This window comes from Pseudomonas allokribbensis, assembly GCF_014863605.1.
Lineage (GTDB): Bacteria > Pseudomonadota > Gammaproteobacteria > Pseudomonadales > Pseudomonadaceae > Aquipseudomonas > Aquipseudomonas allokribbensis.
Window position 1 is genome coordinate 5614122 of record NZ_CP062252.1, and the last position, 113617, is coordinate 5727738.

At 61.0% G+C, this 113617-nt stretch carries 110 protein-coding genes (2 of these 110 only partly in view); 47 read left to right on the forward strand and 63 right to left on the reverse strand.

Features of this window, described 5'->3' with window-relative positions; genetic code table 11:
* Positions 1–737, reverse strand: partial view of a 23S rRNA pseudouridine(1911/1915/1917) synthase RluD gene (rluD, locus tag IF199_RS25765; RefSeq protein WP_096820880.1) — the 5' portion only. 226 nt of this gene lie to the left of the window's left edge; the window shows 737 of its 963 coding nt (coding positions 1–737); it begins with the start codon at positions 735–737; the stop codon falls past the left edge of the window.
* Between the two features lie 152 nt (positions 738–889).
* Between rluD and IF199_RS25770 the strand changes: the two genes are divergently transcribed.
* From IF199_RS25770 to IF199_RS25785, 4 genes are all read left to right on the forward strand, one after another.
* Positions 890–1906, forward strand: coding sequence for an outer membrane protein assembly factor BamD (locus tag IF199_RS25770; RefSeq protein ID WP_096820879.1), 1017 nt, complete (start codon positions 890–892; stop codon positions 1904–1906).
* Positions 1907–2032: 126 nt separating this feature from the next.
* Positions 2033–2266 carry a PP0621 family protein gene (locus IF199_RS25775; RefSeq protein ID WP_096820878.1) on the forward strand — a complete coding sequence of 78 codons (234 nt, stop codon included), beginning with the start codon at positions 2033–2035 and terminating at the stop codon, positions 2264–2266.
* Positions 2256–3845, forward strand: a complete 1590-nt coding sequence (locus tag IF199_RS25780) for a sensor histidine kinase (protein ID WP_192559025.1) — start codon at positions 2256–2258, stop codon at positions 3843–3845. The genes IF199_RS25775 and IF199_RS25780 overlap by 11 nt, the downstream gene beginning before the upstream one ends.
* Positions 3842–5188 carry a sigma-54-dependent transcriptional regulator gene (locus IF199_RS25785; RefSeq protein WP_192559026.1) on the forward strand — a complete coding sequence of 449 codons (1347 nt, stop codon included), beginning with the start codon at positions 3842–3844 and terminating at the stop codon, positions 5186–5188. The genes IF199_RS25780 and IF199_RS25785 overlap by 4 nt, the downstream gene beginning before the upstream one ends.
* Positions 5189–5234: 46 nt before the next feature.
* On the opposite strand, the gene thiO is transcribed toward IF199_RS25785, so the two are convergent.
* The 7 genes from thiO to IF199_RS25820 are packed head-to-tail and all read right to left on the reverse strand — an operon-like array spanning position 5235 to position 12007.
* Positions 5235–6335 carry a glycine oxidase ThiO gene (gene thiO / locus IF199_RS25790; RefSeq protein WP_192559027.1) on the reverse strand — a complete coding sequence of 367 codons (1101 nt, stop codon included), beginning with the start codon at positions 6333–6335 and terminating at the stop codon, positions 5235–5237.
* A gap of 57 nt (positions 6336–6392) precedes the next feature.
* Positions 6393–6794, reverse strand: coding sequence for a type IV pilin protein (locus IF199_RS25795; protein WP_096820874.1), 402 nt, complete (start codon positions 6792–6794; stop codon positions 6393–6395).
* A gap of 14 nt (positions 6795–6808) precedes the next feature.
* Positions 6809–9901 carry a pilus assembly protein gene (locus IF199_RS25800; protein WP_192559028.1) on the reverse strand — a complete coding sequence of 1031 codons (3093 nt, stop codon included), beginning with the start codon at positions 9899–9901 and terminating at the stop codon, positions 6809–6811.
* Positions 9888–10367: a pilus assembly PilX family protein gene (locus IF199_RS25805; RefSeq protein ID WP_096820872.1), complete on the reverse strand. Its 480-nt coding sequence runs from the start codon at positions 10365–10367 to the stop codon at positions 9888–9890. The genes IF199_RS25800 and IF199_RS25805 overlap by 14 nt, the downstream gene beginning before the upstream one ends.
* Positions 10368–10377: 10 nt before the next feature.
* Entirely contained in the window at positions 10378–11091 is a 714-nt protein-coding gene (locus IF199_RS25810; protein ID WP_192559029.1) for a PilW family protein, read from the reverse strand.
* The gene (pilV, locus tag IF199_RS25815) at positions 11088–11537 is read right to left on the reverse strand and encodes a type IV pilus modification protein PilV (RefSeq protein WP_192559030.1); all 450 of its coding nucleotides are present in this window, start codon (positions 11535–11537) and stop codon (positions 11088–11090) included. The genes IF199_RS25810 and pilV overlap by 4 nt, the downstream gene beginning before the upstream one ends.
* Positions 11534–12007, reverse strand: a complete 474-nt coding sequence (locus IF199_RS25820) for a GspH/FimT family pseudopilin (RefSeq protein ID WP_096820869.1) — start codon at positions 12005–12007, stop codon at positions 11534–11536. Before IF199_RS25820 ends, pilV begins: the two co-directional genes overlap by 4 nt.
* Positions 12008–12137: 130 nt before the next feature.
* Here IF199_RS25820 and IF199_RS25825 point away from each other — a divergent pair, with 130 nt between their 5' ends.
* The gene (locus IF199_RS25825) at positions 12138–12692 is read left to right on the forward strand and encodes a GspH/FimT family pseudopilin (protein ID WP_192559031.1); all 555 of its coding nucleotides are present in this window, start codon (positions 12138–12140) and stop codon (positions 12690–12692) included.
* Here the strand turns inward: IF199_RS25825 and ispH are convergent.
* The 5 genes from ispH to ribF all read right to left on the reverse strand — a co-directional run bounded on the left by ispH (position 12664) and on the right by ribF (position 18414).
* Positions 12664–13608, reverse strand: a complete 945-nt coding sequence (gene ispH / locus IF199_RS25830) for a 4-hydroxy-3-methylbut-2-enyl diphosphate reductase (protein WP_192559032.1) — start codon at positions 13606–13608, stop codon at positions 12664–12666. The genes IF199_RS25825 and ispH overlap by 29 nt on opposite strands.
* A gap of 72 nt (positions 13609–13680) precedes the next feature.
* Positions 13681–14118: an FKBP-type peptidyl-prolyl cis-trans isomerase gene (gene fkpB / locus IF199_RS25835; protein WP_173861359.1), complete on the reverse strand. Its 438-nt coding sequence runs from the start codon at positions 14116–14118 to the stop codon at positions 13681–13683.
* Between the two features lie 7 nt (positions 14119–14125).
* Positions 14126–14638 (reverse strand): signal peptidase II, encoded by a 513-nt coding sequence (gene lspA, locus IF199_RS25840; RefSeq protein WP_096820866.1) that lies wholly within the window; start codon positions 14636–14638, stop codon positions 14126–14128.
* Positions 14631–17462: an isoleucine--tRNA ligase gene (ileS, locus tag IF199_RS25845; RefSeq protein ID WP_192559033.1), complete on the reverse strand. Its 2832-nt coding sequence runs from the start codon at positions 17460–17462 to the stop codon at positions 14631–14633. Before ileS ends, lspA begins: the two co-directional genes overlap by 8 nt.
* 13 nt (positions 17463–17475) lie before the next feature.
* A complete protein-coding gene (gene ribF / locus IF199_RS25850) occupies positions 17476–18414 on the reverse strand; it encodes a bifunctional riboflavin kinase/FAD synthetase (RefSeq protein ID WP_007959537.1) in 939 nt (312 codons plus the stop codon).
* Here ribF and IF199_RS30300 point away from each other — a divergent pair.
* Complete coding sequence (locus tag IF199_RS30300; protein ID WP_208491913.1) at positions 18322–18588, forward strand: hypothetical protein; 267 nt, start codon at positions 18322–18324, stop codon at positions 18586–18588. The genes ribF and IF199_RS30300 overlap by 93 nt on opposite strands.
* Here IF199_RS30300 and murJ read toward each other — a convergent pair.
* Positions 18544–20082 (reverse strand): murein biosynthesis integral membrane protein MurJ, encoded by a 1539-nt coding sequence (murJ, locus tag IF199_RS25855; RefSeq protein WP_192559034.1) that lies wholly within the window; start codon positions 20080–20082, stop codon positions 18544–18546. The genes IF199_RS30300 and murJ overlap by 45 nt on opposite strands.
* Before the next feature lie 252 nt (positions 20083–20334).
* Between murJ and rpsT the strand changes: the two genes are divergently transcribed.
* Positions 20335–20607: a 30S ribosomal protein S20 gene (gene rpsT / locus IF199_RS25860; protein ID WP_003228351.1), complete on the forward strand. Its 273-nt coding sequence runs from the start codon at positions 20335–20337 to the stop codon at positions 20605–20607.
* Between the two features lie 117 nt (positions 20608–20724).
* Here rpsT and IF199_RS25865 read toward each other — a convergent pair whose 3' ends face one another.
* From IF199_RS25865 to rplU, 5 genes are all read right to left on the reverse strand, one after another.
* Positions 20725–21189 carry a CreA family protein gene (locus IF199_RS25865; protein WP_192559035.1) on the reverse strand — a complete coding sequence of 155 codons (465 nt, stop codon included), beginning with the start codon at positions 21187–21189 and terminating at the stop codon, positions 20725–20727.
* Between the two features lie 11 nt (positions 21190–21200).
* Positions 21201–22319: a glutamate 5-kinase gene (gene proB / locus IF199_RS25870; protein WP_085689726.1), complete on the reverse strand. Its 1119-nt coding sequence runs from the start codon at positions 22317–22319 to the stop codon at positions 21201–21203.
* Between the two features lie 137 nt (positions 22320–22456).
* Positions 22457–23680 (reverse strand): Obg family GTPase CgtA, encoded by a 1224-nt coding sequence (gene cgtA, locus IF199_RS25875; RefSeq protein WP_192559036.1) that lies wholly within the window; start codon positions 23678–23680, stop codon positions 22457–22459.
* A 193-nt stretch (positions 23681–23873) separates the two neighbouring features.
* Complete coding sequence (gene rpmA / locus IF199_RS25880) at positions 23874–24131, reverse strand: 50S ribosomal protein L27 (protein WP_016773121.1); 258 nt, start codon at positions 24129–24131, stop codon at positions 23874–23876.
* A 34-nt stretch (positions 24132–24165) separates the two neighbouring features.
* Complete coding sequence (gene rplU, locus IF199_RS25885) at positions 24166–24480, reverse strand: 50S ribosomal protein L21 (RefSeq protein ID WP_007950961.1); 315 nt, start codon at positions 24478–24480, stop codon at positions 24166–24168.
* Between the two features lie 239 nt (positions 24481–24719).
* Between rplU and IF199_RS25890 the strand changes: the two genes are divergently transcribed.
* The 3 genes from IF199_RS25890 to IF199_RS25900 all read left to right on the forward strand — a co-directional run bounded on the left by IF199_RS25890 (position 24720) and on the right by IF199_RS25900 (position 26621).
* On the forward strand, positions 24720–25688 hold the full coding sequence (locus IF199_RS25890; RefSeq protein WP_102621104.1) for a polyprenyl synthetase family protein: 969 nt from the start codon (positions 24720–24722) through the stop codon (positions 25686–25688).
* Between the two features lie 125 nt (positions 25689–25813).
* The gene (locus tag IF199_RS25895; protein ID WP_007950963.1) at positions 25814–26155 is read left to right on the forward strand and encodes a zinc ribbon domain-containing protein YjdM; all 342 of its coding nucleotides are present in this window, start codon (positions 25814–25816) and stop codon (positions 26153–26155) included.
* A 208-nt stretch (positions 26156–26363) separates the two neighbouring features.
* Positions 26364–26621: a PA4570 family protein gene (locus IF199_RS25900; RefSeq protein ID WP_039771721.1), complete on the forward strand. Its 258-nt coding sequence runs from the start codon at positions 26364–26366 to the stop codon at positions 26619–26621.
* Between the two features lie 49 nt (positions 26622–26670).
* Here the strand turns inward: IF199_RS25900 and bamJ are convergent, their stop codons facing one another.
* The 3 genes from bamJ to IF199_RS25915 form a co-directional block, all read right to left on the reverse strand.
* Positions 26671–27288 (reverse strand): BamJ family beta-barrel-assembly machinery protein, encoded by a 618-nt coding sequence (gene bamJ / locus IF199_RS25905; protein WP_192559037.1) that lies wholly within the window; start codon positions 27286–27288, stop codon positions 26671–26673.
* Between the two features lie 126 nt (positions 27289–27414).
* A complete protein-coding gene (locus tag IF199_RS25910) occupies positions 27415–27720 on the reverse strand; it encodes a DUF6482 family protein (protein WP_096820859.1) in 306 nt (101 codons plus the stop codon).
* A 135-nt stretch (positions 27721–27855) separates the two neighbouring features.
* Complete coding sequence (locus IF199_RS25915) at positions 27856–28344, reverse strand: TIGR00645 family protein (protein ID WP_096820858.1); 489 nt, start codon at positions 28342–28344, stop codon at positions 27856–27858.
* Positions 28345–28506: 162 nt separating this feature from the next.
* Between IF199_RS25915 and IF199_RS25920 the strand changes: the two genes are divergently transcribed.
* A complete protein-coding gene (locus IF199_RS25920) occupies positions 28507–30336 on the forward strand; it encodes a hypothetical protein (protein ID WP_192559038.1) in 1830 nt (609 codons plus the stop codon).
* Between the two features lie 10 nt (positions 30337–30346).
* Here the strand turns inward: IF199_RS25920 and IF199_RS25925 are convergent, their stop codons facing one another.
* Both IF199_RS25925 and IF199_RS25930 read right to left on the reverse strand, forming a co-directional pair.
* Positions 30347–30676, reverse strand: coding sequence for a PA4575 family protein (locus IF199_RS25925; protein ID WP_085732860.1), 330 nt, complete (start codon positions 30674–30676; stop codon positions 30347–30349).
* Positions 30677–30919: 243 nt separating this feature from the next.
* The gene (locus IF199_RS25930) at positions 30920–33358 is read right to left on the reverse strand and encodes a Lon protease family protein (protein WP_192559039.1); all 2439 of its coding nucleotides are present in this window, start codon (positions 33356–33358) and stop codon (positions 30920–30922) included.
* Between the two features lie 321 nt (positions 33359–33679).
* Between IF199_RS25930 and IF199_RS25935 the strand changes: the two genes are divergently transcribed.
* The 4 genes from IF199_RS25935 (at position 33680) to IF199_RS25950 (ending at position 37123) form a co-directional block, all read left to right on the forward strand.
* Positions 33680–34168, forward strand: coding sequence for a DUF3015 domain-containing protein (locus IF199_RS25935; protein WP_025108775.1), 489 nt, complete (start codon positions 33680–33682; stop codon positions 34166–34168).
* Positions 34169–34263: 95 nt separating this feature from the next.
* Positions 34264–36117, forward strand: coding sequence for an Lnb N-terminal periplasmic domain-containing protein (locus tag IF199_RS25940; RefSeq protein ID WP_192559040.1), 1854 nt, complete (start codon positions 34264–34266; stop codon positions 36115–36117).
* 84 nt (positions 36118–36201) lie between these two features.
* Positions 36202–36558, forward strand: a complete 357-nt coding sequence (locus IF199_RS25945) for a hypothetical protein (protein WP_192559041.1) — start codon at positions 36202–36204, stop codon at positions 36556–36558.
* A gap of 70 nt (positions 36559–36628) precedes the next feature.
* Entirely contained in the window at positions 36629–37123 is a 495-nt protein-coding gene (locus IF199_RS25950) for a GreA/GreB family elongation factor (RefSeq protein WP_096820853.1), read from the forward strand.
* On the opposite strand, the gene gdhA is transcribed toward IF199_RS25950, so the two are convergent.
* Positions 37120–38457 carry an NADP-specific glutamate dehydrogenase gene (gdhA, locus tag IF199_RS25955; RefSeq protein ID WP_096820852.1) on the reverse strand — a complete coding sequence of 446 codons (1338 nt, stop codon included), beginning with the start codon at positions 38455–38457 and terminating at the stop codon, positions 37120–37122. The two genes, IF199_RS25950 and gdhA, sit on opposite strands and share 4 nt — an antisense overlap.
* Before the next feature lie 193 nt (positions 38458–38650).
* Entirely contained in the window at positions 38651–40315 is a 1665-nt protein-coding gene (ettA, locus tag IF199_RS25960) for an energy-dependent translational throttle protein EttA (RefSeq protein WP_096820851.1), read from the reverse strand.
* Between the two features lie 286 nt (positions 40316–40601).
* On the opposite strand from ettA, the gene IF199_RS25965 reads away from it, so the two are divergent.
* From IF199_RS25965 to IF199_RS25985, 5 genes are all read left to right on the forward strand, one after another.
* Positions 40602–44450, forward strand: coding sequence for a bifunctional diguanylate cyclase/phosphodiesterase (locus IF199_RS25965; RefSeq protein ID WP_102621108.1), 3849 nt, complete (start codon positions 40602–40604; stop codon positions 44448–44450).
* A 240-nt stretch (positions 44451–44690) separates the two neighbouring features.
* Positions 44691–45944 (forward strand): serine hydroxymethyltransferase, encoded by a 1254-nt coding sequence (glyA, locus tag IF199_RS25970; RefSeq protein WP_096820849.1) that lies wholly within the window; start codon positions 44691–44693, stop codon positions 45942–45944.
* A 278-nt stretch (positions 45945–46222) separates the two neighbouring features.
* Positions 46223–47536, forward strand: coding sequence for a C4-dicarboxylate transporter DctA (locus IF199_RS25975; protein ID WP_192559042.1), 1314 nt, complete (start codon positions 46223–46225; stop codon positions 47534–47536).
* Positions 47537–47585: 49 nt separating this feature from the next.
* Positions 47586–48290 carry a FadR/GntR family transcriptional regulator gene (locus IF199_RS25980; protein ID WP_007950980.1) on the forward strand — a complete coding sequence of 235 codons (705 nt, stop codon included), beginning with the start codon at positions 47586–47588 and terminating at the stop codon, positions 48288–48290.
* 24 nt (positions 48291–48314) lie between these two features.
* Complete coding sequence (locus IF199_RS25985; protein ID WP_192559043.1) at positions 48315–49010, forward strand: GntR family transcriptional regulator; 696 nt, start codon at positions 48315–48317, stop codon at positions 49008–49010.
* A 13-nt stretch (positions 49011–49023) separates the two neighbouring features.
* Here IF199_RS25985 and yjiA read toward each other — a convergent pair whose 3' ends face one another.
* From yjiA to IF199_RS26000, 3 genes are all read right to left on the reverse strand, one after another.
* Positions 49024–49995 (reverse strand): GTPase, encoded by a 972-nt coding sequence (gene yjiA / locus IF199_RS25990; RefSeq protein ID WP_192559044.1) that lies wholly within the window; start codon positions 49993–49995, stop codon positions 49024–49026.
* Positions 49996–50084: 89 nt separating this feature from the next.
* Positions 50085–50282 carry a YbdD/YjiX family protein gene (locus IF199_RS25995; protein WP_003228401.1) on the reverse strand — a complete coding sequence of 66 codons (198 nt, stop codon included), beginning with the start codon at positions 50280–50282 and terminating at the stop codon, positions 50085–50087.
* Positions 50283–50297: 15 nt separating this feature from the next.
* Entirely contained in the window at positions 50298–52364 is a 2067-nt protein-coding gene (locus tag IF199_RS26000) for a carbon starvation CstA family protein (RefSeq protein ID WP_096820844.1), read from the reverse strand.
* 159 nt (positions 52365–52523) lie between these two features.
* Here IF199_RS26000 and IF199_RS26005 point away from each other — a divergent pair, with 159 nt between their 5' ends.
* Entirely contained in the window at positions 52524–52892 is a 369-nt protein-coding gene (locus IF199_RS26005) for a PilZ domain-containing protein (RefSeq protein ID WP_085712214.1), read from the forward strand.
* Here IF199_RS26005 and radA read toward each other — a convergent pair whose 3' ends face one another.
* Genes radA through katB form a run of 3 tightly spaced genes read right to left on the reverse strand, consistent with a single transcriptional unit; the run spans position 52893 to position 56444 of the window.
* Positions 52893–54260, reverse strand: a complete 1368-nt coding sequence (gene radA / locus IF199_RS26010) for a DNA repair protein RadA (protein WP_039771749.1) — start codon at positions 54258–54260, stop codon at positions 52893–52895.
* A 45-nt stretch (positions 54261–54305) separates the two neighbouring features.
* Positions 54306–54851, reverse strand: a complete 546-nt coding sequence (locus IF199_RS26015) for an ankyrin repeat domain-containing protein (RefSeq protein ID WP_192559045.1) — start codon at positions 54849–54851, stop codon at positions 54306–54308.
* A gap of 51 nt (positions 54852–54902) precedes the next feature.
* Entirely contained in the window at positions 54903–56444 is a 1542-nt protein-coding gene (gene katB / locus IF199_RS26020; protein ID WP_102621111.1) for a catalase KatB, read from the reverse strand.
* 284 nt (positions 56445–56728) lie between these two features.
* Between katB and mscL the strand changes: the two genes are divergently transcribed.
* Positions 56729–57142 (forward strand): large-conductance mechanosensitive channel protein MscL, encoded by a 414-nt coding sequence (gene mscL, locus IF199_RS26025; protein WP_085712217.1) that lies wholly within the window; start codon positions 56729–56731, stop codon positions 57140–57142.
* 33 nt (positions 57143–57175) lie between these two features.
* Here the strand turns inward: mscL and IF199_RS26030 are convergent, their stop codons facing one another.
* Positions 57176–57952, reverse strand: a complete 777-nt coding sequence (locus IF199_RS26030) for a ferredoxin--NADP reductase (protein ID WP_192559046.1) — start codon at positions 57950–57952, stop codon at positions 57176–57178.
* Positions 57953–58285: 333 nt separating this feature from the next.
* Here IF199_RS26030 and IF199_RS26035 point away from each other — a divergent pair, with 333 nt between their 5' ends.
* Both IF199_RS26035 and IF199_RS26040 read left to right on the forward strand, forming a co-directional pair.
* Positions 58286–58999 carry an autoinducer binding domain-containing protein gene (locus tag IF199_RS26035; RefSeq protein WP_192559047.1) on the forward strand — a complete coding sequence of 238 codons (714 nt, stop codon included), beginning with the start codon at positions 58286–58288 and terminating at the stop codon, positions 58997–58999.
* 166 nt (positions 59000–59165) lie between these two features.
* Positions 59166–60290 (forward strand): methyltransferase, encoded by a 1125-nt coding sequence (locus IF199_RS26040; protein WP_192559048.1) that lies wholly within the window; start codon positions 59166–59168, stop codon positions 60288–60290.
* 69 nt (positions 60291–60359) lie between these two features.
* Here the strand turns inward: IF199_RS26040 and IF199_RS26045 are convergent, their stop codons facing one another.
* From IF199_RS26045 to IF199_RS26055, 3 genes are read right to left on the reverse strand one after another with little or no spacing between them, the layout of a single operon-like run.
* A complete protein-coding gene (locus IF199_RS26045; protein ID WP_007950992.1) occupies positions 60360–60527 on the reverse strand; it encodes a DUF2474 domain-containing protein in 168 nt (55 codons plus the stop codon).
* A gap of 57 nt (positions 60528–60584) precedes the next feature.
* A complete protein-coding gene (gene cydB, locus IF199_RS26050; RefSeq protein WP_085697554.1) occupies positions 60585–61592 on the reverse strand; it encodes a cytochrome d ubiquinol oxidase subunit II in 1008 nt (335 codons plus the stop codon).
* A 3-nt stretch (positions 61593–61595) separates the two neighbouring features.
* On the reverse strand, positions 61596–63032 hold the full coding sequence (locus IF199_RS26055) for a cytochrome ubiquinol oxidase subunit I (RefSeq protein ID WP_192559049.1): 1437 nt from the start codon (positions 63030–63032) through the stop codon (positions 61596–61598).
* Between the two features lie 400 nt (positions 63033–63432).
* Between IF199_RS26055 and IF199_RS26060 the strand changes: the two genes are divergently transcribed.
* The 3 genes from IF199_RS26060 (at position 63433) to IF199_RS26070 (ending at position 65359) form a co-directional block, all read left to right on the forward strand.
* Entirely contained in the window at positions 63433–64671 is a 1239-nt protein-coding gene (locus IF199_RS26060; protein WP_096820837.1) for an MFS transporter, read from the forward strand.
* A 107-nt stretch (positions 64672–64778) separates the two neighbouring features.
* Positions 64779–65057, forward strand: coding sequence for a type II toxin-antitoxin system RelE/ParE family toxin (locus IF199_RS26065; RefSeq protein WP_085697557.1), 279 nt, complete (start codon positions 64779–64781; stop codon positions 65055–65057).
* Between the two features lie 14 nt (positions 65058–65071).
* Positions 65072–65359 (forward strand): HigA family addiction module antitoxin, encoded by a 288-nt coding sequence (locus IF199_RS26070; RefSeq protein ID WP_045121630.1) that lies wholly within the window; start codon positions 65072–65074, stop codon positions 65357–65359.
* Between the two features lie 5 nt (positions 65360–65364).
* Here the strand turns inward: IF199_RS26070 and IF199_RS26075 are convergent, their stop codons facing one another.
* Both IF199_RS26075 and IF199_RS26080 read right to left on the reverse strand, forming a co-directional pair.
* Positions 65365–65916, reverse strand: coding sequence for a DJ-1 family glyoxalase III (locus IF199_RS26075; protein ID WP_192559050.1), 552 nt, complete (start codon positions 65914–65916; stop codon positions 65365–65367).
* 67 nt (positions 65917–65983) lie between these two features.
* Positions 65984–66433 carry a DUF4879 domain-containing protein gene (locus IF199_RS26080; protein ID WP_192559051.1) on the reverse strand — a complete coding sequence of 150 codons (450 nt, stop codon included), beginning with the start codon at positions 66431–66433 and terminating at the stop codon, positions 65984–65986.
* A gap of 220 nt (positions 66434–66653) precedes the next feature.
* Between IF199_RS26080 and IF199_RS26085 the strand changes: the two genes are divergently transcribed.
* Both IF199_RS26085 and trmA read left to right on the forward strand, forming a co-directional pair.
* Entirely contained in the window at positions 66654–67949 is a 1296-nt protein-coding gene (locus IF199_RS26085) for an NCS2 family permease (RefSeq protein ID WP_096820834.1), read from the forward strand.
* The gene (gene trmA / locus IF199_RS26090; RefSeq protein ID WP_192559052.1) at positions 67946–69025 is read left to right on the forward strand and encodes a tRNA (uridine(54)-C5)-methyltransferase TrmA; all 1080 of its coding nucleotides are present in this window, start codon (positions 67946–67948) and stop codon (positions 69023–69025) included. The genes IF199_RS26085 and trmA overlap by 4 nt, the downstream gene beginning before the upstream one ends.
* A gap of 55 nt (positions 69026–69080) precedes the next feature.
* Here trmA and IF199_RS26095 read toward each other — a convergent pair whose 3' ends face one another.
* On the reverse strand, positions 69081–69527 hold the full coding sequence (locus IF199_RS26095) for a hypothetical protein (RefSeq protein ID WP_192559053.1): 447 nt from the start codon (positions 69525–69527) through the stop codon (positions 69081–69083).
* Positions 69524–69952 carry a DUF4160 domain-containing protein gene (locus IF199_RS26100; protein WP_192559054.1) on the reverse strand — a complete coding sequence of 143 codons (429 nt, stop codon included), beginning with the start codon at positions 69950–69952 and terminating at the stop codon, positions 69524–69526. The genes IF199_RS26095 and IF199_RS26100 overlap by 4 nt, the downstream gene beginning before the upstream one ends.
* A 204-nt stretch (positions 69953–70156) precedes the next feature.
* Here IF199_RS26100 and IF199_RS26105 point away from each other — a divergent pair, with 204 nt between their 5' ends.
* From IF199_RS26105 to IF199_RS26115, 3 genes are all read left to right on the forward strand, one after another.
* Positions 70157–71068: a LysR family transcriptional regulator gene (locus tag IF199_RS26105; RefSeq protein WP_192559055.1), complete on the forward strand. Its 912-nt coding sequence runs from the start codon at positions 70157–70159 to the stop codon at positions 71066–71068.
* A 141-nt stretch (positions 71069–71209) separates the two neighbouring features.
* Positions 71210–71650: a type II 3-dehydroquinate dehydratase gene (gene aroQ / locus IF199_RS26110; protein WP_011336043.1), complete on the forward strand. Its 441-nt coding sequence runs from the start codon at positions 71210–71212 to the stop codon at positions 71648–71650.
* 5 nt (positions 71651–71655) lie between these two features.
* Positions 71656–72510: a shikimate dehydrogenase gene (locus IF199_RS26115; protein WP_192559056.1), complete on the forward strand. Its 855-nt coding sequence runs from the start codon at positions 71656–71658 to the stop codon at positions 72508–72510.
* A 33-nt stretch (positions 72511–72543) separates the two neighbouring features.
* Here the strand turns inward: IF199_RS26115 and IF199_RS26120 are convergent, their stop codons facing one another.
* Together IF199_RS26120 and quiC are read right to left on the reverse strand one after the other, a co-directional pair.
* Entirely contained in the window at positions 72544–73221 is a 678-nt protein-coding gene (locus IF199_RS26120) for a TetR/AcrR family transcriptional regulator (protein ID WP_096820828.1), read from the reverse strand.
* Positions 73222–73323: 102 nt separating this feature from the next.
* Entirely contained in the window at positions 73324–75225 is a 1902-nt protein-coding gene (gene quiC / locus IF199_RS26125; protein ID WP_192559057.1) for a 3-dehydroshikimate dehydratase QuiC, read from the reverse strand.
* Between the two features lie 273 nt (positions 75226–75498).
* Here quiC and IF199_RS26130 point away from each other — a divergent pair, with 273 nt between their 5' ends.
* Positions 75499–76836, forward strand: coding sequence for an MFS transporter (locus tag IF199_RS26130; RefSeq protein ID WP_158955194.1), 1338 nt, complete (start codon positions 75499–75501; stop codon positions 76834–76836).
* Positions 76837–76878: 42 nt separating this feature from the next.
* Here the strand turns inward: IF199_RS26130 and IF199_RS26135 are convergent, their stop codons facing one another.
* Together IF199_RS26135 and IF199_RS26140 are read right to left on the reverse strand one after the other, a co-directional pair.
* Positions 76879–77757 (reverse strand): DMT family transporter, encoded by an 879-nt coding sequence (locus IF199_RS26135; RefSeq protein ID WP_096820825.1) that lies wholly within the window; start codon positions 77755–77757, stop codon positions 76879–76881.
* A 145-nt stretch (positions 77758–77902) separates the two neighbouring features.
* A complete protein-coding gene (locus IF199_RS26140; RefSeq protein ID WP_096820824.1) occupies positions 77903–78679 on the reverse strand; it encodes an IclR family transcriptional regulator in 777 nt (258 codons plus the stop codon).
* A 177-nt stretch (positions 78680–78856) separates the two neighbouring features.
* On the opposite strand from IF199_RS26140, the gene IF199_RS26145 reads away from it, so the two are divergent.
* The 3 genes from IF199_RS26145 (at position 78857) to IF199_RS26155 (ending at position 81736) form a co-directional block, all read left to right on the forward strand.
* Positions 78857–79690 carry an aldo/keto reductase gene (locus tag IF199_RS26145; protein WP_192559058.1) on the forward strand — a complete coding sequence of 278 codons (834 nt, stop codon included), beginning with the start codon at positions 78857–78859 and terminating at the stop codon, positions 79688–79690.
* A gap of 201 nt (positions 79691–79891) precedes the next feature.
* Complete coding sequence (ypfJ, locus tag IF199_RS26150) at positions 79892–80782, forward strand: KPN_02809 family neutral zinc metallopeptidase (protein ID WP_096820823.1); 891 nt, start codon at positions 79892–79894, stop codon at positions 80780–80782.
* The gene (locus IF199_RS26155; RefSeq protein WP_096820822.1) at positions 80783–81736 is read left to right on the forward strand and encodes a S49 family peptidase domain-containing protein; all 954 of its coding nucleotides are present in this window, start codon (positions 80783–80785) and stop codon (positions 81734–81736) included.
* A 28-nt stretch (positions 81737–81764) separates the two neighbouring features.
* On the opposite strand, the gene IF199_RS26160 is transcribed toward IF199_RS26155, so the two are convergent.
* From IF199_RS26160 to IF199_RS26170, 3 genes are all read right to left on the reverse strand, one after another.
* Positions 81765–82358: an HAD family hydrolase gene (locus IF199_RS26160; RefSeq protein WP_096820821.1), complete on the reverse strand. Its 594-nt coding sequence runs from the start codon at positions 82356–82358 to the stop codon at positions 81765–81767.
* Positions 82355–83224, reverse strand: a complete 870-nt coding sequence (gene tesB / locus IF199_RS26165) for an acyl-CoA thioesterase II (protein WP_085712241.1) — start codon at positions 83222–83224, stop codon at positions 82355–82357. The genes IF199_RS26160 and tesB overlap by 4 nt, the downstream gene beginning before the upstream one ends.
* A 105-nt stretch (positions 83225–83329) precedes the next feature.
* A complete protein-coding gene (locus tag IF199_RS26170; RefSeq protein ID WP_102621130.1) occupies positions 83330–83899 on the reverse strand; it encodes a GNAT family N-acetyltransferase in 570 nt (189 codons plus the stop codon).
* A gap of 83 nt (positions 83900–83982) precedes the next feature.
* On the opposite strand from IF199_RS26170, the gene IF199_RS26175 reads away from it, so the two are divergent.
* Positions 83983–84903 carry a histone deacetylase family protein gene (locus IF199_RS26175; RefSeq protein ID WP_102621131.1) on the forward strand — a complete coding sequence of 307 codons (921 nt, stop codon included), beginning with the start codon at positions 83983–83985 and terminating at the stop codon, positions 84901–84903.
* A gap of 175 nt (positions 84904–85078) precedes the next feature.
* The gene (locus tag IF199_RS26180) at positions 85079–86320 is read left to right on the forward strand and encodes a TIGR03862 family flavoprotein (protein WP_192559059.1); all 1242 of its coding nucleotides are present in this window, start codon (positions 85079–85081) and stop codon (positions 86318–86320) included.
* A 38-nt stretch (positions 86321–86358) separates the two neighbouring features.
* Here IF199_RS26180 and rhlE1 read toward each other — a convergent pair whose 3' ends face one another.
* Together rhlE1 and yedA are read right to left on the reverse strand one after the other, a co-directional pair.
* On the reverse strand, positions 86359–87699 hold the full coding sequence (gene rhlE1, locus IF199_RS26185; RefSeq protein WP_192559060.1) for an RNA helicase RhlE1: 1341 nt from the start codon (positions 87697–87699) through the stop codon (positions 86359–86361).
* Between the two features lie 53 nt (positions 87700–87752).
* Positions 87753–88703 carry a drug/metabolite exporter YedA gene (yedA, locus tag IF199_RS26190; protein WP_096820816.1) on the reverse strand — a complete coding sequence of 317 codons (951 nt, stop codon included), beginning with the start codon at positions 88701–88703 and terminating at the stop codon, positions 87753–87755.
* 163 nt (positions 88704–88866) lie between these two features.
* On the opposite strand from yedA, the gene IF199_RS26195 reads away from it, so the two are divergent.
* Positions 88867–89319 (forward strand): Lrp/AsnC family transcriptional regulator, encoded by a 453-nt coding sequence (locus IF199_RS26195; protein WP_039771800.1) that lies wholly within the window; start codon positions 88867–88869, stop codon positions 89317–89319.
* Here the strand turns inward: IF199_RS26195 and IF199_RS26200 are convergent, their stop codons facing one another.
* The 3 genes from IF199_RS26200 to IF199_RS26210 form a co-directional block, all read right to left on the reverse strand.
* On the reverse strand, positions 89320–89925 hold the full coding sequence (locus IF199_RS26200; protein ID WP_096820815.1) for a 3'-5' exonuclease: 606 nt from the start codon (positions 89923–89925) through the stop codon (positions 89320–89322).
* A gap of 41 nt (positions 89926–89966) precedes the next feature.
* The gene (locus IF199_RS26205; RefSeq protein WP_003228475.1) at positions 89967–90446 is read right to left on the reverse strand and encodes a LabA-like NYN domain-containing protein; all 480 of its coding nucleotides are present in this window, start codon (positions 90444–90446) and stop codon (positions 89967–89969) included.
* Positions 90447–90583: 137 nt separating this feature from the next.
* Complete coding sequence (locus tag IF199_RS26210) at positions 90584–91342, reverse strand: DUF2076 domain-containing protein (RefSeq protein ID WP_192559061.1); 759 nt, start codon at positions 91340–91342, stop codon at positions 90584–90586.
* 178 nt (positions 91343–91520) lie between these two features.
* Between IF199_RS26210 and IF199_RS26215 the strand changes: the two genes are divergently transcribed.
* The gene (locus IF199_RS26215; protein WP_096820812.1) at positions 91521–92195 is read left to right on the forward strand and encodes a YciC family protein; all 675 of its coding nucleotides are present in this window, start codon (positions 91521–91523) and stop codon (positions 92193–92195) included.
* A 74-nt stretch (positions 92196–92269) separates the two neighbouring features.
* Complete coding sequence (locus IF199_RS26220) at positions 92270–93346, forward strand: endonuclease/exonuclease/phosphatase family protein (RefSeq protein ID WP_192559062.1); 1077 nt, start codon at positions 92270–92272, stop codon at positions 93344–93346.
* A gap of 2 nt (positions 93347–93348) precedes the next feature.
* On the opposite strand, the gene IF199_RS26225 is transcribed toward IF199_RS26220, so the two are convergent.
* The 5 genes from IF199_RS26225 to IF199_RS26245 all read right to left on the reverse strand — a co-directional run bounded on the left by IF199_RS26225 (position 93349) and on the right by IF199_RS26245 (position 99159).
* Positions 93349–94185, reverse strand: coding sequence for an ABC transporter ATP-binding protein (locus tag IF199_RS26225; protein ID WP_085612572.1), 837 nt, complete (start codon positions 94183–94185; stop codon positions 93349–93351).
* Entirely contained in the window at positions 94173–94976 is an 804-nt protein-coding gene (locus tag IF199_RS26230; RefSeq protein WP_085732919.1) for an ABC transporter permease, read from the reverse strand. Before IF199_RS26230 ends, IF199_RS26225 begins: the two co-directional genes overlap by 13 nt.
* A gap of 10 nt (positions 94977–94986) precedes the next feature.
* Entirely contained in the window at positions 94987–95964 is a 978-nt protein-coding gene (locus IF199_RS26235) for an ABC transporter substrate-binding protein (protein WP_096820810.1), read from the reverse strand.
* Between the two features lie 298 nt (positions 95965–96262).
* Entirely contained in the window at positions 96263–97633 is a 1371-nt protein-coding gene (locus IF199_RS26240) for an aspartate aminotransferase family protein (protein ID WP_192559063.1), read from the reverse strand.
* Between the two features lie 32 nt (positions 97634–97665).
* Positions 97666–99159 (reverse strand): aldehyde dehydrogenase, encoded by a 1494-nt coding sequence (locus IF199_RS26245; RefSeq protein ID WP_192559064.1) that lies wholly within the window; start codon positions 99157–99159, stop codon positions 97666–97668.
* A gap of 238 nt (positions 99160–99397) precedes the next feature.
* On the opposite strand from IF199_RS26245, the gene IF199_RS26250 reads away from it, so the two are divergent.
* Positions 99398–100312, forward strand: coding sequence for a LysR family transcriptional regulator (locus tag IF199_RS26250; protein WP_007958716.1), 915 nt, complete (start codon positions 99398–99400; stop codon positions 100310–100312).
* Between the two features lie 3 nt (positions 100313–100315).
* Here IF199_RS26250 and hrpB read toward each other — a convergent pair whose 3' ends face one another.
* The gene (gene hrpB / locus IF199_RS26255) at positions 100316–102835 is read right to left on the reverse strand and encodes an ATP-dependent helicase HrpB (protein WP_192559065.1); all 2520 of its coding nucleotides are present in this window, start codon (positions 102833–102835) and stop codon (positions 100316–100318) included.
* A gap of 361 nt (positions 102836–103196) precedes the next feature.
* Here hrpB and IF199_RS26260 point away from each other — a divergent pair, with 361 nt between their 5' ends.
* A complete protein-coding gene (locus tag IF199_RS26260; protein ID WP_169432047.1) occupies positions 103197–103616 on the forward strand; it encodes a polyribonucleotide nucleotidyltransferase in 420 nt (139 codons plus the stop codon).
* Positions 103617–103631: 15 nt separating this feature from the next.
* Positions 103632–104528 (forward strand): cation diffusion facilitator family transporter, encoded by an 897-nt coding sequence (locus tag IF199_RS26265; RefSeq protein ID WP_192559066.1) that lies wholly within the window; start codon positions 103632–103634, stop codon positions 104526–104528.
* On the opposite strand, the gene IF199_RS26270 is transcribed toward IF199_RS26265, so the two are convergent.
* A complete protein-coding gene (locus tag IF199_RS26270) occupies positions 104522–105541 on the reverse strand; it encodes a DUF6515 family protein (RefSeq protein ID WP_192559067.1) in 1020 nt (339 codons plus the stop codon). The two genes, IF199_RS26265 and IF199_RS26270, sit on opposite strands and share 7 nt — an antisense overlap.
* Before the next feature lie 454 nt (positions 105542–105995).
* Between IF199_RS26270 and IF199_RS26275 the strand changes: the two genes are divergently transcribed.
* Entirely contained in the window at positions 105996–106475 is a 480-nt protein-coding gene (locus IF199_RS26275; RefSeq protein ID WP_007909658.1) for an Lrp/AsnC family transcriptional regulator, read from the forward strand.
* 106 nt (positions 106476–106581) lie between these two features.
* Entirely contained in the window at positions 106582–106791 is a 210-nt protein-coding gene (locus IF199_RS26280) for a DUF2788 domain-containing protein (protein WP_003228500.1), read from the forward strand.
* Here the strand turns inward: IF199_RS26280 and IF199_RS26285 are convergent.
* From IF199_RS26285 to IF199_RS26300, 4 genes are all read right to left on the reverse strand, one after another.
* Complete coding sequence (locus IF199_RS26285; RefSeq protein WP_244142413.1) at positions 106786–107421, reverse strand: pseudouridine synthase; 636 nt, start codon at positions 107419–107421, stop codon at positions 106786–106788. The genes IF199_RS26280 and IF199_RS26285 overlap by 6 nt on opposite strands.
* 73 nt (positions 107422–107494) lie before the next feature.
* Positions 107495–108994 (reverse strand): AMP nucleosidase, encoded by a 1500-nt coding sequence (gene amn / locus IF199_RS26290; protein ID WP_192559068.1) that lies wholly within the window; start codon positions 108992–108994, stop codon positions 107495–107497.
* Positions 108995–109053: 59 nt separating this feature from the next.
* Positions 109054–110703: an acyl-CoA dehydrogenase family protein gene (locus IF199_RS26295; protein ID WP_192559069.1), complete on the reverse strand. Its 1650-nt coding sequence runs from the start codon at positions 110701–110703 to the stop codon at positions 109054–109056.
* 95 nt (positions 110704–110798) lie between these two features.
* Positions 110799–113147 carry a hybrid sensor histidine kinase/response regulator gene (locus IF199_RS26300; RefSeq protein ID WP_192559070.1) on the reverse strand — a complete coding sequence of 783 codons (2349 nt, stop codon included), beginning with the start codon at positions 113145–113147 and terminating at the stop codon, positions 110799–110801.
* 304 nt (positions 113148–113451) lie between these two features.
* Between IF199_RS26300 and IF199_RS26305 the strand changes: the two genes are divergently transcribed.
* Positions 113452–113617, forward strand: the beginning of a protein-coding gene (locus tag IF199_RS26305) for a hydroxymethylpyrimidine/phosphomethylpyrimidine kinase (RefSeq protein WP_039771996.1). It continues 632 nt past the right edge of the window; only the first 166 of its 798 coding nucleotides appear in the window; it begins with the start codon at positions 113452–113454; its stop codon lies beyond the right edge, outside the window.

Here is a 113617-nt window from a genome sequence, read left to right on the forward strand (position 1 = left end):
AACGGGAAGTTGATGTGCGCCATGTGCACGCGGATCTGGTGGGTACGACCGGTTTCCAGCTTCACCCTTACGTGGGTGTGCGAACGGAAACGCTCCAGCACGCGATAGTGGCTGACGGCAGGCTTGCCACCTTCCATCACCGCCATGCGCTGGCGCTGCTGGCCGTGGCGACCGATCGGGGCGTTGATCTTGCCGCCGGCCGTCACCACGCCGATCACGATGCACTCGTAGATCCGGCTGACGCTGCGGCTTTGCAGCTGGGCGACCAGTTTGGTCTGCGCCTGAATGGTCTTGGCCACCACCATCAGACCGGTGGTGTCCTTGTCCAGGCGATGCACGATACCGGCGCGCGGGACATTGATAATGTCCGGCACGTGGTGCAGCAAGGCGTTGAGCAAGGTGCCATCGGCGTGACCGGCAGCCGGGTGCACCACCAGGCCCGCAGGCTTGTTGATCACCAGGATGTCGTCGTCTTCATAGACGATGTCGAGCTCGATGTCCTGAGCGACCCATTCACCCTGGGCCTCCTGCTCGGCGGTCAGCTCAAGAATGGCACCGCCATGAACGATGTCGCGCGGGCGGATGACCGCCCCGTCCACAGTCAGGCGACCTTCTTTGATCCAGGCGGAAAGGCGCGAGCGTGAGTGCTCTGCGAAGAGTTGGGCGGCGACTTGATCGAGGCGTTGGCCGCCCAATTCGGACGGCACCTCTGCGCGAAGTTCAATTTTATCGGACATGCTCGGACTGGGCGTCGGCTACAGCCTTTGGTTTCGGCTGCGCGCTTGTGGTTAAATACGGCGTCTTTTGCCCCGGGGCTTTTCAACGGGGCGCTCATCATAACAGGACGGCCCCGCCCAAGACAGCGGCCGTCATAGGGACGCAAGCCGCCATGCAAGTGAAACACCTGCTGCTGATCGCCATCCTCGCATTGACCGCTGCTTGCTCATCGAAGGAAGTCGTAGACGAAAACCTGAGTGAAGCCGAGCTGTACCAGCAGGCTCAACAGGACCTGGACAACAACAGCTATACCAGCGCCACAGCCAAGCTGAAGGCTCTGGAATCGCGCTATCCGTTCGGTCGCTACGCGGATCAGGCGCAGCTGGAGCTGATCTACGCCAACTACAAGAACTCGGAGCCGGAAGCTGCAAAGTCCGCCGCCGAGCGCTTCATTCGTCTGCACCCACAGCACCCGAACGTCGATTACGCCTACTACCTCAAGGGCCTGACCTCGTTCGACCAGGACGTCGGCCTGCTGGCGCGCTTCCTGCCGCTGGACATGACCAAGCGTGACCCGGGCGCTGCCCGCGACTCCTACAACGAGTTCGCCCAGCTGACCAGCCGCTACCCGAACAGCCGCTACGCGCCGGACGCCAAGCAGCGCATGATCTACCTGCGCAACCTGCTGGCGGCCTACGAAATCCACGTGGCCGACTACTACCTGACCCGTCAGGCCTACGTCGCTGCCGCCAACCGTGGCCGTTATGTAGTGGAAAACTTCCAGGAAACCCCATCGGTCGGTGACGGCCTGGCGGTGATGACCGAAGCCTACCAGCGTCTGCACCTGGACGAACTGGCAGCCTCGAGCCTGGAAACCCTGAAGCTCAACTACCCGAACCACCCGAGCCTGAAAGACGGTCAGTTCGTACCGTCGGTCGCGGAAGCCGACAACCGTTCGTTCCTGAGCAAGGCAACTCTGGGCCTGATCGAATCCCGTCCACCGCTGCCGCCGGGAGAAACCCGCGCCAACCAGGACGTGCAGAAGCAGTTCCAGGACGCGAAAGACGCGATCCCGAACGAGCTCAAGCCTAAAGACGAAAACGGCGACGTGATCGAAGCGCCGGAACCGGAGTCCAGCAACAGCGACCGCTCCATTTTCAGCTACATGACCTTCGGTCTGTTCGACTGATCACTTCGGTGATGCCAAAAAGGGAGATCTTCGGATCTCCCTTTTTTATTGCCGCGTTTTATTGAGCTGTGCGCCTGCCGGGTCCTTGGCTAAACTGCCGGATCATCAGCCAAAAAGCCGCCCATCATGCTTCGTTTACTGTTCTGGATCGCCCTGATCGCCGCCGCCGTATGGCTATGGCGCAAATTCAAGGCCCCTGCCGCGCCGACACAATCGCCTCGCGAACAGGATGCCGCGCCCATGGTGCGTTGCGCCCATTGCGGCGTGCACCTGCCACGCGACCGTGCGCTGAGCCTTCGACAACAGTGGTATTGCAGCCAGGCTCACCTCGAGCAAGGCCCCGGTTCCAGTGATCGCTGAGGCCACCAACGCCACTCGCAAACAGGCACAGCGACTGCTGCGCCTCTATCATCTCTACCGTTTAAGCGTCGGCATCACCCTGGTGTTGCTGATTTCCAGCAACATGGACAACCGCCTGCTGACGTCGGCCGACGACGATCTGCTGCGCAATGGCAGCTGGTTGTACCTGGTGCTGAATATCCTGCTGGTGGTGTTCCTGGAGAACATCCGCCGCCCGGCCCAGTTGTTCGGGCTGGCCCTGCTCGACATCCTGCTGTTGTGCGGGCTGTTTTATGCCGCCGGTGGCGTGGCCAGCCCGATCGGCAATCTGCTGATCGTCTCGGTAGCCATCAGCAATACCCTGTTGCGACGCCGTATCGGTGTGCTGATTGCAGCCATCGGCGCACTCGGCATTGTCGGCCTCAGCTTCCTGCTGAGCTTCAGCCATCCCCTGAGCGCCAACGAATACCTGCAAGCAGGCACCCTCGGCGCCCTGTGTTTTGCCGGGGCGCTGCTGGTGCAAGGCTTGATCCGTCGGCTCGAAGTCAGCGAGACCCTGGCCGAACAACGGGCCAGCGAAGTGGTCAGCCTCGAAGCCCTCAACGCCTTGATCCTGCAACGCATGCGCACCGGCATTCTGGTCCTCGACGAACAACGCCGGGTGCAACTGGCCAACCACAGCGCCCGGACCCTGCTGGCGCAATCGCCCCTTGAGGGCCATTTGATCGACGACTACTCGACCGCGCTGGTCGAGCGTCTGCATCTGTGGCTGAACAACCCGACACTGCGACCGCAGAGCCTGAAAATCGCCACCAACGGCCTGGAACTGCAACCGAGCTTCATCGCCCTGGAACAGAGCCCGAACCGCCAGACCCTGGTGTTTCTCGAAGACCTCGCCCAGATCGCCCAGCAAGCTCAGCAACTGAAGCTCGCCGCACTCGGGCGCCTGACCGCCGGCATCGCCCACGAGATCCGCAACCCGCTGGGCGCCATCAGTCATGCCGCGCAGCTGTTGCAGGAATCCGAGGAACTCGACGGCGCGGATCGGCGTCTGACGCAGATCATCCAGGATCACTCCCAGCGCATGAACCGAGTCATTGAAAACGTCCTGCAACTCTCCCGTCGCCAGCAGAGCGCCCCGCAGCGACTCGATCTCGAACCGTGGCTTGTGCAGTTCGTCGAGGAAAGCCGGGAACAGGCCAGCGAACGCCAACGAATTCATCTGAACATCGAATCCGGGGATTTCCGCACCCTGATGGACCCGGGCCAACTGACGCAAATTCTCGACAATCTGTTGCGCAACGGCTGGCGGCACAGCGCCCTGCTGCACGATCCTGCAGAGGTCTGGCTGCGGCTGTTCATCGACCCCGAAAGCCAGCTGGCCGTGCTCGAAGTGCAGGACAACGGCCCCGGCGTGGCGCTGGATCAGCAGGCCCACCTGTTCGAACCCTTCTTTACCACCAGCAGCCAGGGCACCGGCCTTGGGCTTTATCTGTCCCGTGAGCTGTGCGAAAGCAACCAGGCCCGCCTAGACTTCAAACCACGCCAAGGCGGCGGCTGCTTTCGCATCACCTTTGCTCACGGACGGAAACAAAGTTGAACACGAGCCCACGGCAAAAAATCCTCATCGTCGACGACGAACCGGATATCCGCGAACTCCTGGAAATTACCCTGGGACGGATGAAACTCGACACTTTCAGCGCACGCAATCTCGGCGAAGCCCAGGCATTGCTGCACCGCGATACCTTTGACCTGTGCCTGACCGACATGCGTCTGCCCGACGGCACCGGGCTGGAGCTGGTGCAGCACATTCAACAACGCCATCCGCAATTGCCGGTGGCGATGATCACGGCCTATGGCAGCCTGGAAACAGCGATCAACGCCTTGAAGGCCGGGGCTTTCGACTTCCTGACCAAACCGGTGGACCTCACGCGGTTGCGTGAACTGGTCGCCACGGCATTGCGCATGCCCGCGACCGGTGGAGTCTGCACATCGATCGACCGGCGCCTGCTCGGCGACTCGCAGCCGATGCGCGATCTGCGCAAACAGATCGACAAACTGGCCCGCAGTCAGGCGCCGGTCTACATCAGCGGCGAGTCCGGCAGCGGCAAGGAACTGGTCGCCCGCCTGATTCACGAGCAAGGCCCCCGCGCCAGCCAGCCGTTCGTGCCGGTGAACTGCGGGGCCATTCCGTCAGAGTTGATGGAAAGCGAGTTCTTCGGCCATCGCAAAGGCAGTTTCACCGGCGCGGTGGAGGACAAACCGGGTCTGTTCCAGGCAGCCCATGGCGGCACGCTGTTTCTCGATGAAGTGGCGGACTTGCCGCTATCGATGCAGGTCAAGTTGCTGCGGGCGATCCAGGAAAAAGCCGTGCGCAGCGTCGGCGGCCAGCAGGAAACCGTGGTCGATGTGCGCATTCTCTGCGCCACCCACAAGGACCTGGACGGGGAAGTTGCCGCCGAGCGCTTTCGGCAGGATCTGTATTACCGGCTGAACGTGATCGAACTGCGCGTACCGTCCCTGCGCGAACGCCGTGATGATATCGAAGCACTGGCCGCCCATATGCTCAAGCGCCTGGCCCATGGTACCGGCCAACCCTCGACCCGCCTGCATCCGCAAGCGCTTGAAGCCTTGAAGAACTACCGCTTCCCGGGAAATGTCCGGGAACTTGAGAACGTCCTCGAACGCGCGCACACATTGTGCGAAAACCGCATGATCGAAGCCGACGACCTGCGCCTGAGTGAAGGCAACTGCGCGGCCGAGGGCGGCATCGCCGATCTCACGCAGATCGATAACCTGGAAGACTATCTGGAAAACGTCGAGCGCAAACTGATTCTGCAGGCGCTGGAGGAAACCCGCTGGAACCGCACGGCGGCGGCGCAGCGGCTGAATCTATCGTTTCGTTCGATGCGCTATCGGCTGAAGAAACTGGGCCTGGATTGAGTCATTCAAGGATCGCAGCCCACAGGCTGCGATCTTTGATCTGGCTTCAGAGCCGGCCTTCCAGTGCATACGGCGCTGGATCGATGATCGGCGCCCGTCCCAGCATCACATCGGCAAACAGCTGACAGGATGCGGGCGCCAGCACCAGCCCGTTGCGGTAATGCCCGCAATTGAGCCACAGGCCATCAAACCCCGGCACCCGGCCAATGTAGGGAATCCCTTCCGGTGAGCCTGGACGCAACCCGGCCCAGTGACCCACCACTTCGGCGTCTGCCAGCGCTGGCAGCAATTCCACCGCCGAGGCCTTGAGGCTTTCCAGTGCATTGTCGGTCGGCGTCTTGTCGAAACCTTCGTGCTCCAGCGTGCTGCCGATCAGAATATGCCCGTCGCGGCGCGGGATCGCGTAACGCCCCTTGGCCAGCACCATGCTCGGCAGGAAATCCGCCGCGCATTTGTAGAGAATCATCTGGCCTTTGACCGGCTCCACCGGCAGCGAAAGATTCAGGGTCTTGAGCAATTCGCCGCTCCACGCCCCCGCCGTCAGCACCACCTGATCGCCGGAGATCACGCCCTTCGACGTTTGCACACCGACAACCTGCTCGCCCTCACGGACAAACCCGCTGACCTCGCACTGCTCGTGAATCGTCACGTTCGGCAGCGCCTGCAACGCCGCTTTCAATGACTTCACCAGCCGTGGGTTACGCACGTTGGCCACGTCGGCCATGTAGATCGCCCGGGAAAATCCGCCGCCGAGTACCGACACCGCATCATGGGCCGCCGAGATATCCACAGCCCGCAGCGGTCGGTTTTCCCGCTCGGCCCAGGCCAGCGCTTCGGCTTCATCATCCAGATCCAGCCAGTACAGGCCGGTGGTGTGCACTTCGGGATCAACGCCGGTGTCGGCAAACAGGCGCTCGCCCAGCTGTGGATAAAAATCCTGTGACCAGTGCGCCAGTGCCGTGACGGCCGGGCTATAGCGCCACGGATACAACGGAGAAACGATGCCGCCACCGGCCCAGGACGATTCCTGGCCGACATTCGAGCGATCCAGCAGCACCACGCTGCCTACCTCGGAGGCGAGGTTGTACGCGGTGAGCAGGCCAATCACCCCGCCACCGACAATCACCACTTGCTGTTGCCTGGTCATGTTTGATCCAACCGTAAAAAAGACAGTGGGCGCAAAAGGCACCCGAATAAAAGCGGCTCAGCGGCCCCAGCAATCCTTGGAGGTCAGCCCGGTTGTCGCGTTGTTCATGCTGCGCACACCGGTGTTGGTGAGGGTGAAGTCCCCGCACTTGTCGCCGGCCATGGTCGTACCGGCCTTGCGGGTCGCGGTCAGCAGAAAGGTCTGGTCAGCGATGGTCGGGGTGATCGTGTAGAAATCATTGCCCGCGCTGAGACCGGTGATGCCTGTGTAAACGTTGTTTTTGGTGTAGAAGCGCTCGAGCGTCTGCGCCTGCTCCGACAGCAGCGATACCACCTCGGCGCGACGGCCCTTCTTCAGGTATTCGGTATAGCTCGGTGCGGCAATGGTGATGATGATCCCGATAATCGCAATCACGATCATGATTTCGATCAGGGTAAATCCTCGGATGGATCTGCGCATGCCTCAACTCTCGCTTACTGTATTTGTCGCCACATGATACGACGGCTGCCGCCGCCGGATTTTTCCACCAGGGTGGTGATACCGCCACTGGAATCGTTCACGATCTTGCGCGTTGCGCCATTGACGATGGCGTTCAGGGTGGGAATGCCGCCGCTGAATACCACGCCGCTGGAAATCGTGTCGTTGCTGTCGACCACGCCGTCGGCGTTGGTGTCGAGCACCGCATAGTTGAGCATCTTACCGCTGAACGCATCGAGTTCGACCAGTTTGCCGGTGCCGAAACTGGAGCACGGGTCAGTGGTATCGACACTGGCCGTGGTGAATACGATACGCCCGAGCACCAGGCTGGCCTGATTGATCACCCGTTCCCCCGTCAATACGTTGTTGTACACCAGCGGCAGGTACCAGCCCTTCTCCGCCGGATACGTCGTGTCGTTCTGGGTGGTGGTGACGAACTGCCCCGAACTGCCGGAAAACACACCGGTGATGGCCTGCGCCTGCAAACTGCTGACCGTGAGCTGGCCCGATCCGCCGTCGGCATCCCACACCGAGTAGAACGCCTGCAGATCCTTGTTGGTCTTGTCGGCGGTTTCGTTGAACTTGCCGGTACCGACGAATATCTGTTTGCCGCCCAAAGAATTATCCGCCAACAGCGGCTGCGCTGTGATCGGTTGAGTCGCCCCGCCCGCCGTCGTGAACAGCGGCTTGCCGGAGAACGCCACACCCCAGCCGTCGGTGGTGGTCGCGCTCAGGTCGAACTTCCACAGGCGTCCCTTCAAATCGCCGCCATACGCAGCCTGCACCACATTCTGCGAATTGACCTTGAGCTTCACCGAGGACAAGCCATTGGTGGTTTCCGTGCTGTCGATGACGATTTTCTTGATCAATGAACCATCGCGCACATCCAGCACATACAACGCCGCCACTCCCGAGTTGCTGCCGTAACCGTTGGCGATGAAGGCCGCCCATCGACCATCGGCCAAGCGTGCCACTTCCGGCCGGGCGTAGGCATAACCCAGATCATTGAAAGTGTTGGCCGTGTTGGCAGTCGCCGGAGCGCTGACTTCCCACAGCGCATTGAGAATGTTCCCCGCCGATGCGTCGAACAGTTGCAGCGCATAGAACGTCTTGCCACCGGCCCCGGTGCCGCCGATGGCCAGGGTTTTCCAGGCGCTGCCGAACTGCACGTCGTAGACACCGACCTGCCCGTCCACCAGAAACTTGTGGCTGACGCCGTTGATGTAGTTCGGGTCGGCGATCAGCCGCAATGACGGCAACACGCTCGATGGCATGTAGGCATAGCGCCGGGTGCCGTTGGCCGAGTTGATGACGCTGACAAAACCGTCGTTGCCATTCACCACCAGGCTGGCGTTCATGTTCGCGGCTTTGGTGGTCAGGTAACTGGTGTAGGTGGTGTCACCCGACAGGTCGGAAGCGGTCTTGTCCGAGGGCGAGGCCAGCACCAGCGGCGAGTTGATGATGTCGCCCAACAGCACGCTGCGAACCTTGAGCCCGGTCTTGTTGGTGCCTTTGCTCCACTCCACCAGATCGCTGCCGCTGATGCCGGAGGGCAGGCTCTGGCTGAGCGAGGTCTGCTGGGTTGCCGAGAAGTTGCCGTAGGCAAGGGTGACCGCCGCGTTGTTCGCGGTATTCCACGATTGGTAGGTCGGTGCCGCAGCACCGGGAACGATGGCGGTGTCGGTTGTCCACAGCACCGTTGAGGTGTTCACCGTCCCGGCCGAAGTGAAACCGAACGACTTGATGGTGCCGCGCCAGTCCCTGGGGTCGTAACTGGTCTGGAAATAACTGCTGCCGCTCGCCAGCGTGGTGCCGCTGGTGACACCGCTACCGCCGGAACCCGCCTTGGAGGTGATGTCGCTCAATGCCGCCGACAATGCTGTGTTGAGGCCGGCGCTGTCGGTGGCCTGGTAATACCTGCCCTGCCCGTACGCCGCCGCGTCCGACAGCATATCGTTATCGGCAGTGAAGCCAACGGTGTAGGTGTTCATGTTTTGCTTGGGAAAGTCTGCCGAACTCCAACTCTTGCCGGCCGCATCGACGCCGGTCGAACGCATGTCGATGTCGAAGGCAAACTTGGCGATGTCGTCCAGGTACAGCGTGTCGCCCTCGTTATCACCGTTGAGGTTGTTGCCGTCATTGTTGACCCCGTCCCAGTTCGGCAGGCGACTGCCCCCGAGGGGATCATTGTTGGGGAATGTGCGGTCGTAGGTTGGCAGGCCGTCGGTGATCACCACCCCGTAGTTTTTCTGGCAGCGGTACTGGATCGGGCTGGTGTAGGTGTTTGGCGTGTTGTTGTAGTACGGCGCCATGCCGCGCATGTAGCGGGTGATTTCGTAATAGGTCTCCGCCAATGGCGTGTTGGCCACGGCGCTCAGGCCATTGATCGACGAAATCAGGGCGTTGTAGTTGGTGTCGGCCTGGCCCTGGGTCACGCTGCCGCTCACCGGCGACAGGTCACTGATGGAACGGGCGATGTACCCGCCATTGCCCGGGTTGTTGCTGGTGGCCGGGTTGAACGTCGACAGACCGATGCGCAGATTGCGGTTGCTGGTCACCAGCGCCGTGGAAACGTTGCGTGCGACGTTGATCCGGTAGTCATTGGGAATGGCCCCGGTGGTGAAATCACGCGTACCGTTATTGATGGCGAGGCCGACCACGTAGGCGATGTAATCCCCGTAATAGCGGGTGTTTCCGCCGCCCACCGGGTCCGGCAGTTTCAGGCACAGCGGCGTCAGGCTGTTGTTGTAGAACGCATAGGCACCGCCGGAGCAGCCGGAGGTCGGCAGGCTCGACAGAAACACCGGATCACCGGTGATCGCCGTCGAAGACAGGCACAAACCCAGCACCGCGTTGCACTGGCGGGCCGGCGTACGAGTCACCGTCGGATCAAAACCGGCGGCATAAATGATGCTGTTCATGCTTCCCGAATCGTCGATCAACAGCATGACATTCGGCGGTACTGCCGCGGCGCTCAACAGTGGCGAGTCGGACGGGGTGAAGGCATACGCTGGCGCCGCCAGATACAGGCCCAATAACAGGCCCATGAACCCGGACCACCGGCCAGAGCGTCGCTCAGTACTTCGCATAAACGCTCTCCACCACACTGCGTGAGCTGCCGACGATGCCGACAGCCGTGACCCGGTACAGCGTCGCCGAGGTATTGCTCGGCACGTTCACCGCCGTCAGGGTGGTGCCGATGTTCTGCACCCCGTAGAAGCCGCTGCCCGCAGCGACCCAGGTAACGCCCGACGTCGAGTTGAGCCCCGCCGCGCTGACCACCGACGACTCCGCCGGCGGCGCGCATTGCGTGGTATTGGCACACACCGCCAGTGCATAGCTGTCCAGTTGCACCGCGCTTTCGCCGATGCGTAGCGCCGCCTCGGCGGTCTGGAACGATTGGTTGCGCAGACTCACGCTACCGGCCATTTTTTCCTGCAGATTGGCGCTCTGCATCGAAGAAAGACCGATCACGGTCAGGAGCAACAGAAACACCAGACTGACCAACAACACCATGCCGCGCTGGCTTCGTCGCTGATGAAGAGAAATATTCATCGACCGGCCCTCACTGCAAGCGGTTGCGCAGCGCGGCAACCACGTTGAAGGTTTGATTGGCGATCCGGTTGTTCGGATCAGTGAGGGTCAGGCTCAGGCGTACGCTGCGGATGCGTGCCGGATCACTGGGGTTGCTGCTGTAGGTCGAAGCAGCCACATCGGTCGCGGTACTGGCCAGGCCAAACAGGACGGTGAACGCACTGACATTGCTCACCAGCACTTGCTGGGTCGGCGTACCGCTGCCGGTGCCCATCAGGATCTGGTTGTTGCTGAAGCTGTAGACCAGACGCCGGATCGGAAACGCGATTTGCCCGGTCGCCGGAGCTCGCACACCCGTATAGGCCGTTGAACTGTTGCGGCAGTCAGACACCACTGTCCAGGTCGGCGTCCCGCCCGCACCACCGACGTCGGCGGTAACCAGTGTCAGTTTGAGGTTGGTGTTGTCCCAACTGATCGGCGTGATCTGGGCGGCATTGAAGTCGCCGCTGCTACTGGAATCGGTAATGGTCCCCAGGCAGCCGAACATCCCGACCATGCGCAATTCCTGAATCATTTTGCTCAACACAAACCGCGCATCTTCCTGCATGGCAGCCGAGGTGTTCTGGCTGACGTAGGTGTTCTTCGCCGCGAGAAAGGTTTGTACGACGCCTAGCACGATGATCAGCCCCAGCGTCAACGCGATGAGCATTTCGATCAGGCCGAAACCCTGGTTATGCCGCTTCATGGCGTGGCCACCGGGTCGACCGCGGCGCGGCTGGTCAGGACAAAACTTCGCGGGGCGCTCGCGGTGTTGGCGGCTCGCGCGTCACTCCAGTTGATGGTGATGGTGTACACGCGCTGATTGAGGGTGATGCTGCCGGTGGCGCTCGGCCCGCCGAAATTGACGATGTTGGTGGTGAAGTCGTAGAGATCCTGATCCCGAGTGACATTCAGGTTGCCCGAGGTCGGCGGCGTGACGGTGTAGTCAGCGCCGGCGTTGGCGCGGATGCGGTCCATCATGTCGTAGGCGATGAAGCTGGCCTGACTGGTCATGCGCGAGCTGTCGGTGTACTTCAGCGCATTGAGCTGAACCGCCGCCGCCCCCAGCAACCCGACCGTCAGAATCAGCAACGCGACCAGGATTTCGATCAGCGACATGCCTTCCTGTGCACCTTTGCTCCCTGCCCTCATCCGCAGCTTCCACCCGATTGAATTCGTCCATTCAGACACACGTTCAGCGTCCTGCTTTGCGTGCCCAGCGTGTAACTGAACACCACCGCCGTGGACGGTGCTGCCAGGCCGCCCAGATTGTTGAAATCCAGCGCGGTCACTCCTGAGGTTAGCGTCAGAGTCGCCCCACTGCTCATCGCTGGAACAACCCGCAATACATTGGCCGAAGTGCCAGTACTGTCGTAGACCGACAATTCGCCAGTCCAGACGCTGCCCCCGGCGGTCGGCCGCAAGCGAATGGTCGTCCCGCGATCGATGGCTTCCAGACGGGCGTAGTTGAGCGCCCGCTGCAGGTCGCCGACTTCGGTGTCGGCCTTGCTGCCCTGTATCGAACGGGTAAACGCCGGCACGGCCATCGTGATCAGGATCACAAACAACGCGACCGCCACCAACAGCTCGATCAGCGTGAAACCTTTTGTACGATGATCCATCGATGCCCTCCGTTGCCGTCGGCTATACCTGCTCTACAAACCTAGAACATTCGACCGGGTTACGTCGGTTGATTTGCCCTGCCCGGCGCACGGATCGCGTCGGACACCCTGCCCCACGGAGGGAATACACATGCCGCAACAGGGTTTCAGCCTGGTCGAACTGCTTATGGGACTGGCGATCGGCGCAATTGTTCTGTCACTGGTCAGCCCGGCGTTTGCAACGCTGACGGAGTCAAACCACCGACAGCAGGCCGCAGAATCGCTGATCAGCGGGATCCGCACTGCCCGGACCCAGGCGATCACGCGCAATCAGAGCGTGGTGATTCACGGCATCGACGGGGACTGGAGCCGGGGCTGGCGGATCATTCTGGATGTCAGTGGCAAGGGTGCGGAGGACAGAAGCAATCCGCTGCTGGTCGAACACGCCAGTGATGGGCGAATACCCATTGTCGGCAACTGGTTCGTCAGTCGGTACATACGGTTCAGCAGTCTGGGGCAACCGCTGATGCCCGGGCGGGCGTTTCAGGCAGGAAAACTACATATCTGTTCGACCCGCGAGCCGGTCAGCCAGCTTCAACTGGTGCTGGCGGCGACCGGTCGCGTGCGCCTGGCCAGCGAAAAGGCTGAACAGGCGCTGTGTCGAAAGGATAAAGCGGTCAGATCGAACGTACGCGCAGCTCTTTAGGCATGGAGAACGTGATGTTCTCTTCACGCCCGGCCAGTTCATCGGCACCGGTAGCGCCCCAGGCCTGCAATTGCTGGATCACGCCACGTACCAGCACTTCCGGTGCGGAGGCCCCGGCGGTGATACCGATGCGCTCGACGCCATCGAACCAGCTCTTTTGCAGATCTTCGGCACCGTCGATCAGGTACGCCGGCGTGGCCATGCGTTCTGCCAGCTCGCGCAGACGGTTGGAGTTGGAGCTGTTCGGGCTGCCGACCACCAACACCACGTCGCATTCGTCGGCCAGTTGCTTGACCGCGTCCTGACGGTTCTGCGTGGCGTAGCAGATATCGTCCTTGCGCGGGCCACCGATGGCCGGGAAACGGGAGCGCAACGCGTCGATGACTCGACTGGTGTCGTCCATCGACAAGGTGGTCTGGGTCACGAAGGCCAGTTTTTCCGGGTCATGTACCCGCAGTTCGGCAACATCCTTCTCGTCTTCGACGAGGTAGATTGCACCGCCATTGCTGGCGTCGTACTGGCCCATGGTGCCTTCGACTTCCGGGTGACCGGCGTGGCCGATCAGGATGCATTCACGGCCGTCGCGGCTGTACTTGGCGACTTCGATGTGCACCTTGGTCACCAGCGGGCAAGTGGCGTCGAACACTTTCAGGCCACGACCGGCGGCTTCGGTGCGCACGGCTTGCGAGACGCCATGGGCACTGAAGATCACGATGACATCGTCCGGCACCTGATCCAGCTCTTCGACGAAGATCGCGCCACGACTGCGCAGGTCCTCGACGACGAACTTGTTGTGCACCACTTCATGACGCACGTAGATCGGCGGCCCGAAGACTTCCAGGGCGCGGTTGACGATTTCGATCGCCCGGTCCACGCCGGCGCAGAAGCCACGGGGGTTGGCGAGTTTGATTTGCATGCTGTGCCTCGTGTCTTGCGCGCGAAAATTCAGATCAATGCAGGAGCCGGTGCGGCCCCTGCAGAACAGCGTTTACAACGCTTTGACGGAGAAGATTTCCACGTCAAAGGTCAGCGTCTTGCCGGCCAGCGGATGGTTGAAGTCGACGGTCACTTGCGCGTCGTCGAACTCTTTCACCACACCCGGCAGCTCAGTATTGGCCGCATCGTTGAAGATCACCAGCAGACCCGGCGACAGTTCCATGTCGGCAAACTGCGAACGTGGAATGACCTGCACGTTCTGCGGGTTCGGCTGGCCGAACGCGTTTTCCGGCTCGACGGTCAGAGTCCGCTTGTCACCTGCCTTGAAGCCGAACAACGCCGCCTCGAAGCCCGGCAGCAAGTTGCCGTCGCCGACCTTGAAGGTCGCCGGGGCCTTGTCGAAGGTGCTGTCGACCGTATCGCCGTTCTCCAGGCGCAATGCAAAGTGCAAGGTGACTTCCGTGTTCTGGCCAATGCGTTGCTCAGCCAATACCTGTTCAGTCATGAACGGTTTCTCCGGATTTCTTGGATTTGAACATGTCCAGTGCCAGCATCACCGCACCCACGGTGATGGCGCTGTCGGCGAAGTTGAACGCCGGGAAGTACCAGCGGTTCTGCCAGTGCACCAGAATGAAATCGATCACATGCCCCAGGGCAATGCGGTCATACAGATTGCCCAGCGCGCCGCCCAGCACCAATGCCAGTGCGACGGCCAGCCAGGTTTCGTTGCGGCCCAGGCGTTTGAGCCAGACCACCAGCACCGCACTGACCACGACCGCGATCAGGGCGAACAGCCAGCGCTGCCAGCCGGAGCTGTCAGCCAGGAAGCTGAATGCCGCGCCCGTGTTGTAGGCCAGGGTCCAGCTGAAGTAATCGGGAATGATCACGATCTGCTGGTACATCTCGAGCTTGCCTTCGAAGTAGAACTTGCTGGCCTGGTCAATGACCAGAACCAGCAAGCTCAACCAGAGCCAGCTCAGCCGTCCGAAACGGCCAACGGCATTAGGCATAGTGACGAACCTCGCCGGCGCCGTCGATGTTGTCCACGCAACGGCCGCAGATTTCCGGATGCTCCGGGTTCACGCCGACGTCTTCACGGCAGTGCCAGCAACGGGCGCATTTCGGGAAGGCCGATTTGACGATCTTCAGCTTCAGGCCGCTGACTTCAGTAGCCACTGCATCGGCAGGAGCCTGCACGAACGGCGCAACGCTGGCGGTCGAAGTAATCAGAACGAAGCGCAGCTCGTTGCTCAGTTTGGCCAGGTCGGCGCTCAGGTCGTCTTCGGCGAACAGCGTCACTTCGGCCTGCAGGTTGCCACCCACGGCCTTGGCCGCGCGCTGGATTTCCATCTCTTTGTTGACCGCCACCTTCACTTCCATGATGCGATCCCAGTAGGCGCGACCCAGCTCGAAGCCTTCCGGCAGCTCGGTCAGACCTTCGTACCAGGTGTTGAGCATCACCGATTCGTTGCGCTCGCCCGGCAGGTATTGCCACAGTTCGTCGGCGGTGAATGCCAGGATCGGTGCGATCCAGCGCACCAGCGCTTCGGAGATGTGGAACAGCGCGGTCTGGCACGAACGACGGGCCTTGCTGTCGGCGCCGGTGGTGTACTGGCGATCCTTGATGATGTCGAGGTAGAAACCACCCAGCTCCTGAACGCAGAAGTTGTGGATCTTCGAGTAGACGTTCCAGAAACGGTATTCGCCGTAGTGCTCTTGCAGCTCGCGTTGCAGCAGCAGGGTGCGATCCACCGCCCAGCGATCCAGCGCCAGCATGTCTTCGGCTGGCAGCAGGTCGGTGGCCGGGTTGAAACCGGTCAGGTTGGAAAGCAGGAAGCGCGCGGTGTTACGGATACGACGATAGGCGTCCGCACTGCGCTGCAGGATCTGCTCGGATACGGCCATTTCGCCGGAGTAGTCGGTCGAAGCGACCCACAGACGCATGATGTCGGCGCCCAGGGTGTCGTTGACTTTCTGCGGCGCGATCACGTTGCCCAGGGACTTGGACATCTTGCGGCCGGACTCGTCCACGGTGAAACCGTGGGTCAGCAGCTCGCGGTACGGCGCGTGGTTGTCGATGGCGCAACCGGTCAGCAAGGACGAATGGAACCAGCCACGGTGCTGGTCCGAACCTTCCAGGTACAGGTCGGCGCGCGGGCCGGTCTCGTGGCCCATCGGGTGCGAACCGCGCAGGACGTGCCAGTGCGTGGTGCCCGAGTCGAACCAGACGTCGAGGGTGTCGCTGATCTTGTCGTACTGCGGGGCTTCATCACCCAGCAGTTCGGCAGCGTCGAGTTTGAACCAGGCTTCGATGCCTTCGACTTCAACGCGCTTGGCGACTTCTTCCATCAGCTCGACGGTACGTGGGTGCAGCTCGCCGCTTTCCTTGTTCAGGAAGAACGGGATCGGCACACCCCAGTTGCGCTGACGGGAGATGCACCAGTCCGGACGGTTGGCGATCATCGAGTGCAGACGAGCCTGGCCCCAGGCCGGAACGAACTTGGTTTCTTCGATGGCTTTGAGCGAGCGCACACGCAGGGTGTCGCCGCTGACCGGCTCTTTGTCCATGCCGATGAACCACTGCGCCGTAGCGCGGTAGATCAGCGGGGTCTTGTGACGCCAGCAGTGCATGTAGCTGTGTTCGATGACGGTGGTGTGCAGCAGCGCACCGACTTCGGTCAGTTTGTCGACGATGGCCGGGTTGGCCTTCCAGATGAACTGGCCGCCGAAGAACTCCAGCGACGGCACGTAAACGCCGTTGCTCTGTACCGGGTTGAGGATATCGTCGTTGACCATGCCGTACTTCTTGCAGGTCACGAAGTCATCCACGCCGTAGGCCGGGGCGGAGTGAACCACGCCGGTGCCGGCGCCCAGTTCCACGTAGTCGGCCAGGTACACCGGCGACAGACGGTCGTAGAACGGGTGACGGAAATTGATCAGTTCCAGCGCCGAACCCGGAGCGGTCGCCAATACAGTGCCTTCGACGCCGTAACGGGTCAGGCAGGATTCGACCAGCTCTTCAGCCAGCACCAGCAGCTTGTCGCCGACATCAACCAGTGCGTAGTTGAATTCAGGGTGAACGTTCAGCGCCTGGTTGGCCGGGATGGTCCACGGAGTGGTGGTCCAGATCACGATCGAAGCCGGTTTGCTCAACGACGGCAGACCGAACGCGGCGGCCAGTTTGGCCTCGTCAGCGATCGGGAACGCGACGTCGATGGTCGAGGACTTCTTGTTCTCGTACTCGACTTCAGCCTCGGCCAGGGCCGAACCGCAATCGAAGCACCAGTTCACGGGCTTCAGGCCCTTGAACACGAAACCGCCCTTGACGATTTCGGCGAGGGCACGGATTTCACCAGCCTCGTTCTTGAAGTCCATGGTCTTGTACGGGTTGGCGAAGTCGCCCAGCACGCCGAGACGGATGAATTCGGTCTTCTGCCCTTCGATCTGCTCGGTGGCGTAGGCACGGCACAGTTCGCGGGTCTTGTCCGCGCCCAGGTTCTTGCCGTGGGTCACTTCAACCTTGTGCTCGATCGGCAGGCCGTGGCAATCCCAACCTGGAACGTACGGCGCGTCGAAGCCCGACAGGGTCTTCGAGCGGATGATCATGTCCTTGAGAATCTTGTTCAGAGCGTGACCGATGTGGATCGTGCCGTTGGCGTACGGAGGGCCGTCGTGCAGGACGAACTTCGGACGATCCTTGCCAATCTCGCGCAACTTTCCGTACAGGCCAATACTGTCCCAGCGCTGCAGGATCTGCGGTTCGCGCTGTGGCAGGCCGGCCTTCATTGGGAAGGCGGTGTCCGGAAGGTTTAGCGTGGCTTTATAGTCGGTCATTTAAGGCTCTTCATTAGCGATGGGCGCTAGGTGCGGCTAGTGCACGGGCGGCGGCGACATCCGCGCTGATCGCCGTTTTCAATGCCTCCAGGGAGGCGAAACGCTGCTCTTCACGCAGCTTCTGGTGGAAAACCACCGTCAAACGCCGGTCATACAGATCGCCGGCAAAATCTAAAAGGTGGACTTCAAGGTGGGCCTTGCCATCACCTTGCACCGTGGGCCGCACGCCGATATTGGCGACGCCGGGCCAAGTCTTGCCGTCGATGTCGACGTCGACCAGGTAAACCCCGGTGAACGGCACGCGACGGCGCTTGAGTTGAATGTTGGCAGTGGGCGTACCCAGTTGCCGGGCCAGTTTCTGGCCATGCAGCACGCGACCGGCAATCCGGTACGGGCGGCCGAGCAGACGCTCAGCCAGAGCAAAATCGGCGGCGGCCAACGCATTGCGCACCTGAGTGCTGCTGACACGAATGCCGTCCAGCTCGACGGTTTGCGCGGCCTCCACGGTAAACCCGTGAACCTGCCCGGCCTGCAGCAGAAAATCGAAATCGCCGAGACGGTCGCAGCCGAAACGGAAATCGTCACCGACTTCCAGATGCTGCACGCCGAGGCCATCAACGAGGATGGTGTCGACGAATTCACTGGCGCTGAGTTTGCTCAGGCGCTGGTTGAAGGCCAGGCACAAGACCCGGTCAACACCTTCGGCGGCCAGCAGTTGCAGCTTGTCGCGCAACCGGGCCAGACGCGCCGGAGCGGTCTCCGGGGCAAAGAATTCCCGTGGCTGCGGCTCGAAAATCACCACGCAGCTGGGTACGCCCAACTCGAGCGCACGCTCACGCAGTCGGGCCAGGATGGCCTGGTGACCACGGTGAACACCGTCAAAGTTGCCAATAGTGGCGACGCAGCCCCGATGCTGGGGGCGCAAGTTGTGAAGGCCTCGAACCAGCTGCATAACGCGCTTCTTGCTCATAAAGTGGCCGATTATAACCACACCCGGCGGCAGACGACAGGCAACACCGTAACCCAAAGTGATCGAGCCGACAAAACTGCCGGCTCAAGCCCGTTTATCAAGGATAAAACCTCAGCTCAACGCCTTGCGATTGAAGTCGCGCAGGCGGAAACCTAGCAGCAGCAACATGCCGAAATACGCCACCACGCCGGCAACCACCAAGGCGCCCAGGCGCAGGAAGCGTTCCAGCATGTGGCCCTGATCCCACGCGGGCATGAAATGCATGCCGATCAACAGCACTACCGACATCACCGCCACGGCGACCACCAGCTTGAAACCGAACTTCAGCCAGCCCGGCTGCGGTTGATACATCTGCTGCTTGCGCAGTTGATAGAACAGCAGCCCGGCGTTCAGACAGGCACCGGCGCTGATCGCCAACGCCAGCCCGGCGTGCGCCAGCGGGCCGATCAGCACCAGGTTGAACAACTGCGTGACCACCAGGGTGAAAATTGCGATTTTTACCGGCGTGCGGATGTTCTGTTGCGCGTAGAAGCCTGGCGCCAGCACTTTGATCACGATAATGCCGAGCAGACCGACAGAGTAGGCAATCAACGCGCGCTGGGTCATGGCTGCGTCAAACCCGCTGAACTGGCCGTACTGGAACAGCGAAACCGTCAACGGCTCGGCCAGAATCCCCAGCGCCAAAGCACACGGCAACACCAGTACGAAGCACAGGCGCAGGCCCCAGTCGAGAATTCGCGAGTACTCGTGACGGTCCTTGCTGGCGTAGGTCTTGGCCAATGTCGGCAGCAAAATCGTGCCCAGCGCCACACCCAGCACGCCGGACGGCAATTCCATGAGGCGGTCGGCGTAGTACATCCACGACACCGAGCCCGCCACCAGAAACGAAGCGAAGATAGTGTTGATGATCAGGGAAATCTGGCTGACCGAGACACCGATGATCGCCGGCAACATCTGTTTCATCACCCGCCAGACACCGGTATCGCGCAGATTCAGGCGTGGCAGCACCAGCATGCCGATCTTTTTCAGGTGCGGCAGTTGATAGAGCAACTGCGCCAGACCGCCAACCAGCACCGCCCAGCCGAGCGCCATGACCGGTGGATCGAAGTACGGCGTCAGGAACAGCGAAAACACGATCATGCTGACGTTGAGCAGGGTCGGCACGAACGCCGGCACCGAGAAACGGTTCCAGGTATTGAGAATCGCACCCGCCAGAGATGACAGGGAGATCAGCAATATATAGGGGAAGGTCACTCGCAGCAGGTCAGAGGTCAGCTGGAATTTTTCCGGTGTGTTGGCAAAACCGGGGGCCGTGGCCCAGATCACCCAGGGCGCGGCAATCATGCCCAGCGCCGTCACCAGCGCCAGAACCAGCGTCAGAAGTCCCGTCACATAGGCAATGAAGGTGCGAGTCGCCTCCTCACCCTTCTGACTTTTGTATTCGGCAAGAATCGGCACAAACGCTTGGGAAAATGCACCCTCGGCGAAGATTCGCCGCAGCAGATTGGGCAGTTTGAAAGCGATGAAGAAGGCGTCTGTCGCCATTCCGGCGCCGAATGTACGCGCAATGAGCGTGTCGCGGACAAACCCGAGAATCCGGGAAAGCATCGTGATAGAGCTGACGGCGGCCAACGATTTGAGCAGATTCATTGAAGGAATTTGTGCCTGTCGATAAACAGCAGGCGAACAATGCGCCTACTTGTGCGATACTCCGCGCCGCAACAGCACAGAGCCAAAGCTCGCGAGTTTACAGGTCACACGCCGGAAAGAAATATCCCGTCGCACCACACCTACCACTTAGCGGAACGTTTCAAGCGCCCTTGACAAGACTTCAACTCATCGGCATGATTCGCGGCCTATTTTGTTTGCTATTTCCTAAAAAGTCTTTCGAGGAGCTCGACGGTGGCCAACTCACCTTCCGCCAAAAAACGTGCAAAACAGGCTGAGAAGCGTCGCAGCCACAACGCCAGCCTGCGTTCCATGGTTCGTACCTACATCAAGAATGTAGTTAAAGCCATCGACGCAAAAGACGCTGAAAAAGCTCAAGCTGCATACGTTCTGGCTGTGCCAGTTATCGACCGTATGGCCGATAAAGGCATCATCCACAAGAACAAGGCTGCTCGTCATAAGAGCCGTCTGAATGGCCACGTCAAGGCACTGAAAGAAGCTGCCTAAGCGACGTAGTCATTAAAAAACCGACCTCAGGGTCGGTTTTTTATTGCCTGCGATTTGCTGAAAACAACGCAAAAAAAAAGAGGAGCCAACCGGCTCCCCTTTTTATTTACGTCCAAATTAATGGACTGGCGCCCACGGCAGAATCGGGATCGCTGTCACCGCATTCTGCGGACCACCCTCGATCAGGCGATCGCTATAGACCAGATACACCAGCGTATTACGCTTCTTGTCGAGGAAACGCACCACCTGCATGGTCTTGAACACCAACGAAGTGCGCTCCTTGAACACCTCTTCGCCATCCTTCAACTCACCCTTGAAGTTGATAGAACCGACCTGACGACAAGCAATGGACGCCTCGGCACGATCCTCGGCCAACCCCAAGCCACCCTTCACGCCACCAGTCTTGGCGCGCGACAGATAACAGGTCACACCCTCGACTTTCGGATCATCGAACGCCTCGACCACAATCCGGTCGTTCGGCCCGACAAACTTGAACACCGTCGATACCTGGCCGATTTCCTCGGCCGAGGCCAGCAATGGCAACGCCATCAGCAAGCCCAACAATCCTTTTGCCATGCGCATTGCGCGTTTCCTCAAACAAGAATCAGGTTGTCACGGTGAACCAGTTCCGGCTCAGCCATGTAACCCAGCAAACCGACAATCGCATCTGACGACTGACCGATGATTTTTTGTGCTTCCAGCGCGCTGTAGTTGGCCAGGCCACGGGCGATTTCTCGACCGTCCGGCGCCACGCAAACCACCATCTCGCCGCGACGGAAACTGCCCTGCACCAACTTGACACCAACCGGCAGCAAACTTTTGTTGCCCTGGGACAACGCCGAGACCGCACCATCATCCAGCACCAGCGTGCCACGGGTTTGCAGATGCCCGGCCAGCCACTGCTTGCGTGCCGCCAGCATCCCGCGCTCAGGCGACAGCAACGTACCGATTCGCTCGCCCGCTTTCAGACGATCGAGCACTCGCTCCAGACGCCCACCGACAATGATGGTGTGCGCCCCGGAACGGGCCGCCAGACGCGCCGCGCGCAACTTGGTCTGCATGCCACCACGACCCAACGCGCCACCAGTGCCACCCGCCACCGCATCCAGGCTCGGATCATCGGCGCGCGCCTCGTAAATCAATTGCGCGTCGGGATTGTTGCGCGGATCGGCATCGAACATGCCGTCGCGATCCGTCAGGATCACCAGCAGATCAGCCTCGACCAGGTTGGCCACCAGCGCAGCGAGCGTGTCGTTGTCGCCGAAACGGATTTCGTCGGTGACCACAGTGTCGTTTTCGTTGATCACCGGGATGACCTTCAGCTCGACCAGCGCACGCAAGGTGCTGCGGGCGTTCAGGTAGCGCTTGCGATCGGACAGGTCGTCGTGAGTCAGGAGAATCTGCGCGGTGTGCCGGCCATGCTCGGCAAAGCTCGATTCCCAGGCCTGCACCAAGCCCATCTGACCGATTGCAGCAGCGGCCTGGAGCTCGTGCATCGCACTGGGTCGTGCGGTCCAGCCCAAGCGGCTCATGCCGGCCGCCACCGCCCCGGAGGACACCAGCACCAACTCGACGCCAGCCTCATGCAAGGCCACCATCTGCTCGACCCAGACACCCATTGCCGCGCGATCAAGCCCCTTGCCATCCGCTGTCAGCAAAGCGCTGCCGATCTTCACGACCCAACGCTGCGCACCTGTCACTTTGCTCCGCATCATCTTCAACCTTAGCTTGAGGGCAGCGCGACCCAGCGCTGCCCGTGACGTTATTCGTGGTTATTCGTGACCAACGATCGATTTCCAGATACTAAAACGCCGCTCGATTGAGCGGCGCTTAAGTTTACTTCAACGAATCAGTCACGCACGTAAATGATTTCCGGACCGTCTTCGTCATCCACATCTTCTTCGTCCCAGTCATCGTCGCCGATATCATGGACCGACTTCACGCCGCTGCGACGCAGGGCACGCTTGTCATCCAGCGCCTGCAACTGAGCACGGGCTTCGTCTTCGATGCGCTGATCGAGATCGGCCAGCTCTTCCTTGTAGGCCGGGTCATTGGCCAGGCGATCGGCACGATCTTCCATGTAACGCATGATGTCGTGGCAAAGACGCTCGGTACCCAGCTTGGAGATGGCCGAGATCACATAGACCGGACCGGTCCATTCCAGACGATCGACGATTTCCTTGACGCGAGCATCGTGCTCTTCTTCAAGGATCTGGTCGCACTTGTTCAGCACCAGCCAGCGATCACGCTCGGCCAGCGACGGGCTGAACTTGATCAGCTCGTTGACGATCACTTCAGCAGCATCCGGTGCACTGGCTTCATCCAGCGGCGCCATGTCCACGAGGTGCAGCAGCAGACGGGTACGCGCCAAGTGCTTGAGGAAACGGATACCGAGACCGGCACCGTCGGAAGCACCTTCGATCAGACCCGGAATGTCGGCGATGACGAAGCTTTTCCAGCGATCGACGCTGACCACACCCAGGTTTGGCACCAGCGTGGTGAACGGGTAATCGGCGACTTTCGGCTTGGCAGCCGATACCGAACGGATAAAGGTACTTTTACCGGCGTTCGGCAGGCCCAGCAGACCGACGTCGGCCAGAACCTTCATTTCCAGTTTCAGGTCGCGCTGCTCGCCCGGCTTGCCCGGCGTGGTCTGACGCGGCGCACGGTTGGTACTGGATTTGAAACGAGTGTTGCCCAGACCGTGCCAGCCGCCCTGAACCACCATCAGTTTCTGACCGGCCTTGGTCAGGTCACCGATGACTTCCTGGGTGGCGGAGTCAATCACCGTGGTGCCGACCGGCACGCGCAGGATCAAGTCTTCACCCTTCTTGCCGGTGCAGTCGGTGCTGCCGCCGTTGGAACCACGCTCGGCGTCGAAATGCCGGGTGTAGCGGTAGTCCACCAGGGTATTCAGGTTTTCGTCGGCCATCATGAAGATGGAACCGCCGTCACCGCCGTCACCGCCGTTCGGGCCACCGTTTTCAATGAATTTTTCCCGACGGAAACTCATGGCGCCATTGCCACCGTCGCCAGCTTTTACGCGAATCGATACTTCATCAACAAACTTCATAACCAACGCCTCTCGCCGTACGGACGAGCCGAAAAACAATCAAGACATAAGACTCTTGCAAAAATGAGCGCAGCGACCCCAATCCACGACCTGCATCGCACGCCGGCAGCCCATACAAACAGCTTTGCAAGAGACTCACCCCACAAACGAAAAAGCCCCGTCGCAAGACAGGGCTTCTCCAGCACTCTCGCAGTTAGGCTGCGATTACGCTCACGTAACGACGACCGAAGGCGCCTTTTACTTCAAACTTGATCACGCCTTCGATTTTCGCGAAGAGGGTGTGATCTTTACCCATGCCAACGCCGTAACCAGCGTGGAATTGGGTGCCGCGCTGACGCACGATGATGTTGCCGGCCTTGATGACCTGGCCGCCATACATCTTCACGCCAAGGCGTTTGGCTTCTGAGTCGCGACCGTTACGGGTACTACCACCAGCTTTTTTGTGTGCCATGAGTCAATTCTCCTAGTGAGGAATTAGGCTGAAATTAAGCCTGAATACCGGTGATTTTGATCTCGGTGTACCACTGGCGGTGGCCCATACGCTTCATGTGGTGCTTACGACGACGGAACTTGATGATGCGAACTTTATCGTGACGACCTTGGGAGATCACTTCAGCCACAACGGTAGCGCCAGCAACAACTGGAGCGCCGATATTCACGTCGTCGCCATTGGCAACCAACAGAACGCGATCAAAAGTTACGGATTCGCCAGTAGCGACTTCCAGTTTTTCGATCTTCAGGTATTCACCTGGTGCAACTTTGTACTGCTTGCCACCAGTAACGATTACTGCATAAGACATGGTATTTCTCCGATAATCCTGCTCACCCAGCTCTTTATAAGAAGAGGTATTGGCTGGCATGGCTGCATTGGGCTGGAGGCCCGATTGCAATTGCGTAAGGCAGGTGCTGCCCAGGAAGTTCAGGGTGCGCGATTGTACGCAAGCTACAAGAGTCATGCAAGTGGCCGTCCATCGCGCCTTGACAGGCCCGGACGTGGGTCCTAGCATGCCGCGCAACCCTTCTGGAGCACCTGTCGCTGATGCAACCCCAAGCTTTCTACCGCGCGGTGGCGGACGATTTTAGCGCCGTCGACGGCATCATCAAGAAGCAGCTGACTTCCCGAGTGCCGCTGGTATCGAAAATCGGCGATTACATCACGTCGGCCGGCGGAAAACGCCTGCGTCCTTTATTGGTGCTGCTGTGTGGCAAGGCCCTGGGTCGCGAAGGCGACGACATGCGCCTGCTGGCCGCCACCATCGAATTCCTGCACACCGCCACCCTGCTGCATGACGACGTGGTCGACATGTCCGGCATGCGCCGTGGCCGTTCGACCGCCAACGCCATGTGGGGCAACGCCCCAAGCGTGCTGGTCGGCGATTTCCTGTACTCGCGCTCGTTCGAAATGATGGTCGAACTGGGTTCGATGCCGGTGATGAAGATCCTGTCCCAGGCCACGCGCATCATCGCCGAAGGCGAAGTGCTGCAGTTGTCCAAGGTTCGCGACGCCAGCACCACCGAAGAAACCTACATGGAAGTCATCCGCGGCAAGACCGCGATGCTTTTCGAAGCGTCGACCCACAGCGCCGCGGCACTGGCCGGTGCGACCGCCGAGCAGAGCGAAGCCCTGCGCACCTTCGGTGATCACCTGGGCGTGGCGTTCCAACTGGTCGACGACCTGCTCGACTACAAGGGCGACGCCGAAACCCTGGGCAAGAACGTCGGTGACGATCTGGCCGAAGGCAAGCCGACCCTGCCGCTGATCTACACCATGCGCGAAGGCACGCCGGAGCAAGCCGCACTGGTACGCCAGGCGATCCAGAAAGGCGGGATCGAAGACCTGGAAAGCATCCGCATCGCCGTGGAAGCATCCGGTTCGCTGGAATACACCGCACAGCTGGCCCGTGACTATGTGGCCCGTGCGATCAAGTGCCTCGAAACGCTGCCGGCCAGCGAATACCGCGATGCACTGGTTGAGCTGAGCGAGTTCGCGGTCGCCCGCACGCACTGATCAACGCCGCATCATCAAAAAACCGCAGCCTCCGTCGGAGCCTGCGGTTTTTTGTTGCCTGCCATCTGCAGCTAAAACCTTATACAATGTGCGACTTTTAACGACCCCCTCTCCAAGGAGCCTTAGTGAGCACGTTGCCACCCTGCCCGAAATGCAATTCCGAATACACCTACGAAGACGGCACCCAACTGGTATGCCCGGAGTGCGCCCACGAGTGGTCTGCCGGCGGCGAAGCCGAAGTGGCGTCCGATGATGCCGTGAAGAAAGACTCGGTCGGCAACGTCCTGCAGGACGGCGATACCATCACCGTGATCAAGGACCTGAAGGTCAAGGGCACCTCGCTGGTGGTCAAGGTCGGCACCAAGGTCAAGAACATCCGCCTGTGTGACGGCGACCACGACATTGACTGCAAGATCGACGGCATCGGCCCGATGAAACTCAAATCCGAGTTCGTCAGAAAAGTCTGAATATGCTGTCTTCCATCCCGCGCCCGCCGCGGGATGGAGCTTCGCCCTCCCCTCCGCCTCGCCAGCAAATCCACGCAGTAGCCAAACGCCAGTCGTTTTGACCTTACGCAATCTTTACCCGCAAAAAATCACAAACCGCCAATAGACGCTTGCTATTTGACGAATAAGAATTATTCTCATTGAAACCCTTTCAATGGAGACGAGAACCATGACTTATTTGATCGATGCCTGGCTGGATCGCCCACACCCTTACCTCAGGATCCTGCATCGGGAAACCGGTGAAGTCTGCGCGGTACTGGAAGAAGAAGCCCTGCACGAGTTGCAGGATCAAGGGGATCTGGACGTCAGTGGCCTGAGTTCCAGCGAACCGCTGGTGCTCAAGGAGCTGGTGCGCAATCTGTTCCTGTTCTGCTATGCCCGGGCATTGCGCCCGACCAGTGAGCTGCATCACAAGATCGAAGTATGAGAACGGCGGAGAAACCCTGCACAAGCCACGCTTGTGCAGGGTAACGGGATTACAGAACGTCGAGCAGCTCGACGTCGAACACCAGAACGCTGTGCGGCGGGATGCTGCCAACGCCTTGAGCGCCGTAAGCCAGTTCGCTCGGCACGTACAGACGCCATTTGCTGCCGGCATTCATCAGTTGCAGGGCTTCGGTCCAGCCGGCGATCACGCCGCCAACCGGGAATTCAGCAGGCTGGCCACGCTCGTAGGAGCTGTCGAACACGGTGCCGTCGATCAGCGTGCCGTGGTAGTGAGTACGCACGGTGTCTTCACGGGATGGCTTGGCGCCTTCGCCCTGAGTCAGCACTTCGAATTGCAGACCGGAAGCCAGGGTGGTGATGCCGTCTTTCTTGGCGTTTTCAGCCAGGAACGCACGACCTTCGCCAGCGGCGGCTTCAGCCTTGGCAGCGGCTTCGGCTTGCATGATCTCGCGGATCACTTTGAAGCTGGCGGACAATTCGTCCTGACCCACACGGCTTGGCTTGCCGGCGAATGCGTCGGTCAGACCGGCCAGGATGGCCTCCAGGCTGACACCCGGTGGCGGGTTGTCGCGCAGCTGGTCACCCAGCTGACGGCCGATACCGTAGCTGACGCGGGTTTCGTCGGTGGACAGATTTACTTCGGACATGACACTGCTCCGCTGTGCGGACGGCCTCAGGACATGCCGTGCGTGCACAGCGCGTCCCGGCGCGCCCGGAACCAAAAGGGCGAGCAGACTAGCACAGTTGTTCCGGCATTGATCAGACCCTCGGGCCTACAGTGCCGAGCGCCAGGCCAGCGGGACTTTCAGGCTTTCTTCACCGCTGGCGCCCAGACCGCACATTTCATCGTGCACCGAGGTGTGAACGAGATTGAACGGCAGCACCGGAAAGCTGTGCAGCACATCCCGCGCATGCTCCACCGAGCGCAACATCAGCATCTTGCCCTGTGGATCACTCAGCGGGTACGCCGCGCCATGCATGCGCGCCTCCAGCAGATAAATGCCGCCCTCCATGGAGATCAGGTTCAACTCATCGACCTTCTTGGCGATGGCAAACGCATTCAATTCTTGCAGGTTCATGAACGCACCTCACGCAGTGGCGAGCCGGGACGCCTACAGGGATATGCTTCGGCGCTACAAAGCACAAGCCATAAACGACACCGCCCGTCTGTTTCGCAACAGACGGGCGGTTTTGTTACAGCCTTTGACAACTCATCAGTGCTTGGTGAGTTTGTCCAGATAACCCATGGCAAACGCCGAGATCACGAAAGTCATGTGGATGATCACGTACCACATCAGATGCTCGGGATCGACGTTCTTGGCATCCATGAAGATCCGCAGCAGATGGATCGAGGAAATCGCCACGATCGACGCCGCCACTTTCATTTTCAGCGACGAGGAGTCCATGGTGCCCAGCCAGCTGAGCTTCTCTTTGCCTTCGTCGATGTTCAGCTCGGACACGAAGTTCTCGTAGCCGGAAATCATCACCATCACCAGCAAACCGCCCACCAGCGCCATGTCGATCAGCGACAGCAGCACCAGAATCAGCTCGGACTCGGCCATGGAGAACACGTTGGGAATGACATGAAACACTTCCTGGAAGAATTTCAATGCCAGCGCCAGCAGCCCGAGAGACAGCCCGATATAGATCGGCGCCAGCAGCCAGCGCGAGGCGTACATTGCATTTTCGATAAAGCGTTCCATTGACTCTCACACAAGGGGGGTTGTAATCGGCGGCGAGTATACCAGTCCCCCATGACAGCCAGAAACCGCCCGGAAATCCGCTACCTGCGTGTGTGTGACAAAGTTTTTCTGCTAGTGTCCAAACCATTGACAGCCCAGCGACAGTGGACAGGACGACTGGAAATGGATGTGCGATTGCCGTTAACGACTGCCGGAATTTGCTTCGCCCTGATGATCGGCGGCTGCTCGCCCGGTGAGGAAAAACACCCGCTCAGCCTCGAAGAAAAGACTGCACAGTTCGAACAGTCCCTGGACGCGATCACCGACCCGAAACTCAAGGATGCCGTGACCGAACTTGGCGGCTCGTTACTGCTGCTGGAGCGCGCGCAGCAACGACTCGACAACAAACCGCCCAGAACCGAATACGGCGAAGACGCCCTCGGTGTACTCAAGCATTACCCGACGCCTCAGGCGCTGGTCGACACCTTCATCAACGGCCTGTTCGTGCTGCACAAGGATGCCAGCTCCGACTACCTCACCGACCTGCAACCGGTGTTCCCCTTCAACCTCAACATTCCCGGCGGGTTCCTGTTCCCCCACGGCGTGGAATGGCAATCGGTGACCCTGAGCAACAAGCGGGTGATCACCTACCAGCCGGAATGGTCGGAAACCGATCCGGGCATTCAGTTGAGCCCGTCCAGTTCCAACGTCACCAACCCCGATGACCTGACCGTGACCTACCCGTTCATCGAAGGCCTGGATGTCGACAAGAAAACTCGGCCGCGCCCCGTGAGCCTGCAAGGCCAGGTTGAAGTCATCGCCCCGAAACGCCTGCACAGTTTCGACCTGGGCAAAAAGGACATTGGCCAGACCCGAACCGACGCCAACCTCAGCGTGACCCTGCTGAAGCTGGAAAAGAACTACGCCGAAGTCGAGTTCAGCAACAGCCTGCCGCTAGCCCCGGAAGTCGCCAACACCCCGCTCAATCCGCTGATCGTCCAGGCCCGCGACACGACCGGCCAGTACCTGGTGCGCGCCGGCGCCATCAACGAGAGCCCCGAGCAGGTCGGCTTCTATCAAAAACAACTGGTGCACCTGCAACAGCAAAAAGCCTGGAGCGAAGCACTGGAAAAACAGCTGAACGACGATCAGCACGCCTTCGAGCAACAGCATCCGCGCCGCTACAACAAGGTGTACTTCAACGGCCCGATCGATACCCTCGAAGTCAGCGTTCTGGACTTTTCCGAAGCCACCGTCACCCGTAAGCCACTGGACCTGCCGGTCCGCGAGTTCGACTCGCACACCACGGCGAAAACCGTGCAACCGCTGGATCTGGCGATCACCGTCTACGACGACCAGGCGCCCAACTGGCTCAAAGGTGCGTCACTGACCGAGGACGAGCTGAAAAAAAGCATCCATATCCGCCAGTCAGTGGAGGAGCCCAGTGCCGCGCGCATCGAGTTCGATCACCGCAAAACCTTCAATGACGAACTGCTGGGCGACGACCTGGCCCCCGGCGAAAGCCCGGTGACGTTCTTCACTGAAAAACACAACGGCAAGCTGGACGAACCGATCGAATTGCCGGCCGAGGCGTATCAGGTGGATCCGTTGCAAGCGACCATCACCTATGACTTGAACCTGTTCCCGGAAACCCCGGCGATTGCCGTCGGCTCGATGCCGCTGTTTCTGGCCACGGTGGAGAAGCAGGCCTTCGAAGCCAAGGCGTTGCCCAAAGGCCTGGAAATCAGGAACAACGCACTGGTGGTGGATCTGAAACTGTTCCCGGCCAACGAATGGCGATTCTTCGTCAAGGACGACAGTGGCAACTACCTGAAACAGATTCTTTCGGTCAGCCACGACACGAGCGCAGAAGGCCCGGCGCTGTTCGGCGTGCATTATTTCTACGGCCGCCCGACGCACGTGGAAACCTATCAGCGAACCGACCTCGCCACCGTGCAGTACGGCTTTGAGGTCAAACTCGACAAGGCCCACACACAAGGTGCTGCGCCATGATCGGCGCTAGCTAGTGGTCAAAAACGCCGATGCTGCGCCCACGTCCACCGTTGATCTGCCGTAGCTGGGCTTGCAGGTGCAAAGACCAGATCTGCGGATCATTGGCCAGCTCGTAGCCGTGCATCGTCAGGCTTTCGACGATGGTATCGAGGATCGATTCGGCGGCGATCGGCCCATGAAACGGGCCCTGAGCCTTGATGGCGGAAGGTTGTTCACCGGCCATGCCGGCGGCGAAGAGCAATGTCCACATGCCGTTATCGCCGGCCAACGGCTTGATGGCGCATTCGATACGGGTCACGAGACCCAGGCACTGACGGGTGAGGCAGAGGTTGCGCGACATGGCGGCGACCCTCGGTAAAGCCGGTGTTCAGCCCTTGCTGAAGGGCTGTTTCGATCCCGTGATACTGTCGATGTCCTTGAGCAGAGAATAGAAGAAAAGTCCGCTGCGCAAGCCGCACAGAACCAGAAGGCGCCGAATGGTCATTGTGTGAATATTGACGCCAGAGTGATGGCACTTTTGCCGACGTTCGCGACAAAACAAAATGGGAGCACAAGGCTCCCATTTTTTTGACTGCAGCCTGACTTAAGCTGGTTTGGCCTCGACCAGCGCCTCCTGCGCCAGTTCTTTCTCGGCTTCTTTCAGGTCTTCTTCGCTGATCATCTCGGCAATCACCCGCAGACGCTCCACCACCCGTGCGTTGACGCTACCTTCCGGGAATTCGCCCTCTTCGTTCGGCTCACCGGCAGGCTCGCCCACCAGCAGGCTCAACGCTTCGTCCGCCTGACGCACCGCGTAAACGTGGAACTGCCCTGCGCGCACCGCCGCCAACACCTTTTCATCAAGCATCAGCGTGGCCACGTTGGCTTGCGGAATGATCGCGCCCTGCTCGCCCGTCAGCCCGCGTGCTTCGCAGAGGCGGAAGAAGCCTTCGATCTTCTCGTTGACCCCGCCCACCGCCTGCACTTCACCGAACTGGTTGATCGAACCGGTGATCGCAAAGCATTGCTTGAGCGGGGTTTTCGACAAGGCCGAAATCAGCGTGCAGGCCTCGCCCAGGGACGCACTGTCGCCATCGACGTAACCGTAGGATTGCTCCAGCGCGATGCTCGCGGAAATCGCCAGCGGGAATTCCTGGGCGTAACGGCTGCCCAGATACCCGGTGAGGATCATCACGCCCTTGGAGTGGATCGGCTGACCGAGGTTGACCTCACGCTCGATGTCGACGATGCCGCTGCCGCCCGGGTACACCGTGGCGGAAATCCGCGCCGGCACACCGAACGCCGAGTCGCCGACTTCGAGCACGGTCAGGCCGTTGCACTTGCCGACCGCCGCGCCATCGGTGTCGATCAGGATGATCCCCGCCAGCATGTCGTCGAGAATTCGCGCCGACACCCGCCCGGTGCGAGTGGCCTTGGCCTTCAGGGCGCGCTCGATGTGGCCGGCGTCGGTCATTTCATCGTTGGCCAGATGCCGAATGAAATCCGCCTCGCTGACCAGCTGGAACAGATCGCCGATCCGCGCCGACAAACGCCCCTGGTGCTCGGCCAGACGCGCACTGTAGGTCGCCAGACGCGCCACCGCGTCGGCGGTCAGCGGCGCCATGCCTTCTTCCGAAGTACGGGTTTTCAGCAACTGGGCGAACTGCTCCAGGCTTTCGTCGACCATCGGGATGTCTTCGTCGAAATCCACCAGGACGCGGAACATCTCCTGGAAGTCCGGATCGAGATCCTGCAACGTGTAATACAGCGACCGCGCACCGATGATGATGACTTTGACATTCAACGGAATGAACTGCGGATTGAGCGTCACGGTAGCGAAACGGCCCATCTCGCCCAGTGGCGATTCCATTTTCAGCTTGCGCGATTGCAGGGCGCGCTTGAGCGCATCCCACACGAACGGCTCGCCGAGCATTTTTTCCGCTTCAAGGATCAGGAAACCACCGTTGGCGCGGTGCAGCGCACCCGGACGCAACTGGCGATACGTGGTGTAGAGCGCACCCTGATCGGTGGTGTATTCGATACGACCGAACAGGTTTTCATACGTCGGATGCGGCTCGAACACCACCGGCGCACCGCCGCTGCTCGGATGCCCGACCACCAGACTCGGCGCGTATTGCTCTTCCAGCAGCTTGCGTGCGACCGCATCGGTCTTGCTGTCATCGACCAGTTGCTCGACCACGGTTTTCAGCAGGTAAACCTGCACGGCTTGCAGGTAACCGCAGACCGCCGCGTTTTCCGCGTACTTTTCCGACAGCGGCGAAAGCAATGGTTGCAGGGCCAACGTGATGGTTTCTTCGTTGAGCTGGCGCAACTGATTGCTCGACTCGCGCTTCCATTGCGGCAGGCTCGCGAGTTCTTCGTTCAAGCGTTCTTCGAGGCCGGAAATGTCCTCGTGGAAACGCTCGCGCTCGGCTTCCGGCAGTTGGGCGAATTCGGCCTCGTCCAGCGCCTTGCCTTCGAGCATCGGCGTGAACGCGATGTTGCTGCTGTCGCGGTAAAGGGCGACGTCTTTTTCCAGGGCCAGACGCTCGATGATGTCCAGCGCCTTGTCGTAGCGCTGGTTGAAGGCGCGGTCGATGGCACTTTTCTTCTGCTGGTAGGACGGGTGTTCGAACACGGCGGGAAAAGTCGACAGCAAGTTGTCGATCAAGCCGTTGATGTCACCGATGAACGCAGCGGCAGTGCCCGACGGCAACTCCAGGGCGCGAGGTTCGCGCGGTTCATCGAAATTGTTGACATAGACCCAGTCCGCCGGGGTCTGCAGGCGCTTGCCTTCGGCCTTCAGGTAGCGTTTGACGAACGAGAAACGGCCGGTGCCGGGCTCGCCCATGACGAATACGTTGTAACCGGGGCGTGGCATGGCCACACCGAACTGCAAGGCTTCGACCGCACGTTCCTGGCCAAGCACACCGCGAAAGGGCTCCAGATCATTGGTGGTAGTGAAGCTGAACTGTTCAGCGGAAAACGGACGGGTCAGCGCTTCGGGCGCTAGACGCAAGCTGGCAGCAACAGGATCAGGCATCGGGCTTCCTTAACAATCAGGCGGGGCAGATAGCGGCATTCTGGCGCTGCCCGTGCCCCACTGGCAAGGCGCGCCACACGACAAAGCATAGACAACCGGCCAACCCCGCGGCCGGGCCCATGGAACCGGGGTTTATTCCAAATATTGTGCAAAAAATCACGGAACCGCCGGAACGTGCCTAAACTCCAAACTGCGCGGCTGGAACTAATACCGGCCCACTGGCGCCACAAGGTCTGTACGAAAAATCGCCAAGCGGCGTTTTTCGGTAGAGAGCGGGGCCAGAACCCTGTCCATTGGTATGCACACAAAGAGAACAAAGCTATGAAACGGATTCTTCTCGGTACTCTCTTCACCGTTGTATCACTCAACGCCATGGCTCAGGCGCCAGGCGGTCCGGATTGCGGTTGGGGCAACATGCTGTTCGAAGGTCAGCGTGGCACCCCGGCTCACTTCCTGGCATCCACCACTAACGGCACCTCCGGCAACGCGACGTTCGGCATGACTTCCGGCACCAACGGTTGCTCCACCAACGCGTCGCTGACCTATGGCGGCAAATCCTGGTTTGCCATGAATGGCATGATGAACGAGCTGTCCGAAGACATGGCAAAAGGCAACGGCGAAGCGCTGACGACCTATGCCGTGGTACTGGGCGTGGCGCCGGAAGACCGTGCGCACTTCGCCGCCGTCACTCACGAGCACTTCCAGCAGATCTTCAGCAAGGCTGACGTGACCGCCGAAGACGTGCATACCAACACCCTGGCCGTCCTGAAAGCAGACCCTCGTCTGGCCAAGTACGCGACTCAGGCTTAAGCTCGACCCCACCCGCTTCTTTCGGGAAGCGGGTTTTGTTTTTTCGGCCCGCCCCTCCTTGGGTCTTTTGTTTCTTTCGACTTAAGTTGCCACCTATGCTCAAACGCCTTGCCTGGCTGGCGCTGTGTGTCTGCGCCCCGCTGTCCGCCGCGCCCCACATCGACCCTCAACGTTTGCAGCAACTGGCCAACGATCGCTTCTGGATTTCCCTCGGCCACTACGAAACCGCCAAACTCGGCGGCTGGCGCAGTTACGTCAGCGACAAGAAGTTCTTCCTCGCCCCCGACGGCAACGAGCACCCCGACCACGAACTGGCCGCCACCGTCCAGGCGCTGTACGCCCCGGCCAGTCTCGGCGAGCAACACGCGCAGTGCGTCTACCCGGCGCGCACGCGCTGGCTGAAAGATCAACTCAACCTGAGCGACCTGCCAACGCCGGACTGCACCGACTTCAAGAAATGGTTCAAGGACGTCTCGCCTCACAGCGCGGTGATGATTTTCCCGGCGGCCTACCTCAACAGCCCGTCGTCGATGTTCGGTCACACCCTGCTGCGCATCGACCAGGCTGACGTGCAAAGCGACAAGACCTCGCTGCTCAGCTACGCGATCAACTTCGGCGCCTACATCGAAGGTTCGGACAACAGCATCCTGTATGCCTGGAAAGGCCTGATGGGCGGATATCCGGGACTGTTCGCGCTGGTGCCATATCAGGAAAAACTCTCGGAATACCGCAGCTTGGAAAACCGCGACCTGTGGGAATACCGGCTCAACCTGACGCAAGCCGAAACCGCACGGATGGTCGAGCATGTGTGGGAGCTGAAGCAGATCCAGTTCGACTACTTTTTCTTCGATGAAAACTGCTCCTATCGCCTGCTCGAACTGTTGCAGGTCGCGCGTCCGAGTCTGCGCCTGACCGAGCAATTCCCGCTGACCGCGATCCCCACCGACACGGTCAAAGCGGTGAAGGAAGCCGGACTGGTGGAGCACATCGAATACCGCCCGTCCCGCGAGCGTGAATTGCTCAGCCGCGCCGAGCCCCTGACCGGCGAGGAACAGGACCAGGTGCTGAAAGTCAGCGCCGACCAACAGCAATTACAGGATCCGGCCTTCAAGTCCCTGCCCCGCGACCGGCAGGCGCTGATCATCGACGCCGCGTATCGGCTGGAACGCTACCGCGCCAACGGCCAGGAGCGTGATCCACAGCGAGCGCAGCGCAGTTTCGAACTGCTGCGGGCAATCAACAAGAACCCGGCACCGGAGCTGCAAATCCCGCAGCCGGGTCTGCCCGAAGACGGCCACGAATCCCGCACCTGGCAGGCCGGTCTCGGCACTCGCGGTGACCGCGCATTCGGCGAGTACGGCTTGCGTATGGCCTACCACGATCTCAACGACAACGCCGAGAGTTTCCCCCTCGGCGCGCAGATCGAAATCCTGCAAATGAAGCTGCGCCAGTACGAAGGCAATCACTGGCAGTTCCAGCAGCTGGATCTGGCAACCATCCGCTCGCTGACGCCGCGCAATGCGCTGTTGCAGCCGCTGTCGTGGCAAGTCACCGGCGGTCTGGAGCGAGTGCCGGGCAAGCATGACGACGAAACCCTGGTCAGCCATGTCAACGGTGGCGGTGGCGGCACTTGGGCGCTGGGTGATGATGTACTGGGGTTTGCGCTCGGCACCGTGCGTGTTGAACACAACAATGATTTCGCCGGGTTCGTTTCCCCCGCAGGTGGTTTCAATACCGGTGTGCTGTGGAAAAACCCGTTGGGCAATCTCAGTGTGGAGGCCAAGGGCGATTACTTCTTCAATGGCGAAGTGCGCCGCAGCCTGAGCCTGAACCAGCAGTGGGAGTTATCCCGCAACCTCGGCCTGCGCCTCAGCGCCCAGCGTGAGTTCAGCCATCTGGCAACGCCGGAGACCGAAGTGATGCTTGAGGTGAAGTGGTATCACTACTGAGGTTTTGATCTTTCTTTCACGCCTCATCGACGAATCCGCTTCTAGACTTTCCCTATCAGCCGGATAACGGCGCGGGAGAGTGTGATGTGGCGGTGTGCGGTTTTTGCGGGCGTGTTGCTGTTGCTGGGTGGCTGTCAGAGCACCCACGAAGACCTGATCGCCAAGGGTTACCCACCGGCGTTCGCCGACGGTTTCGATGACGGTTGCATCAGCGGCCGCCAGGCGGCCGGTTCGATCAGTGGCGAGTTTCGCAAGAACGTGCCGCGCTATCTCAAGGACAAACAATACGCCGAAGGCTGGAGCGACGGCTTCCGTCAGTGTCAGGCGATGCTGGAAAACAAGGACCGCGAAGACTATCGCAACGAACATTGGGACGAGCGCGAACGGGCCTGGCAGCAACAGAAGGATCAGGGCGCCGCGCGGGCTTATCGCTCGCAGTAGGTCGTTTCCAGACATCCAGTGAAACTCATTGCCTGCGACCATGGCCCAACGGTTGTCACAGGAGGTCACCATGAGCCGTGCTTTCGTCAACGAAGACAATGCCGCCGCGCAGGCCGACCAGCCGGTCGAACGGCAGGTCAGCACTCAGCCCAATTACGTCACGCCACAGGGGCTTGCCCAGTTGCAGGCGAAAGTCGCCGAACTGCAAACCCTGCATGCTGAACAGGCGGCCATGGGCGAGCAGGCCGACAAACAGCGCCTGGCCGATCTCGAACGGGATTTGCGTTATTTCAATCAGCGGGTCGGCAGCGCCCAGGTCGCGCTCGCCCCGACCTCGACCGACAAGGTGCAGATCGGCAGCTGGGTGACATACGCCGATGAACACGCCACCGAGCGCCGTGTGCAACTGGTCGGTGAAGATCAGGCCGATGCAGCCAACGGCCTGATCAACTGGGCCTCACCGCTGGGCCGCGCACTGCTCGGCGCCCGGCTCAACGACGAAGTGCTGTGGCAGCGCCCGGCCGGCAATCAACTGATCGAAGTGATCCGCATCGATCTGCCTTAAACCACGCCTTGCGCCAGCATCGCGTCGGCGACTTTGACGAAGCCGGCGATGTTCGCGCCTTTGACGTAGTTGATCCGCCCGTTTTCCTCACCGTAATGCACGCAAGCGTGGTGGATCGACTGCATGATCGCGTGCAGCTTGCTGTCCACCTCGCCCGCCGTCCACAGCAGGCGCATGGCGTTCTGCGACATCTCCAGACCGCTGACCGCCACGCCGCCGGCATTCGATGCCTTGCCCGGCGCGAACAGGATGCCGGCCTCGATAAAGATATCCACAGCCTCAAGGGTGGTCGGCATGTTCGCGCCTTCGGCCACACACACGCAGCCGTTACGCAGCAAGGTGCGGGCGGCTTCGGCGTCGAGTTCGTTCTGGGTGGCGCATGGCAGTGCGATGTCGCACGGCAACGACCATGGCAACTGACCGGCGCGGAACTCCAGGCCGAATGCCGCCGCCAGTTCGCTGATCCGCCCGCGCTTGACGTTCTTCAGTTCCAGCAGCGCCAGCCACTGTTCTTCGCTCAGGCCTGCCTCGCAGTACAACGTGCCTTCGGAATCGGACAGGGAAATCACCTTGCCGCCCAGATCCATCACTTTGCGGGCCGCGTACTGGGCAACGTTGCCGGAACCGGAGATCGCCACGCGCTTGCCTTCGACGGTCTGCTCGCGACGCTTGAGCATTTCTTCGGCGAAATACACGCAACCGAAACCGGTGGCTTCCGGGCGGATCAGGCTGCCGCCGTAGGTCATGCCCTTGCCGGTCAGCACGCTGGTGAACTGGTTGCTCAGGCGTTTGTACTGGCCGAACAGGAAACCGATCTCCCGTGCGCCGACACCGATATCGCCGGCCGGCACATCCACGTCGGCACCGATGTGGCGGTACAACTCACTCATGAATGCCTGGCAGAAACGCATGACTTCGGCGTCGCTCTTGCCCTTCGGATCGAAGTCCGAACCGCCCTTGCCGCCGCCCATGGGCAACGAAGTCAGGGAGTTCTTGAAGGTCTGTTCGAAGGCGAGGAATTTCAGCACGCCCATATTCACCGAAGGATGGAAGCGCAAACCGCCCTTGTACGGGCCGATGGCGCTGTTCATCTGGATGCGGAATCCGCGATTGACCTGCACCTTGCCCTGATCGTCGACCCACGACACGCGGAACACCACCGCCCGCTCCGGCTCGCAGATGCGCTCCAGAATTCCCGAGGTCAGATAGTGCGGATGGGCTTCGAGAAACGGCCACAGGCTGCGCAGGACTTCTTCGACGGCCTGGTGGAATTCGGGTTGATCCGGATCGCGTTTTTTCAGACGGGCGAGGAAGGATTCGACGGATTCGATCATGGGAAAAGTCTCGGCAAATTTGTTGTCGTTGGAAGAGATTGAGCCGGACTGTAACAAACGACATGTACACAGCAACAGACAAAAATGTCGCATTTATGAAAACAAATAGTACACACGCTATAAATCAGTCTGAATTTCAGGCAAAAAAAAGCGAAGCCCGAAGGCTCCGCTTTTTCATGCAACCAACCTGTGATCAGGCCAGTTTCTTGTGGCGTACCCGGTGTGGCTGGGCCGCTGCTTCGCCGAGACGCTTTTTGCGATCGGCTTCGTACTCGGTGTAGTTGCCTTCGAAGAACACCGCTTGCGAGTCGTCTTCGTACGCCAGGATGTGCGTCGCGACGCGGTCAAGGAACCACCGATCGTGAGAGATCACAATGGCAGCGCCCGGGAAGTCCAGCAGGGCTTCTTCCAGGGAACGCAGGGTTTCAACGTCGAGGTCGTTGGACGGTTCGTCGAGTAGCAGGACGTTGCCGCCCTCCTTCAGGGTCAGCGCCAGATGCAGACGACCGCGCTCACCACCGGACAGGTCCTTGACGAACTTCTGCTGATCGCCGCCCTTGAAGTTGAAGCGACCGACGTAGGTACGCGACGGGATCTCGTAGTTGCCGATGCGGATCTGGTCGGAACCGTCGGAGATCTGCTGGAACACGGTCTTGCTGCCGTCGAGGTCTTCGCGGCTCTGGTCAACGCAGGCCAGTTGCACGGTTTCGCCGACTTCGATGGTGCCGGAATCCGGAGTCTCCTTGCCCATCAGCATGCGGAACAGGGTCGATTTACCAGCACCGTTACCACCGATCACGCCGACGATGGCGCCTTTCGGCATGGAGAACGACAGGTTGTCGATCAACACGCGATCGCCGTAGCCCTTGGTGACGTTCTTGAATTCGATGACCTTGTCGCCCAGGCGCGGACCGGCCGGGATGTATATCTCGTTGGTTTCCGAACGCTTCTGGAATTCCTGCGATTGCATTTCTTCGAAGCGCTGCAGACGAGCCTTGGATTTCGACTGGCGGGCCTTGGCGCCTTTGCGCACCCACTCCAGTTCTTCCTTCATGGCTTTTTCGTGAGCCGATTGCTGCTTGGATTCGGCCGCCAGACGATCGGACTTGGCTTCCAGCCAGCCCGAGTAGTTGCCTTCGTACGGAATGCCCGCGCCGCGGTCGAGTTCCAGAATCCAGCCGGCAACGTTGTCCAGGAAGTAACGGTCGTGCGTGATCGCTACCACAGTGCCCGGGAAGTCGTGCAGGAAGTGTTCGAGCCACGCAACGGAGTCGGCGTCCAGGTGGTTGGTCGGTTCGTCGAGCAGCAGCATGTCCGGGGCGGACAGCAGCAGACGGCACAGGGCCACACGACGTTTTTCACCACCGGACAGGTGTTCCACTTTCGCGTCCCAGGCCGGCAGACGCAGCGCATCGGCGGCGACTTCCAACTGGCGCTCCAGGTTGTGACCGTCGCTGGCCTGCAGGATCGCTTCGAGCTTGGCCTGTTCGGCGGCCAGCTTGTCGAAGTCGGCATCCGGATCGGCGTAAGCGGCGTAGACCTCGTCCAGGCGGGCCTGGGCGTCCTTGATCACGCTGACCGCTTCCTCGACCACTTCACGCACGGTCTTGGTCGGATCGAGTTGCGGCTCTTGCGGCAGATAACCGATGTTCAGTTCCGGCATCGGGCGCGCTTCGCCTTCGAATTCGGTGTCGACGCCGGCCATGATTTTCAGCAGCGTGGACTTACCCGAACCGTTGAGGCCGAGTACGCCGATCTTGGCGCCCGGGAAGAAGGACAGAGAAATGTTTTTCAGGATTTCCCGCTTCGGCGGAACAACTTTGCCCAGCCGATGCATGGTGAAGACGTATTGAGCCATGGAGAACCTTGGGTCAGTGACAGATGAATGATTGGAGCGCAGGCGATGCCCGGCCAGACCATGCGCGTCGTTCACTTGATGGTGATCAATGCGTGCGCGCTGAAAAAAGTCTGATTCTAGGAGCTGGAACGCTCCCGCGTAACCGGCAAAGCTACCTGAATGACCGGTGGCAGTCCAGCCGAGCGGGGCTGGCACTTCGCCACAACTCAAGGCATGCTAGCCGCCCTTTGGGCGTCCGGCTTATAGTGCACGTCGCGCCAGTCCAGCCAAACCGCAGGATTACAGCTTGTCCAATGTCACTCCGCCTACTTCTGTGAGCAGCACCCCACCGGCGCCCGGCTCGTCCCTGCGTGGGACATTGAAAGGCGCGCTGGCGACTTTGGTGCTGTTACTGCTGGCGTTGCTGTTCTGGCAACTGCTCGATCAACTGCGTGAAACCCAGAAAAACCAGCGCCAGTACACCATCGACTACACCGCCGATCTCGCTTCGCAAGTCAGCCTCAACATGTCGCTGAACGCGCAGATCGCACTCAATCTGCTACCGATCGTCGAACAGCCGCAGTCCACCGACGATCAGCAGGCGCTGCTGCGCAAGTTGCAGCAATCGCTGCCGGACCTGCGCAGCCTGGCCTTGCTCAGCCCCTCCGGAAAAATCCTCAGCGACAGCGCCACTGACAGCCAGGACGCCGACTACCTCAGCGATCTGGTCCGCCGCAGCCACGCCCAGGCCCATTATTTCAGCAATGCCGACGACGGCTCGGTGGTGCATCTGCTGCTGCATCAGGCCAGCGGCAGCACCCGCGGCTATTGGGCACTGCGCCTGACCCCGACCTTCTTTGCCTCGCTGACCAAACAGGGTGACAGCGGCATCCGCCCTTTGTGGCTGGTGGAAAACCGCATCAACCATCAGATCATCAGTCGCGACGAAGCCCTGCCCTCTACCAAGACCAGCACCCTGACGCCCGACGATCTGGCCAACAGCGTGCTGACCGTGCCGCTGAGCAGCAGCGACTGGCAACTGCGCGGACTGTTCGATCGGCAACATGTACTGGAAGAATTGCTGCCCGCGTTCATCGGCAAATGCCTGCTGGGTCTGGCGTTCTCGCTGTTGCCATTTATCGCGTTGCTCAACATGCGCCGCCGCCAGCGTCAGGTACATGAAGGACGTCGTCGTTATCAGGATATTTTCGAAGGCACTGGTGTGGCCCTGTGCGTGCTCGATCTTTCGGGGCTCAAGCAGGTTTTCGAGAAAGCCCAGATACAGACCAGCGACCAGCTCAAGGCCTGGCTCGACCAGCCGCAACAGCGCCAGCAACTGCTCCAGGAGCTGCGGGTCACCGAGGTCAACCAGGTGGCGCTGCAACTGCTTAACGTCAATTCCTGCGACCACGCCTGGCAACTGCTGATCGACGGTCATCCGCACAGCCAGTGCGCCATCGGCAATCAAGTGCTCGATGCCGTGCTCCAGCAGCAAAAGCAGCTGGAACTGGAAATCAAGTTGCCGGACATCAATGGCCGCGACCAGCACCTGTGGCTGGTGCTGCGCCTGCCGCAGGAACAGCACGACTACAAGGCTGTGATCCTGAGCATCAACGACATCACCAGCCGCAAACTGATCGAACTGTCACTGCTGGAGCGCGAAGGCTTCTGGTCGGACGTGGTGCGCACCGTGCCGGATCACCTGTACGTGCAGGATGTGATCAGTCAGCGGATGATTTTCAGCAACCACCACCTCGGCCAGACCCTCGGTTACAACCGCACCGAGCTGCATCAGATGGGCGAGTACTTCTGGGAAATCCTCCTGCACCCGGAAGACGCCGACTATTACCACCGCTCGCGGCAGATGCAGCGTCACGCCGGTTACAGCCAGTTGCTGCAATGTCAGTTGCGCTTCCGTCACCGCGACGGCAAGTGGCGGCGTTTCGATATCCGCGAACAGGCGCTGGCCCGGGACAAGCACGATCAGGTCACGCGGATCATCGGCGTGGCCAAGGACATCACCGAGCAGATCGAAGCCAGCGAATCCCTGCGCGACAGCGAGCAGCGCTACCGGATGCTCGCCGAAAGCATCAGCGACGTGATTTTCTCCACCGACAGCAAGCTGTCGCTCAACTACGTCAGCCCGTCGGTGCAAGCGGTGCTCGGTTACGACGCCGAATGGATTTTCCAGAATGGCTGGCAGTCGACCATCGCCAACCCGCAGCAACTGAGCGGCATCTATCACCTGATGGACCGGGTCAGCAAAGCCCTGGACAAGCCCGAACAACTGGCAATCCTGCGCAGTCAGGTACAGACCCAGATGTTCCTGTTCGACTGCCTGCGCGCCGATGGCCGCAAGATCCCGATCGAACTGCGCCTGGTGCTGGTGTGGGACGAACACGGCGCCTTCGAAGGCGTGCTCGGGGTCGGTCGCGACATCAGCCAGCAGCGCCGTGCCGAGAAAGACCTGCGCATGGCGGCCACGGTATTCGAGCATTCGACTTCGGCGATCCTGATCACCGACCCGGCCGGTTACATCGTTCAGGCCAACGAAGCGTTCAGTCGAGTCAGCGGCTACGCGGTGAGCGAAGTGCTCGACCAGTTGCCGAACATGCTCACCGTCGACGAACAGCAGGACGCGCACCTGCGTTACGTGCTCAAGCAATTGCATCAGCACAGCACCTGGGAAGGCGAAGTCTGGCTCAAGCGCCGCAATGGCGAGCATTACCCGGCGTGGGTCGGCATCACTGCGGTGCTCGATGACGAAGGCGACCTGGCCAGTTACGTGTGCTTCTTCAGCGACATCAGCGAGCGCAAGGCCAGCGAACAACGGATTCACCGCCTCGCCTACTACGACGCCCTGACCCATCTGCCGAACCGCACGCTGTTCCAGGATCGCCTGCACACTGCGCTGCAATCGGCCGACCGGCAGAAGTCGTGGGTGGTGCTGATGTTCCTCGACCTCGACCGCTTCAAACCGATCAACGACTCTCTCGGCCACGCCGCCGGCGACCGCATGCTCAAGGACATGGCCACCCGGCTGCTGGCCTGCGTCGACGATGACGACACCGTGGCGCGGATGGGCGGCGACGAATTCACTTTGCTGCTGCAACACCGCTCCAGCCGCGAGATGGCGCTGAACCGTGCGATCCATGTGGCCGAGCAGATTCTCGGTAGCCTGGTGCGGCCGTTCGTGCTGGAGGGGCGCGAATTCTTCGTCACCGCCAGTATCGGCATCGCCCTGAGCCCGCAGGACGGCAACGAACTCAGTCAGCTGATGAAGAACGCCGACACCGCGATGTACCATGCCAAGGAGCGCGGCAAGAACAACTTCCAGTTCTATCAGGCCGACATGAACGCCAGTGCGCTGGAGCGTCTGGAGCTGGAAAGCGATCTGCGCCACGCCCTCGAGCAGAATGAATTCGTGCTGTATTACCAGCCGCAGTTCAGCGGCGACGGTAAACGCCTGACCGGCGCCGAAGCCCTGCTGCGCTGGCGTCATCCGCGTCGCGGGCTGGTGCCGCCGGGGGATTTCATTCCGGTGCTCGAAGAACTCGGGCTGGTGGTAGACGTCGGCGACTGGGTGATCAGCGAAGCCTGCCGTCAGCTCAAGACCTGGCACCAAAGCCGCGTGCGCGTGCCGAAAGTCTCGGTGAACATTTCCGCCCGGCAGTTCTCCGACGGCCAGCTCGGCACGCGGATCGCCACCATCCTCAAGGAAACCGGCCTGCCGCCGGCGTGCCTGGAGCTGGAGCTGACCGAAAGTATCCTGATGCGCGAAGTCAGCGAAGCGATGCAGATCCTTGCCGGCCTGAAGAACCTCGGCCTGAGCATCGCGGTCGACGACTTCGGCACCGGTTACTCGTCGCTGAACTACCTCAAGCAATTCCCGATCGACGTGCTGAAGATCGACCGCACCTTCGTCGACGGCCTGCCGTCCGGCGAACAGGACGCGCAGATTGCCCGGGCGATCATCGCCATGGCCCACAGCCTCAATCTGGCGGTGATCGCCGAGGGTGTGGAAACCCACGAGCAGCTGGACTTCCTGCGCGAGCATGGTTGCGACGAGGTTCAGGGTTATCTGTTCGGGCGGCCGATGCCGGCCACCCGCTTCGAGGCGCAGTTCAGCAATGATGCGCTGTTCATGTTCGACTGAAGATCGGCGGCGCGGCCTTCGCGAGCGAGCCCGCTTCCACAGGGATTGATGTCGATCACAAAATCGTGGGCCGGCCTCGGTTATTGTGCGAACCGGCTGGTCAGCGAAAAGGCCGGCACGGACGCCACATATCTGGTCATGAACGCCACTTGTCTGCGACATGATGTCGTTTCATATGCCATCCAAAACCCGATGGGTTAGAATGCCCCCCTTTTCTGCCCCCGATCCTTGAGGACCGCCATGTTCAGCCGTGATTTGACTATTGCCAAGTACGACGCCGATCTTTTTGCCGCCATGGAGCAAGAAGCCCAGCGCCAGGAAGAACACATCGAGCTGATCGCTTCGGAGAACTACACCAGCCCAGCGGTGATGGAAGCTCAAGGCTCGGTTCTGACCAACAAGTACGCCGAAGGCTACCCGGGCAAGCGCTACTACGGTGGTTGCGAGTACGTCGACGTTGTTGAGCAACTGGCCATCGACCGCGCCAAAGAGCTGTTCGGCGCCGACTACGCCAACGTTCAGCCGCACGCCGGCTCGCAAGCCAACGCCGCTGTCTACCTGGCCCTGCTGTCGGCCGGTGACACCATCCTGGGCATGAGCCTGGCTCACGGCGGTCACCTGACCCACGGCGCCAGCGTTTCCTCCTCCGGCAAGCTGTACAACGCCATCCAGTACGGCATCGACGCCAACGGCCTGATCGACTACGACGAAGTCGAGCGTCTGGCGGTCGAGCACAAGCCGAAAATGATCGTAGCCGGTTTCTCTGCCTACTCGCAGATCCTGGACTTCCCGCGTTTCCGCGAAATCGCCGACAAGGTTGGCGCCTACCTGTTCGTCGACATGGCTCACGTGGCCGGTCTGGTCGCCGCTGGCGTCTACCCGAACCCGGTTCCGTTCGCTGACGTCGTGACCACCACCACCCACAAGACCCTGCGCGGTCCACGTGGTGGCCTGATCCTGGCTCGCGCCAACGCCGACATCGAGAAGAAGCTGAACTCCGCCGTATTCCCGGGCGCCCAGGGTGGCCCGCTGGAGCACGTGATCGCCGCCAAAGCGATCTGCTTCAAGGAAGCACTGCAGCCTGAGTTCAAGGCTTACCAGCAACAAGTGGTGAAAAACGCCCAGGCCATGGCCGGCGTGTTCATCGAGCGCGGTTTCGACGTGGTTTCCGGCGGTACTGAAAACCACCTGTTCCTGCTGTCGCTGATCAAGCAGGAAATCTCCGGTAAAGACGCCGACGCCGCTCTGGGCAAAGCGTTCATCACCGTGAACAAGAACTCCGTGCCAAACGACCCACGCTCCCCGTTCGTCACCTCCGGTCTGCGCTTCGGTACTCCGGCTGTGACCACTCGCGGCTTCAAAGAGGCTGAGTGCAAAGAGCTGGCTGGCTGGATCTGCGACATCCTGGCTGACCTGAACAACGAAGCGGTGATCGACGCCGTTCGTGAGAAAGTCAAAGCCATCTGCAAGAAACTGCCGGTATACGGCGCTTAATTGCGACGCTAAAACCGCAGCATGAAAAACCGGCCAAGTGATTGGCCGGTTTTTTTTCGTCCGCAAAAAAGTTTCGAACGGCAAATGGCTCAAAGTCGGGGTATTGCGCCCAACTGGTCAGACCGGTCATGCCAATTCGTCATTTTTCACTTGCGATCCGTAAAAAACAGCGCCTAGACTGCACCCGCACTGGACATACCGGTAAGACCACAATAATTAAGTCCTGAATCTGATACGCCCCGCGTACGGCAGCCAGGACACCGACCAGGATTCCTCCCATGCTCAGATGGTGCTCGCGTTCAATCTTCCTCCAAGTGGTTCTCGGACTGATTCTCGGCATCGTCTGCGGGCTGACCCTTCCTGAATACTCGGCCCAGCTCAAACCGCTCGGCGACGGTTTCATCAAACTGATCAAGATGCTCATCGGCCTGATCGTGTTCTGCGTGGTGGTCAGCGGCATCAGCGGCGCCGGCGACCTGAAGAAGGTCGGACGCATCGGCCTCAAGTCGGTGATCTACTTCGAAGTGCTGACCACCATCGCGCTGGTGATCGGTCTGGTGTTCGCGTTCAGCACCGGGATCGGCAGCGGCGCCAACATCCATCTGGAGCAACTGTCCGCCGCCGACATGGGCGACATCGCCGAACGCGGCCAGCACATGCACACCACCACCCAGTTCCTGATGGACCTGATCCCGACCTCGGTACTCGGCGCCTTTGCCGACAACAACATCCTGCAAGTGCTGTTGTTCTCGGTGCTGTTCGGCAGCGCGTTGAATCTGGTGGGCGAAGCCGCTTCCGGGATCTCGCGGCTGATCAACGAGCTGAGCCATGTGATCTTCCGCATCATGGGCATGATCGTGCGTCTGGCACCGATCGGCGTGTTCGGTGCCATCGCCTTCACCACCAGCAAATACGGCCTCGATTCCCTGCAACACCTGGGCAGCCTGGTCGGTTTGTTCTACCTGACCTGCATCGCCTTCGTCGCACTGATTCTCGGCCTGGTGATGCGCCTGTCCGGTCTGCGTATGTGGCCGCTGCTCAAGTACCTGCGCGAAGAACTGCTGATCGTCATGGGCACCGCCTCCTCCGACGCCGTGTTGCCGCAGATCATGCGCAAGCTGGAACATCTGGGCATCGGCAGCTCGACCGTCGGGCTGGTGATTCCCACCGGTTACTCGTTCAACCTCGACGGATTTTCGATCTACCTGACCCTGGCCATCGTGTTCATCGCCAACGCCACCGGTACGCCGCTGGCCATGACCGATCTGTTGACGATTTTGCTGGTGTCGCTGATTACCTCCAAAGGTGCCCACGGCATTCCGGGATCGGCGCTGGTGATTCTCGCCGCGACGCTGACGGCCATCCCGGCGATTCCGGTGGTCGGTCTGGTGCTGGTGCTGGCGGTGGACTGGTTCATGGGCATCGGCCGGGCACTGACCAACCTGATCGGCAACTGCGTCGCCACCGTAGCCATCGCCCGCTGGGAAAAGGATATCGATGTGCAACGGGCGAACAAGGTGCTCAACGGCGAGCAGGGCTATAACTTTCAGCCGAGAAAAACGGTCGCTCAAGCGGCGGCCAAAGAATTCTGAATGATCGCCGTGCCTGCGCACATGCAGGCACGGCTCATGGAGCGAACACGTGATTACTACATCAACCGTCGTCAACTCAGTGGTAGAAAAACTCCGGGCCGCCCTCGCCCGTGGCCAGTGGCGCTCCGGCGAGATGCTGCCGGGCCAGCGCGAACTGGCCGAGCAACTGGGCATCAGCCGCCCGAGCCTGCGCGAAGCGGTGATCGTGCTGGAAACCCTCGGTCTGGTGCGTTCGATGCCGGGCAAAGGCGTGGTGGTGCTCGACGCCCAGGCCAGTGACAGTCAAAGCCACGACAGCGCAGTGGCCGGCGCCAGCCTCGAAGATGTGCTGCAACTGCGCTACACCCTCGAACCGTTCATCGTCGGTCTGGTGGCGCAGTCGATCAGCAGCAAGGAAGTCGGGCAACTGCGCCTGACCCTGATGGACATGCGCGAAGCCCTCGAGGCAGGTGACAGCGAGGCCGGCGTCAGCGCTTACATCGCGTTTCACGAAGAGCTGTTCACCCTGACCTCGAACCCGATTTTCCAGAGCGTGGTGCAACAGACCAGCAACGCCCTCAAGCAGAGCGCCGAAGTGCTGCGCAATTCGCCGGAGCACCTGGCCGAACGCCTTGAGGAAAACGAGGCCGTGGTGCGCGCGATCCGCAGCAAGAACAGCGCTCAGGCCAGCGCCGAGATGCGCCGGCATATCCTGCGTGAAGGCCAGCGCATGGGGATCGAGCTGAATATCCCGGATGACAACCTGAGCCACTGAAACGCCTCACACTGGAGACCGGCCATGAACAGTCTTGCCACGCCGTCGCATTCTCGCCAGACCTCGGCGGCCCTGCCCTTCTCCCGCCTGCAGACGCCGGTGGACGAGCTGTATCCGCGACTGTTCGACGCAATCCTCGAACAACGCCTCGATGCCGCCAGCCGCTTCACCGAAGAGAGCCTGAAGCAGATGTTCGGTGTCAGCCGCGCGGATGTGCGTCGGGCGCTGACCCAACTGTCCCACGAACAGATCATCGTGCTGCGGGCCAACCATCGACCGCGCATAGCCGCGCCGGACGCCGAGCAGACACGTCAGGCCTTGCACGCCCGGCGCCTGGCCGAGAACACGCTGGTGCGACTGGCTTGCCAGCATGCGCAGGCTGAAGACTTGAAACGCCTGCGCGCCTTGATCGAACGCGAACGCCAGGCTGTGGATAAAGACCGACGCGGCGCGGCGATTCGCCTGTCCGGGGAGTTTCATTTGCAGCTGGCGAAAATGGCCGGGAATGCACCGCTGGCGCATTTTCTCGGCACGTTGGTGCCGCTGACCTCACTGGCGATTGCGCGTTGCATTGAAAGCACGCACAGCTGTTGCGGCTGGCAGGATCACGCCCGGATCGTCGAGGCGATCGAGCGTGATGACGCCGCCGAGGCCGTGTCGCTGATGAACCGTCATCTGGATCATCTGGAACAGACGATTCTCAGCGGCTCCACGCACTGAGACAGCGGCGGACTCAGTCCGTCGCCACCTTGGCAAACCCCGCCCGGATCTTATCTTCCGGCAGATCATCGGCGATAAACACGATCACGCTTTCCCGTGCCTCGCCCTCGGCCCACTCGGTGTCCCAATCGAAGCCGTAAAGTTTCAGCACGCCCTGGAACACCAACCGACGATCTTCGCCCGCAATGTTCAGCACGCCTTTGTAGCGCAGCAATTGCTTGCCGTGTTCTTCCAGCAATTCGTTCATGAACTCGCTGAGCTGATCGATATCCAGTGGCTGATCGGTACGCAACACCAGACTGGAAATCCGGTCGATGGACGGCGCCTTGCTGACCGGGCGCAGACTCACCCCGCCACCGAGATCGGCATTCAGGTTGAAGCCACGCACATCTAGCAATTCAGCCAGATCGATGTTGCCGTGTTCGACCACGCGAATCGGCGCACGGCGGTTGATACGGGTCAGGCGTTCGCTGAGTGCGGTGAACGCAGCCTCGTCCACCAGATCGGTCTTGCTCACCAGCAAGCGGTCAGCAAAACCGATCTGCGCCTGCGCGATGGTCTGGGTCAGGTGCAGCTCGGCATGGGCCGCGTCGACAAGGGTGATGATGCCGTCGAGCAGGTAACGCTCACGCAGTTCTTCGTCGATGAAAAACGTCTGTGCCACTGGCGCCGGGTCGGCCAGGCCAGTGCACTCGATGACCAGCCGATCGAAGGCGATTTCGCCGCTGTCCAGCCGTTCGAGCAGCAGGTACAGGGCTTTGGTCAGGTCGGTGTGGATGGTGCAGCAGACGCAGCCGTTGGCCAGGGTCATGACTTGCACCGGCTCGTCGCCCAGCAATTGGGTGTCGATGCCGGCGTCGCTGAATTCGTTTTCGATCACGGCGATTTTCAGGCCGTGCTCGGCTTTCAACAGATGGCGCAGCAAGGTGGTCTTGCCGGCGCCAAGGAAACCGCTGAGCACCGTGACCGGGATGGGAGAAGACAAACTCGATCTCCTTCAATTGCACAAATAAAAATGGGAGCAGGCCGAAAGACCTGCTCCCACCTCACTTCTGGTGAACCGCGATCAGCGGCTCAACAGCACTTCGGCCCACCCTTGCCACCGTAACGGGCTTCCTGACGTTCGCGAAAGAACATCTCGTAGCTCATCACCGGTTTGTCCGGGTGTTTGGTTTGCATATGCTCGACGTACGTGTCGTAGTCGGGCATGCCGACCATCAGGCGCGCGGCCTGACCGAGGTATTTACCGAGGCGACTCAGGTCATTGAACATGGTGCAATCCTCTGGTTACGCGTCCGGCAGGGCCTGGAACGGCGATTCTTTATCCGTACGCTCTTTTTTGCCCCAGGCGGCGATGCCGACCTTGAGCGCATAGAACAGGATGCTGAATACCACGAACAGGAACAGCGCGGTCAGCGTTGCGTTGGTGTAAGCGTTGAAGATCACGTGCTGCATCTGCTCGACGCTCTTGGCCGGTGCGATCACTTGGCCTGCGGCCAGTGCATCGCTGTACTTCTTGGCCAGCGACAGGAAGCCGACAGCCGGGTTGGCGTCGAACAACTTGATGAAGCCTGCAGTCGTGGTGCAGATCAGCAGCCAGGCAGCCGGCAGCAGAGTGACCCAGATGTAGCGCTGACGCTTCATCTTGATCAGGACCACGGTGCCGAGCATCAGCGCGATACCGGCCAGCATCTGGTTGGAGATACCGAACAGCGGCCACAAGGTGTTGATGCCACCCAGCGGATCGATCACGCCCTGATACAGCAACCAGCCCCACATCGCCACACAACCGGCGGTGGCGATCAGGTTGGCGGTCCAGGACTCGGTACGTTTCAGCGCCGGCACGAAGGAGCCGAGCAGATCCTGCAGCATGAAGCGACCGGCACGGGTGCCGGCGTCCACAGCGGTCAGGATGAACAGCGCTTCGAACAGGATCGCGAAGTGGTACCAGAACGCCATGGTGTTTTCACCCGGCAGGACACTGTGCAGGATCTGCGCGATACCGACCGCCAGGGTCGGTGCACCACCGGCACGGGCCAGGATGGTGGTTTCGCCGATGTCATGCGCCACGGCTTGCAGCGCCTCAGGCGTAATCGCAAAACCCCAGTTGCTGACAGCGGTCGCAACAGCCACCACGTCACCGCCGACAACTGCCGCCGGGCTGTTCATGGCGAAGTACACGCCCGGCTCGATCACCGAAGCGGCAACCATGGCCATGATGGCCACGAACGATTCCATCAGCATGCCGCCGTAACCGATGTAGCGGGCGTTGGTTTCGTTATCCAGCAGTTTCGGCGTGGTGCCGGACGAGATCAGTGCGTGGAAGCCCGATACCGCACCGCAAGCGATGGTGATGAACAGGAACGGGAACAGACCGCCCTTCCACACCGGGCCGGTGCCGTCGACGAACTGGGTCAGGGCCGGCATTTTCAGCTCGGGCATGGTAACCAGAATGCCGATCGCCAGGGCGATGATGGTACCGATCTTGAGGAACGTGGACAGATAGTCACGTGGCGCGAGGATCAGCCAGACCGGCAACACAGCGGCAACGAAGCCGTAACCGATCAGCATCCAGGTGATTTGCACGCCGGTGAAGCTGAAGGCCTTGGCCCACACCGGGTCAGCGGCAATCTGCCCGCCCAGCCAGATCGAACCGAGCAGCAGCACCACGCCGATCACCGAGATCTCGCCGATGCGGCCCGGGCGGATGTAGCGCATGTAGATGCCCATGAACATCGCGATCGGGATGGTCGCCATCACGGTGAAGATGCCCCAAGGGCTCTCGGCCAGGGCTTTGACGACGATCAGCGCCAGTACCGCGAGGATGATGATCATGATCAGGAAGCAGCCGAACAGCGCGATGGTGCCGGGGATACGGCCCATTTCTTCACGCACCATGTCGCCCAGGGAGCGGCCGTTGCGACGGGTGGACATGAACAGGACCATGAAGTCCTGCACCGCGCCCGCCAGCACCACGCCGGCAATCAGCCACAGCGTGCCGGGCAGGTAGCCCATCTGCGCAGCCAGTACCGGACCGACCAGAGGCCCCGCGCCGGCGATGGCCGCGAAGTGGTGTCCGAAGAGAATGTGTTTGTTGGTCGGAACGTAGTCCAGACCGTCATTGTTGAGCACGGCGGGGGTGGCCCGGCGTGGATCGAGTTGCATCACATTGTTAGCGATGAACAGACTGTAGTAACGGTACGCAACCAGATAAATGGCCACGGCGGCGACCACGATCCACAAGGCGTTGATCGCCTCGCCTCGGCGCAATGCCACTACGCCCAGGGCGCACGCTCCTACGATTGCCAGCACTAGCCAGGGTAAGTGGCGCAGCAGGCTATTATTATTTTTCATTTTATTATTCCAGCCAGGGTGGACAAGAAAGACAGCCACCCCGAGTTTAGCGCTACTGGCGGCAAAGGCCATACCCCGACATTGGTCGGACGCCCTGCCTGACTGGCAACACTCGACGTGGCGGGTCTATAGTCAGCGAACCGTCCAGAGGATTGCGCCATGAGCGAGCACCCGTCCGAGCGTCGCCGCTTCAAACGTATCGCGTTCGATGCCAGAACCGAATTGAGCCAGGGTGAATACATCTGGCCGGTGAAGCTGATCGACCTGTCGCTCAAGGGATTGTTGATCGAGCGGCCGGAGCCGTGGCTGGGGGATGAAACGCAGGACTTCAACGTCGACATTCACCTGAGCGACGACACCGACATCCAGATGGATGTGCAACTGGCGCACGACGATCATGGCCAACTGGGTTTCCAGTGCCGGCACATCAGCCTGGAATCGATCCAGCGCCTGCGCCGCCTGATCGAGCTCAACCTCGGGGATGAGGCCGAGCTCGAACGAGAGCTTGGCGCGTTGATGGAGCTCTGATTACTCGAAGAGTGAATCCAGCGCCTGTTCCAGACGCGTCACTGCAATGATCTGCAAGCCTGGAGGCGCTTCCTTCGGCGCGTTGCCCTTGGGCACGATCGCGCGCTTGAAGCCGTGCTTGGCCGCTTCCTTCAAACGCTCCTGACCGCTCGGCACCGGACGTACCTCACCAGACAAACCGACTTCGCCGAACACCAGCAGATCGTGGGGCAACGGACGGTTGCGCAGACTCGACATGACGGCGGCCATCAACGCCAGGTCGGATGCGGTTTCCAGCACCTTCACCCCGCCGACCACGTTGAGGAACACGTCCTGATCGTGAGTCGGAATGCCGCCGTGGCGATGCAACACCGCCAGCAACATCGCCAGACGGTTCTGATCCAGACCCAGAGTGACCCGACGCGGGTTGGCCAGATGACTGTCATCCACCAGCGCCTGGACTTCCACCAGCATCGGCCGGGTGCCTTCCCACGTTGCCATTACCACACTGCCCGGGACTTCTTCCTGAGCGCGGGTGAGAAAAATTGCCGAAGGGTTGGAGACTTCTTTCAGGCCCTTGTCGGTCATGCCGAACACACCCAACTCGTTGACCGCGCCGAAACGGTTTTTCACCGCCCGCAGCAGGCGCAACCGGCCATCGGACTCGCCTTCGAAATACAGCACAGTGTCGACCATGTGCTCCAGAACACGCGGGCCGGCCAATGCGCCTTCCTTGGTGACGTGGCCGACCAGGAAAATCGCCGTGCCGCTTTGCTTGGCGTAACGCACCAGCAACGCCGCACTTTCGCGTACCTGGGACACGCCGCCCGGTGCCGATTGCAGTTGTTCGGTGAAAATCGTCTGGATCGAATCGATCACCATCACCTTGGGTTTTTCCTGACGGGCGGTGGCGATGATGGTTTCGATGCAGGTTTCGGTCATGACCCGCAGTTGATCCTGCGGCAACCCCAGGCGGCGTGCGCGCATCGCCACTTGTTGCTGGGATTCCTCACCGGTGACGTACAGCGCCGGCATGGTCTTGGCGAGGTTGCACAGGGTCTGCAACAGAATCGTCGACTTGCCGATACCCGGATCACCGCCGATCAGCACCACCGAGCCGTCCACCAGACCACCGCCGAGCACTCGGTCCAGCTCGCCGGAGGCTGTGGAAAAACGCGGAATCTCTTCGATGCTGACTTCGGCCAGGGTCTTGATCTGCGCCTGTTGCCCGGCCCAGCCGGTGCGCCCGCTCGGGGCGGCGGCACCGCCACTCTCGACCATGGTTTCGGTCAGGGTGTTCCACGCGCCGCATTCGCCGCACTGCCCGGCCCACTTGGGAAAGGTTGCGCCGCACTCGGTGCAGCCGTACATGCGCTTGGCCTTGGCCATCTGAACCCCCGGCAAAAACCGCGATGATAACGCAGCCGTCGCCGATCAGCGCGGCGCGGCGGTACGGATTTCCCCGCTGGCCAGACGCGCGGCGCTGTTGCCCAACGGATCTTGCGCGTTCAGATCGGCGCCCCTGGCCTTGAGGGCGTCGAGCAATGCCTCACGCTTGAACAGCCCTGCGTACATCGCAGCGGTCTGACCCGCCCCGTTGCGTTGGTCCGGGTTGCAGTCGGTAGCCATCAGTCGACGGGCGATCTGCAATTCCCCTTTGAATATGGCCCCCATCAGGGCGGTGTTTCCGCGCTGATCTTGGGCACAGGCATTCGCCCCGGCAGCCAGCAACTTGTCCACCGCGTCACCTTCGCCGTGGTAGGCCGCGAGCATCAGCGCGGTGTAACCCTTGGCATCCCGGGTATCCAGGGAATAGCCCGCCTCGATGAAGGTGTCGAGTACGGCGATATCGCCCTCACGGGCGGCATTGAAGTAGTAGTCCTGCAACTGCGCCTTGAGCGCATCAGGGTCCTGTTCGGCCGGTGCGGCCATGGTCGCGAACGACAGACAGCCCAGCAACAGCGAAAGACAGACACGCATGAGTCACCTCCTTGAAGGGAAACGGAGCCCTTTCGGGCCCCGCGATCGTTCTTAGTCGACCAGTTTGGCCGCCAGGGCCTTGACCCGATCCAGGTCACCCTTGGCCACCTTCGTCACGCCGGCGCCGTACTCCGGATCAGCCTTATAGAGGAAGGACAGGATGATGTGCTTGCTCTCGTCATCGGTGCTCGCCAGCGAACCGCCAAAGCTCTCGATCAGATCCTGACGCTCCTTCTTGCTGAAGGATCGATACAGATCACCGGCCTGCTTGAAGTTCTGCTCACGCTGGATTTTCGCCTGCTGAGTGCTGCCTTGCAGGGACGTCTGGCTGTACCGTGCGCCTTGCGGCTCCTCACGCGGGTGCAGGCGGCTCGGCTGGTAGTTCACGCCCGTATTGCTGGCGCCGAAGTTCATCGCGCCATCCTGATTACCATTGTTCACCGCAACTTTTGGAGCGTTGATGGGGAGTTGCAGGGCATTGGCACCCAGGCGATACATTTGAGTATCGGCATAAGAGAACACTCGGCCTTGTAACAAGCGATCTTCCGAAGGCTCGATACCGGGAACAATATTGGCCGGCGCCATGGCCACCTGTTCAGTTTCCTGGAAGACATTTGCCGGATTGCGGTTCAAGACCATTTGTCCAACTTTCCGTTCAGGAACATTGGGCCAGATCTTGGTTGCGTCCAGTGGATCGAAATCAAACTTGGACAAATCTTGCGGATTCAGGACCTGAATGTACAAGTCCCACTTCGGAAAATTGCCTTTGTTGATATTAGTTACCAGATCATTGGTCATGTGACTGTAGTCACGACCCTGAACTTTTGCGACTTGTTCAGGATCGAGATTCTTGATCCCCTGCAAACTTTTCCAGTGAAACTTCACGTAGTGCACTTCACCCTTGTCGTTGACCAACTTGTAGGCGTGCACACCGTTGCCATCCATCTCCCGATAACTGGCGGGTGTCCCTGAGTTGGAATACAGCTCGGTCAATGTACGAGTGGCTTCCGGTACATGAGAGAAGAAGTCGAAACGGCGCGAGTCGTCGTCCAGGTTAGTGCGCGGATCAGGCTTGAAAGCATGCACCATGTCCGGGAACTTGATGGCGTCGCGGATGAAGAACGTCGGGAAGTTGTTACCGACCAGATCCCAGTTACCGTCAGCGGTGTAGAACTTGGTCGCGAAGCCCCGCGGGTCACGCAACGTTTCCGGGGAATGATTGCCATGAACCACAGCAGAGAAGCGCACGAAAACCGGTGTGACCTGGCCGGCAGCGAACACCTTGGCCTTGCTCAGATCACTGAGATCGTTGGTGACGGTGAACGTGCCATGAGCACCGGTGCCACGGGCATGCACGACGCGCTCGGGAATACGCTCGCGGTCGAAGCGCTGCAGTTTCTGGATCAGTTGCACGTCCTGCAACAGCACCGGGCCATTGGCGCCGGCGGTTTGCGAGTTCTGGTTATCGCCTACCGCCGCACCGTTATCCCGGGTCAGAGGCGCGGCGTTCACGGAAAAGGTCAGCAGGCTGGCGGCCAATACGCCGACGGTACGGCGAAGGGGCAATACCCCTGAACCAAGTGTGGAATTCATTTCAGGTTCCTCTGTTGTTTGAGGCGCATCCAGGTGCGCCAACCAGAGGCTAGAGAGTCACGACGGCGAACATAAATAGAAAATCCACACTCCATCGATTGAGAAAAATAGCTTCTCGATCAGAGCCTTGCGGAGTAATTCGCGCGCGATTAGTGGCACTTTGCAAACTAATCGCGAATTGATGTGTCGATAAAAACGAGCATTGTAAGAAGGTGTTTCGCGCAGGACGCGTTTTGCTGATTTACACTGCGTACACCAAACTCATCTGTAACAAGGAAATAACTATGGGCGTGCTCAGCGAGTTCAAGGCCTTCGCGGTCAAAGGCAATGTGGTCGACATGGCCGTCGGTATCATCATCGGTGCGGCCTTCGGCAAAATCGTTTCGTCGTTTGTCGGTGACGTCATCATGCCGCCAATCGGCCTGCTGATCGGTGGGGTGGACTTCAGTGACCTGGCGATAACCCTGAAAGCCGCCGAGGGCAGCGCCCCTGCGGTCGTTATGGCCTACGGCAAGTTCATCCAGAGCATTCTGGACTTCATCATCGTCGCCTTCGCGATTTTCATGGGCGTCAAAGCCATCAACCGCCTGAAACGCGAAGAAGCCGTCGCTCCGACCTTGCCACCAGTGCCAACCAAGGAAGAAGAACTGCTGGGTGAGATCCGCGATCTGCTCAAGGCCCAGAACAATCGGCCCTGAACCCCATGAACGGCGCTTGAAGGCGCCGTTTCTTCACCAGTAGTTTTCCACCGCCACCTGCCCTGGCCGCCGCGTCAGGCTGAGGCTCATGCCCCGCTGCTTGAGCAGGGCCCGGGTGTCGTCGATCATCTGCGGATTACCGCAGAGCATGACCCGCGAATGGGCCGGATCAAGCTCAATACCTGCCGCCTGCTCCAGCTCCCCGTTTTCGATGAGCGTGGTAATGCGCCCGTTGAGGGCCCCCAAACAGGGCTCGCGCGTCACCACAGGAATGAACTGGAACTTGTGAGCGTACTCGGCCAGGTAGTCACGCTGCGTCAACTCGGCAATCAGCTGTTGATAAGCCAGTTCCCGCGCCTCACGCACGCTGTAGACGAGGATGATTCGCTCGAATTTCTCCCACACTTCAAAGTCCTGCAGGATCGACAGAAACGGCGCCACGCCGGTGCCTGTGGATAACAGCCAGAGATCCCGACCCTCGACAAAACGATCCAGCGTCAGATACCCGAAGGCCTGGCGATCCACCAGCAAGGTGTCACCTGCCTTCAGACGGCTCAGCTCACTGGTGAACTCACCCCCGGGTACCACGATGGAAAAGAACTCAAGAAACTCGTCGAACGGCGAAGACACCATCGAATACGCCCGCCACACCGTACTGCCATCGGCCTTGGTCACCCCAAGGCGGGCAAATTGCCCGGCGCGAAAGCGAAAGCCTGCATCACGGGTCGTACGCAATGTGAACAGGCTGGGCGTCAAAGGCTGCACGTCAAGCAGCGTCTGGCTGCTGAATTTTTCTGCGCTGGCGGTCATGCGGCGCTCCCTCGACAAAGAGCTTCAGTGTCACTCAATTAGAGGCTTTGAAACACCGACGTTTTGTAGTGGTATTTAACACCATCATTCTCAAAGAAAAACAGAAGCGCTAACAACGGCCAAACAGCCCTCAAGACATAACTTTGAATACAGCTCGACTCCACTTCAACGCATCAACTCTTATTCATTTGAAATCCGATATTCCTATCCAGAGCAGCCTCTAAGAACAAAAAAATCCAAACACCCATACAAGAAGCGTCCTACACTCGTTTCCGTGCCTGACTCTTGGATCCAAGATCGCACCCCAGCGAAACACTCTCGGAGACTCTTCAAATGGAACTGTGGAAGGAGCGGCAGATACAGCAGGTGACATTCGCCACAAGAATTGAAACCGCCTACCCGATTCTGCTGACATTTGCCAAGAACATAGGCTTCAAGTTTTGTGGGATTTCAGTCACATCGACTGAACGAGAGATACTACCAAAACCCTTGAATATCAATAACTACCCTGAAGCATGGAACAAACAGTACGAGGAAAATAGTTACTGTGAAGTTGACCCGGTAGTAGCACACTGCAATCAGTCAATGCTGCCAATTACATGGAATAAGGAACTCTTCTCAAAAACTCCGAAATTGTGGGAAGCGTTACAGGAACAAGGGCTGCACTACGGATGGTCGCAATCGTTTCATCACGAAGAAAGTGGCCTGTGCAGCATTCTCAGTCTGGCCCGGCCTCACTGTCCGATCAGTGCAATCGAGTTGTATGAACATTTTGGCTACATGTTTTACGTCACCAGCCATCTGGCCGAGTTGTTCGCGCACGCACTTCCCAAGCGGCCGGCCAAGGCCCAACCGCCTCGCCTGTCCACTCGGGAGATCGAAGTGCTGAAGTTATGTGCATCCGGTAAAACCGCCTATGAAACTGCCCGAATCCTGAGCCTTAGCGAACGCACCGTTAACTATCATGTGCAAAACGTGATTCTGAAATTGAATGTCTGCAACAAGGTCTCCGCAGTCATCGCCGCCGCCAAGGCAGGGATCATCTAGTCGACGGCTCCGAAAACAAGCAAGTAAAACAGCCGAAAAAAAAGTACCATTTGCGACCTTTCTGAGTGATGACGCGTATCTTCGCGTCGCTGTCCACTCGGACGGTTCCGCCGCACAACACCCTGGGCCGCGGGACACCCGTTGATTACCCAGAGTCCCCCGCCCCATGCCTTTGCTCGATACGCCCTTCGCCCAGCTTGATCTGATCCGCCAGCCCGAACAGCAGAACGAACCGCTGCAAGCTTTCGATGCGGCCGACGAATACCTGCTCAATCATCTGGCCGAGCAGAACCCGGCGGCAAACACTCGGGTATTGGTGCTCAACGACAGCTTCGGCGCGCTGGCCATCAGCCTGTCCGGCAAAGTGCAGGTCAGCAGCAGCGGCGATTCGTTCCTGGCGTTTCAGGGCCTGGAAAAAAACCTGCTGCGCAATGGCCAGGTGTTCGATGCGCTACGCGGCACGCCGGCCAGCGAGCCGTTGGTCGGGCCATTCGACCGGGTACTGATCCGCGTTCCAAAAACCCTGGCGCTGCTGGAAGAACAACTGATTCGCCTGCAAGGCCAATTGGCGCCCGGTGCCCAGGTGATAGCCGCAGCCATGGTCAAACACTTGCCCCGCGCTGCCGGTGATCTGCTGGAACGCTACATCGGCCCGGTTCAGGCTTCGCTGGCCGTGAAGAAGGCGCGCTTGTTGATCGCCACGCCTGAGGCCAAGGCTGCGGCCGTCTCGCCTTATCCGACCCGCTATCGCCTCGACGAGCCGGCCATCGAACTGCTCAACCACGCCAACGTGTTCTGCCGCGAAGGGCTGGATATCGGTACTCGCGCCTTTCTTCCGCACTTGCCGAAGAATCTCGGCGCGGCGCGGGTTGCCGATCTCGGTTGCGGTAACGGCGTACTGGCCATCGCCAGCGCCCTGCAAAACCCTGATGCGCATTACACGCTGCTGGACGAATCGTTCATGGCCGTGCAGTCCGCCGCCGAGAACTGGCGCGCAGCGTTGGGTGAACGTGAGGTGATCGTTCGCGCCGGCGACGGTCTGGCCGGGCAGGAAGCGCAATCGCTCGACGTGGTGCTGTGCAACCCGCCATTCCATCAGCAACAGGTGGTCGGCGACTTCCTCGCCTGGCGCATGTTCCAGCAGGCGCGCGAAGCGCTGGTCGTCGGCGGTGCGCTGTACATCGTCGGCAACCGTCACCTGGGTTATCACAGCAAACTGGCGCGGCTGTTCCGGGGCGTCGAGCAGGTCGCAGCCACGCCGAAGTTCGTGATCCTCAAGGCGCGTAAATAATCCGGGCAAAAAAAACCCTCCGGTCGGAGGGTCAAAAATCCGTGCCGCAAGGCGACGGGATGGGAAGTTTCAGTGTGTAGTCAGGCCAGCGGCGTTCATGAACATGCGCATCAGGCTGGCGACGATGAACAATGCACCGACGCTGCCGACCCAGATCATGGCCAACCAGCCAAGCCGCTGCCACAGCGGCTTTTTTTCGGCTTCTTCAATGTCGTGCAGGGAATGTTTGCCGGTCATGCTTGCATCCTCCGGTTGAGGGAGATGGCGCCGCTGTCGGCGCCATCGTGATCACCCCTAGTGATAGCCGTCTTCATGGGTGACCTTGCCGCGGAACACGTAATAGCTCCAGAAGGTGTAACCCAGGATGAACGGGATGATGAACAGCGTGCCGACCAGCATGAAGCCCTGACTTTGCGGCGGTGCGGCGGCGTCCCAGATCGAGATCGACGGCGGCACGATGTTCGGCCACAGACTGATGCCCAGACCGCTGTAGCCGAGGAAGATCAGCACCAGGGTCAGCAGGAACGGCATGTAGTTGGCATTGCGCGCCACCGCGCGGATCAGACCGTACATCGTCACCAGCACCAGAATCGGCACCGGCATGAACCAGAACAGGTTCGGCATGCTGAACCAGCGCGTCGCGATTTCCGGATGGGCCAGCGGCGTCCACAGACTGACGATGCCGATCACCGCCAGCAGCACGAAGGCCAGAGGGCGCGCCAGGTCATGCATCTGCTCCTGAAGCTTGCCTTCGGTCTTCATGATCAGCCAGGTGCAACCGAGCAAGGCATACGCCACCACCAGTGCTGCGCCGCAGAACAGCGTGAACGGCGTCAGCCAGTCCAGTGAACCGCCGGCATATTGCCGGTTGACCACCGGCAGCCCATCGATGAATGCGCCAAGTGCCACGCCCTGGAAGAACGTCGCCGCCACCGAGCCACCGATGAACGCCTTGTCCCACAGGTGACGCTTGTCGTCCTTGGCCTTGAAGCGGAACTCGAATGCCACGCCACGGAAAATCAGCCCGATCAGCATGAAGATCAGCGGCAGGTACAGCGCCGACAGCACCACCGAATAGGCCAGCGGGAAGGCGCCGAACAACGCCGCGCCCCCCAGCACCAACCAGGTTTCGTTGCCGTCCCACACCGGGGCGACGGTGTTCATCATCACGTCGCGGTCGGTCTTGCCGGGGATGAACGGAAAGAGAATCCCGATCCCCAGGTCGAAACCGTCCATGACCACGTACATCATGATGCCGAAGATGATGATCACGGCCCAGATCAGCGGAAGATCAATACCCATGATTCAAATCTCCTTGGTCAGGCTGCGGTCGTGTTCTGCGCCATCGTCGTCGGCAGCGGACAACGGACGGGCCGGTGTGCGTTTCTGGCCAGGACCACCGTCGTTGGTTTCCTTGCCTTCGTCGGTCTTCGGCCCTTTGCGCACCAGGCGCATCATGTAGCCCAGACCCGCACCGAACAGCGCGAAATACACCACCACGAACATGATCAATGTGATGCTCATCTGCATGAAGCTGTGGTTGGAGGACGCATCCGCCGTGCGCATCAGCCCGTAGACCACCCACGGCTGACGACCGATTTCAGTGGTGAACCAGCCCGCCAGGATCGCGATCAGGCCAGACGGGCCCATCCACAACGCCAGGTACAGGAACGGCCGCGAGGTGTAGAGCGTGTCGCGTTTGCGCAGCCACAGGCTCCAGAGACCGGTGAAGATCATCAGGAAACCGAGGCCGACCATGATCCGGAACGACCAGAACACGATGGTCGAATTCGGCCGGTCTTCCGGTGGAAACTCCTTGAGCGCCGGAACTTGCTTGTCCAGCGAGTGCGTCAGGATCAGGCTGCCGAGGTACGGGATCTCCACCGCGTACTTGGTTTTCTCTTCCTTCATGTCCGGCCAGCCGAACAGGATCAGCGGCGTCGCTTCGTCACTGTGGTTTTCCCAGTGGCCTTCGATCGCGGCAATTTTCGCCGGCTGATGCTTGAGGGTGTTGAGGCCGTGGAAGTCGCCGATGACCGCCTGGATCGGCGCAACGATCAACGCCATCCACATCGCCATCGACAGCATGGTGCGGATCGCCGGGTTGTCCTTGCCGCGCAGCAGGTGCCAGGCCGCGGAGGAGCCGACGAAGAATGCGGTCGCCACGAACGCCGCCGTCGCCATGTGCATCAGGCGATACGGGAACGACGGGTTGAAGATGATCGCCAGCCAGTCGGTCGGGATGACCTGGCCATTGACGATCTCGAAACCCTGCGGGGTCTGCATCCAGCTGTTGGAAGCCAGAATCCAGAACGTCGAAATCAACGTGCCGATGGCAACCATGACCGTGGCGAAGAAGTGCAGCTTGCGTCCGACCTTGTTCCAGCCGAACAGCATGACGCCCAGGAAACCGGCTTCGAGGAAGAAGGCCGTGAGCACTTCATACGTGAGCAAAGGCCCGGTGACGGAACCGGCGAAGTCCGAGAAGCGGCTCCAGTTGGTGCCGAACTGATAGGCCATGACCAGGCCCGAGACCACCCCCATGCCGAAGTTGACGGCAAAGATCTTCGACCAAAAATGGTAGAGATCGCGGTAGGTGTCGTTGCCGGTTTTCAGCCACAGGCCTTCCAGCACCGCGAGATAACTCGCAAGACCGATGGTGATCGCCGGGAACAGGATGTGGAACGAGATGGTGAACGCGAACTGAATTCGGGCGAGATCTAGTGCCTCTAAACCGAACATAAGCTTTCCTCTATCAGATAACGGTTCCAAGGCTGGCGGCCTTGAACCACTGCCCCCACGGGTATGGAGTGCGGCGAACTCGGATTCGTTCTTCTTTTTACAGGCATCGCGACGCAGGGAGTCTGCCGACGGGTCCCGGATCAGTTCCGCGAAGGGTCTTGATCTGGATCAATCAACGTTGAAAGAGTAGTCCCATTTCCGACGGGGAACCGCGTGGTCTTTTGCCGCGTGACAAGTTGCCTCAGAGTCTTGGTAAAGCCCTGAAATACATCGATGGCCGGGTTGAGTGTCCGGGTCCCGAAAAATCGATGTCTGGCTAACTAAATTTTTTGTCATAGCAACTTCCTGTTACAGACTGGTGATAATCTCGCGGTTCCCCTCGATCAAGACCGGCCCGCAGATGCCCAGCCAAGAGCCCTTGCTGTTACGCCACCACCGTCCCTTTCTTGCGTTCTGGTTTGCCCGGATCTTCACCGCCAGCGGTTTCCAGATGCTCACCGTGGCGATCGGCTGGAATCTTTATCAACTGACCGGCAACGTGCTTGATCTTGGCTTGGTCGGTTTGGTGGAGTTCGCCCCACGCGTGTTGTTCATGCTGCACACCGGCCACGTTGCCGACCGCTACGACCGGCGCAAGGTCGCGGCGATCTGTCAGTCGTTGCAGGCCTTGATCGCCCTGGCACTGGCCATCGGCAGCGCCACCGACCATGTCACCCGGGAAATGATCTTTATCCTCGCGTTCCTGCTCGGTGCAGCACGCTCCTTCGAGATGCCGACCACCCAGGCGCTGCTGCCGAGCATCGTGCCCAGCGCGCTGTTCCCGCGGGCGGTCGCCGCCGCGCAATCGGCGCAGCAATCAGCCACTATCGTCGCCCCGGCGATGGGCGGTCTGCTCTACGCCTTCGGCAGCGTGTGGGTCTATGGCCCGACGGTCATTCTGTATGTCATCGCCTGCACCTTGATGCTTAACCTGCCTGCACGGCAAACCCCGCTGAACAAAGGCAAGGCGACGCTGGACTCGTTGCTGGCGGGGATTCGTTTCATCCGCAGCCGCCCGGACATCCTCGGGGCGATCTCGCTGGACCTGTTCGCCGTACTGCTCGGCGGTGCCACGGCGTTGTTGCCGGTGTTTGCCAAGGACATCCTGCTGACCGGGCCGTGGGGCCTGGGGCTGCTGCGTTCGGCGCCGGCGGTCGGGGCGTTGATGATGTCGCTGTTCCTGGCGCGCTTCGCCGTCGAACGCAACGTCGGCCGGGTGATGTTCACCGCCGTCGGTGTATTCGGCGTGGCCACCATCGCCTTCGGTCTGTCGACGTCTTTCTGGTTCTCGCTCGCAGTGTTGGTGGTGCTCGGCGCGGCGGACATGATCAGCATGGTGATCCGCGCCTCGTTCGTGCAACTGGAAACCCCGGACGAAATGCGCGGCCGGGTCAGCGCGGTGAACGGCCTGTTCATCGGCGCCTCGAACCAGTTGGGCGAATTCGAATCCGGCCTCACCGCCCACTGGTTCGGCACCGTACCGGCAGTGGTGATGGGCGGGATCGGTACGCTGGTGGTGACCGGAACCTGGATCAAACTGTTCCCGACCCTGGCCAATCGCGACCGGATGCATGTGCCGGTAGATGAGGTGAAGGCCTAGCTGCACCGCTGTCACCTGCGGAATAAACCCGCCAAGCACAATCAGCTCGAAAAGATGCGGTACATAGATACCGCATTGAGTGTAATGTATCGCCTTACACTCGCCCCATGATCAAATCCTTTCAGCACAAAGGCCTTCGTGGCTTCTATGAAACCGGTTCGACTCGCGGGATTCGCGCCGATCACGCTAAACGGCTGTCGCGTATGCTGCAGTTCATGGATCGGGCAGCGGTTCCCGGGGATCTGGACCTTCCCGGTTGGCGTCTGCATCCACTGAAAGGGGAACTTTGCGAGTACTGGTCACTGAGCGTGTCCGGGAACTGGCGGGTTATCTTTCGATTTGCAGGGTCGGACATCGAACTGGTTGATTATCTGGATTACCACTGACAGGAGGCAGGCTCATGCCCATGCACAACCCGCCACACCCCGGTGAAACGCTGCTGATGGATGTATTGCCGGAGCTTGGTATCAGTGTCACCGAATTGGCTCGGCATCTCGGATTCGCCCGCCCTCACCTTTCTCGTGTATTGCACGGACATGCGCCGATCAGCCCGGATCTGGCCGTACGACTGGAGCGCGCGGGGATTGGCAAGGCTCGTATGTGGCTAGGCGTTCAAACCGATTACGACCTTTGGCAAGCCGAGCACCGCGAGCAGCCAGCCATTCAACCAATCGCTGCTCACGCCTGACCTTCTCAGGCCAGCAACTCCCCCGCGACCTTCGCTCTGACGGCCTTGCCCGCCAGTTGCTCGACCAGCGTCAGCGCAAACGCCAGTGCGGCGCTGGAGCCCTGGGCGGTGATGCAATTACCGTCGACTACCACAGGTTGATCGACAAACGTGCAACCGGAGAGGTTATGGCTGGTGGCGGGCAGGCAGGTCATGCGTCTTTGACGCAAAACACCGAAGCTTTGCAGTGCGACCGCCGGGGCTTCGGCGATGGCGGCGAACAGGCGTCCGGCGCTGGCCTGGTCCTTTAGTAATTGCTGCAGCGGCTGATGCGCCGCCAGGTGTTGTGCGCCAACAGCGCCACCGGGCAGGACGATCAAGTCAAAGGTCTGGGCCAGCACATCAATGAGCATGCCGTCGGCGGTCAGTCGCGTGCCTCGGGCACAGGTCAGCATGCGCCGTCCCTCGATGCTGGCCGCCACCACTTCAATACTGGCTCGGCGCAGCACGTCGATCAGGGTCACGCATTGCAGATCATCGATGCCCTCGGCGAGGGTAATCAGGGCTCTAAAGGTCATGGGCGCAATCCGCTGGGTGATCTTTAAAGCGTAGTCAGCTTTGACCTGCCCTGTTCGGCGACAGCCGTTACTTGATGTAAAGCTGGGTGGACATCGTGTTGCGCGGGGCGTTGATCGATGTGTTGCTGAACGTGAAAGTGCCCTCCTGCCGACCTGCCAGATCGAAGGTATAGAGAGAACCAACGGTTTTGCTGCCGGGCGTGCACTCGGTCAGATTGCCGTTATCGAAGGCACACACCGGGCTTCGCGTGCCGTTCACTTCAAAACCATCCAGTGCAGCCTGGGGCTGGCTCTGGCCATAGCCGATTTCCAGCACATAGACCTTGATGCCCGGCGCGCTGTGATCGCAACGGGTCTGCACCTGACCGTCGGTAATGTCTTCGAGCCCACAGGACGCCGACTGAACCTTGATGACTTTCACCTCGCTCAGCGGCGCCGCCGAGGCCGCGAGCGCTGCGGGTGTTCCGGCCAGCAACAGTACGATCAATCCGCAGGCCTTCATCCAATGCTTGTTCATTTGATCCATTCCCGAAAAATCAGCGCGCAGTATGGCCGGTTTGGCCGCGACACAAAACTTCGCCGACGATCGATACCAACATCCGCCATATTCCTCACGCTGCTGGTATGATGCGCGGCTTTTTCCGGCCCACCACAATTTTCCAGGCGCTTGCGACGGTCTGTGCTTTGCTGTTGAGGTCGATACATTCACGGCGCCACGCGCGCCACGGGGAGCAGACATGCTGGAAAGGCTGTTTCAACTCAAGGCACACAACACCAACGTGCGGACCGAGATTCTGGCGGGCGTCACGACCTTCCTGGCCATGGCCTACATTCTGTTCGTCAACCCGAGCATCCTCGGCGAGACCGGCATGGACAAAGGCGCGGTGTTCGTCGCCACGTGCCTTGCGGCTGCCATCGGCTCCACGGTGATGGGCCTGATCGCCAACTACCCGATCGCCCTCGCGCCGGGCATGGGCCTGAACGCCTTCTTCACCTACACCGTCGTGCTGCACATGGGCCACACTTGGCAAGTGGCGTTGGGTGCAGTGTTCATTTCGGCCGTGTGCTTCTTCCTGCTGTCGATCTTCCGCATCCGTGAATGGATCATCAACAGCATCCCGCTGCCGCTGCGTTCGGCGATTGCCGCCGGTATCGGCCTGTTCCTGGCACTGATCGCCCTGCACAACGCCGGTATCGTGGTCAGTAACCAAGCGACCATGGTCGGCCTCGGTGACCTGAAGCAACCGGCACCGATCCTCGCCACCCTCGGTTTCGCCCTGATCGTTGCCCTTGAAGCCCTGAAAGTGCGCGGCGCGGTGCTGATCGGCATTCTCGCAGTGACCATCGTCTCGATCGTGATGGGCTTCACCCCGTTCGGCGGCGTGACTTCGATGCCACCTTCGCTGGCCCCGACCTTCCTGCAACTGGACATCAAGGGCGCACTGGACATCGGTCTGGTCAGCGTGATCTTCGCCTTCCTGTTCGTTGACCTGTTCGACAACTCCGGCACCCTGATCGGCGTCGCCAAGCGCGCCGGCCTGATGGGCAAGGACGGCCACATGCCGAAGATGGGCCGTGCGCTGATCGCCGACAGTACAGCGGCAATGGCCGGTTCGCTGCTGGGCACCTCGACCACCACCAGCTACATCGAATCCGCTGCGGGCGTGAGTGCCGGGGGCCGCACCGGCCTGACCGCCATCGTCGTCGCGATCCTGTTCCTGCTGGCGCTGTTCTTCTCGCCACTGGCCGCCAGCGTGCCGGCCTTCGCCACCGCACCGGCCCTGCTGTTCGTCGCCGTGCTGATGACTTCGGGCCTGGCGGAAATAGACTGGGACGACATCACCGTCGCCGCACCGGTCGTGGTCACCGCCCTGGCGATGCCCTTCACCTATTCCATCGCCAACGGCATCGCCTTCGGCTTCATTGCCTGGACTGCGATCAAACTGCTGTCCGGCCGCGCCCGTGAGCTGAACCCGGCGCTGGTGATCCTGTCGATTCTGTTCGTGATCAAGCTGGGTTGGTTCAACGCATGACTTTTGATTCCCAGGCCTACGCCGCACAACTCGAAGACAAGGTCACGCGCCTGCGTGACCTGCTGGCCCCGTTCGACGCACCGGAGCCAGCGGTGTTCGACTCGCCGCTGCAGAACTTCCGTCTGCGTGCCGAATTCCGCCTGTGGCGCGAGGGCGGTGAGCGGCATTACGCGATGTTCTCGCAGGATGACAAACGCACGCCGATCCTGATCGAAGAATTCCCGATCGCCAGCCTGCGCATCAACCAGTTGATGCCGCAATTGAAAGCGGCATGGCAGGCCAGCGCGGCGCTGAGCCACAAGCTGTTCCAGGTGGAGTTTCTGACCACCCTGGCCGGCGACGCGATGATTACCCTGTGCTATCACCGTCCGCTGGACGAGCACTGGCATGCGGCGGCCATCAAGCTTTCGGCGGACCTGGGCGTCAGCATCATCGGTCGCTCCAAGGGCAAGCGCGAAGTGCTTGGCCTCGATTACGTGGTCGAGAAACTCGACGTCGGCGGTCGCACTTTCAGCTATCGCCAGCCGGAAGGCGCGTTCACCCAGCCCAACGGCACCGTGAACCAGAAGATGCTCAACTGGGCATACGAAGCACTGGGCGATCGCAGCGACGATCTGCTGGAGCTGTACTGCGGCAACGGCAACTTCACCCTGCCGCTGGCGACCCGCGTGCGCAAAGTGCTGGCCACGGAAATCAGCAAGACGTCGGTCAACGCTGCGTTGAGCAACCTGGCCGAAAACGCTGTGGATAACGTCACCCTGGTGCGCCTGTCCGCCGAAGAACTGACCGAAGCCCTGAACGACGTTCGCCCGTTCCGTCGCCTGCACGGCATCGATCTGAAAAGCTACGAGTTCGGCAGCGTGTTCGTCGACCCGCCACGGGCCGGCATGGACCCGGACACCTGCGAACTGACCCGTCGCTTCGACAACATCCTGTACATCTCCTGCAACCCGGAGACCCTGGCGGCCAACATCGCCCAACTGCACGACACGCATCGCATTACCCGCTGTGCGCTGTTCGACCAGTTCCCGTGGACCCACCACATGGAATCCGGCGTGCTGTTGACCCGGCGTTGATCGCAGGTGCCAGAAACAAGAAAGCCGTCCTGACCGACGGCTTTTTTGTGCCTGTTCATGGCACAGGATCGATCTTGCGCGGGCGCCCGCCCTTCCTGCCATTGGCCCGTGCAGCTTCTGCCTTGGCGGCGCTGCTCTGGCGACCATTGCGGGAAGCGATCACCGAGGCTGCCATGGCCATCAATGGCTGACTGACCGAGATCATGCCGGCGATGGAAACCTGCAGGTCCTTGCCATCGTGGCAAAGGGCAGTGCCGGCAAAACCGACATTCAACCCAGTGAAGTCTTCCGGTTCGAAATCATCGAATTCCCGGTAGAGATTCACTGGCAGCAGCACGCCGCTGTCGTCTTCAAAGTGGATGACCAGGCACGGTTTCTGAAAGGCCACCGACACGGCTTGCAGGCTGCTGCGTCGGCGCAGCCCCCCGCGATCGACAGCTTCATCGAGGCGCTTTTCCGTTACCGGTCGATCAGCATGCAAACCGGCCTTTACTGTTTTCATAGTTCGATCTCCACACCTTCCTGAGCACCGACCAGGGCCAGCAAGGTTTTGTTTTCTTCTGGCTCGTAAAACGCCGATCCGATTCTGAAGGTTGCATTGGTGACTTCGCGCATGACGGCCACTTCGTTCGAGTCCCCGTCCCACCATTGATTATCGAGACACGCCGTCTGCAAACGAGTCCACCAGATTCGGCGAGCCCGCCGCAGATGAACGGTTTCACGGAGCGATTGGCGCAGCCCCTCAAGCACTGCAATCGGTGGCCGACGCGACAGCGGCACCACATCCCATAACTCCACGCCGTTGTGCCAGAAGCTGAATTTGAAGCGGGCACTCCATGCACCTGAATCTACGTGCGCATGGGGCGGACAATGTTCGTCTCGCAGCATGATCACCACCGACAATCCCTTGTAACTGCACACTTTCATGCTAACCCATCCGTTAGGTTAAAGAGTTTCGAAAACTGCCATTCCCTGACAATTCCGACCATCGGCATTGTTGCCTTCAATGGTCATTACGTTTTCGAGCCTAGTGCGGGATTCAGGAAAGCCCCGCGCAAAATGGTAAGCAGTTCTTTCGCAGCGGCCGCGCATTTGCTACATACGAAGACTCATTCCTCGGTGTAATCAATCATGCAGCGACACTTCGACGATCTTCAGCTGGGCAGCATCGAGTTGTTTTGCCTGGCCGCCGAGTGCGGCAGTTTCACGGGGGCGGCGCAGGCGGCTTCGGTGACGCCGGCTGCCGTGAGCCGCTCGGTGTCACGCATGGAGGAACGCCTGGGCGTGCGGCTGTTTGCCCGCACCACCCGCAGTGTGAAATTGACCGACAGCGGCCGGCGCTACTACGAAGAATGCCGTCAGGCACTGGCGCAACTGGTCGAGGCGCAACGGGAAGTCATGGGCCAGCAGCAGGAACCGTCCGGCACCCTGCGCATCAGTATTCCTACAACCTACGCCCATCATCGGATCCTGCCGCTGCTGCCCGCGTTTCGCGCGCGCTTTCCTCAGGTGAAGGTCGACATGCACATCAGCAATCGCAACATCGACTTCGTCGGCGAGGGTTACGACATGGCGATCCGCGTGCGGGCCATTCCCGACTCAGGCCTGATCGCCCGCCATCTGGAAGATGCAGCGCTGGTGATGGTTGCCAGCCCCGATTACCTGAAACGCGCCAGCACGCCAAAAACGCTCGAAGACCTCGAACAGCACGAGTGCATCCAGTACGAATTGCCCAGCAGTGGACGGCGGATCACCTGGCTGTTTTACGACGAAGACGCGCCACGGGAAATCCTCGCCGAGGGCAATTTCTGCTGTTCCGATGACGTGCTCGGTGGCGTGACCCTGGCCAGACATGGCGCCGGGCTGTTCCAGACTTATCGCTTCATTGTGGAAAAGGAACTGGCCGACGGCTCGCTGGTGGAAGTGCTCAAACCCTACAGCGGGCGTTCGCGACCGTTCACCTTGCTGTACCCGCAGAATCGCCACATGCCGCTGCGCGTCAGGGCTTTCATCGATTTTCTGGTGGAGCAATTGCCGCGTTGACTCTTGCCAGTGTGCGATCACCGCACACAAAACAGGACTGTCGATGTAGAGCAATTGATTAAAGTAACCAGCTAGTACAATTTAACTCCACAGGTCGAAACCCTCGACCCAAGCCAAAAACAATAAGTGGAGTTTGCCCCCATGCCCCCTATCGTTCTGGTGCTCAACGGCCCGAACCTGAACCTGCTCGGCACCCGTGAACCGGCGACCTACGGTCACGAAACCCTGGCCGACATCTCTGCCCTGTGCGGGCGCGCCGCCGAAGAATTCGGCCTGGCCGTGGAGTTTCGCCAGACCAACCATGAAGGCGAACTGCTCGACTGGATTCACGGCGCCCGCCAGCGCTGCGCCGGCATCGTCATCAACCCGGCCGCCTGGACTCACACTTCGGTAGCGATCCGCGATGCCCTGGTCGCCAGCGAATTGCCGGTGATCGAAGTGCATCTGTCCAACGTCCACGCTCGCGAGCCGTTCCGTCATCACTCGTTCGTCTCGGCCATCGCCACGGCCGTGATGTGCGGCTTCGGCAGCCACGGTTATCGCCTGGCCCTGGAACATTTCAGCCAGCGTCTGAAGGGGTGAACCGCATGATCCGCGACAAAGTCATACTGGCCGGGCTGATCGGCGCCGGCATCCAGGCGTCACGCACCCCGGCGCTGCATGAACACGAAGGAGACGAACAGGGCCTGCGCTACCTGTACCGTTTGATCGATCTCGATCAACTGCAACTGGACAGCAACGCCCTGCCCGACCTGCTGCTGGCCGCCGAACGCATGAACTACACCGGCCTGAACATCACCTTCCCGTGCAAGCAGGCGATCATTCCGCTGCTCGATGAGCTGTCACCCGAGGCCCAAGGCATCGGAGCGGTCAACACAGTGGTGTTGAAGGACGGCAAACGCGTCGGCCACAACACCGACTGCCTGGGGTTCGCCGAAGGATTTCGTCGCGGCCTGCCCGATGTTGCCCGCGAGCGTGTCGTCCAGATGGGGGCTGGTGGCGCCGGTGCGGCGGTGGCCCACGCCTTGTTGAGCGAAGGCGTACAAAAACTGAGCATTTTTGATGTGGACATTGAGCGGGCCGAAAGCCTGGCCAACAACCTCAATCAGCATTTTGGCGCGGGCCGCGCCGTGGCCGGACATGATCTGCCGAGTGCGTTGAGTCACGCTGACGGGCTGGTGAACACCACGCCAATGGGCATGGCCAAACTACCGGGCATGCCAGTGCCGGCAGCATTGCTACGCCCAGAGTTGTGGGTGGCGGAGATCGTGTATTTCCCGCTGGAAACCGAACTGCTGCGCAACGCCCGCGCCTTGGGTTGCCGAACCCTGGATGGCGGCAACATGGCGGTGTTTCAGGCCGTGAAGGCGTTTGAACTGTTCAGCGGCGTGGCGCCGGATGCGCAGCGAATGCTGGCGCATTTTCAAAGCATGAAAGGATAAAACCGTGAGGGGGCGACGCCCCCTCGATACCGATCAGGCCTGCAGGTAACGCAGCACCGACTCGCAAATCATTTCGCGATGACGCTGCTTGATGGTTTCGTCCGGCAGGTCGATCTGAAAGATCTCACCGAACGTGTGGCGGTTCGACACGCGATAGAAGCAGAACGAACTGATCAGCAGATGCACGTCCAGCGCATCGAGCCCGGCCCGGAACACACCTTCAGCGGCACCGCGCGCCAGGATCTCGCCCAGCGAATCGAGGATCGTGTTGTTCATCGCCTTGATCGCATCGGAACGCTTCACGTATTCAGCGTTGTGGATGTTTTCGATGCAGACGATGCGCACGAAATCGACGTTGCGATCGTGGTGATCGAAGGTGAATTCCACCAGGCGCCGGATCGCTTCCACCGGCGGCAGCTCGGCCAGGTGCAGACGGCTTTCGGTGCTGCGGATATCGCCGTAGAGCTTCTCCAGCACCTCGACGTACAACTGCTCCTTGCTGCCGAAGTAGTAATAGATCATGCGCTTGGAGGTGTGGATACGCTCGGCGATCGCGTCCACGCGAGCACCGGACAGGCCCTGCTGGACGAACTCGACGATCGCTTCCTGGAGGATGTTTTCGCGGGTTTTTTCCGGGTTGTTCTTGCGACTCTTGCGCGGCTCTACCGCTGGTAAAACGGGGGCTGCGGAAAGTTCTGAAGTCATTGTCATTGCGGGCTCACGGCCATCACTGCACAGGCTGGCGATTATGGGCCGCGCGCCCCAGCGAAGGAAGCCGCGCGACCCGTGTTTAATCCCGCGTTTACGAATTTCCTACAACTTCGCCTGGCGAACAGCGCCACTGCGTGCTTTGGCCATTGCCGCCAGTCGCACCGCGACATTGGCCGCGCCATAACCGGCGTAACCGTTCTTGCGCTGGATGATCTCGAAGAAGAAGCGCCCTTCGAACGGCTCGGTGTAGACGTGGAACAACTCGCCGCCCTGAGCATCACGGTCGTAGAGCACGTTGTAGTACGCCAGTTCGCTGAGAAACTCGTCATCGAAATCGAAACGCGCCGCGAGATCATCGTAATAGTTGAGCGGGATATCCAGCAGCGGTACGCCCGCCTCTTTGGCACGGCTGACCTGAGCAAAGATGTCATCGCAGTCGAAGGCGATGTGATGCACCCCGGAACCGCGATAACTCGACAGCGCGTGTGAGATCGCGGTGTTGCGGTTCTCGGAAATGTTCAGCGGCAAGCGGATCGAACTGTCGCGACTGCGCAGCGCGCGACTCTTCACCAGACCGTACGGATCCGGCAGCACCACTTCGTCGTCGGCCTCGAAATCCAGCAGGCTTTTGTAGAACAGCACCCAACTGTCGAGGCTGTCCGCCGGCAGCGCCATGGCCATGTGATCGATGCGTTTGAGGCCGCCGCGAGCCACCGCATCCGGCAGCAGATTGAAGTCGGTGCCGTAGACATCCGCCTCTTCATCCACCAGATAAATCAGGCTGCCATCCGGCGCACGCACCGCTGCGAGTTCCAGCTCGTTGGGGCCGACCAGTCCGCGATACGGCTGACCTTTATAGGCAACGGCGCGGGCCAGCGCACTGGCGCTGTCCTTGACCCGCACGGCGGTGGCGCACAGCGACGGGCCGTGGGACTCGAAGAAACTGTGGGCGAACGAGTAAGGTTCGGAGTTGAGGATCAGGTTGATATCGCCCTGGCGCAGCAGGCTGACGCTCTTGGAGCGATGCTGCCCAGCCTTGACGAAACCCAGTCGCTCAAGCCAGTTCGACAGTTTGGCGCCGAGCGCTTCGTCGACGGCAAACTCAAGAAACTCGATGCCGTTGTAGGCGCTGGCCTTCGGCGTCTCGAAGAGGATTTCGCGGTTATCCACAGGACGGATGTCCTGCTCCAGACGCTGGCGGGTTTTCTCCTCCAGATACAGCAGCGAACGCAGACCGTCAGCCGCATTGGCCCGAGGCGGCGCGGCACGGAAGCCGTCGTTGAAGATTTCCAGCGACAGCGGCCCGGTGTAGCCGCTCTGGATGATTGGCGCGAGGAAGCCCGGCAGATCGAATTCACCCTGTCCCGGGAAGCAGCGGAAATGCCGGCTCCACTCCAGCACATCCATCGCCAGGATCGGCGCGTCGGCCATTTGCACGAAGAAAATCTTGTCGCCGGGAATCTCGGCAATCGCCCGTGGATCCCCCTTGAGCGACAAGGTGTGAAAGCTGTCGAGCAACACGCCGAGGCTTGGGTGATCGGCTTGGCGCACGATGTCCCAGACCTGTTGATAAGTATTGACGTGACGACCCCAGGCCAGCGCTTCATAACCGATGCGCAAGCCACGGGCGCCAGCGTGCTCGGCCAGCAGGCGCAGGTCATCGATGAGGATCTGTTGATCGCCGATACTGTCAGGGGAGGCGTTGCTGCACACCAGCACCAGGTCGGTGCCCAGTTCCTGCATCAGATCGAACTTGCGTTCGGCCCGCTCCAGGTTGCGGTCCAGACGATCGCGGCGGCAGCCTTCAAAATCGCGGAACGGCTGGAACAGGGTGATGGCAATCCCGAGGTCGGCGCACATCTGCCGGATTTCCCGGGGACTGCCGTCGTAGTACAGAAGGTCGTTCTCGAAAATCTCCACCCCGTCGAACCCGGCCGCGGCAATGGCTTCGAGTTTTTCCGGCAGGGTTCCGCTCAAGGAAACGGTGGCAATGGATCGCTGCATGTTTCAACTCCCGGTGGAGACTTCGGCTACGAGGATTGCGCCGCTTTTATAAGGTGAGCGAATTATTGGTCCCGGTTTTTCATTGAGCAATTTAAACTGTACTACCCGGTTAGTTTTGCGTGCGATTATCGAACACAATGCCGGTTTGGCGAATTGACGATTTTTCGCCCACTGCCCAACATCCCTTTCACCTTGAGTCCGGATCTGAACCACCGGTCGCAGCGTGCACAAAAAAAGCACACCAAATAACAAATCCAAAAACGGGTGGAACACATGATTCCTTCACAGACTTCCCGCATGGCCCCGGCCATGAGCACTGCCACGGGTGGCATCGGCGACAAGATCCGCGGCGCCATGGCCGTCGGCAAGACCCGTTGGGGCATGCTGGCGCTGGTGTTTTTCGCCACCACCCTCAATTACATCGACCGCGCGGCCCTCGGCGTCATGCAGCCCATCCTCGCCAAGGAAATGAGCTGGACGGCGATGGACTACGCCAACATCAACTTCTGGTTTCAGGTCGGCTACGCGATCGGCTTCGTGCTGCAAGGACGACTGATCGACCGGGTCGGCGTAAAACGGGTGTTCTTCTGCGCCGTGCTGCTCTGGAGCCTGGCCACCGGCGCCCACGGTCTGGCGACCTCGGCGGTGGGCTTCATGGTCTGCCGGTTCATCCTCGGCCTGACCGAAGCGGCCAACTATCCGGCCTGTGTGAAAACCACGCGCCTGTGGTTCCCGGCCGGCGAACGTGCTGTCGCCACTGGCATCTTCAACGCCGGCACCAACGTCGGCGCGATGTTCACTCCGATGCTGCTGCCACTGATTCTTCATGTGTGGGGCTGGCAGGCCGCGTTCCTGTGCATGTCGGCACTGGGCGGGATCTGGTTGCTGTTCTGGGGCCTGAAGTATTTCAACCCGGAAGATCACCCGAGCGTGAAACAGTCGGAGCTGGACTACATCCAGAAAGAAGTCGAACCGGAACAGGCCCGCGTGCCGTTCTCGAAAATCCTGCGCATGCGCGGCACCTGGGCCTTCGCCCTCGCCTACTCGCTGACTGCGCCGGTGTTCTGGTTCTACCTGTACTGGCTGCCGCCGTTTCTCAATCAGCAATACAACCTGGGCATCAACGTCACCCAGATGGGCATTCCGCTGATCATCATCTACGTCACCGCCGACTTCGGCAGCGTGGGCGGCGGGATTCTGTCTTCGTTCCTGATCGGTCGCGGCATGAATTCGATCAAGGCACGGCTGCTGTCGATGTTCCTGTTCGCCTGCTGCATCATCGGTGTGGTCATGGCGGCCGGTTCCGCCAACCTGTGGGTTGCGGTAGCGGCCATCTCCCTGGCCATCGGCGCGCACCAGGCCTGGACGGCGAACATCTGGAGCCTGGTGATGGACTACACGCCCAAGCACATGATGAGCACGGTGTTCGGTTTCGGCGGCATGTGCGCAGCGATCGGCGGGATGTTCATGACCCAGATCGTCGGCCACATCCTCACCGTCACCAACAACAACTACACCGTGCTGTTCACCCTGATTCCGGCGATGTACTTCATCGCGCTGACCTGGATGTATTTCATGGCACCGCGCAAGATTCCTACCGTTACCGAATAACCTTCCTGCACCGACCGGCCTGATTTCAGGCCGGTCACGTCTTCAGCGTCGGCTCTGCTGCCACGCTGCCGCCAGTCCGCTGCAACAGATCACCGCGATCCCGATCACCGTCATCAGGGTCGGCGTGTGGGCAAACAGCAGCCAGCCCAGCAACCCCGCAAACACGATCTGGCAATAGCCGAAAGGCGCCAGCAACGCTGGCGCGGCATGGCGAAACGCCTGGGTCAGAAACAGGTGCGCCGTCATCCCGCACGTGCCCAGCGCCAGCATCAAGAAAGCGTGCCCAAGGCTCGGCACCTGCCAGAAGAACGGCACCAGCGCACTCATCACCAGCGTGTTGCACAACCCGGCGAAAAAGTTGCTGGTGGTCGGGCTGTCGATCTCGCTGAGCTTGCGGGTGAGCAGTTGATAGAAGCAGAAAAACAGCGCTGAGCAGAACGGCAACAGAATCGCCGGGGTGAACAATTCACCACCGGGGTGGACGATGATCAGCACGCCGATAAACCCGCAGATCACCGCGATCCACTGGCCCCGCGTCACCCGCTCCTTGAGCAACGGCACCGACAGCGCCGTCACCAGCACTGGTGCAAGAAAGTTGACCGCTGTGGCCTCGGCCAGCGGGATGTACAGCAGCGCCGTAGTGAAAAACAGGCTGGTGCCCAGCAGGCACAACGCCCGCGCCAACTGCCACAACGGGCGTTTGGTGCGCAAAACACGCAACCCGGACTGCGGCAGGAAAATCCCCGCCATCAGCAGCGTGTGCACCAGATATCGCGCCCACACCACCATGATGATCGGATAAAAACCCGAGAGGTATTTCGACAGCGCATCGTGGCTGGAGAACAGGAACGTCGCCACGACAATCAGCAAGATCCCCTTGAAGGGTTGGTTGACGCCGGAAAGCGGAGTGCTGACGGTCATTGGCTATCTCTAGAAATCAAAATGAGGAAAAAGCCTCCAGCGATAATTTAGAACCAGGTTCCAAATTCTCACACCCTTCAAGCCAAATTCTGTGCGATCAACGCACAGCTTTACAGACAACCCGATCCCGTCTTCCGCTGCGCGGCTAGACGAACAGCTCCGAAGCCAGGCTCGCCGCCGACAACTCCTCGGTAAACCTCAACAACAGCGGCGCCAGTTCATGCAACCTCGCCCCCGGCATCCGCGCACTCGGTCCGGCAATGCTCAATACTCCGATCACTCGGCCATCCGCCGGATGCCGCACCACGGCGGCAATGGCCGATGTGCCTACCGCCGAACTCTCTTCGACACAGGCGTAACCCTGTTCCCGCGCCACGCGCAGATGCTCGAGCAATTCAATGTTGGTTCGTGGTGCATTCGGGCCGATATCCGCCGGCATTTCGGCGGCCTGACGTTCAACCCGCGACAAGGCCTCGGCATCACTCATGCTCGCCAGCCACGCATGGCCGGACGCGGTGTAGAACAGCGGCGCATCGCGGCCCATGTCCGGGTCGTAGCGCAATCCGCTGCGCGCGCCCTGTGACTTGGCGATCCAGGTCTGGCGCTCGCCGTCGGTGACGCCCAGTCGTACCAGCTCGCCGGTTTCCTGCGCCAGTCGATCAAGCACCGGCTGCACGATGTCGGCGCCGCTGCTCGACAGGTAACGAAAACCCATCGCCACCAATTTGGTCGACAAGTGATAACGCAGGGTTTCCGGGTTCTGCCGGACATAGCCCAGCCGGGACAATTCGGCGAGCAAGCGATGTGTCGCACTTTTCGGAATGTCGATTTGTTCGGCGAGGGTTTGCAGCGGCAGTCCGCGCGGCTCGTGGGTGAGGCTCTCCAGTACGCTGAAAACCCGTTCGATCTGACTGCCGGCCATGGTGCGATCCCAGTGAAATTTTGCCGATTCTAAAATACATATCAGAGATTGCGAAATCTGGAACCGACCGCTCGATAATCGCCCTCTTTCTCGGCTGACGAGTTGCTGATGCAGGCCGACGTTGTTTAGTTTTCGGAATCTAATTCCGAAACTACATCAATGCAGGAAGCGCCGACCATGCAGCACATCGTCAATAAACACGGGCTGAACCTGCCGAAACTCGGCCTGGGCACCTGGCCGATGCTCGGTGACGAATGCACCCGCGCCGTGGAGCAAGCACTGGAGCTCGGTTACCGGCACATCGACACGGCAGCGGCCTACAACAATGAAGACGCCGTCGGACAGGCACTGGCGAATACGCCGACACCCCGCGAGCAGATCCACGTCACCACCAAGGTCTGGTGGGACCAGTTGCAACCGGATGCCATGCGTCACTCTCTGGATCGCAGCCTCAAGGCGTTGCGCAGCGAGTACGTCGATCTGTTCATGATCCATTGGCCGACCAATGATTGGGACTTGCCACGCACTCTTGAGACCCTCGCGTCGTTCAAAGAGCAAGGTCTGGCTCGCAACATCGGTGTGGCGAATTTTCCGCTGCCGTTGCTGCGCACAGTCGTCGAGGAATACGGCATCCCGCTGTCAGCCATTCAGGTCGAGTACCACGTCCTGCTCGGACAAAACGCCCTGCTCGACTACGCCCGTCAACACGATCTGGCGCTGACGGCCTACACGCCATTGGCGCGTAACAAGGTCTCGGATATTGCGCAGATTCAGCAGATCGCCGAAAAACATGGTGTGCTGCCGACTCAGGTCGCGCTGAAGTGGTTGCTGGATCAGAACAATGTCGCAGCGATTCCCAAGGCCAGCAGCCGGGCCAATCAACTGGCCAACCTGGCGTCACTGAAGGTCGAACTGGACGATGACGATCGTGCGCTGATCGCCGCGTTGTCCAAACGCGAACGTCAGGTCAGCCCGGACTTCGCGCCGGTGTGGGACGCCTTCGACCGCTGACACCTGACCCGGCGAAAGAAATTCGTCGGCGGATTGAATTCCCGGCGCCCGTGCTCGTCAATAACAGGCCCGACCTCGTCACGCGAGGTCGGGCCTGTTTGTCTGTGTGCGAATGGACGGACGACCGGACTGGCGCCACACTCACACACCAGCAACACTCATCACCACACACTTTCCACCTGAACAGACGAGGATTCCCACATGCTATGGAGAAAAGGTCGACGCAGTGACAACGTCGTCGATGCCCGTGGCGATGACATGGGCGGTGGCGGTGGAGGCATGCGCTTCGGTGGCGGCAAAGGCCTGAGCCTCGGGGCGATCCTGTTGATCGTCGGTATCGGCTGGATCACCGGGCAGGACCCGCTACAGATTCTCGGCCAGCTCACCGGCCAAGGCACACAGCAAGCCGCACCGACTTCGCAAACCCGTCAGGCACCGCCGGCCAACGATGAACAGGCTGAATTTGTGCGTTCGATCCTCGGCGACACCGAGGACACCTGGGGCGCGATCTTCCAGCAGGCCGGCCGCCAATATAAGGATCCGACCCTGGTGCTGTTCAGCAACCGGGTCAATTCGGCCTGCGGCATGGCCACCTCGGCCACCGGCCCGTTCTATTGCCCGGCGGACCAGAAGGTCTATCTGGACATGGCGTTCTTCCAGGAAATGTCGCAACGCTTCAAGGCGGCCGGCGACTTTGCCCAGGCCTACGTGATCGCTCACGAAGTCGGACACCATGTGCAGACGCTGCTGGGCGTCTCGGCGAAAATCCAGGCCGCCCGCCAGCAAGGTCGGCAGATGGAAGGTGACGGCGGTCTGCTGGTGCGTCAGGAACTGCAAGCCGATTGTCTGGCCGGGGTCTGGGCCTACAACGCGCAGAAGCGTCTGAACTGGCTGGAACCGGGCGACATCGAAGAGGCCTTGAACGCGGCGAACGCCATCGGTGATGATCGCCTGCAACAACAGGGTCAGGGCCGTGTGGTGCCGGACTCGTTCACTCACGGTACGTCGGCGCAAAGGGTGCGCTGGTTCAAAACCGGATTCGCCCAGGGCCAGGTCGGCCAGTGCGATACCTTTGCGGCGAAAAACCTGTAAATGCATAAATGGCTGTTGGCTTTACTGTTCATCGGCGGCACCGCACAAGCGGCCGGCGTCGACGCGATCAGCCCCGGACGCCTGCAGTTGCAGGCCGGCGAAATGGCGGTGGGCATCGGCCCGGCGCCAGCGAAAATCGAGCGGGTGCTGATCGTCATTCATGGCAAGCTGCGCAACGCCGAGACCTATCGCAAAAGTGGCGAGAGCGCCGCCGAACTGGCCGGGCAAACCGCCAACACCCTGGTGATCGCCCCGCAGTTTCTCAACGAAAGCGATGTCGCTCTCTACTCGTTGCCCGCCAGCGTCCTGCGCTGGAAAGGCAATGAGTGGATGGGCGGCGGGTTATCCACAGGGCCAAACGCGCTCAGCTCCTATGCCGCCCTCGACGAAATCATTGGCCGGCTCAGTGATCGCAAGCAGTTTCCGGACGTGAAGCAGATCGTGATCTTCGGCCACTCCGGCGGCGGTCAGGTAGTTCAGCGCTATGCCCTGCTGGCCCGCGAACAGCCGGCGCTCAAGGCCGAAGGCATTCGCTTGCGTTATGTGGTGGCCAACCCGTCGTCGTACGCCTACTTCAATGAACAACGGCCGGTGGCGTTCGATCACGCGCAGTGCCCGGGTTTCAATCGCTGGAAGTACGGTCTGGTGGATCCGCCGATCTACTCCGGTGGGCAAACGCCTGCGCAGCTTGAAGGCAGTTACGTCAAACGCGAGGTAATTTATCTGCTCGGCCAGCAGGACACCGACCCGCAACACCCGGCGCTGGACAAGAGCTGCGCCGCCGAAGCGCAAGGCGCCTATCGCCTGATGCGCGGAAAAATGTTCTTCAGCTATCTGCTGCGTCGGCATCCGGAAGGGGTGAATCAGCGGCTGGTGGAAGTGCCCGGTGTCGGGCACAACGGCGACGGCATGCTGACATCGCCGGAAGGCCAGAAAGCGATATTCGACCAATAAAAAACGGGGGCCGAAGCCCCCGTTTTTTTTAAGCGAACAACATCCGCCGCAATTCCACACAATCCTTCGCATGCCAGTCGGTCAGCTCCGGCCACGGATTATCCGGCAGGTTCACCAGCACCGTGTGGGTGCCCGCCGCCCGGCCGCAGTCGAGGTCGAAGCGGTAATCGCCGACCATCACCATCTCGCTCGCCGGCACTTGCCAGGCCTTGGCCAGTTTCAGCAAACCGCCCGGGTGCGGTTTCGGCGGCGCTTCATCGCGGCCCAGTACATCGTCTACCGCGAAGCAGTCCGCCAGGCCGATGGCCTCCAGCGTCACATGGGCCAGCTCCCGCGCATTGCGGGTCAGAATGCCGAGGCGATAGCCCCGCGCGTGCAGGTCGCGCACCAACTCCACCGCGCCGACTGCCGGGGTCGAGCCGAGCGCAAGATCCCGCTCATGTTCCAGCAGCCACGCATGTTTCGCCGCCGCTTCTTCGGCGGGTAACGCCGCGAGATGGGTGAGGATGTCATCCTCCGGCGGGATCGCCAGTGCCACGCGAATCGCCGCGAAGTCGTGCACGGCGACGGTCAGGGTGCCGTCCATGTCGAACACCCAGTGCCGCACATCCGCCAGACTCATGCCCAATCCTTGCGATGACGGATCAGGCCTTCCTGAGTCACCGACGCCACCAGTTGCCCGGCGCGGTTGAACACGCTGCCACGGGAGAAGCCGCGGGAATTGCCGGCCCACGGGCTGTCCATGGCGTAGAGCAACCAGTCATCGGCGCGCAGATCGTTGTGGAACCACAAGGCGTGGTCGAGGCTGGCGACCTGCATGTCTTTCTGCCAGACCGATTTGCCGTGCGGCAGCATCGAGGTGGTCAGCAGACCGAAGTCCGAGGCGTAGGCCAGCAGGTATTTGTGCAGTGCCGGAATGTCGGCCAACGCACCGTCGGCACGGAACCACACGTACTTGATCGGATCCGCCGGCTGCGGGTTGTACGGGTCTTTTTCAGTGACCGGGCGCACTTCGATCGGCTTCGGGCACAGCAGCTTTTCACGCATGTGTTCCGGGATCAGGTGCGCGCGTTGCTGGGTCAGTTCCAGCTCCGACGGCAGGTTTTCCGGGCCGACCACCTGCGGCATCTGGCTCTGGTGTTCGAAGCCTTCTTCGTCGTACTGGAACGAAGCGCTGCAAGTGAAAATCGGATGGCCCTTCTGGATCGCGGTCACGCGGCGGGTGCTGAAACTGCCGCCATCACGCACGCGATCCACCGAGTAGACCACCGGCAACTTGGCATCGCCCGGGCGCAGGAAATAACCGTGCATCGAATGCACATGACGCGTTTCTTCAACGGTCTGACTGGCCGCCGACAGCGACTGGCCGAGCACCTGGCCGCCGAACAACTGGCGAAAGCCCAGATCCTGACTGCGACCACGGAACAGGTTTTCCTCGATCGGTTCGAGGGTCAGCAGATCCACCAGATCTTCCAACACTTGGCTCATTCAGACTCTCCTCACACAACGCTATGCCGCGCAGTCTTGGCTGCGGCGGCCAATTCAGGTTCTGGCGCGAGCCATGATCGCGCCATTGTAAACGTCCGTGTCGGCTTAGCCATGCAGGGTCTGCAGCCATTGCTCCCTGGTGATGCGGTACAACAGATGTCGACGCAACGGGTGATCGACAGCCACTTTCGGGTGATCGAAATCATGGGCCGGGTCGTGATGCATGCCGATGGCCTGCATGACCTTTTCCGACGGCAGATTGCTCTGCGCAGTGAACGCCACAATTTCCTTCAGGGCCAACCGGTCAAAGCCACAGCGCAGCGCGGTCCACGCCGCCTCGCTGGCATAACCCAGGCCCCAGTGTTCTTTCGCCAGGCGCCAGCCGATTTCCACCGCCGGGGTGAACGGCGCGTCGAAACCGACCACGCCGAGCCCGGTAAAACCGATGAATTCGCCGGTGTCCTTGCGTTCCAGCGCCCACAAGCCAAAGCCGTGTTCGGCGAAATGACCGCGTACACGGCCGATCAGCGCGGCGCTTTCCAGCCGACTCAAGGGGGCAGGAAAGTAGCGCATCACCTGCGGATCGGCGCACATCGCCGCAAATGCCGGCAAATCCGCGTCCTGCCACTGACGCATCAGCAGTCGCGCGCTTTCCAGCTCAAGTATCGGCTCCATCGTGCCCCTCCGTTTCCATGCCGCAAGTCTACATCGCTGGTAGGCTTTGCACTCTTTCCTACAGCCTTTATGAATAGTCCGCCATGCCATTGCCGTTGATCTACCACGAAGACTACAGCCCCGAGTTTCCGGCGGATCACCGCTTTCCCATGGACAAGTTCCGCCTGCTGCGCGATCACCTGGTGGACAGCGGTCTGACCCGCGACGAAGACCTGCTGCGCCCTGAACTGTGCCCTGCCGACATCCTCGCCCTGGCCCATGACCGCGGTTATATCGAACGCTACATGAGTGGCGAGTTGTCCCGTGAAGACCAGCGGCGTCTCGGCCTGCCATGGAACGAAGCACTGGCCCGGCGCACGGTGCGGGCCGTCGGCGGTTCGATTCTGGCAGCGGAAAAAGCGCTGGAACATGGTCTGGCCTGTCACCTCGCCGGTGGCACTCATCACGCCCACTACGACTACCCCGCCGGGTTCTGCATCTTCAATGACCTGGCGATCATCAGCCACTATCTGCTGCAAAGCGGCCGGGTGAACCGGGTGCTGATCTTCGATTGCGACGTGCATCAGGGCGACGGAACTGCACGGATTCTGCACAACACCCCGGAAGCGATCACCGTTTCCCTGCACTGCGAAAAGAACTTTCCCGCACGCAAAGCCGAAAGCGACTGGGACATTCCGCTGCCCAACGGCATGGGCGATACCGATTACCTGAAAGTGGTCGACGATGCGCTCAACTACCTGCTGCCGCTGTATCAACCGGATCTGGTGCTGTACGACGCCGGTGTCGACGTACACAAGGACGACGCCCTCGGTTATCTGCAACTGACTGACGAAGGTGTCGCCGCCCGCGACGAAAGCGTGATGCGCCACTGTCTGGGCCGCGACATCCCGGTGGTCGGGGTGATCGGCGGCGGTTACAGCAAGGATCGCCAGGCCTTGGCCCGCCGTCACGGCATCCTTCATCACAGTGCGCAGCGCGTCTGGCAGTCATCGGGTTGTCATTGAGTTGTGCTGCGTTACCCACAATGGCTGTGGAACGGCCTGTGGATAACCTGAGCGAAACGGACTACAGCCCACGCTGAACATGGCCTGCAGCAAGCTGGTTGTTTTTTGATCAGGCCTGACGATGGCCGCTGCTGCTAGAATGCGCGGCTTATTCCGCCACGCTATTGCCGCTGCCATGACTCAGACTTCCGCCGCCCCTTCCGCTCACGTCGCCATCATCGGCGGTGGCCCCGCCGGCCTGATGGCCGCCGAAGTGCTGAGCCAGGCCGGAGTCCGCGTCGATTTGTACGACGGCATGCCCTCGGTGGGCCGCAAGTTCCTGCTGGCCGGGGTCGGCGGCATGAACATCACCCATTCCGAAGCCTACCCGGCGTTCCTCTCGCGCTACGCCGAACGCGCCCCGAACATCGCCCCGTTGCTGCGCGCGTTCGACGCCGATGCACTGTGCCGCTGGATTCACGAACTGGGCATTGAAACCTTCATCGGCAGCTCGGGCCGGGTGTTCCCCACCGACATGAAAGCCGCGCCGTTGCTCCGTGCCTGGCTCAAGCGCCTGCGCGACAGCGGCGTGGTTATCCACACCCGCCACCGCTGGCTCGGCTGGGATGAAAAGGGTGCGTTGCGCATCGACAGCCCGGAGGGCGAGAAAACCCTCAACCCCGACGCCACCCTGCTCGCCCTCGGCGGTGGCAGTTGGTCGCGGCTGGGCTCCGACGGTGCGTGGATGCTGCCGCTGGAGCAACGCGGTGTAGGACTGGCGCCGTTGCAGCCGAGCAATTGCGGCTTCGAGGTGCAGGCCTGGAGCGAAGTGCTGGTCAGCAAATTCGCCGGCGCGCCGCTGAAAAATATCGCCATCGGTTTGAACGACGATGTTCCGCGTCTGGGTGAATGCGTGATCACTGCGACCGGAATCGAGGGCAGTTTGATTTACGCGCTCTCAGCGCCGATTCGTGAGGCGATCAATGTGCACGGTGCAGCGACTATTCACATCGACCTGCTGCCCGGCCGACCTGTGGATAAATTGCAGGCGGCATTGAGCAAACCAAGGGGTTCGCGCTCGATGGCCAAGCATCTGCACAGTCAGGTCGGGATTGATGGGGTGAAAGCGGCGTTGCTGCGTGAACTCACTGACGCCGCAACCTTTGCCGATCCGGCGCTGCTGGCCCGGGCGATCAAGGCCTTGCCGCTGACCTTGGTGAAAACCCGTCCGCTGGACGAAGCGATCAGCAGTGCCGGTGGCGTGACGTTCGAGGCGATGGATGAGCGGCTGATGCTCAAGGCGTTGCCGGGGGTGTTCTGTGCGGGGGAGATGCTGGATTGGGAAGCGCCGACTGGCGGGTATTTGCTGACGGCGTGTTTTGCCAGTGGCCGGGCGGCCGGAGCTGGAATGCTGGACTGGTTGAAACAGCGCAACTGATCGTTCCCGCATTGCACGGGAACGACCCAATCTAATGCTTAAGGCTTACGCTTGCGCGGCCCGGTATTGAACACCGGCACCTTGCGCACAGGCTTGATCGCCACCTCCGGCGCCGGGGTATCCCCGCTGTCCACCCACTTGCCCAGATTGCGCTTGCCACCGCCACCACCGGAAGCCTTCGGCTTTTTCGGTTTCTTCGGCTTCTTGATCACCTGGCCACTGGCATCGGTGTCCGGCACACGGTGCTCCGGCACGAAGTCCGGTTCGATCTCGCGCTTCAACGTGCTGCGGGTCAGCATTTCAATGGCCGACAACATGTTCACTTCATCGGCACACACCAACGAAATCGCCTCACCGGTCGCACCTGCGCGGCCAGTCCGGCCGATGCGGTGGATGTAATCCTCGGCAACGATCGGCAGATCAAAGTTGACCACCAACGGCAGGTCTTCGATATCCAGACCACGGGCGGCGACGTCGGTGGCCACCAGAATCTGCACTTCGCTCATTTTGAAACGGTCCAGCGCCCGCTGCCGGGTCGCTTGCGGCTTGTCGCCGTGGATGCCGTCGGCATTCACGCCCAGGCCCTGGAGCTTCTCGACCAGCGCGTCCACACCATTACGGGTCTTGGCGAACACCAGCACCTGCTTCCACTTGTTCTTGCGCATCAGGTGCACGAACAGTTCCGGCTTGCGCTTCTTGTCCACCGTCACCACCCACTGCTTGACGGTGTTGGCGGCCACGTTGCGCGGGCTGACTTCGATGCTCAGCGGATCGTTGAGCATCTGCCCGGCCAGCAGGCGGATGTCATCGGAGAAGGTCGCGGAGAACAGCAGCGTCTGACGTTTCTTCGGCAGCGCGCGGTAAATGTTCGCCAGCTCCTCGGAAAAGCCCAGGTCGAGCATGCGGTCGGCTTCGTCCAGCACCAGGGTTTGCAGCTGATTGAATTTCAGCGCCTTCTGGCGGAACAGGTCGAGCAAACGGCCCGGGGTTGCCACCAGCAGATCGACGCCGCCGCGCAGCTTCATCATCTGCGGGTTGATGCTGACGCCGCCGTACACCGCGTAAGTGCGCAACGGCAGGTTTTCGGCGTACTGGCGCACGGCTTCGTGGACTTGCTCGGCCAGCTCGCGGGTCGGTACCAGGATCAATGCACGGACCGAGTTGGCAGCGACTTTCGGCCCTTCCATGCTCAGCAGCTGCAACAGCGGCAAGGCGAAACCGGCGGTCTTGCCGGTGCCGGTCTGGGCTGCGGCCATCAGGTCGCGACCGGCCAGCACGGCCGGAATGGCTTGCGCCTGCACCGGCGTCGGGGTCTGGTAGCCGAGCTTCTCGAGGGAGCGCAGCAAGGGTTCGATCAGGCCAAGGGTGGCGAAAGTCATGGGAGTACCGTAGGAAAAATCAGAGCAAAGTGTGCGATGGCGCGCAGTTTACCCTAATTCGCACGCTGCTCCGTCGCTATGGCCTTCGTTGCGGCAGCCGGCTCGGTGACCACCGGCAGCTGCCGTGGGCGGCGCCACTGCGGCAGACCGATCAGCACCACCGCGCCGATGATCACCAGCATCGCCAACGCCTCTTCGATCCCGATGGTCTCGCCGACAAACACGATCCCCAGCAACACCGCCACCGCCGGGTTCACATAGGCATAACTGGTGGCCGCCGCCGGGCGAACGTTTTTCAACAGATACATGTAGGCGTTGAAAGCGATGATCGAGCCGAAGAAGATCAGGTACGCCAGCGCCAGCCAGCCTTCCAGTGGCGGCATGGCCTGCAGGTGTTCACCGCTCGCCGCGCTGCCGATCAACAGCACCACGCCGCCCACCAGCATTTCCACGGCACTGGCCATTGCGCCCTGGGGCAACGGCAGGTGCTTGCTCCACACCGAACCAAACGCCCAGCTCGCCGCCGCGAAAATCAGCAACGCCGCGCCCAGCGGGCTCGATTGCAGGTTGGAGCCCATGTTGAGCATCGCGATGCCGATAATCCCCATCGCCACCCCGGCCCATTCCAGACGCGTGTTGCGAGCGCCCCAGAAATAACCGCAGAGCAAGGTAAACAGCGGCACCGTCGCCACTGCCAGTGCGGCAACACCCGACGCCACACCGCTGTGTTCGGCCAGGGTCACCGCACCATTGCCGAAACTGAGCAACAGAATCCCGATGATCCCCGCCGCTTTCCACTGCGCCCAGGTCGGCGCCGGTGCCCCGCGCCAGCGCAGGAACGCGTACATCAGGCTGCCGGCGATCACGAAGCGCACGCCGCCTAGCATCAGCGGCGGCCAGTATTCGACGCCGATGCGGATCACCAGATAGGTCGATCCCCAAATCACGTACAACGCAAAAAACGCGGCGATCAGCGGCAAGGAAAAACGGCGCACGGCAGACATGAGACGACTCGACATCAAGGCAGGGAGACTGGTTATTCTAGAAAGGCCAACCGCTAAAAATAAGTTACAAAACCTGTTTATAGCGCCGGTACACTTTTGAAAACACGGAGATCGACGGCCAAAACCGCGATTTCGAAAGTCTGGCATTTTCAGGAGTCCGACCTTGGACAAATACGACCGCATGCTGCTCAGCGCCCTGCTCGAAAACGGTCGCGCGTCCTACGCCGATCTCGCGCGCAAAGTGAACCTCTCCGCCCCCGCCGTCGCCGAGCGCGTGGCCAAACTGGAGGCCAGCGGCGTCATCACCGGCTACTCGGCCAAGGTCGACATGGCCAAGCTCGGCCTGCCGATCCAGTGCGTCATCGAACTGCGCCTGAACCAGCACGGCAACCCGAAGGTGTACGACGAACTGATCAGAATTCCGCAACTCACCGAATGCCACCGCGTCACCGGCGACCCGTGCGTGATCATGCAGGCCGCCGTGGGCTCGATGACCGAGCTGGAAGAGCTGATCAACCGGGTGGCGAAATTCGGGTTCAGCAAGACGTCGATCGTGTTGTCGAGTGCGATAGAGAAGCGGGTGCCGTTGGGGCATATCGAAGGCAACGGCAAATAATCAGCGAAATCGCTGAAGATGCTCCCGAACCTTCGCCGCCGGTACTTTCTGCAACTTGCAAAGCAGGTCATGGGACAACTCCCGCACCCCATGCTTGCACCGCAACTCATCCGCCAGATGCGCCAGCAGGTTCGCCGCCATCTCCGCATCCGCCATCGCCCGGTGGGCCTGACCGGTATGTGGCAGTTGGGCGAAGGTCGTGAGCGTGCCGAGCTTGTGGTTCGGCGCCGCCGGCATCAGGCGACGGGCCAGCAGCAGCGAACAGGCAAAGTTCTGCAGGCGGGTGCGTTTGATCCGGCCCAGTTCAAAGTCCCAGAACTTCTGGTCGAACGCGGCGTTGTGCGCCAGCAGGGGCGTGCAGCCGACGAATTCGTTGACTTCGTTCATCACTTGCTCGGCCGAAGGCGCGGTGCGCAGCATGGCGTTGCTGATGCCGGTGAGTTGTTCGATGAAGGCTGGGACGCGTACGCCGGCGTTCATCAGGCTCTGGTAACGCTCGACGATGCGGCCGTTTTCCAGCATGACCACGGCGATTTCCGTGGCCCGGCAGCTGCTGCTCGGCGAGATGCCGGTGGTTTCAAAGTCGATGACTGCAATGCGTTCCAAACCGGGTTGTACTCCGTCCAAATCAAGTCTTGAGCTTGCGCTCAATTTTTCAACAGCAGCGCGCCTTCAATCGGCACATAACGGCTGGCGGCGCGGATCAGCGAGTTGGCGGTCAGGCCGGGAACGCCATAGGCCACCGCTTGCACGCCGTGTTTGTTGATGATGCGTTCGAGCAGCATGTCGAAGTCGCCATCACCGGAGGCCAGGACGATTTCGTCGACGTGGTCGGCGGCGTCCATGATGTCGAGGGTGATGCCCACGTCCCAGTCGCCCTTGGCCGAGCCGTCGCTGCGCTGGATGTAGGGTTTGAGTTTCACGGTGAAACCGAGGTTGCGCAGGATCTGCTGGAACTGCTGCTGTTTGCTGTCGCCCCGGTCGATCGCATAGGCGTAGGCCTCGACGATCTGCCCGTCCTTGCTGATGTCCGCCCACAGTGCCGCGTAGTTGAAGTGGCAACCATAGGCCTGACGCACGGTGTAGTAGAGGTTCTGCACATCGGCGAACACTGCGATTTTTTTCACCGGAGTTCCTGTGAGCGCTGACGCGCATGAGCCGGATCAGGCACCAGGCCCGAAAAAGGCGCTCAGTATGCCAGCCCGAAGGAAGGTTCCGCGAATAATCGGCCCGGGGCGCTCAGGCGCCCCGGACGAATGGTGAATCAGACGAAGGAATCGTCGTCATCGAAGAACGATGAGTTGTCATCGCTGTAGTCGGTGTCGGTGAAGCCACCCTGGTTGTTGCCGAAGGAATCGTTGTTGGCCATGCGCTGGTCATCGCCCCAACCGTTATTACCCTGATCGGCCACTTGCGCAGGCTCTTCCTTGATCACTTCGACGATTTCTTCCGGCTGCTGGTTGTGATGGAACAGGCTGCTGATGCCTTGGGCCAGCATCACGCCACCGGCCACACCGGCCGCGGTTTTCAGGGCGCCGCCGAGGAAGCTGCTGCCCGCCGCCGGGGCCGCTTGCTGTTGGCCATAACCCGGTGGTGGCGCGCCAAAGTTCTGTTGTGGCGCGGGTGCACCGAAGTTCTGCTGCGGTGCCGGCTCACGCCAGCCGCCAGTAGAAGCCGGGGCGCTCTGGGTCGGCGCCGGGCGCGGACTGCTGCCACCGAAGATGCTCGACAGGAAACCACCGCCGCTCGGCGCCGGGGCAGCACTTTGCGCCTTGGCCGATTGCAGTTCGGCCTGCAGTTGCTGAACCTGTTGAGTCAGTTGTTTGTTCTGTTCGTCGAGGCTCTTGAGAGCAGCCTCCTGCACCAGAATCGCCTGGGTCATGAAATAGCCTGCGGCCGGCTGGCGCATCAGGTGTTCCTTGATCCGCGCTTCAGCCAGTGCGTCGCGCGGGGCTGCCTCCGTTTCGGCCTGCTGCAGCCGGGAAAACAGTCCATCGATCAGGGTTTGCTCTTCGCTGTTCATGGCGACCTCGTAGATTGCCGGGGATAACGTTGCCCTCCTCCACAGTGGAGGAGGCGCACCTCTGTAATGGAGGCAGTGACAGAATGTTTCAATGGTCTTTACCGAACGTTTACGTTTGCGCCCGGCAGCACATCATCGGTTAAAGTGAGCCACTGTTTTTGACCTGCGATACCGACTGATGAATGCCTTCGATGTGCTGCGTGACTCGCTGTATTTCTTTAAACGCAATCTGGTGCGGATCGTCCAGCTGTGCCTGCCGCTGGTGATCTTCGAAGCCGCGCTGCAACAAGTGGTCGATCGTGCCAGCGACCCGGACGGTTATTCGGCCATCAGCGTGATCGTCGGCCTGCTGGTCTATCCGCTGTACACCGCCGCGCTGATCCTGTTTCTCGACGCCCGCACCCGTGGCGAATCCCCGCAAACCCTCGATCTGCTGGCGATGTCGGCGCGCCTGTGGCCGCGTTTCGCCGTGCTCACTGCGCTCAACACGATGTTGATCCTGCTGGGCCTGTCCCTGTATTTCCTGCCAGGCCTGTGGCTGATGGTCACCCTGGCCTTCGGTGAATACCTGCTGGTGCTGCGCGGCTACGGCCCGTTGCAGGCGATGAAGGAAAGCCTGCGCCTGAGCCGTGGGCATTTCCTGCGGATTCTGGCGTGCATCCTCTGTGTGATGGGGCCGTTGTGGCTGCTCAAGGGCCTGACCTTGCAGGTCTATCCCGATCCGCAGAATCCGTTGATCGCCGTGCTGATCGACAGTGGCCACAGCTTCCTGCAACTGTTCACCAGCGTGGTGCTGTTCCGCCTGTTCATGTTGATCAGCGAATTGCCCGACAAACGTGACGGAATAGTCTGACCGCTCTGCGCTTGGGCTGAGCGACGGGTCTCGGGTATGCTCGGGACCACTTCCGTATCGCTATAAGCCGAGCCATGACCCGTCTACTGCGCTACATCCTGCTCTCCGTGCTGCTGGCCGTCGCCCTGATCGGCGTGATGATTTTCAGCCTGACCTGGCGCCCCGACGCCCGGGAGACCCTGCCGGTCAGTTGCACCGGGCAGCCGCCGACGCTGGTGCCCGGCCAGGCGCTGAAGGTCATGACCTGGAACGTGCAATACCTGGCCGGCAAGCGTTACGTGTTCTGGAATGACCTGGCACAAGGCGACGACGAAGCACCCACCCCGGAAGACATGGCGTTCAGCCTCGATGAAGTGGCGCGGGTGATCCGCGACGAGCAGCCCGATGTGGTGCTGTTGCAGGAACTGGATGACGGCGCCAAGGCCAGCGACTATCAGAACCAGCTCAAGCTGTTGCAGGAACGCCTCGCCGACCTCTACCCGTGCAGTGCCCATGCCTTCGACTGGAAGGCCGATTTCGTCCCGGATCCGCATGTCTTCGGCAGTGTCGGCCGGCAACTCGCGACCCTCAGTCGCTTGCGCATCGAACACGCCGAACGCCTGCAATTGCCGGTGCAGCCGCTGAATATCATCAGCCGCCAGTTCCAGCCGAAAAACGCCCTGCTCGCCACCACCCTGCCGTTCAGCGATGGCGGGCAATTGGTGGTGTTCAACACGCATCTGGATCGCGCCATGCAGCCGGACGAAACCTTGCAGGCGCAAGTGGCGGCGGTGGCCAAGGTTCTCGACAAACACGAAAGCCACGGCACGCCGTGGCTGATCGGGGGTGACTTCAACCTCTTGCCGCTCGGCCAGTACCGGCGCCTGCCCACCGAACAGCGCACGCCCTACTCCGTGGACAGTGCGCTGCATCTGCTGTGGGACAAGTACCCGATGATCCCGACCAACAACGAAGCCAGCGGCATCGACCGCGCCAAGTGGCTGACCCATTACCCCAACGACCCCGGCCTCAACGGCCCGGATCGCACGGTCGATTACCTGTTCTACAGCCCGAAGATCAAACGGGTCGAGGCCACGGTGCGTCAGGACGATACCTTGCGCATTTCCGATCATCTGCCGGTGATTGCGAAGTTCCTCCTGCCACCCAACTGATCTCAGTGAGCCTCTTCGAGATCGTCGTGCAACAGCCCGAAGATCTGCCGTTTCATGTCGATGAACGAGCGCTCCATGACCATGTCCAGCGTGCGCGGGCGTTCGATCGGCACATCGAGAATCTGCTTGATCCGCCCGGGCCGCGCGCCCATCACATACACCCGATCGCCGAGCAGGATCGCCTCGTCGATATCGTGGGTGACGAACAGCACGGTTTTCTTGCTGTTGCCCCACACCCGTAACAACAGCTGCTGCATTTGCAGGCGGGTCTGGCTGTCGAGGGCGCCGAAGGGTTCGTCCATCAGCAGGATCTGCGGATCGTTGGCCAGCGCCCGGGCAATCGCCACCCGCTGCATCATCCCGCCGGACAACTGCTTGGCGTAGTTGTCGGCGAACCCGGACAGCCCGACTTCATGCACATAGTGATCGACAATTTCCTTGCGCCGCGCCGCCGGCATGCCCCGGCGCTTGAGGCCGAACTCGACGTTCTGCCGCACCGTCAGCCACGGGAACAGCGTGTAGCTCTGGAACACCATCCCGCGATCCGCGCCGGGGCCCTGCACTTGCTGGCCGCCGACGTAGATCTCGCCGGACGTCGGCTCGGCCAGGCCGGCGGTGAGGTACAGCAGGCTCGACTTGCCGCAGCCCGACGGCCCGACCAGCACCGCGAATTGCTGATCCGGCACTTCGAACGACACTTCTTCAAGCGCAGTGAATGTTCCGCCGCCGGGTTTGGTGTAGCGCAGGCTGACCTTGTCCACCTGCAACCTTGGCGCGGCGAGTGCCGGTGCGGCGACCGGCTCGATGAAACGACGGTTGGCAGCGGTTACTGAGCCCATGCGGCAATCCTCAAACGCAAGAAGCGGAACAGTTGATCGGTGACCAGGCCGAGCAGGCCGATGATCGCGATGGCGAGAAAAATCACGTCGACCTGAAAGCCGCGCATGGCCTTGAGGCTCAAGTAACCGAGGCCACTCGAAGCGGCGACCAGTTCGGCGACCACCAGATACGTCCAGGCCCAGCCCATGGTCACCCGCAAGGTGTCGAGCACACCCGGCAACGACGCCGGGGCGATCACATGCAGCACCGCGTCACGCCGGTTGGAACCGAGGGTGTAAGAGGCGTTGATCAAATCCTTGGAAATGCCTTTGGACACGTCCGCGACCATCACCAGTTGCTGGAAGAACACGCCGAAAATGATCACCGACACCCGCTGCTCCAGACCGATACCGATCCACAGGATGAACAGCGGCACGAACGAGGTCACCGGCAGGTAGCGGATGAAGTTGACCAGCGGTTCGAGGAACGCCTGGACGATGCGGAAGCTGCCCATCAGCAAACCCAGCGGCACCGCCACCAGCGACGACACGATAAAACCGACCATCACCACTTCGACACTGGCCCAGACATGCTGGCCAAGGGTGCCGTCGCGGCTCAGGCGCACCGCCGCTTCAACCACCGCACCGGGCGTCGGCAGGAACATCCCCGGCACGATGCCGCCGTAGGACAACCCGGCCCACAAGCCGACCAGCAACACCCAGGCCAGACCGCTGGCGCTCCACACCACCGGCACCGGCAATCCGGTCTTCGGCGTGATGCAGCGGCTCAGCCATGAATTGCGCTTGAACATGACCAATCTCCTAGAGCGGGCTGACGAAACGGTTATCCACCAGGTCGTCGTTGCTGACGTTGTAGGGCTTGCCCTGCAATTCGCTGGCGGTTTCGTTGGCCAGTTTGATCAGCGGTGCGCTGTCACCCGGCGCGCCGGGTTTGCCCAGCAGCTTTTCGCTCATGGCCTGATCGTAGAAACGCACGCCTTGCGCGGCGGCGGCCAGTTCCTTCGGATCGGACAGGTAACCGCCGACGCCCTTGGCCATGATTTCGTAGGCTTTCTGTGGATGGTCCTTGGTGTACTGCACCGCTTTGTAGAGACCGGCGACCAGCGCCTTGACGTCTTCCGGCTGCTTCTCGATCACCGTGCAGTTGAGCGCCACCACATCGACGATCACACCCGGCGTACTGCTGCTGTCGATCAGCACCTTGCCCTGCTGCTTGTCGCGCACCATCGACAGATGCGGTTCCCAAGTCACGGCGGCCGGCACACGACCGGCGATGAACGCCGTGGCGGCATCGTCGGCGGTCATGTTCTGCACGGTGATGTCACTCATGCTCATGCCGTTCTTTTTCAGCAGGTACGACAGCCAGAACTGCGAGGTCGACCCTTCGTTGACGGCCACGGCCTGGCCCTTGAGTTCCTGCAGGCTCTTGACGTTCTTGCCGACCAGCACGCCATCGCCGCCATGGCTGTCATCCAGCGCGGCCACGGCCTTGAAGCAGAACTGCGGGCGGTACTTGAGCACTTCGTCGATGGTCGAGGCCGAGCCGGACAATTGCCCGGACGCCTGGGCGGCCATGTACATCGACGCTTCTTCGACCACCGGCAATTCGACGGTCAGGCCATTTTCCTTGAAGTAGCCCAGATCCTGGGCCAGATACAGGGTGCCGTAACCGACCCACGTGGTGTGGCCGATCGACAAGGTGCCGGCCTGGGCGCCGGTGACTGAAAGGGCGGAAATCGCCAGAGGACATGCAAGACGGGTAAACAAGGACTTGTTCATGGAGCACTCCCAACGCTGTTGATTTAGTTGTCATGGGCAGTACGGCCAGCCGTGATGTCGCCATTGCACGCTGCGGTCTCTGCTGGACTCTGGCGGGCAATGCCTTGGCTGGCGAAATCGATGTTGACCCAGGCTTGGCGTCAGGAAAACGAGGAAATAGTTAGACGCGAACGATGAAAAAACTGGGTAGTGCGCACCGCGAAAGGGCGCGTCGGGCGGGGGTGCCCGAGGTGGGTGCAAAGCCAAAAAAAATCGCAGCCGAAGGCTGCGATTGTTAACGGTTCATGCAGGTTTCAAATCAGAGCCGACCGTATTCCTGCGCCGTACGATCCAGCGCTTTCAACGTCTTGCCCACCAGCTCATCTATCTCTTCACGGCTGGCAATCAACGCCGGCGCCATGATCATTCGCCCCAGGGTCGAGCGAATGATCACCCCCTCTTCAAAACCGATCGTGCGGCAGCGCCAGGCGATGTCGTTCTCGTTGGCGAAGCGCTTGCGTGTCGCCTTGTCTTCGGCCAGTTGCAACGCCGCGACCATGCCCGTGCCCTGGATATCGCCCACCAACGGGTGATTGCCGAACACCTCGCGCAGGCACTGTTGCAGGTAAGGGCCGATGTCATCCTTGACCCGCTTCACCACGCCTTCATCGCGCAATGCCTTGAGGTTGGCAATCGCCACCGCCGCCGCCACCGGGTGCCCGGAATAGGTCAGGCCGTGGGCGAATACGCCGCCCTGCTCCACCAGCACGTCAGCCATTTTCTTCGACAGGATCAGCCCGCCCATCGGGATGTAACCGGAGGTCAAACCCTTGGCGATGGACAGAGTGTCCGGCTCGAAACCGAAGTATTCGTGGGCAAACCATTCGCCGGTGCGACCGAAGCCGCCGATCACTTCATCGGCACACAACAGCACATCGTATTTGCGGCAGATGCGCTGGATTTCCGGCCAGTAGCTTTCCGGCGGAAAGATCATCCCGCCCGCGCCCTGGAACGGTTCGGCAATGAACCCGGCAACCTTGTCCGCGCCCAGTTCGAGGATCTTCGCTTCCAGTTGCTGTGCCGCCCGCAGGCCGAATTCCGCCGGGGTCAGATTGCCTTCGTGGGCGAAGAAGTACGGCTCGTCGATGTGCGCGATGTCGGGAATCATCCCGCCCATTTCGTGCATGAACTTCATGCCGCCGAGGGCCGTCGCCGCCAGGGTCGAACCGTGGTAGCCGTTCCAGCGGCCGATCATGATTTTCTTCTCGGGCTTGCCCAGCACCTGCCAGTAACGGCGCACGGTTCGGATCAGCACCTCGTTGGCCTCGGAGCCGGAGTTGGTGTAGATCGCGTGGCTGTAGTGCCCCGGCAGCAGGCTGAACAGCAGCTCGGAGAGCTCGATCACCTGCGGGTGGGTGGTGTGGAAAAACATGTTGTAGTACGGCAACTGCTCCAGTTGCCGGCTCGCCGCCGCGTTCAGGTCCTTGCGCCCGTAGCCGAGGTTGGTGCACCACAGCCCGGACATGCCGTCGAGGTAACGCCGACCGTCGTTGTCCCACAGGTGCAGGCGGTCGCCGCGCACCATCACCCGTGGGCCTTCGTCGTTGAGGGCCTTCTGGTCGACGAACGCATGAATGTGGTGCGCTGCATCGGCGGCCTGGTAGTCGCGGGTTTCACGTGAGGTGGTCATCGCCGGATCTCCTTTTTTGTTGTGAGCGGCTGTCATGAGCGCAGTTGAAACCAGGTGGTTTTCAACTGGGTGTATTTGTCGAACGAGTGCAGCGACAGATCGCGGCCGAAACCGGATTGCTTGCCGCCGCCGAACGGCACGGTCACGTCCAGCGCATCGACGCTGTTGACCGACACCGTACCGGCTCGCAATTGCCGCGCCACCCGGTGCGCGCGATGCAGATCATCGGTCCACAGCGACGCCGCCAGACCGTAGACGCTGTCGTTGGCCAGTTGCAAGGCGTGGGCCTCGTCATCGAACGGCATCACCGCCAGCACCGGGCCGAACACTTCTTCGCGAAACAGGCTCATGTGCGGCTGCACGTCGGTGAAAATCGTCGGCTGAACGTAGTTGTCCGAACCGTTGAAACTCAGTTGTCGCCCGCCGCAGACGAGGGTCGCGCCTTCGCGTTCGGCCTGGTGGATGAAGCGCAGAATACTTTCGGTCTGACGAGTCTCGACAATCGCCCCGGCGGCGCTTGCCGGGTCCAGCGGATCGCCCGGCTGCCAGCGCTCGGCCTGAGCCTTCAGTCGCTCGACGAACTCATCATGAATCGAGCGCTCCACCAGCAATCGCGAGTTGGCCGAGCAGACTTCGCCCTGATTGAAGAAGATCCCGAACGCGGCTTTCTGCGCCGCCAGATCCAGATCCTTGCAGTCGGCGAACACCAGATTGGCGCTCTTGCCGCCGCACTCCAGCCACACCTGCTTGAGGTTCGACTGCGCGGAGTACTGCATGAAATATTTGCCGACCTGCGTCGAGCCGGTGAACACCAGGCAATCGACATCCGGGTGCAGGCCCAGGGCTTTACCGGTTTGTTCGCCGAGCCCCGGCAGCACGTTCAACACACCGGCCGGCAGCCCGGCTTCAAGCGCCAGTTCGGCCAGACGCAATGCGGAAAAAGGAGATTGCTCGGCGGGTTTGAGGATCACCGAGTTGCCCGCCGCCAGCGCCGGGGCGAGTTTCCACGCGGCCATGTCCAGCGGGAAGTTCCACGGCACCACGGCGGCGACCACGCCCAGCGCTTCGCGGGTGATGGTCGCCAGCACATTCGAAGCGCTCGGCGCGACTTGATCGTAGAGTTTGTCGAGGCTTTCGGCGTACCAGCGAAACACCCCGGCGGCGCCCGGCACGTCGATGTTGTAAGCGTCCATCACCGGTTTGCCCATGTTCAACGAATCGAGCAGCGCCAGCTCTTCGCGATTGGCCAGAATCAGATCCGCCAGACGCAGCAGCACTTGCTTGCGCTCGGTCGGTGAACGCCCGGCCCAGGTGCCGGCTTCGAACACCTGCCGCGCATTCTGCACCGCCGCGTCGACATCTTCTTCACCGCACGCGGCGACGTTTGCCAAAAGCTGGCCGGTGGCCGGGTTGATCGCGGCAAAGGTCTGCCCCGACTGCGCCGCACGCAGTTTGCTGTCGATCACGGCCTGGTACGGATAGCTCAATTCAGCGGCCTTGCGCTGCCAGTCTGCAAGCTCGAACACGGTGGTTGCTCCTTGGACTTTTATTCTTTTGAGAACAGTGCGCAGTGATAGTCGCTCAGGCCCGTGCGCGCTAAAACCAGTAAAAATGTCTTCGCAGACAATAAAAAAGGTAACCAGCCGATGGCCCCCTCGCGCGCGTATGGGGCTATTGTTCAGGGACAAAAAAACCGCCGACAGAACGGAGGCCGGCGGCTTACAAATTGCTTGGATGTGAAATCCGTTCGCTTTGAGGTTCACCGTGGCCGCTTACAACCTGCGTCAGTTGAAATACTTCATCACCACCGTCGAATGCGGCAGCGTCGCCGAAGCCTCGCGCAAGCTGTACATCGCGCAACCGGCGATTTCCACGGCGATCAAGGGGCTGGAAGACAGCTTCGGCGTGCAACTGTTGATCCGCCATCACGCTCAGGGCGTGTCCCTGACGCCGAGCGGCGCGCGGTTCTTCCGCAAGGCCCAGGAACTGCTGCGCATGGCCAAGGAGTTCGAACAGAACGCCCTCGCCGACAACGACGTGGTGGCCGGGCAGATCGATATCGGCTGTTTCGAAACGGTCGCGCCGCTGTACCTGCCGCAACTCATTGCAGGCTTCTCGGCGCTGTATCCGGGGGTGAAGATCCGCATCCGCGACGGCGAACAACAGGAACTGGTGCAAGGCCTGACCTCGGGCACCTTCGACCTCGCGATCCTGTACAAGCACGACCTCGACGCCACCATCGAAACCGAACCCTTGATGCCGGCCCAGCGGCCTTACGCCTTGCTGCCGGCAGATCACCGCTTCGCCCAGCTCAAGCAGGTTTCGCTTCGGGACTTGTGCCTGGAGCCGATGATCCTGCTCGACGTACAACCGAGCCGCACCTACTTCGTCAGCCTGTTCGAAGAGCTCGGGCTTTCGCCGCGCATCGAGTTCAGCTCGCCGTCGATCGAAATGGTGCGCGGCATGGTCGGCCAGGGTTTCGGCTTCTCGATCCTGGTGACCCGCCCGCATTCGGAATGCACCTACGACGGCAAGAAAGTCGTGTGCGTCGACATCGTCGAAGATGTCACCGGCTCAGGTCTGGTGGCCGCGTGGCTCAAGCGCGGACAACTGACCAAACCGGCGCAGTTGTTTGCCGATTATTGCCGGGAGCAACTGACCGCCAAGGCCAGTCGCTGAACCTCACGTACCGCGCGGTTTGGCTCGTGCAGTGGCTTCGGCCACCAGTGGGTCATCCGGCCAGTAATGCTTCGGATACCGCCCCTTCAGATCCTTCTTCACTTCCGCATAGGTGCTGCGCCAGAAGTTGGCCAGATCCTGCGTCACCTGCACCGGCCGCCGTGCTGGCGATAGAAGATGCAACTTGACCACTTGCCGTCCGCCGGCAATGCGCGGTGTGTCGGCCAGGCCGAACAACTCCTGCAAACGCACGGCGAGAATCGGTGGCTGCTCGCTGTAGTCGAGTCGAATCGACGAGCCCGACGGCACGCTCAGGTGATGCGGTGCCTGTTCGTCAAGTTGCTGCGGCAGTGGCCACGGCAGCAGATTACGCACGATGCTCGAAAGGTCGAGGTTGGCGAAATGGCTGAGGCGCGAGACCTTGCCCAGATAAGGCATCAGCCAGTCTTCGAGGGTTTTCAGCAGCTTCGCGTCGCTGACGTCCGGCCATTGGCTGTCGCCTTTAGTGTCCAGATCGAGCTGACGCAGCAACGCGACTCGCGCCTGCCATTGGCGCAGCTCCGGGGTCCACGGCAGCAGTTCCAGACCCTTGCGCCGCACCAGATTGACCAGTGCCTGACTGCGGGCGTTTTCGTCGAGCCCGGTCAGCGGTTCGCGGCTGAGGATCAGTTCGCCGACCTTGCGTTGACGCTCGGCGCGCAGCACGCCTTCGCGTTCGTCCCAGTCCAGTTGATCGACGTTGTGTACCTGTTCGGCCAGCACCGAATCGAACAGCGCCGGATCAAAATCCGCCGCCAGATAAATCCGTTCCTCGCGTTGCCCCTGACGGCTGCCGAGGTCGGCGATCACGATCCACGGTTCCTTCATCAGGCTGTCGGCTTCGGCGAACAACGCCGCACGGCCGTTGGCCAGTCGATATTCGGCACCACCGGCACGCCGCTGCTGGGCGACGCGATCCGGGTAAGCCAGCGCCAGCAGCGCGCCGAGCCAGCGCGGGTGATCCGGGTCGGCGACCGGCTCGCTCGCCTTACCGCGAAGGTAACCACGATATTGCCGCGCCAGTTGCCGGGCGCGCTGCACGCCGCCCTGAGCACCGCGCGCCGCACGCTCTTCGCCGGACAGCAGCACCAGACGACTGTGCAGATCCGCCCCGGCGCCGCGCAAGATATCGCGCTCGCCGAGCAACGCAGCGACGTCGCACGCCATGGTCGCCAGCCCCAACGCCTGACCGCGTAGCAATAAATGCGCGATGCGCGGGTGGGCCGGCAATTCAGCCATGGCCTGACCGTGGCGGTTGAGGCTTTCACCGTCCAGCGCACCGAGGCGCTGCAACAGATCCTGAGCCTGTGCATAAGCGGCTGCGGGCGGCACGTCCAGCCAGATCAGATCACTCGGCGCGACGCCCCAACGCCCGAGTTGCAAAGCGAGACCGGCGAGATCCGCCGAAAGGATTTCCGCACTGCCATAAGCCGCCAGTTGCTCATGCTGATCCTGCGACCACAGGCGATAACACACGCCCGGTTCCAGACGCCCGGCCCGGCCCGCGCGCTGAGTGGCGCTGGCCCTGGAGATGCGTTGGGTGTCGAGGCGAGTCATGCCGCTGCCCGGATCGAAACGCGGCACCCGCGCCAGCCCGGCATCGATCACCACACGCACGCCGTTGATGGTCAGGCTGGTCTCGGCGATGTTGGTGGCCAGCACCACTTTGCGCTGGCCAGCCGGGGCCGGGTCGATGGCGGCACGCTGGGCGTTCAGGTCGAGTTCGCCGTGCAACGGGCAGAGCAACACGTCACTGCGCTCACCGATGGCATCCGCCAGTTGCTGATGAACACGCCGGATTTCCGCCTGCCCCGGCAGGAACACCAGCAGGCTGCCGGTTTCATCGTGCAGCGCTTCGAGCACCGTTTGCGTGACGCGTTGATCGATGTATTCGCCGGGCTGGAACGGGCGGCCCCAACGCATCGTCACCGGGAACATCCGGCCCTCGCTGCGCAGGATCGGCGCGTCGTCGAGCAAGCCGGCCAGACGTTCGCCTTCAAGGGTGGCGGACATCAGCAGAATCTTCAGCGGTTGTTCAGCTCGAAACAGTTCGCGACCGTTCAGACTGAGCGCCAGCGCCAGATCGGCGTCGAGACTGCGTTCGTGGAATTCGTCGAAGATCAGCAGGCCCACGCCGTCCAGCGCCGGGTCGTCCTGCAAACGCCGGGTGAGAATGCCTTCGGTGACCACTTCGATGCGCGTATTGGGGCCGACCTTGCTGTCGAGACGGATGCGATAACCGACGGTTTCACCGACCTTCTCGCCCAGCTCGCTGGCCAGCCGTTCCGCCGCTGCCCGTGCAGCGAGGCGGCGGGGTTCGAGCATGAGAATGGTCTGCCCGTTCAGCCACGCCTCATTGAGCAAGGCCAACGGCACGCGGGTGGTTTTACCGGCGCCGGGCGGTGCTTCGAGCACGGCTTCGTGGCGTGTCGCGAGGGCTTCACGCAGGGCGGGTAAAACGTCATCGATCGGCAACGAATTCATACTGGCTCCCCAGGGCGTGCCCACAGTAAATTGCGAGTCGCGTTAAAGCTGTGAGCGTGCCAGGCAAGGCGCGGGACGCAGGTAAGGGTCGTTTCCTTACCAAGTCCCGCAACGCAGCATGGCGCGCTCACAGCTTTAGCCCGGAGGGCCGAACCCCGGAAGGATTCGGTAGCCATCACGCGATATGGATCTGGAGAAAACAACTTCAATCCTCAACGTATTTCGATAGGGGTGAGACGGGGCCGCAATTTACTGTGGGCATGCCCTGCCGGGCCGAGTATAACGGCGAACTGCTGAGCGTTCGTCAGGGTCTTAACTTCACACGATGACGCTTCGTTAATAGATGACTCAGGAGATTCCCATGCGCTTACCTTTTCGCCTGATCGGCGGTGTACTGGTTGCCACCCTGCTCACTCAGATCACCGCGTGCGGTTCGATTTTCTATCCCGACCGCCGCGGCCAGATCGACGGCAAGATCGACCCGGCGATTGCCGTGCTCGATGCCGTGGGCCTGCTGTTCTACATCATCCCCGGCCTGATCGCGTTTGCTGTGGACTTCACCACCGGCGCGATCTATTTCGAACCAGGCCACACGGCGCAGGTCGATCCGGCCAAGCTCAAGCAAGCCATCGGCCCGGACGGCCAGGTCGATAACCTCAAGTTGCAGGCTATTCTCGAAACAGAACTGGGCCGCAACCTGCCTCTGGATGATCCACGGCTGATCCAGCACAAGGGCAGCACCCAGCAACTGGCGATGTTCGGCCTGCAACCTGCCGCATAAGGAATCAACGCACCCATGACCTCCAGCCCCGAACACGCCCGCCTGCTGAGGCTGGCGACCCGCGCCTCGGTGGCGGTGGCCTGTACGCTGATCATCGCCAAAGCCATCGCCTGGTGGCTGAGCGGTTCGGTGAGCATGCTCGCCGGCCTCACCGACTCGGCCCTCGATGGCGTCACCTCGCTGCTCAACCTGCTGGCGGTGCATTACGCGCTGCGCCCGGCGGATGACGATCACCGTTATGGTCACGGCAAGGCCGAGTCCCTGGCGGGCATGGCGCAGGCGCTGTTCATTGGCGGCAGTGCGGTGTTGATCGCGTTTCAGGCTTATGAGCGTTTGAACAATCCGGAGCCGCTCGGCGCGCCATGGCTGAGCATCGGCGTGATCGTGTTTTCCCTGTTGCTGACGGCGGCGTTGTTGATGCTGCAGCATCGGGTGATCAAGCAGACCGGCTCCAACGCGGTGCGGGCGGACTCGCTGCATTACCGTTCGGACATGTTGCTCAACGGCAGCATTCTGATCGCGCTGGTGTTGGCCGGATTGGGTTTCGCTCAACTGGATGCGTGGTTCGGCCTGGGGATTGCGGCGTACATTCTGTGGAGCGCGATCCAGATCGCCCGGGAAAGTTTTTCGGTGCTGATGGATGAAGAACTGCCGGTGGATGTCAGTCAGCACATGCTCGAACTGGCGTGCGGTGTACCAGGCGTTTTGGGCGCGCATGATCTGCGCACACGAATTTCCGGCAATCACTGGTTCGTGCAGTTGCACCTGGAATTGCCGGGGGATCTGACGCTGTCAGTCGCCCATGGCATCAGCGATCAGGCGGCGGATGCGATTCATGCCGCCTACCCACGGGCCGAAGTGCTGGTGCACGCCGACCCGCAGGAAGTGGTGAACGCCGCCCGGGCTCAGTAGTTGACCTGATAACCGCGGCTGCTCAGGCAATTGCCCTGGGCCTGGCGGTAGGCCTGCACCACTTCGGGTGCAGGCTGGTAGGTCGCGGTGCGCGGATCGAAACCGCTTTGCTGCACCGCATATTGATAGCACTGGTAGCCGTCCTGCTGGACCTGCTCCGGCGACTGGCCGTTGGCGGGATACGCTTCAACGTCATAGCCGTTGCTGGCCGGTTGCGGAGGTTGCTGCACCGGCGGCTCGACCACGACGTAATCCTGCGTCGCTTCTTGGTAGGCGTAGTACGAGCCTGCCGCCAGGAACAACAGCGAACCGCCGATCCACACTTCACGCGCGTAATCCGGCAGGTACTGGATACGAATACCGCGTGGCGGCTGAACCACGATGTAGCGCGGGCCTTGCGGGCGATACCAGTAGCCGCCGGAGTAGAAGTAATCCTGGCCACGATATGGCACGCGGAAATCACGATCCGGGAAACGGTCGATCACATGGCCCGGCCGGTATTGCGGGCCGGGGCCCCAGCCATTGCCATGTCCGTCCGGACGACCCGGCCAGCGGTTGTCGTTGGGACGATTGCCGGTCTGCCAGTTCTGGTGGTAGCCATTCTGCGGACGCTCATCGCGGTAATAGCCCTGACGCGGTTCCTGAGTCTGGCGCACGGTGTCGGGGCGTGGCTGGATCGGCAGGCTGTTGGCCGGCAGTTGTGGCGGCGGTGGCGGTTGGCGAACCGGATTGGGATTGTAGGCTGGGCGGTTCTGGTCGTGGTTCTGCCACTGCCCATTGTTGTGCTGCTGGCCGTTGTGCTCGAACTGACGGCTGTTGTCGCCGCGAATGATTTCGTTGTTCTGCGGGCGCGGCTGATTGTTGCCGCCGTGGCCCTGATTGTTTTCCTGATGTTCCCGCTCGCGTCCGCCATTTTCAGGGCCGCGATTCTGCGGCTCATCGGCCAGCGCTTGCGCACAGACACTCACACACAGCACACCAACACTGGCCAGACGCCAGATACGCGACTTCATGAAATTCCTCACTGCGGGCTGGACCCTGTAATTAAGAGGGTTTGTAGCTAAGACCGGGAATGGGCACACCGGGTTCTGCTACAGGTTATCAGTCACGCCATTTATTTATTGAGCGAGCGAGGCCAAATTGCGGGCAAGAAAAAAGGGAGACCCGTCGGCCTCCCTTTTAGAGAACTTCGTCCTGGCTCGACGCTTTTGACGTCGGCTCACCTCACGCCGTCTTCTGGACAGTGTGCAGCTCGGGGGCCGGCACAACCCCGGTGGGGGTGGCGGCCGCGGCAGGCCGGATAGGGCGGGCCGCGTGGACTGTGTTACCGAGCAGTGATTCTGGTGATAAGAATAGGCCGGAGGCTGCGACAGATGATTGCGAAGATTGCTCAAATAAACATCACTTGCGCAATTTTTAACCCTGGATAGATAATCCGCCGCAATAGTTAGAACAAAGGACCGATTGATGAGCAAACTCGACCGTTACGACCTCAGCATTTTGGCGGAATTGCAGCGCGACGCCCGCATCTCCAACCAGGAACTGGCCGAGCGCATCGGTCTGTCGCCCTCCCCGTGCTCGCGCCGGGTCAAGCAACTGGAGGACGACGGCTACATTTCGCGTCAGGTGGCCCTGCTCGATCGCAAGATGCTCGGCCTGAGCCTGACCGCCTACGTGCTGATCGGCATGGACCGGCACACGCCGGAGCGTTTCGAGAACTTCGAAGCGGCGATCCGCACCTTGCCGCAAGTGCTGGAATGCAGCCTGGTCACCGGGGTGGACGCCGACTATCAGCTGAAAGTGGTGGTGCCGGACATGGATCACTATCAGAAGCTGCTGCTGGGGCACCTGACCCGCATCGAAGGCGTGACCAGCGTGCGCTCGAGCTTTGTGCTCAATCAGGTGCTCAACAGCACCGAACTGCCGCTGACTCACTTGCGTAGCTGAAATCGACGAATGACTGCGGCACACCGACGCAGGTCAATGCTGCGTCGTTCGCCGCTGGCGTATACTCCCGGCCGCCCTTTCAGCCGCACAGCGCCGGAGATGCCCGATGGATCCAGCAGTATTTGAAGAGTGGATGATGACCGGTCTGGTCAGCATCCTGATCATTTTCATGGGTTTCATCGTCTGGGATCTGGCGAAGAAGTCCAAGGCCGGGCGCTTCGGTTCGTTCATTCTGTTCTTCGTACTGGGCCTGGGCGTGGCCGCGTTCATCATCAAGAGCGTGGTGATCGGCCTGATCGAATCCGGCGCCTTATAAGCGCGCCGGCACTTCTTTCCACTGGCCCTGATCGAGCCCTTCGATCGTCCAGTCACCAATCCTGACCCGCACCAGTCGCAATGTCGGCAGCCCGACCGCCGCTGTCATCCGCCGCACCTGACGGTTGCGTCCCTCGCGAATCACCAGTTCCAGCCAGGTGGTCGGTACGGTCACGCGAAAGCGTACCGGCGGATTGCGCGGCCACAGCTCAGGCTCCTCCAGTTGCCGCGCTTCAGCGGGCAAGGTCATGCCGTCATTCAGTTCGACGCCGTCACGCAGACGCTGCAACTGCTCGGCTGTCGGCACGCCTTCGACCTGCACCCAATAGGTTTTCGCCAGTTTGTGCTTCGGATCGGCGATCCGTGCCTGCAACTGACCGTCGTTGGTCAGCAGCAGCAAACCTTCGCTGTCGCGGTCCAGCCGTCCGGCCGGGTAGATGCCCGGAACGTCGATGTAATCCTTGAGCGTCGCCCGCCCTTCGCCGTCGCTGAATTGCGTCAGCACATCGAACGGTTTGTTGAACAGGATCAGCTTCGGCTCGGCCGGTGGTGCCTTGGCGACACGGCGCGGGGCGGAAGAGGATGGCTTCGCGCCGGGGCGGCGGGAAGGTGGACGTGGGGGACGGGACATAAGAGAGAAAGACATTTAGCGATCAGGGCTGACAATGCTAGTGCCCCGACCGCCAAATGACCACGACTAACCGTTAGCGGAACGGCGGCTCGTCGAAGCTGCGCAGTTTGCGCGAGTGCAGCGAATTGAGTTCGGTGCGCAGCAGGTCCACCGCTTCGATGCCGATCTTCAAGTGCTGGCTGACCGCGCGCTCGTAGAACGCATTGGCCGAACCCGGCAGCTTGATTTCACTGTGCAGCGGTTTGTCCGAAACACACAGCAACGTGCCGTACGGCACCCGCAGGCGATAACCCTGAGCGGCGATGGTGCCGCTTTCCATGTCCACGGCCACGGCGCGGGACAGGTTGATCAGCGGTCGTTCCTGGGCCCAGCGCAATTCCCAGTTACGGTCGTCGTAGGTCAGCACGGTGCCGGTGCGCAGGCGTTTCTTCAGGTCGTCGCCCTTCTCGCCGGTGATGTTGGCAGCCGCTTGTTGTAACGCCAATTGCACCTCGGCCAGCGCCGGGATCGGAATGTTCGGCGGCACCACCCGGTCGAGAATCCCGTCGCGACGCATATAAGCGTGGGCCAGCACATAGTCGCCGATGGTCTGCGACTGACGCAGGCCGCCGCAGTGACCGATCATCAGCCAGCAATGCGGACGCAGCACCGCCAGGTGGTCGGTGATGTTCTTGGCGTTGGACGGGCCGACGCCGATGTTGACCAGGGTCACGCCGTGGCCATCGCTGGCGATCAGGTGATAGGCCGGCATCTGGTAGCGGTGCCAGACCACACCGGCCGCAATGGCCGAGGCTTCGCCGTGGTCCATGCCCTTTTCGATGATCACGTTGCCCGGCAACACCATGCGCACGAAACGCGGGTCGCGGCGCAATTGCTCCAGGCCATGAAGGATGAACTGGTCGACATAGCGGTGGTAGTTGGTCAGCAGGATCCAAGGCTGCACATGGCGCCAGTCGCTGCCGGTGTAGTGCACCAGGCGACGCAGCGAGAAGTCGACGCGCGCCGCATCGAACAGTGCCAGCGGCAGCGGATCGGTGTTTTCCCAGTCGTAGAGACCGTCGGCGATACCGTCGGTGGCAGCAGACAGGTCGGTACTCGGGAACACCCGCGCCAGCACGGCGGCGGTGACGCCGGAGCCGGCCAGTTCATCGCCCTGCTCGACCACGTACGGGTACGGAATGTTCTGTGCGCTGACCCCGACTTCCACGGTCACCGTGAAGTCGTGCATCAGCGGCACCAGCTGTTCCAGCAGGTATTTGCGAAACGCCGCCGGGTGGGTGACGGTCACGCTGTAGGTGCCCGGCAACTGCACCTTGGCGTAAGCGCGGGTGGTTTGCGGGACTTCGCCCTGGCAGTGGTAGGTCAGACGCAGTTCGGGATAACGGAACAGGGCACGTTGCTCGGCGTCGGGCTCGACGCGATCCTTGAGATAACGCTTGAGCGCCGAGTTCAGCGCCGTGGTGGCCCGCTCATGCAGCTCGGCCAGGCGATCCACGGCTTGTTCGGCGGTTTGAACGACAATAAACGCTTCGGTCACGATCAGCTTCCTGTGTTCTGACTTGCAGAGCTTCATCTTGCCTGCATCGTGGCGTCACGGAAACAGTGGCGTAATGGCTTTGTCGCAATCTCCCTTCAGAAACCTTGCGGTGTCGAGCGGGCGACGATGGACTCGACATCCAGCCCACGGGGCAAGGCACCGTAGACCCGCCCGCCACCGCTCAGACGACTGGCGATAAACGCATCGCTGACCGCCGAATTCCCGGCCTCCAGCAACAGCTTCGCTTGCAGCCCCAGGGCAATGTCTTCGGTCAATTGCCGCGCACGGTACTGAATGTCGCCGGTGTCCTTGAACGACGCCTGCAATTGCTGGATATGCGCGGCCAGCCGCTTGTCGCCATGGCCGTCGCCCAGCTCGTTGAACAGCACATCCAGCACGCCCGGCTCCTTCGACAGTGCACGCAACACATCAAGGCATTGCACGTTGCCGGAACCTTCCCATGTCGAGTTCACCGGCGCTTCGCGGTACAGGCGCGGCAGAATGCTGTCTTCGACATACCCGGCGCCGCCCATGCACTCGGCGGCTTCATTGATCATGGCCGGCGCGCGTTTGCAGATCCAGTATTTGCCCACCGCCGTCACCAGTCGGGCGAACTGCGCTTCGTGGCGATCATTCAGATGATCCAGCGCCTTGCCCATGCGCAAGCTCAGGGCCAGCGCGGCTTCGCTTTCCAGCGCCAGATCGGCCAGCACGTTCTGCATCAGCGGTTGTTCGCTGAGCAATTTGCCGCCGACCTTGCGATGGGCGCAGTGATGACTGGCCTGGGTCAGGGCCTGACGCATCAGCGAACTGGAGCCGACCATGCAGTCGAAACGGGTCATCGCCACCATCTCGATAATGGTCGGCACCCCGCGCCCTTCTTCACCGACCATCCACGCCAGCGCGCCACGGAACTCCACTTCGCTGGAGGCGTTGGACTGGTTGCCGAGTTTGTTTTTCAGACGCTGGATGTAGAACTGATTGCGCGTGTCGTCCGGACGATGGCGCGGCAGCAGGAAGCAGGTCAGGCCCTTGTCGGTCTGTGCCAGCGTGAGGAATGCATCGCACATTGGTGCAGAACAGAACCACTTGTGCCCCACTAGTTCATAAGCCTGACCCGGGCCGCTGGCGCCGACCGGATAAGCCTTGGTGGTGTTGGCGCGCACGTCGGTGCCGCCCTGTTTCTCGGTCATTGCCATGCCGATGGTGACGCCGGCCTTGTGGGCCATGCCGACATTGCGCGGATCGTATTCGGTGGCGAGGATTTTCGGCAGCCACTGTTCGGCCAGATCCGGCTGCAAACGCAGCGCGGGAACACTGGCGAAAGTCATGGTCAACGGGCAACCGCTGCCGGCCTCGGCCTGACTGTGCAGATAGCTCATGGAGGCGCGGGCAACATGGGCGCCGTCCTGTGGATGAGCCCAAGGCAACGACGTCAGGCCATGTTCGATGGCGGTGCGCATCAGCTCGTGATACGCCGGGTGAAATTCCACCAGATCGATGCGATGACCGTAGCGGTCATGGCTGGCGAACACCGGTTTGTTCTGGTTGGCGAGGAACCCGGCCTCCATCAGCGGCCCGCCGGCCAACGCGCCGTAGGCATCGATCCGCGACTCGGCCCAGCCGGCGCCGAACCGCCGCGACCACTCCTGCAACGGCAGGTCGATGCGGTACAGGTTGATGCCGTCCAGCGACGGTGGCTGGTTGGTGACTTCGTGGGTTTCGGCGAACTGATGCAGGTTCATGACGGGGCTCCTTGATCGGCCAGAGCTTCAGTTAAGCACCGCCCCCGAACCGATCAAAGTGTCATACCGGCCTAAATGCCGGCGCTTTCACCCTATCAACAACTCAACACGCGCCGTTGCATCGCAACCTGCAAGTCTTCGAATTTCACCGGTTTGCTCAGGTAATCGATAGAGCCGGCGGATGCGCAATGCTCTCGATCCGCCCCCAGCGCGATCACGAACACCGGCAGGTTGGCGCAGCCCGGCAAGTCGTGGATCTGGCAGCACAACGATGCGCCATCAAGCGGTGGCAACTGGCAATCGATCAGCACCGCATCGAACGACTCTCGCTGCAAACAATCGAGCGCCGCCGCACCGTGGTCGGCAGTGCGCACGCGGAAACCAAGCTTGAGCAGCATGCCGCGCATCACCAGTTGATTGACGCTGTTGTCGTCCACCAGCAACACGGTGCAGTCCTGCGGTGCGCGCACGGTATCGCGAACGAGCGTCGGCGCCGCTTCAACCGCCGGCAACTCAAACTCGACATCCAGCTGAAAGCGACTGCCGCGCCCCGGCTCGGAACGGTGCGTGAGCTTGCCGCCGAGCAGTTCCACCAGTTGTCGGCAGATCGCCAGACCGACGCCCAGGCCGCCGTATTCGCGGGTCATCGAGCCGTCGAGCTGGAAGAATCGCTGATACATCGTCGCCTCGCCCAGATCGGTGAAGCCGATGCCGGTGTCGATCACCGCAAAGGACAGCGCCAGACGATTGTCCGTCGACGGTTTGCCGGTAACCCGTAGTGCGAGGCCGCCGACGCGGGTGAACTTGATCGCGTTGTCCAACAGGCATTCCAGGCATTGCGCGAGTTTGGCGCTGTCGCCCTGCAGACGATCCGGCAGAGTCGGCAGCACGTCGACCTTGAAGTCCAGCGACTTGCTCGAGGCGTTGCCATCGAACTGCACACGCAACGCCTCGACCACGGCGCGCAGGCTGAAACTGCCCGGCGTCGCCTTGAGCTTGCCGGCCTGCAATTCGGTCAAGGTCAGGATGCCGTTGACCATGCGCATCATGTCCCGCGCCGAACCGGCGGCGGTCTGCTGGTATTGCTCCAGCTCCGGGTCCAGTTCGACGGTCTGCATCAACTCGAGTGAACCGATCACACCGTTCATCGGCGTGCGCAGTTCGTGGGTCAGGGTCGCGAGGAACTCGTCCTTGAGCTTGTTGCTGTGGGCCAGTTGCTGGTTGAGCACTTCCAGCTTCTGGCCGGCGTCGAACAGGGTTTGCGCCTGTTGTTCGCGCATTGCGTTGATGCGGTCGGCCAGCGCCAGCGACAGCAGCGCCACCTCGATGGCCGAGCCGATCTGGCTGGCGTACATGGTCAGGAACACGTTCGGCAGCAAACCCAGGACCATCATCGTGTTGACGATCCCGCCGAGCAGAAACGCCGACCAGGCGATGATGAAGTAGCGCGCCACTCGCAGGCCGCGCCACCAGGCGAGGATCCCGGCGGCGAAGATCACCACGGTAAAGGTCAGCGCCAGGGTCGTCGCCAGACGCAGGGCCAGGGCATAACTGGTCATCAGCGACAGACCGATCACCAGTGCGCCGAAGGCAATCAGGGCGATCAACAAACGGTCGAGCCAGCGGCTGTGGTTCTTGGTCTGCAGGAAACTGCGGGCGAACTGGCTGCCGAACAGCCCCGCGCAACCGATGAAGAACGGCGTCGCAGCGTTGGCCCACCAGGGGTTGTCCGGCCAGAAATACTCGACCGCCGCGCCATTGACCGACAGCTGATACAGGCCGAACGAGCCGATATAGAAGATGTAATAGAGGTAACTGGTGTCGCGCACACTGAGGTAGATGAACAGGTTGTAGACCAGCATCCCCAGCAGCACGCCATAAATCAGACCCAGCACGTACAGGCGCACCGGTTGATCTTCGAGGTACGCGGTGCTCGACCACAACGTCACCGGCGCCTGGATCGAGCCTTCGCTGGACAGTCGCAAATAGACGGTCTGTTGCTGGTCCGGCCGGAACGTAAGGTTGAACAGGTAGTTGTTCTGCCGGATCTCGCGACTGGCAAACGGCAGCGCGTCCCCGGTCTGGCGCACCAGACGATAGTCACCGGCGGCATCGGGCAGATAGAGGTCGAGATGATCGAGCGGCGGGTAGGCCAGTTCCAGCAGCCAGGTACGCTGCGCCGCCGGATTGCTCGGGCGGTAATGCAGGTCGATTTTCAGCCAGAACGCCGAACGCGAGTAACCGGCATTGAGCGTGGCTTTATCGTGGGCCTTGAATTGTCCGGCAGCGGCTTGCGCGCGGACGTCGGCAATGCTCGCCTGACCGCTCGGGTCTTCGAACACTTGCAGGGATCGACCCAGCGGGAGGCTCTGGGTGAACTCGTCGAATTCGACGGCGTTTGCCAGGAGGGGCAAACAGAACAGCAACATCAACAAATAGCGCATTGAAGCCCCAGCGTGGCTTGTCCGGTTGTGTCAGGAAGCCCCCCATTCCCTTTGAGATGACGTAAAACCGGTATTACCTGTTATTGGTTTGGATCCACTCTAGCATAGCCGTTGATGGCCATTGAGCACCATGGAAATTTTTCCGACAAAGGCTCTAGAACGGGCGTTTCAGAGCAAAACACCGAGCTAGAGCTGTTGACTCGGTCAGATTGTGAGAACCCGTGTGGATCCGGATACCGAGGTTATCGGCCGAACGCTGTGCCACAACACCCGAAAAACAGGTTTGGTGGTAAGCTCGCGCACCATGAATATCTACAGCTCCCGCCCCGTTGTCCTCTGTCTCTCCGGCCACGACCCCAGTGGTGGCGCCGGCTTGCAGGCAGATATCGAAGCCCTGCTCGCTCAGGGTTGCCATGCGGCTCCGGCCGTCACCGCCCTGACCGTGCAAGACACCGTCAACGTCACTGACT

Coding starts and splice junctions, on each gene's coding strand:
- IF199_RS25770 (WP_096820879.1), top strand. CDS start 890: ATGCAAGTGAAACACCTGCTGCTGATCGCCATCCTCGCATTGACCGCT.
- IF199_RS25775 (WP_096820878.1), top strand. CDS start 2,033: ATGCTTCGTTTACTGTTCTGGATCGCCCTGATCGCCGCCGCCGTATGG.
- thiO (WP_192559027.1), bottom strand. CDS start 6,335: ATGACCAGGCAACAGCAAGTGGTGATTGTCGGTGGCGGGGTGATTGGC.
- IF199_RS25795 (WP_096820874.1), bottom strand. CDS start 6,794: ATGCGCAGATCCATCCGAGGATTTACCCTGATCGAAATCATGATCGTG.
- IF199_RS25800 (WP_192559028.1), bottom strand. CDS start 9,901: ATGCGAAGTACTGAGCGACGCTCTGGCCGGTGGTCCGGGTTCATGGGC.
- IF199_RS25805 (WP_096820872.1), bottom strand. CDS start 10,367: ATGAATATTTCTCTTCATCAGCGACGAAGCCAGCGCGGCATGGTGTTG.
- IF199_RS25810 (WP_192559029.1), bottom strand. CDS start 11,091: ATGAAGCGGCATAACCAGGGTTTCGGCCTGATCGAAATGCTCATCGCG.
- pilV (WP_192559030.1), bottom strand. CDS start 11,537: ATGAGGGCAGGGAGCAAAGGTGCACAGGAAGGCATGTCGCTGATCGAA.
- IF199_RS25820 (WP_096820869.1), bottom strand. CDS start 12,007: ATGGATCATCGTACAAAAGGTTTCACGCTGATCGAGCTGTTGGTGGCG.
- IF199_RS25825 (WP_192559031.1), top strand. CDS start 12,138: ATGCCGCAACAGGGTTTCAGCCTGGTCGAACTGCTTATGGGACTGGCG.
- ispH (WP_192559032.1), bottom strand. CDS start 13,608: ATGCAAATCAAACTCGCCAACCCCCGTGGCTTCTGCGCCGGCGTGGAC.
- lspA (WP_096820866.1), bottom strand. CDS start 14,638: ATGCCTAATGCCGTTGGCCGTTTCGGACGGCTGAGCTGGCTCTGGTTG.
- ileS (WP_192559033.1), bottom strand. CDS start 17,462: ATGACCGACTATAAAGCCACGCTAAACCTTCCGGACACCGCCTTCCCA.
- ribF (WP_007959537.1), bottom strand. CDS start 18,414: ATGCAGCTGGTTCGAGGCCTTCACAACTTGCGCCCCCAGCATCGGGGC.
- murJ (WP_192559034.1), bottom strand. CDS start 20,082: ATGAATCTGCTCAAATCGTTGGCCGCCGTCAGCTCTATCACGATGCTT.
- IF199_RS25865 (WP_192559035.1), bottom strand. CDS start 21,189: ATGCGCATGGCAAAAGGATTGTTGGGCTTGCTGATGGCGTTGCCATTG.
- proB (WP_085689726.1), bottom strand. CDS start 22,319: ATGCGGAGCAAAGTGACAGGTGCGCAGCGTTGGGTCGTGAAGATCGGC.
- cgtA (WP_192559036.1), bottom strand. CDS start 23,680: ATGAAGTTTGTTGATGAAGTATCGATTCGCGTAAAAGCTGGCGACGGT.
- rpmA (WP_016773121.1), bottom strand. CDS start 24,131: ATGGCACACAAAAAAGCTGGTGGTAGTACCCGTAACGGTCGCGACTCA.
- rplU (WP_007950961.1), bottom strand. CDS start 24,480: ATGTCTTATGCAGTAATCGTTACTGGTGGCAAGCAGTACAAAGTTGCA.
- IF199_RS25890 (WP_102621104.1), top strand. CDS start 24,720: ATGCAACCCCAAGCTTTCTACCGCGCGGTGGCGGACGATTTTAGCGCC.
- IF199_RS25900 (WP_039771721.1), top strand. CDS start 26,364: ATGACTTATTTGATCGATGCCTGGCTGGATCGCCCACACCCTTACCTC.
- bamJ (WP_192559037.1), bottom strand. CDS start 27,288: ATGTCCGAAGTAAATCTGTCCACCGACGAAACCCGCGTCAGCTACGGT.
- IF199_RS25910 (WP_096820859.1), bottom strand. CDS start 27,720: ATGAACCTGCAAGAATTGAATGCGTTTGCCATCGCCAAGAAGGTCGAT.
- IF199_RS25915 (WP_096820858.1), bottom strand. CDS start 28,344: ATGGAACGCTTTATCGAAAATGCAATGTACGCCTCGCGCTGGCTGCTG.
- IF199_RS25920 (WP_192559038.1), top strand. CDS start 28,507: ATGGATGTGCGATTGCCGTTAACGACTGCCGGAATTTGCTTCGCCCTG.
- IF199_RS25925 (WP_085732860.1), bottom strand. CDS start 30,676: ATGTCGCGCAACCTCTGCCTCACCCGTCAGTGCCTGGGTCTCGTGACC.
- IF199_RS25930 (WP_192559039.1), bottom strand. CDS start 33,358: ATGCCTGATCCTGTTGCTGCCAGCTTGCGTCTAGCGCCCGAAGCGCTG.
- IF199_RS25935 (WP_025108775.1), top strand. CDS start 33,680: ATGAAACGGATTCTTCTCGGTACTCTCTTCACCGTTGTATCACTCAAC.
- IF199_RS25940 (WP_192559040.1), top strand. CDS start 34,264: ATGCTCAAACGCCTTGCCTGGCTGGCGCTGTGTGTCTGCGCCCCGCTG.
- IF199_RS25945 (WP_192559041.1), top strand. CDS start 36,202: ATGTGGCGGTGTGCGGTTTTTGCGGGCGTGTTGCTGTTGCTGGGTGGC.
- IF199_RS25950 (WP_096820853.1), top strand. CDS start 36,629: ATGAGCCGTGCTTTCGTCAACGAAGACAATGCCGCCGCGCAGGCCGAC.
- gdhA (WP_096820852.1), bottom strand. CDS start 38,457: ATGATCGAATCCGTCGAATCCTTCCTCGCCCGTCTGAAAAAACGCGAT.
- ettA (WP_096820851.1), bottom strand. CDS start 40,315: ATGGCTCAATACGTCTTCACCATGCATCGGCTGGGCAAAGTTGTTCCG.
- glyA (WP_096820849.1), top strand. CDS start 44,691: ATGTTCAGCCGTGATTTGACTATTGCCAAGTACGACGCCGATCTTTTT.
- IF199_RS25975 (WP_192559042.1), top strand. CDS start 46,223: ATGCTCAGATGGTGCTCGCGTTCAATCTTCCTCCAAGTGGTTCTCGGA.
- IF199_RS25985 (WP_192559043.1), top strand. CDS start 48,315: ATGAACAGTCTTGCCACGCCGTCGCATTCTCGCCAGACCTCGGCGGCC.
- IF199_RS25995 (WP_003228401.1), bottom strand. CDS start 50,282: ATGTTCAATGACCTGAGTCGCCTCGGTAAATACCTCGGTCAGGCCGCG.
- IF199_RS26000 (WP_096820844.1), bottom strand. CDS start 52,364: ATGAAAAATAATAATAGCCTGCTGCGCCACTTACCCTGGCTAGTGCTG.
- IF199_RS26005 (WP_085712214.1), top strand. CDS start 52,524: ATGAGCGAGCACCCGTCCGAGCGTCGCCGCTTCAAACGTATCGCGTTC.
- radA (WP_039771749.1), bottom strand. CDS start 54,260: ATGGCCAAGGCCAAGCGCATGTACGGCTGCACCGAGTGCGGCGCAACC.
- IF199_RS26015 (WP_192559045.1), bottom strand. CDS start 54,851: ATGCGTGTCTGTCTTTCGCTGTTGCTGGGCTGTCTGTCGTTCGCGACC.
- katB (WP_102621111.1), bottom strand. CDS start 56,444: ATGAATTCCACACTTGGTTCAGGGGTATTGCCCCTTCGCCGTACCGTC.
- mscL (WP_085712217.1), top strand. CDS start 56,729: ATGGGCGTGCTCAGCGAGTTCAAGGCCTTCGCGGTCAAAGGCAATGTG.
- IF199_RS26030 (WP_192559046.1), bottom strand. CDS start 57,952: ATGACCGCCAGCGCAGAAAAATTCAGCAGCCAGACGCTGCTTGACGTG.
- IF199_RS26035 (WP_192559047.1), top strand. CDS start 58,286: ATGGAACTGTGGAAGGAGCGGCAGATACAGCAGGTGACATTCGCCACA.
- IF199_RS26040 (WP_192559048.1), top strand. CDS start 59,166: ATGCCTTTGCTCGATACGCCCTTCGCCCAGCTTGATCTGATCCGCCAG.
- IF199_RS26045 (WP_007950992.1), bottom strand. CDS start 60,527: ATGACCGGCAAACATTCCCTGCACGACATTGAAGAAGCCGAAAAAAAG.
- cydB (WP_085697554.1), bottom strand. CDS start 61,592: ATGGGTATTGATCTTCCGCTGATCTGGGCCGTGATCATCATCTTCGGC.
- IF199_RS26055 (WP_192559049.1), bottom strand. CDS start 63,032: ATGTTCGGTTTAGAGGCACTAGATCTCGCCCGAATTCAGTTCGCGTTC.
- IF199_RS26060 (WP_096820837.1), top strand. CDS start 63,433: ATGCCCAGCCAAGAGCCCTTGCTGTTACGCCACCACCGTCCCTTTCTT.
- IF199_RS26065 (WP_085697557.1), top strand. CDS start 64,779: ATGATCAAATCCTTTCAGCACAAAGGCCTTCGTGGCTTCTATGAAACC.
- IF199_RS26070 (WP_045121630.1), top strand. CDS start 65,072: ATGCCCATGCACAACCCGCCACACCCCGGTGAAACGCTGCTGATGGAT.
- IF199_RS26075 (WP_192559050.1), bottom strand. CDS start 65,916: ATGACCTTTAGAGCCCTGATTACCCTCGCCGAGGGCATCGATGATCTG.
- IF199_RS26080 (WP_192559051.1), bottom strand. CDS start 66,433: ATGAACAAGCATTGGATGAAGGCCTGCGGATTGATCGTACTGTTGCTG.
- IF199_RS26085 (WP_096820834.1), top strand. CDS start 66,654: ATGCTGGAAAGGCTGTTTCAACTCAAGGCACACAACACCAACGTGCGG.
- trmA (WP_192559052.1), top strand. CDS start 67,946: ATGACTTTTGATTCCCAGGCCTACGCCGCACAACTCGAAGACAAGGTC.
- IF199_RS26095 (WP_192559053.1), bottom strand. CDS start 69,527: ATGAAAACAGTAAAGGCCGGTTTGCATGCTGATCGACCGGTAACGGAA.
- IF199_RS26100 (WP_192559054.1), bottom strand. CDS start 69,952: ATGAAAGTGTGCAGTTACAAGGGATTGTCGGTGGTGATCATGCTGCGA.
- IF199_RS26105 (WP_192559055.1), top strand. CDS start 70,157: ATGCAGCGACACTTCGACGATCTTCAGCTGGGCAGCATCGAGTTGTTT.
- aroQ (WP_011336043.1), top strand. CDS start 71,210: ATGCCCCCTATCGTTCTGGTGCTCAACGGCCCGAACCTGAACCTGCTC.
- IF199_RS26115 (WP_192559056.1), top strand. CDS start 71,656: ATGATCCGCGACAAAGTCATACTGGCCGGGCTGATCGGCGCCGGCATC.
- IF199_RS26120 (WP_096820828.1), bottom strand. CDS start 73,221: ATGACAATGACTTCAGAACTTTCCGCAGCCCCCGTTTTACCAGCGGTA.
- quiC (WP_192559057.1), bottom strand. CDS start 75,225: ATGCAGCGATCCATTGCCACCGTTTCCTTGAGCGGAACCCTGCCGGAA.
- IF199_RS26130 (WP_158955194.1), top strand. CDS start 75,499: ATGATTCCTTCACAGACTTCCCGCATGGCCCCGGCCATGAGCACTGCC.
- IF199_RS26135 (WP_096820825.1), bottom strand. CDS start 77,757: ATGACCGTCAGCACTCCGCTTTCCGGCGTCAACCAACCCTTCAAGGGG.
- IF199_RS26140 (WP_096820824.1), bottom strand. CDS start 78,679: ATGGCCGGCAGTCAGATCGAACGGGTTTTCAGCGTACTGGAGAGCCTC.
- IF199_RS26145 (WP_192559058.1), top strand. CDS start 78,857: ATGCAGCACATCGTCAATAAACACGGGCTGAACCTGCCGAAACTCGGC.
- ypfJ (WP_096820823.1), top strand. CDS start 79,892: ATGCTATGGAGAAAAGGTCGACGCAGTGACAACGTCGTCGATGCCCGT.
- IF199_RS26155 (WP_096820822.1), top strand. CDS start 80,783: ATGCATAAATGGCTGTTGGCTTTACTGTTCATCGGCGGCACCGCACAA.
- IF199_RS26160 (WP_096820821.1), bottom strand. CDS start 82,358: ATGAGTCTGGCGGATGTGCGGCACTGGGTGTTCGACATGGACGGCACC.
- tesB (WP_085712241.1), bottom strand. CDS start 83,224: ATGAGCCAAGTGTTGGAAGATCTGGTGGATCTGCTGACCCTCGAACCG.
- IF199_RS26170 (WP_102621130.1), bottom strand. CDS start 83,899: ATGGAGCCGATACTTGAGCTGGAAAGCGCGCGACTGCTGATGCGTCAG.
- IF199_RS26175 (WP_102621131.1), top strand. CDS start 83,983: ATGCCATTGCCGTTGATCTACCACGAAGACTACAGCCCCGAGTTTCCG.
- IF199_RS26180 (WP_192559059.1), top strand. CDS start 85,079: ATGACTCAGACTTCCGCCGCCCCTTCCGCTCACGTCGCCATCATCGGC.
- rhlE1 (WP_192559060.1), bottom strand. CDS start 87,699: ATGACTTTCGCCACCCTTGGCCTGATCGAACCCTTGCTGCGCTCCCTC.
- yedA (WP_096820816.1), bottom strand. CDS start 88,703: ATGTCTGCCGTGCGCCGTTTTTCCTTGCCGCTGATCGCCGCGTTTTTT.
- IF199_RS26210 (WP_192559061.1), bottom strand. CDS start 91,342: ATGAACAGCGAAGAGCAAACCCTGATCGATGGACTGTTTTCCCGGCTG.
- IF199_RS26215 (WP_096820812.1), top strand. CDS start 91,521: ATGAATGCCTTCGATGTGCTGCGTGACTCGCTGTATTTCTTTAAACGC.
- IF199_RS26220 (WP_192559062.1), top strand. CDS start 92,270: ATGACCCGTCTACTGCGCTACATCCTGCTCTCCGTGCTGCTGGCCGTC.
- IF199_RS26225 (WP_085612572.1), bottom strand. CDS start 94,185: ATGGGCTCAGTAACCGCTGCCAACCGTCGTTTCATCGAGCCGGTCGCC.
- IF199_RS26230 (WP_085732919.1), bottom strand. CDS start 94,976: ATGTTCAAGCGCAATTCATGGCTGAGCCGCTGCATCACGCCGAAGACC.
- IF199_RS26235 (WP_096820810.1), bottom strand. CDS start 95,964: ATGAACAAGTCCTTGTTTACCCGTCTTGCATGTCCTCTGGCGATTTCC.
- IF199_RS26240 (WP_192559063.1), bottom strand. CDS start 97,633: ATGACCACCTCACGTGAAACCCGCGACTACCAGGCCGCCGATGCAGCG.
- hrpB (WP_192559065.1), bottom strand. CDS start 102,835: ATGAATTCGTTGCCGATCGATGACGTTTTACCCGCCCTGCGTGAAGCC.
- IF199_RS26260 (WP_169432047.1), top strand. CDS start 103,197: ATGCGCTTACCTTTTCGCCTGATCGGCGGTGTACTGGTTGCCACCCTG.
- IF199_RS26265 (WP_192559066.1), top strand. CDS start 103,632: ATGACCTCCAGCCCCGAACACGCCCGCCTGCTGAGGCTGGCGACCCGC.
- IF199_RS26270 (WP_192559067.1), bottom strand. CDS start 105,541: ATGAAGTCGCGTATCTGGCGTCTGGCCAGTGTTGGTGTGCTGTGTGTG.
- IF199_RS26275 (WP_007909658.1), top strand. CDS start 105,996: ATGAGCAAACTCGACCGTTACGACCTCAGCATTTTGGCGGAATTGCAG.
- IF199_RS26280 (WP_003228500.1), top strand. CDS start 106,582: ATGGATCCAGCAGTATTTGAAGAGTGGATGATGACCGGTCTGGTCAGC.
- IF199_RS26285 (WP_244142413.1), bottom strand. CDS start 107,421: ATGTCCCGTCCCCCACGTCCACCTTCCCGCCGCCCCGGCGCGAAGCCA.
- amn (WP_192559068.1), bottom strand. CDS start 108,994: ATGAAGCTCTGCAAGTCAGAACACAGGAAGCTGATCGTGACCGAAGCG.
- IF199_RS26295 (WP_192559069.1), bottom strand. CDS start 110,703: ATGAACCTGCATCAGTTCGCCGAAACCCACGAAGTCACCAACCAGCCA.
- IF199_RS26300 (WP_192559070.1), bottom strand. CDS start 113,147: ATGCGCTATTTGTTGATGTTGCTGTTCTGTTTGCCCCTCCTGGCAAAC.